The 115343-nt window shown below is 69.5% G+C and carries 89 protein-coding genes; 49 read left to right on the forward strand and 40 right to left on the reverse strand.

Translation table 11 applies throughout. From position 1 onward, the window contains the following. Positions 1 to 9 precede the first annotated feature (9 nt). Complete coding sequence (locus QBJ89_RS00005) at positions 10 to 618, reverse strand: YitT family protein (RefSeq protein WP_277978504.1); 609 nt, start codon at positions 616 to 618, stop codon at positions 10 to 12. Positions 619 to 737: 119 nt separating this feature from the next. Between QBJ89_RS00005 and QBJ89_RS00010 the strand changes: the two genes are divergently transcribed. Both QBJ89_RS00010 and QBJ89_RS00015 read left to right on the forward strand, forming a co-directional pair. Further along, positions 738 to 1184 carry a GFA family protein gene (locus QBJ89_RS00010; RefSeq protein ID WP_277978505.1) on the forward strand — a complete coding sequence of 149 codons (447 nt, stop codon included), beginning with the start codon at positions 738 to 740 and terminating at the stop codon, positions 1182 to 1184. Next, positions 1165 to 1926: an alpha/beta fold hydrolase gene (locus tag QBJ89_RS00015; protein ID WP_277978506.1), complete on the forward strand. Its 762-nt coding sequence runs from the start codon at positions 1165 to 1167 to the stop codon at positions 1924 to 1926. The genes QBJ89_RS00010 and QBJ89_RS00015 overlap by 20 nt, the downstream gene beginning before the upstream one ends. A 200-nt stretch (positions 1927 to 2126) precedes the next feature. Here the strand turns inward: QBJ89_RS00015 and QBJ89_RS00020 are convergent, their stop codons facing one another. Next, the gene (locus QBJ89_RS00020; RefSeq protein WP_277978507.1) at positions 2127 to 2978 is read right to left on the reverse strand and encodes an ABC transporter permease; all 852 of its coding nucleotides are present in this window, start codon (positions 2976 to 2978) and stop codon (positions 2127 to 2129) included. 61 nt (positions 2979 to 3039) lie between these two features. Here QBJ89_RS00020 and QBJ89_RS00025 point away from each other — a divergent pair, with 61 nt between their 5' ends. Continuing rightward, complete coding sequence (locus tag QBJ89_RS00025; RefSeq protein WP_277978508.1) at positions 3040 to 3771, forward strand: GcrA family cell cycle regulator; 732 nt, start codon at positions 3040 to 3042, stop codon at positions 3769 to 3771. Positions 3772 to 3867: 96 nt separating this feature from the next. On the opposite strand, the gene QBJ89_RS00030 is transcribed toward QBJ89_RS00025, so the two are convergent. Then, complete coding sequence (locus tag QBJ89_RS00030) at positions 3868 to 4728, reverse strand: outer membrane protein (protein ID WP_277978509.1); 861 nt, start codon at positions 4726 to 4728, stop codon at positions 3868 to 3870. Between the two features lie 120 nt (positions 4729 to 4848). On the opposite strand from QBJ89_RS00030, the gene parE reads away from it, so the two are divergent. The 3 genes from parE (at position 4849) to QBJ89_RS00045 (ending at position 9314) form a co-directional block, all read left to right on the forward strand. Further along, on the forward strand, positions 4849 to 6834 hold the full coding sequence (gene parE, locus QBJ89_RS00035; RefSeq protein WP_431522484.1) for a DNA topoisomerase IV subunit B: 1986 nt from the start codon (positions 4849 to 4851) through the stop codon (positions 6832 to 6834). Continuing rightward, positions 6831 to 7493, forward strand: a complete 663-nt coding sequence (locus QBJ89_RS00040) for a YoaK family protein (protein WP_431522485.1) — start codon at positions 6831 to 6833, stop codon at positions 7491 to 7493. Before parE ends, QBJ89_RS00040 begins: the two co-directional genes overlap by 4 nt. A gap of 255 nt (positions 7494 to 7748) precedes the next feature. Continuing rightward, positions 7749 to 9314 carry a winged helix-turn-helix domain-containing protein gene (locus tag QBJ89_RS00045; protein WP_277978510.1) on the forward strand — a complete coding sequence of 522 codons (1566 nt, stop codon included), beginning with the start codon at positions 7749 to 7751 and terminating at the stop codon, positions 9312 to 9314. Between the two features lie 72 nt (positions 9315 to 9386). Here QBJ89_RS00045 and QBJ89_RS00050 read toward each other — a convergent pair whose 3' ends face one another. Together QBJ89_RS00050 and QBJ89_RS00055 are read right to left on the reverse strand one after the other, a co-directional pair. Further along, positions 9387 to 9698 carry a UrcA family protein gene (locus tag QBJ89_RS00050; RefSeq protein ID WP_277978511.1) on the reverse strand — a complete coding sequence of 104 codons (312 nt, stop codon included), beginning with the start codon at positions 9696 to 9698 and terminating at the stop codon, positions 9387 to 9389. Between the two features lie 172 nt (positions 9699 to 9870). After that, positions 9871 to 10533, reverse strand: a complete 663-nt coding sequence (locus QBJ89_RS00055) for an RBBP9/YdeN family alpha/beta hydrolase (RefSeq protein ID WP_277978512.1) — start codon at positions 10531 to 10533, stop codon at positions 9871 to 9873. Between the two features lie 182 nt (positions 10534 to 10715). On the opposite strand from QBJ89_RS00055, the gene QBJ89_RS00060 reads away from it, so the two are divergent. The 5 genes from QBJ89_RS00060 (at position 10716) to QBJ89_RS00080 (ending at position 13715) form a co-directional block, all read left to right on the forward strand. Continuing rightward, positions 10716 to 11450, forward strand: coding sequence for a TlyA family RNA methyltransferase (locus QBJ89_RS00060; protein WP_277978513.1), 735 nt, complete (start codon positions 10716 to 10718; stop codon positions 11448 to 11450). Between the two features lie 108 nt (positions 11451 to 11558). Then, positions 11559 to 12080: a TspO/MBR family protein gene (locus tag QBJ89_RS00065; RefSeq protein ID WP_277978514.1), complete on the forward strand. Its 522-nt coding sequence runs from the start codon at positions 11559 to 11561 to the stop codon at positions 12078 to 12080. A 24-nt stretch (positions 12081 to 12104) separates the two neighbouring features. After that, on the forward strand, positions 12105 to 12365 hold the full coding sequence (locus tag QBJ89_RS00070; RefSeq protein ID WP_183921080.1) for an accessory factor UbiK family protein: 261 nt from the start codon (positions 12105 to 12107) through the stop codon (positions 12363 to 12365). A gap of 48 nt (positions 12366 to 12413) precedes the next feature. Then, complete coding sequence (locus QBJ89_RS00075) at positions 12414 to 12920, forward strand: YbjN domain-containing protein (RefSeq protein WP_183921079.1); 507 nt, start codon at positions 12414 to 12416, stop codon at positions 12918 to 12920. Positions 12921 to 12926: 6 nt separating this feature from the next. Beyond that, the gene (locus QBJ89_RS00080; RefSeq protein WP_277978515.1) at positions 12927 to 13715 is read left to right on the forward strand and encodes a pyrroline-5-carboxylate reductase family protein; all 789 of its coding nucleotides are present in this window, start codon (positions 12927 to 12929) and stop codon (positions 13713 to 13715) included. 12 nt (positions 13716 to 13727) lie between these two features. Here the strand turns inward: QBJ89_RS00080 and QBJ89_RS00085 are convergent, their stop codons facing one another. Continuing rightward, entirely contained in the window at positions 13728 to 14195 is a 468-nt protein-coding gene (locus QBJ89_RS00085) for an Lrp/AsnC family transcriptional regulator (RefSeq protein ID WP_347342804.1), read from the reverse strand. 109 nt (positions 14196 to 14304) lie between these two features. Here QBJ89_RS00085 and QBJ89_RS00090 point away from each other — a divergent pair, with 109 nt between their 5' ends. Continuing rightward, positions 14305 to 14517, forward strand: coding sequence for a DUF6356 family protein (locus QBJ89_RS00090; protein WP_277978516.1), 213 nt, complete (start codon positions 14305 to 14307; stop codon positions 14515 to 14517). A gap of 66 nt (positions 14518 to 14583) precedes the next feature. On the opposite strand, the gene QBJ89_RS00095 is transcribed toward QBJ89_RS00090, so the two are convergent. Next, positions 14584 to 14727 carry a hypothetical protein gene (locus QBJ89_RS00095; protein ID WP_277978517.1) on the reverse strand — a complete coding sequence of 48 codons (144 nt, stop codon included), beginning with the start codon at positions 14725 to 14727 and terminating at the stop codon, positions 14584 to 14586. Between the two features lie 181 nt (positions 14728 to 14908). Between QBJ89_RS00095 and QBJ89_RS00100 the strand changes: the two genes are divergently transcribed. After that, complete coding sequence (locus tag QBJ89_RS00100) at positions 14909 to 15190, forward strand: I78 family peptidase inhibitor (RefSeq protein ID WP_277978518.1); 282 nt, start codon at positions 14909 to 14911, stop codon at positions 15188 to 15190. Positions 15191 to 15372: 182 nt separating this feature from the next. Then, the gene (locus QBJ89_RS00105; protein WP_277978519.1) at positions 15373 to 18618 is read left to right on the forward strand and encodes a S8 family serine peptidase; all 3246 of its coding nucleotides are present in this window, start codon (positions 15373 to 15375) and stop codon (positions 18616 to 18618) included. A 39-nt stretch (positions 18619 to 18657) separates the two neighbouring features. Here the strand turns inward: QBJ89_RS00105 and QBJ89_RS00110 are convergent, their stop codons facing one another. From QBJ89_RS00110 to QBJ89_RS00120, 3 genes are all read right to left on the reverse strand, one after another. After that, complete coding sequence (locus tag QBJ89_RS00110) at positions 18658 to 19620, reverse strand: 2OG-Fe(II) oxygenase (protein ID WP_277978520.1); 963 nt, start codon at positions 19618 to 19620, stop codon at positions 18658 to 18660. 75 nt (positions 19621 to 19695) lie between these two features. Then, entirely contained in the window at positions 19696 to 22935 is a 3240-nt protein-coding gene (locus QBJ89_RS00115) for a TonB-dependent receptor domain-containing protein (protein ID WP_277978521.1), read from the reverse strand. A gap of 145 nt (positions 22936 to 23080) precedes the next feature. Continuing rightward, on the reverse strand, positions 23081 to 25375 hold the full coding sequence (locus tag QBJ89_RS00120; protein ID WP_277978522.1) for a glycoside hydrolase family 3 N-terminal domain-containing protein: 2295 nt from the start codon (positions 25373 to 25375) through the stop codon (positions 23081 to 23083). A 119-nt stretch (positions 25376 to 25494) separates the two neighbouring features. Here QBJ89_RS00120 and QBJ89_RS00125 point away from each other — a divergent pair, with 119 nt between their 5' ends. The 3 genes from QBJ89_RS00125 (at position 25495) to QBJ89_RS00135 (ending at position 31191) form a co-directional block, all read left to right on the forward strand. Then, the gene (locus QBJ89_RS00125; RefSeq protein WP_277978523.1) at positions 25495 to 26514 is read left to right on the forward strand and encodes a LacI family DNA-binding transcriptional regulator; all 1020 of its coding nucleotides are present in this window, start codon (positions 25495 to 25497) and stop codon (positions 26512 to 26514) included. Beyond that, the gene (locus tag QBJ89_RS00130) at positions 26511 to 29669 is read left to right on the forward strand and encodes a TonB-dependent receptor (protein ID WP_277978524.1); all 3159 of its coding nucleotides are present in this window, start codon (positions 26511 to 26513) and stop codon (positions 29667 to 29669) included. Before QBJ89_RS00125 ends, QBJ89_RS00130 begins: the two co-directional genes overlap by 4 nt. A gap of 64 nt (positions 29670 to 29733) precedes the next feature. After that, a complete protein-coding gene (locus tag QBJ89_RS00135; RefSeq protein ID WP_277978847.1) occupies positions 29734 to 31191 on the forward strand; it encodes a glucoamylase family protein in 1458 nt (485 codons plus the stop codon). Between the two features lie 196 nt (positions 31192 to 31387). Here QBJ89_RS00135 and QBJ89_RS00140 read toward each other — a convergent pair whose 3' ends face one another. The 7 genes from QBJ89_RS00140 to QBJ89_RS00170 all read right to left on the reverse strand — a co-directional run bounded on the left by QBJ89_RS00140 (position 31388) and on the right by QBJ89_RS00170 (position 47922). Further along, on the reverse strand, positions 31388 to 33292 hold the full coding sequence (locus QBJ89_RS00140) for an alpha-L-fucosidase (RefSeq protein WP_277978525.1): 1905 nt from the start codon (positions 33290 to 33292) through the stop codon (positions 31388 to 31390). Between the two features lie 118 nt (positions 33293 to 33410). Continuing rightward, complete coding sequence (locus QBJ89_RS00145; RefSeq protein WP_277978526.1) at positions 33411 to 35741, reverse strand: GH92 family glycosyl hydrolase; 2331 nt, start codon at positions 35739 to 35741, stop codon at positions 33411 to 33413. Positions 35742 to 35902: 161 nt separating this feature from the next. After that, positions 35903 to 37336 carry a glycoside hydrolase family 125 protein gene (locus tag QBJ89_RS00150; RefSeq protein WP_277978527.1) on the reverse strand — a complete coding sequence of 478 codons (1434 nt, stop codon included), beginning with the start codon at positions 37334 to 37336 and terminating at the stop codon, positions 35903 to 35905. Between the two features lie 136 nt (positions 37337 to 37472). Beyond that, positions 37473 to 39935 carry a glycoside hydrolase family 3 C-terminal domain-containing protein gene (locus QBJ89_RS00155; RefSeq protein WP_277978848.1) on the reverse strand — a complete coding sequence of 821 codons (2463 nt, stop codon included), beginning with the start codon at positions 39933 to 39935 and terminating at the stop codon, positions 37473 to 37475. A gap of 53 nt (positions 39936 to 39988) precedes the next feature. Then, positions 39989 to 42583, reverse strand: coding sequence for a beta-mannosidase (locus QBJ89_RS00160; RefSeq protein WP_277978528.1), 2595 nt, complete (start codon positions 42581 to 42583; stop codon positions 39989 to 39991). Then, a complete protein-coding gene (locus tag QBJ89_RS00165) occupies positions 42583 to 44913 on the reverse strand; it encodes a beta-N-acetylhexosaminidase (RefSeq protein WP_277978529.1) in 2331 nt (776 codons plus the stop codon). The genes QBJ89_RS00160 and QBJ89_RS00165 overlap by 1 nt, the downstream gene beginning before the upstream one ends. 201 nt (positions 44914 to 45114) lie before the next feature. Then, positions 45115 to 47922 carry a TonB-dependent receptor gene (locus tag QBJ89_RS00170; RefSeq protein WP_277978530.1) on the reverse strand — a complete coding sequence of 936 codons (2808 nt, stop codon included), beginning with the start codon at positions 47920 to 47922 and terminating at the stop codon, positions 45115 to 45117. 355 nt (positions 47923 to 48277) lie between these two features. Between QBJ89_RS00170 and QBJ89_RS00175 the strand changes: the two genes are divergently transcribed. Both QBJ89_RS00175 and galA read left to right on the forward strand, forming a co-directional pair. Continuing rightward, on the forward strand, positions 48278 to 49015 hold the full coding sequence (locus QBJ89_RS00175) for a GntR family transcriptional regulator (RefSeq protein ID WP_183921065.1): 738 nt from the start codon (positions 48278 to 48280) through the stop codon (positions 49013 to 49015). Beyond that, positions 49015 to 51900 (forward strand): beta-galactosidase GalA, encoded by a 2886-nt coding sequence (gene galA / locus QBJ89_RS00180; protein WP_277978531.1) that lies wholly within the window; start codon positions 49015 to 49017, stop codon positions 51898 to 51900. The genes QBJ89_RS00175 and galA overlap by 1 nt, the downstream gene beginning before the upstream one ends. A gap of 365 nt (positions 51901 to 52265) precedes the next feature. Here galA and argJ read toward each other — a convergent pair whose 3' ends face one another. After that, the gene (argJ, locus tag QBJ89_RS00185; protein ID WP_277978532.1) at positions 52266 to 53492 is read right to left on the reverse strand and encodes a bifunctional glutamate N-acetyltransferase/amino-acid acetyltransferase ArgJ; all 1227 of its coding nucleotides are present in this window, start codon (positions 53490 to 53492) and stop codon (positions 52266 to 52268) included. Positions 53493 to 53717: 225 nt separating this feature from the next. On the opposite strand from argJ, the gene QBJ89_RS00190 reads away from it, so the two are divergent. The 5 genes from QBJ89_RS00190 to QBJ89_RS00210 all read left to right on the forward strand — a co-directional run bounded on the left by QBJ89_RS00190 (position 53718) and on the right by QBJ89_RS00210 (position 59165). Then, complete coding sequence (locus tag QBJ89_RS00190; RefSeq protein ID WP_277978533.1) at positions 53718 to 53987, forward strand: hypothetical protein; 270 nt, start codon at positions 53718 to 53720, stop codon at positions 53985 to 53987. Between the two features lie 67 nt (positions 53988 to 54054). Beyond that, positions 54055 to 54309, forward strand: coding sequence for a hypothetical protein (locus QBJ89_RS00195; RefSeq protein WP_277978534.1), 255 nt, complete (start codon positions 54055 to 54057; stop codon positions 54307 to 54309). A gap of 92 nt (positions 54310 to 54401) precedes the next feature. Beyond that, complete coding sequence (secA, locus tag QBJ89_RS00200) at positions 54402 to 57137, forward strand: preprotein translocase subunit SecA (RefSeq protein ID WP_277978535.1); 2736 nt, start codon at positions 54402 to 54404, stop codon at positions 57135 to 57137. A 338-nt stretch (positions 57138 to 57475) separates the two neighbouring features. After that, positions 57476 to 58441, forward strand: a complete 966-nt coding sequence (glpX, locus tag QBJ89_RS00205) for a class II fructose-bisphosphatase (protein WP_277978536.1) — start codon at positions 57476 to 57478, stop codon at positions 58439 to 58441. Between the two features lie 4 nt (positions 58442 to 58445). After that, a complete protein-coding gene (locus tag QBJ89_RS00210) occupies positions 58446 to 59165 on the forward strand; it encodes a CPBP family intramembrane glutamic endopeptidase (RefSeq protein WP_277978537.1) in 720 nt (239 codons plus the stop codon). Between the two features lie 47 nt (positions 59166 to 59212). Here QBJ89_RS00210 and QBJ89_RS00215 read toward each other — a convergent pair whose 3' ends face one another. From QBJ89_RS00215 to QBJ89_RS00235, 5 genes are all read right to left on the reverse strand, one after another. After that, positions 59213 to 59974 carry an ABC transporter permease gene (locus QBJ89_RS00215; protein WP_277978538.1) on the reverse strand — a complete coding sequence of 254 codons (762 nt, stop codon included), beginning with the start codon at positions 59972 to 59974 and terminating at the stop codon, positions 59213 to 59215. Next, a complete protein-coding gene (locus QBJ89_RS00220) occupies positions 59971 to 60900 on the reverse strand; it encodes an ABC transporter ATP-binding protein (protein ID WP_277978539.1) in 930 nt (309 codons plus the stop codon). The genes QBJ89_RS00215 and QBJ89_RS00220 overlap by 4 nt, the downstream gene beginning before the upstream one ends. Before the next feature lie 312 nt (positions 60901 to 61212). Continuing rightward, a complete protein-coding gene (locus QBJ89_RS00225; protein ID WP_277978540.1) occupies positions 61213 to 61929 on the reverse strand; it encodes a DsbA family protein in 717 nt (238 codons plus the stop codon). After that, entirely contained in the window at positions 61926 to 63302 is a 1377-nt protein-coding gene (locus tag QBJ89_RS00230; RefSeq protein WP_277978541.1) for a M48 family metalloprotease, read from the reverse strand. The genes QBJ89_RS00225 and QBJ89_RS00230 overlap by 4 nt, the downstream gene beginning before the upstream one ends. A gap of 372 nt (positions 63303 to 63674) precedes the next feature. Further along, positions 63675 to 66371 carry an Rne/Rng family ribonuclease gene (locus QBJ89_RS00235; RefSeq protein WP_277978849.1) on the reverse strand — a complete coding sequence of 899 codons (2697 nt, stop codon included), beginning with the start codon at positions 66369 to 66371 and terminating at the stop codon, positions 63675 to 63677. A 435-nt stretch (positions 66372 to 66806) separates the two neighbouring features. Here QBJ89_RS00235 and QBJ89_RS00240 point away from each other — a divergent pair, with 435 nt between their 5' ends. From QBJ89_RS00240 to QBJ89_RS00260, 5 genes are all read left to right on the forward strand, one after another. Continuing rightward, positions 66807 to 67751, forward strand: a complete 945-nt coding sequence (locus QBJ89_RS00240) for an N-acetylmuramoyl-L-alanine amidase family protein (RefSeq protein WP_277978542.1) — start codon at positions 66807 to 66809, stop codon at positions 67749 to 67751. 57 nt (positions 67752 to 67808) lie between these two features. Continuing rightward, positions 67809 to 70310, forward strand: a complete 2502-nt coding sequence (locus QBJ89_RS00245) for a penicillin-binding protein 1A (protein ID WP_277978543.1) — start codon at positions 67809 to 67811, stop codon at positions 70308 to 70310. 122 nt (positions 70311 to 70432) lie between these two features. Then, entirely contained in the window at positions 70433 to 71560 is a 1128-nt protein-coding gene (gene prfB, locus QBJ89_RS00250) for a peptide chain release factor 2 (RefSeq protein WP_277978544.1), read from the forward strand. 39 nt (positions 71561 to 71599) lie between these two features. Next, entirely contained in the window at positions 71600 to 72304 is a 705-nt protein-coding gene (locus QBJ89_RS00255) for a class I SAM-dependent methyltransferase (protein ID WP_277978850.1), read from the forward strand. Positions 72305 to 72489: 185 nt separating this feature from the next. Further along, positions 72490 to 73386 (forward strand): thymidylate synthase, encoded by an 897-nt coding sequence (locus QBJ89_RS00260; protein ID WP_277978545.1) that lies wholly within the window; start codon positions 72490 to 72492, stop codon positions 73384 to 73386. A gap of 145 nt (positions 73387 to 73531) precedes the next feature. Here QBJ89_RS00260 and QBJ89_RS00265 read toward each other — a convergent pair whose 3' ends face one another. Both QBJ89_RS00265 and QBJ89_RS00270 read right to left on the reverse strand, forming a co-directional pair. After that, on the reverse strand, positions 73532 to 74887 hold the full coding sequence (locus QBJ89_RS00265; RefSeq protein ID WP_277978546.1) for a dihydrolipoyl dehydrogenase: 1356 nt from the start codon (positions 74885 to 74887) through the stop codon (positions 73532 to 73534). Between the two features lie 118 nt (positions 74888 to 75005). Further along, a complete protein-coding gene (locus tag QBJ89_RS00270; RefSeq protein ID WP_277978547.1) occupies positions 75006 to 76067 on the reverse strand; it encodes an SDR family oxidoreductase in 1062 nt (353 codons plus the stop codon). Positions 76068 to 76168: 101 nt separating this feature from the next. Between QBJ89_RS00270 and QBJ89_RS00275 the strand changes: the two genes are divergently transcribed. The 8 genes from QBJ89_RS00275 (at position 76169) to QBJ89_RS00310 (ending at position 83833) form a co-directional block, all read left to right on the forward strand. Continuing rightward, positions 76169 to 76549: a winged helix-turn-helix transcriptional regulator gene (locus QBJ89_RS00275; RefSeq protein WP_277978548.1), complete on the forward strand. Its 381-nt coding sequence runs from the start codon at positions 76169 to 76171 to the stop codon at positions 76547 to 76549. Positions 76550 to 76657: 108 nt separating this feature from the next. Beyond that, entirely contained in the window at positions 76658 to 77305 is a 648-nt protein-coding gene (locus QBJ89_RS00280; RefSeq protein ID WP_277978549.1) for a thiamine pyrophosphate-binding protein, read from the forward strand. Positions 77306 to 77308: 3 nt separating this feature from the next. Beyond that, positions 77309 to 78337 carry a thiamine pyrophosphate-dependent enzyme gene (locus QBJ89_RS00285; protein ID WP_277978851.1) on the forward strand — a complete coding sequence of 343 codons (1029 nt, stop codon included), beginning with the start codon at positions 77309 to 77311 and terminating at the stop codon, positions 78335 to 78337. 204 nt (positions 78338 to 78541) lie between these two features. Next, positions 78542 to 79021: a dihydrofolate reductase gene (locus QBJ89_RS00290; RefSeq protein WP_277978550.1), complete on the forward strand. Its 480-nt coding sequence runs from the start codon at positions 78542 to 78544 to the stop codon at positions 79019 to 79021. A gap of 39 nt (positions 79022 to 79060) precedes the next feature. Next, on the forward strand, positions 79061 to 79987 hold the full coding sequence (locus QBJ89_RS00295) for a bifunctional riboflavin kinase/FAD synthetase (protein ID WP_277978551.1): 927 nt from the start codon (positions 79061 to 79063) through the stop codon (positions 79985 to 79987). A 24-nt stretch (positions 79988 to 80011) separates the two neighbouring features. Beyond that, positions 80012 to 82837: an isoleucine--tRNA ligase gene (gene ileS, locus QBJ89_RS00300; protein WP_277978552.1), complete on the forward strand. Its 2826-nt coding sequence runs from the start codon at positions 80012 to 80014 to the stop codon at positions 82835 to 82837. Continuing rightward, entirely contained in the window at positions 82834 to 83346 is a 513-nt protein-coding gene (gene lspA / locus QBJ89_RS00305) for a signal peptidase II (RefSeq protein ID WP_277978553.1), read from the forward strand. Before ileS ends, lspA begins: the two co-directional genes overlap by 4 nt. Further along, positions 83339 to 83833, forward strand: a complete 495-nt coding sequence (locus QBJ89_RS00310) for a DUF3035 domain-containing protein (RefSeq protein ID WP_277978554.1) — start codon at positions 83339 to 83341, stop codon at positions 83831 to 83833. The genes lspA and QBJ89_RS00310 overlap by 8 nt, the downstream gene beginning before the upstream one ends. Before the next feature lie 143 nt (positions 83834 to 83976). Here QBJ89_RS00310 and metC read toward each other — a convergent pair whose 3' ends face one another. Then, positions 83977 to 85170 carry a cystathionine beta-lyase gene (metC, locus tag QBJ89_RS00315; RefSeq protein ID WP_277978555.1) on the reverse strand — a complete coding sequence of 398 codons (1194 nt, stop codon included), beginning with the start codon at positions 85168 to 85170 and terminating at the stop codon, positions 83977 to 83979. Beyond that, positions 85167 to 86015 (reverse strand): 3-mercaptopyruvate sulfurtransferase, encoded by an 849-nt coding sequence (gene sseA / locus QBJ89_RS00320; protein ID WP_277978556.1) that lies wholly within the window; start codon positions 86013 to 86015, stop codon positions 85167 to 85169. The genes metC and sseA overlap by 4 nt, the downstream gene beginning before the upstream one ends. A gap of 74 nt (positions 86016 to 86089) precedes the next feature. Between sseA and queF the strand changes: the two genes are divergently transcribed. The 3 genes from queF (at position 86090) to QBJ89_RS00335 (ending at position 90259) form a co-directional block, all read left to right on the forward strand. After that, positions 86090 to 86536: a preQ(1) synthase gene (gene queF / locus QBJ89_RS00325; RefSeq protein WP_277978557.1), complete on the forward strand. Its 447-nt coding sequence runs from the start codon at positions 86090 to 86092 to the stop codon at positions 86534 to 86536. Between the two features lie 123 nt (positions 86537 to 86659). Next, complete coding sequence (locus QBJ89_RS00330; protein ID WP_277978558.1) at positions 86660 to 88933, forward strand: glycosyltransferase family 4 protein; 2274 nt, start codon at positions 86660 to 86662, stop codon at positions 88931 to 88933. 45 nt (positions 88934 to 88978) lie between these two features. After that, entirely contained in the window at positions 88979 to 90259 is a 1281-nt protein-coding gene (locus QBJ89_RS00335; protein ID WP_277978559.1) for a glycoside hydrolase family 130 protein, read from the forward strand. A 39-nt stretch (positions 90260 to 90298) separates the two neighbouring features. Here the strand turns inward: QBJ89_RS00335 and QBJ89_RS00340 are convergent, their stop codons facing one another. Then, the gene (locus tag QBJ89_RS00340; protein ID WP_277978560.1) at positions 90299 to 92254 is read right to left on the reverse strand and encodes an OPT family oligopeptide transporter; all 1956 of its coding nucleotides are present in this window, start codon (positions 92252 to 92254) and stop codon (positions 90299 to 90301) included. A gap of 433 nt (positions 92255 to 92687) precedes the next feature. Here QBJ89_RS00340 and QBJ89_RS00345 point away from each other — a divergent pair, with 433 nt between their 5' ends. Beyond that, positions 92688 to 93974: a homoserine dehydrogenase gene (locus tag QBJ89_RS00345; RefSeq protein ID WP_277978561.1), complete on the forward strand. Its 1287-nt coding sequence runs from the start codon at positions 92688 to 92690 to the stop codon at positions 93972 to 93974. Positions 93975 to 94115: 141 nt separating this feature from the next. On the opposite strand, the gene QBJ89_RS00350 is transcribed toward QBJ89_RS00345, so the two are convergent. The 4 genes from QBJ89_RS00350 to QBJ89_RS00365 are packed head-to-tail and all read right to left on the reverse strand — an operon-like array spanning position 94116 to position 96593. Then, entirely contained in the window at positions 94116 to 94607 is a 492-nt protein-coding gene (locus QBJ89_RS00350; protein ID WP_277978562.1) for a hypothetical protein, read from the reverse strand. Between the two features lie 53 nt (positions 94608 to 94660). Then, a complete protein-coding gene (locus QBJ89_RS00355) occupies positions 94661 to 94963 on the reverse strand; it encodes a hypothetical protein (protein WP_277978563.1) in 303 nt (100 codons plus the stop codon). Further along, a complete protein-coding gene (locus QBJ89_RS00360; RefSeq protein WP_277978564.1) occupies positions 94960 to 95298 on the reverse strand; it encodes a DNA primase in 339 nt (112 codons plus the stop codon). Before QBJ89_RS00360 ends, QBJ89_RS00355 begins: the two co-directional genes overlap by 4 nt. A gap of 56 nt (positions 95299 to 95354) precedes the next feature. Further along, positions 95355 to 96593, reverse strand: a complete 1239-nt coding sequence (locus QBJ89_RS00365; protein WP_277978565.1) for a multidrug effflux MFS transporter — start codon at positions 96591 to 96593, stop codon at positions 95355 to 95357. Positions 96594 to 96701: 108 nt separating this feature from the next. On the opposite strand from QBJ89_RS00365, the gene QBJ89_RS00370 reads away from it, so the two are divergent. Continuing rightward, positions 96702 to 97658: an isopenicillin N synthase family dioxygenase gene (locus tag QBJ89_RS00370; protein WP_277978566.1), complete on the forward strand. Its 957-nt coding sequence runs from the start codon at positions 96702 to 96704 to the stop codon at positions 97656 to 97658. Between the two features lie 230 nt (positions 97659 to 97888). On the opposite strand, the gene QBJ89_RS00375 is transcribed toward QBJ89_RS00370, so the two are convergent. From QBJ89_RS00375 to hflK, 5 genes are all read right to left on the reverse strand, one after another. Further along, positions 97889 to 98404 (reverse strand): phosphoribosyltransferase, encoded by a 516-nt coding sequence (locus QBJ89_RS00375; protein WP_277978567.1) that lies wholly within the window; start codon positions 98402 to 98404, stop codon positions 97889 to 97891. Positions 98405 to 98580: 176 nt separating this feature from the next. Further along, a complete protein-coding gene (locus tag QBJ89_RS00380) occupies positions 98581 to 100209 on the reverse strand; it encodes a helicase HerA-like domain-containing protein (protein ID WP_277978568.1) in 1629 nt (542 codons plus the stop codon). A gap of 470 nt (positions 100210 to 100679) precedes the next feature. Then, positions 100680 to 102221, reverse strand: a complete 1542-nt coding sequence (locus tag QBJ89_RS00385; protein ID WP_277978852.1) for a Do family serine endopeptidase — start codon at positions 102219 to 102221, stop codon at positions 100680 to 100682. Between the two features lie 111 nt (positions 102222 to 102332). Further along, positions 102333 to 103205: a protease modulator HflC gene (gene hflC, locus QBJ89_RS00390; protein ID WP_277978569.1), complete on the reverse strand. Its 873-nt coding sequence runs from the start codon at positions 103203 to 103205 to the stop codon at positions 102333 to 102335. Further along, positions 103205 to 104323, reverse strand: a complete 1119-nt coding sequence (gene hflK / locus QBJ89_RS00395) for a protease modulator HflK (RefSeq protein ID WP_277978570.1) — start codon at positions 104321 to 104323, stop codon at positions 103205 to 103207. Before hflK ends, hflC begins: the two co-directional genes overlap by 1 nt. A 66-nt stretch (positions 104324 to 104389) precedes the next feature. Here hflK and QBJ89_RS00400 point away from each other — a divergent pair, with 66 nt between their 5' ends. The 3 genes from QBJ89_RS00400 (at position 104390) to QBJ89_RS00410 (ending at position 107597) form a co-directional block, all read left to right on the forward strand. Next, positions 104390 to 105340 carry a P-loop NTPase gene (locus QBJ89_RS00400; protein WP_431522486.1) on the forward strand — a complete coding sequence of 317 codons (951 nt, stop codon included), beginning with the start codon at positions 104390 to 104392 and terminating at the stop codon, positions 105338 to 105340. A gap of 158 nt (positions 105341 to 105498) precedes the next feature. Next, positions 105499 to 105945: a CoA-binding protein gene (locus QBJ89_RS00405; protein ID WP_277978572.1), complete on the forward strand. Its 447-nt coding sequence runs from the start codon at positions 105499 to 105501 to the stop codon at positions 105943 to 105945. Positions 105946 to 106196: 251 nt separating this feature from the next. Then, positions 106197 to 107597, forward strand: coding sequence for an amino acid permease (locus QBJ89_RS00410; RefSeq protein WP_277978573.1), 1401 nt, complete (start codon positions 106197 to 106199; stop codon positions 107595 to 107597). A gap of 226 nt (positions 107598 to 107823) precedes the next feature. Here QBJ89_RS00410 and QBJ89_RS00415 read toward each other — a convergent pair whose 3' ends face one another. The 3 genes from QBJ89_RS00415 to acnA form a co-directional block, all read right to left on the reverse strand. Further along, a complete protein-coding gene (locus tag QBJ89_RS00415) occupies positions 107824 to 108372 on the reverse strand; it encodes a DUF4142 domain-containing protein (protein WP_277978574.1) in 549 nt (182 codons plus the stop codon). A gap of 79 nt (positions 108373 to 108451) precedes the next feature. After that, positions 108452 to 109720 carry an MFS transporter gene (locus tag QBJ89_RS00420; protein WP_277978575.1) on the reverse strand — a complete coding sequence of 423 codons (1269 nt, stop codon included), beginning with the start codon at positions 109718 to 109720 and terminating at the stop codon, positions 108452 to 108454. A 240-nt stretch (positions 109721 to 109960) separates the two neighbouring features. Further along, on the reverse strand, positions 109961 to 112648 hold the full coding sequence (gene acnA / locus QBJ89_RS00425; protein ID WP_277978576.1) for an aconitate hydratase AcnA: 2688 nt from the start codon (positions 112646 to 112648) through the stop codon (positions 109961 to 109963). Between the two features lie 191 nt (positions 112649 to 112839). Here acnA and QBJ89_RS00430 point away from each other — a divergent pair, with 191 nt between their 5' ends. From QBJ89_RS00430 to coaD, 4 genes are all read left to right on the forward strand, one after another. Beyond that, positions 112840 to 113394, forward strand: coding sequence for a hypothetical protein (locus QBJ89_RS00430; RefSeq protein WP_277978577.1), 555 nt, complete (start codon positions 112840 to 112842; stop codon positions 113392 to 113394). 223 nt (positions 113395 to 113617) lie between these two features. After that, positions 113618 to 113857, forward strand: coding sequence for an exodeoxyribonuclease VII small subunit (locus tag QBJ89_RS00435; RefSeq protein WP_183942527.1), 240 nt, complete (start codon positions 113618 to 113620; stop codon positions 113855 to 113857). Then, complete coding sequence (locus QBJ89_RS00440; protein WP_277978578.1) at positions 113854 to 114762, forward strand: polyprenyl synthetase family protein; 909 nt, start codon at positions 113854 to 113856, stop codon at positions 114760 to 114762. Before QBJ89_RS00435 ends, QBJ89_RS00440 begins: the two co-directional genes overlap by 4 nt. A gap of 5 nt (positions 114763 to 114767) precedes the next feature. After that, positions 114768 to 115274, forward strand: coding sequence for a pantetheine-phosphate adenylyltransferase (coaD, locus tag QBJ89_RS00445; RefSeq protein WP_277978579.1), 507 nt, complete (start codon positions 114768 to 114770; stop codon positions 115272 to 115274). The last annotated feature ends 69 nt before the right edge of the window (positions 115275 to 115343 follow it).

Below are 115343 nucleotides of genomic sequence, written 5' to 3' on the forward strand. Positions count from 1 at the left end.
CCGGCTGCCTCAATACCCCGTGTACCGCCCCGGCCGGTGCCACGCGATCAGGATGCCGCTGATCGCCGCCGCGGACAGCGCCGACCACGCCACCCGCTCGAGCGGCAGCGCCACCAGCGACACCAGCAGGATCACCGCGTCGATCGCGATCTGCGTCCGCCCCGCGTTCCAGCCGCGGCGCTGCTGCAGCCACAGCGTCACCACGCCGGTCCCGCCGATTCCGGCATGGTGGCGCGCCAGCGCCAGCGCGCCGAAGCCGATCACCGATCCGCCCGCCAGCGCGGCGAAGGCCGGATTGATGTACGCGATGCTGAGCCCGTAGCGCGTCACCGTCCCGAGCGCCGCCACGCCGATCCCGACCAAAGCGGTGCGCAGCGTGAAGCGTCGACCCATCGCGCGCCACGCCAGCCAGAAGAACGGCAGGTTGAGCAGGGTGAACAGCACCCCGCTCGGCAGCGGCACCGCATAGGAGAGCAGCAGCGCCACCCCGGCGATCCCGCCGGTCACCAGCCCGGCGGCGTGAAGCAGCGCCAGCCCGAGCACGACGAGAATGCAGCCGAGCGCGAGCGCATAGGCGTCCTCGATCGCACTGTGCGGAAGGGAAGGGGGGCGAGTCACCGGCGCGCTCTGCCAGCGCCGCCCCGTCGCGTCGAGTGCTGCGCTGCAACATGGGTCATGCGTTTACCTCGCGCGCTCGCCACGTTAGGTCGCTTCACCGGGGCAGCGGGAGCGGCGGCATGGCGCGCGAGATGACGGGTGGGTGCCAATGCGGCAGCGTGCGCTACACCGTGCTGGTCGAGGACGACGACGCCTATCTGTGCCACTGCCGGATGTGCCAACGCGCCACCGGCGGCGTTTTCGCCGCACTCAAGCAGGTGTCGCGCACCGCGCTGCGCTGGACCACGCGCGAGCCCGATCGCCGCGCCTCGTCGCCGATCGCGTCGCGCGGTTTCTGCCGCCACTGCGGCACCCCGCTCACCTATGAAGGGAACGGCGCGGACCAGCTCGACCTTACCGCCGGCAGCTTCGATGACGCTGGTCGTCTCCGCCCGACCGGTCATTTCGGCGTCGAGAGCCGCCACGCCGCCTGGCGCGACACCGCGGGGCTACCCGAGAAACGCACCGACGAGCTCCCGCATATCGTCGGCAAATGGATGGAAACGAGTGGCAAGCTCCCGGACTGAGACACGCTTCTTCGACAGCTTCGACGGCACCTCGATCGCCTGGCGCGAAGTCGGCGAGGGGCGGCCGTTGCTGCTGATCCACGGCTATTTCTCGGACGCGCGCACCAATTGGCTGCGCTACGGCCATGCCGCCGCGATCGCCGCGTGCGGCGTGCGCGTAATCATGCCCGACCTGCGCGCGCACGGCGAGAGCGGCAAGCCGCACGACGCCGCCGCTTACCCGCCCGACGCGCTGGCGCTGGACGGCGAAGCGCTGGTGCGCCACCTCGGGCTGACCGACTATGACCTCGGCGGCTACTCGCTCGGCGCGCGCTCGGTGGTGCGGATGCTGGCGCGCGGCGCGACGCCGCGGCGCGCGGTGCTCGCCGGCATGGGCTTGGAGGGGATCGTCGGCGCTGAGCGACGCGCCGACCATTTCCGTACCATCCTCACCCGGCTCGGCCAGCACGAGCGCGGCAGCCCCGAGTGGCTCGCTGAGGCCTTTCTCAAGACCACCGGTGGTGATCCCGTCGCGCTGCTCGGCGTGATCGACACGTTCGTGAGCACGCCGGCCGAGATTCTGGCGACGCTCGACCCACCGACGTTGGTGCTCAGCGGCGTCGACGATCACGACAACGGCTCGGCCGCGGCACTCGCCGACGCGCTGCCGAACGCACGCTACGCCGAAGTACCGGGCAACCATATGAGCGCGGTGACCAAGCCCGAGCTCGGGCAGGCGGTCGCGGACTTCGTGGCGGCATAATCCTCCCCGCTCGCGGGGAGGTGGCAGCGCGCCGGCGCTGACGGAGGGAGGCTTCCGCACTCGCTGCGCTGCGTGGAGAGCCCGCTCCACCATGATTCGCCTGATGTGTGGGTGAATTTGCCCCCGGAAAATTCAGCCCTGAGCGGGGCACAGGGCGGCCCCACACATCCCTCCCCGCGAGCGGGGAGGAGCTGATCGGCCTAGCTCTTCAGCTTCCACCCGCGCTTGAGCAGCACGTAGCACAGCACGCCCAGCGCCACGTCGAGCGCCAGGATCACGACGCTGCCCACCGCCACCGGCGAATCGGCGCTGCCAAGAAAGCCGTAGCGGAAGCCCGAGATCACGTAGAAGAAAGGGTTGATGTGGCTGAACGCGCGGAACGCGGGCGCGAGATGGTCGACCGAGTAGAAGGTGCCCGACAGCAGCGTCAGCGGCGCGATCAGGAAGTTGGTCACCGCCGCGGCATGGTCGAACTTGTCCGCCCAGATCGAGGTGAGCACGCCCGCGAACGACAGGAACATCGCACCGAGCAGGCCGAACCACAGCACCGCGAGCGGGTGGTGCGGCGTCACGTGCACGCCCGGCCACAGCGCCATCGCCAGCCACACCGCGCAGCCGACACAGAAGGCGCGCGTCACCGCCGCGCCGACCAACGCGGCGAGCAGCTCGCCCGTCGACAGCGGCGGCTGGAGATAGTCGACGATATTGCCCTGGATCTTGCCCACCAGCAGCGAGAAGCTGGCGTTGGCGAAGGCGTTGTTGAGCATGCCCATCACGATCAGCCCCGGCGCGATGAAATCGGCGAAGGCGACCGGCGCGCCGCCGACGTTGACCGGGCTGCGCGCGCCGTTAGCGACGGTGAAGATCACCAGGAACATCAGCGTCGTGACTGCCGGCGCCCACACCGTCTGGAGCTGCACCTTGAAGAAACGGCGCACCTCCTTCACATAGAGGGTTCGCAGGCCGCCCCAATTGACGTTCCGGATCACCGGTTCGCCGGGGGCGTGCCTGATGGCTGACGGAATATGTCCGGTAGGAGGCTGGCTGCTCATCGCCTGTGCGGGTAACCGCTGTGGCGCGCGGCCGCAACCGGAACGCTAGAGGAAGACACGGATGTCCTGGACCGACGAGCGGATCGATACGCTGAAGACGATGTGGGAGGCGGGCCAGACCGCCAGCCAGATCGCCGAGGCGCTCGGCGGGGTGAGCCGCAACGCGGTGATCGGCAAGGCGCATCGCCTCGGCCTCCAGTCGCGTCCGTCACCGGTAACGACCAAGGAGGAGGCGCGCGCCGCCGGGCCTGCGCCGGCCGCCGCCCCTGTTGTTGCGGCGCCCGCGCCCAAGCCGAGTCCCGCTCCGGTGCGTGCCGCGGCGCCCGCGCCGGCCCCGCGGTCTGCGCCGCCGCCCTTTGCGACCGAGTCGGCACCGGACCCTGCGCCCGTGACTGATGACGTTGCGGACGAGGCCGACGAGGCCGACGAGGCGCCCATCGCACCGCCGGTTAAGCGCGAGCCGGTGTTGCGCTCGGTCGGTCCGGGCGGCTTCGTGCGTCAGGCGCCCGGCGAGCAGCAGCCGCCGATTGCGCCTGCCCCGCCGCGCCGGCTGGTGCCGGCGCGCACCGCGCCCGAGTTTGCCAGCAAGACGTCCCTGCTCGATCTCAACGACAAGATCTGCAAGTGGCCGCTCGGCCACCCTGGCGAGCCGGACTTCCACTTCTGCGGGGTCAAGGTGAACCCTGGCTTCCCTTATTGCGTCGACCATTGCGGCCACGCCTATCAGGCGCAGCTGCCGCGCCGCGATCGACGTGCGCCGCCGCTGCCGTTCGGCGGCCCGCGCATGCGGTAAGCGCGGCGCTCAAGAAAGCGGATAGCATTATACGCCACCCCGGCATCCCCCGGGGTGGCTCATGGGACGACGATGCAACCGCGTCGCCCCTTTACCTCAGAAGCGAAACGCCGCGGTGGCGCGCAGGCTATGCCAGCGGAACTTCTCGTCCGAGCGACGGAAGTCGGTGCCCTCGACCGTTCCGCCGTTGCCGGCATTGGTGAACGGCGTGCCGGCCGGGCCGGCGGCGCGGACGCGATAGTCGTCGTCCTGATACTGGTGGTAGACATATTCGAGCCCGACCGAGAAATGGTCGCCGAAGCGCTGCTCGATGCCGCCGCCGCCCTGGAAGCCGAACTGGTCCTGCCGCCCGCGCGCGGTGAAGCTGTTGGTGCTCTGACTCGACGAGAACGCGCTATCGATGCGCGCCAGCGACGGGCCGAACGTACCGTAGAACAACGTCGAGTCGTTGGGGGTGTAGCCGGCGCGCGCGCGCACCGCGGCCTCCCAATTGACCTGGCGGTACATCACGTAATTGGCCGGGGTGGTCGAGAAGCCCGAGGTGCTGTCGTTGATGTGCGTCCGCCCGAACTCGCCGACGACGCCGTAGACGATCGGTCCACTCTGCTGGTCGAAGCCGACCCGCCCGTAATAGCTCCAGCCGTCGCGATCCTTCGCGCATCCCGGACCGCCGTTGCGCGGGCCCTGCGCAGCGCCCGCACGGCCGCCGCAGAATCCCGGCGAGAAGGCGTTCGCGCCGGTGCCGGTCAGCACCGTGTCGCCGAAGCGGCCGTCGAGGTTGCGGTCGAACTCAATGCGCGAACCGCCGTCGTTCGGCTGCACGTCATAGCCGCCGGCGGCGCCGACGTAGATGCCGGAGAAGCCGCCGCTCACCGAAGGGTCGCCACCGTCCTGCGCCATGGCGGGGACAGCAGCCAGCGACGCCGCAATCGCGGCGGCGGTCAGATACGCTCTCATGTAGGTCACTCCCTGATCGAACGATCCGCGAACGAGCCTCAATCAGGTTAGGTTTCGTGAAGAATCATTGCCGCGGCAACCGAAAGCACCGCGCTTGGGTCGGGCGCCGTGGATCGTTATATGACGGTCATGGCCGATCTGTTCGCATCCCCCACCGCCGGAACCTCGGCCTATGACGCCTCGTCGATCGAGGTGCTCGAGGGGCTGGAGCCGGTGCGTCGCCGACCCGGCATGTACGTCGGCGGCACCGACGAGCGCGCGATGCATCACCTCGCCGCCGAGGTGCTCGACAATGCGATGGACGAGGCGGTGGCGGGGCACGCCACGCGCATCGAGATCACGCTGGAGCCGGGCAACCGGCTGACCATCGTCGACAACGGCCGCGGCATGCCGGTCGACCCGCATCCCAAGTTCCCGGACAAGTCGGCGCTCGAGGTGATCCTCTCGATGCTCCACTCGGGCGGCAAGTTCGCGGGCAAGGCCTATGCCACCTCGGGCGGCCTGCATGGCGTGGGTGTCTCGGTGGTCAACGCGCTGTCGAGCGACACGGTGGTCGAGGTCGCGCGCGACCGCCAGCTCTACCGCCAGCGTTTCAGCAAGGGGCAGACGCTCGGCCCGCTCGAGACGGTTGGTGCGGCGCCCAACCGCCGCGGTACCTCGGTGGCCTTCACCCCCGATACCGAGATTTTCGGCCCCGAGCTGCTGTTCAAGCCGGCTCGGCTGTACCGGCTGGCCCGCTCCAAGGCGTACCTCTTCGCTGGCGTCGAGATCCGCTGGCATTGCGCGCCCGAGCTAGTCAGTGACGACACCCCTTTGGAGGCGGTGTTCCAATTTCCAGGCGGCCTGTCGGATCATCTGCGCGAGCAGATCGCCGGCCGCGAGTGTGCCACCGCCGACTTCTTCGCGGGTCAGCAGGACTTTTCTGACCGGCAGGGCAAGGTCGAGTGGGCAGTCGCCTGGCCGCTGTGGAGCGAGGGCAGCTATAGCTGGTATTGCAATACCATCCCGACGCCCGATGGCGGCACGCACGAACAGGGTCTGCGTCAGGCGCTGGTGCGCGGGCTGCGCCAGTTCGGCGATCTCGTCGGCAACAAGCGCGCCAAGGATCTCACTGCGGATGATGTGATGGTCGGCAGCGAGCTGATGCTCAGCGTCTTCATTCGGGAGCCGCAGTTCCAGTCGCAGACCAAGGACCGGCTCACCTCGCCCGAGGCCGCCGGGCTGGTCGAAAAGGCGATGCGCGACCATTTCGACCATTGGCTTGGCCACAATATGGATCGCGGCAAGGCGCTGCTCGGCTATGTGCTGGAGCGGATGGACGAGCGGCTGCGACGCAAGGCCGAGCGTGACGTCAAGCGCAAGACCGCCACCTCGGCGCGCAAGATCCGGCTGCCGGGCAAGCTCACCGACTGTTCGGCTGACAGTTCGGAGGGCACCGAATTGTTCATCGTCGAGGGCGATTCGGCGGGCGGCTCGGCCAAGCAGGCGCGCGACCGCAAGACCCAGGCGATCCTGCCGATCCGCGGCAAGATCCTCAACGTCGCCTCGGCCACCTCGGCTAAGATCCTCGCCAACCAGGAGATCGCTGACCTGGTCCAGGCGCTGGGCTGCGGCACGCGCAAGGACTGCCGCCCCGAGCAGCTGCGCTACGAGAAGATCGTCATCATGACCGACGCCGACGTCGACGGCGCGCATATCGCGACGCTGCTGATGACCTTCTTCTTCCAGGAGATGCCCGAGCTGGTGCGGCAGGGGCACCTGCACCTCGCGCAGCCGCCGCTGTACCGGCTCACCGTCGGCGCCAAGTCGCTCTACGCGCGCGACGACGCGCACCGCGCCGAGCTGGAGCGGACGGTGTTCCGCGGCAAGAAGGTTGAGGTGGCGCGCTTCAAGGGCCTGGGCGAGATGAACCCGAGCCAGTTGCGCGAGACGACGATGGATCCGACCAAGCGCAGCATGATCCGCATCACGTTGCCGCAGGAATATGAGGAGCGCGCCGGCGTGAAGGACTTGGTCGAGCGGCTGATGGGGACCAATCCGGCGCACCGCTTCGCCTTCATCCAGGAGAATGCGGCGCGCCTGGACGAGGAGGCGATCGACGCGTGATCCGGCATCCACGACAGGAATGGTGGCTGGCGATCGCGCTGGCGGCACTGGCGGGCTATGTCGACGCGATCGGCTTCCTGCGGCTCAACGGCCTGTTCGTCTCCTTCATGAGCGGCAATTCGACCCGGCTGGCGGTGGCGCTGGCGGGCGGCTCGCCGCTGGCGTTCACCGCGGCGTCGCTGATCCTCGCTTTTGTCGCGGGCGTGGTGGTCGGCGCCACCGCGGGCGCGGCGCTGGGTCGCTGGCGCCGGCCAGGGGTGATCGTGCTCGCGTCGGTGCCGCTCGCGGTAGCGGCGGCGCTGCCCGAGTTCGGCCCACTCGGCGGGCTCGGCACCGTGCTGCTCGCGCTGGCGATGGGCGGACTCAACACTGTCTTCCAGCGTGACGGCGAGGTCAGCGTGGGAGTGACCTATATGACCGGCGCATTGGTCAAGCTCGGCCAGCATCTCGCGGGCGCGCTGATGGGAGAGGGCGCGCGTTGGGACTGGTTGCCGTACCTGCTGCTGTGGTCGGGACTGGTTGCGGGCGCGTTCCTCGGGACGGCCGATTATGCGGCGCCCGACAACGCCGCGCTGTGGCGCGCGACGGTCGCGGCACTGGGCATCGCGCTGCTCGCCGCGGCGACGACGACTGCGGGGAACCGTGTGCCGCGCGAGTGAGTCGGGGGGGGCGATGACGGCGGGGGCCTGTGGGATAAGCGAGAGACGCGGGCGCTTTCGTCCACGATGGTACGTCGCGCATGTCGCGCAACATCTCCTCGCACACCGGCGTCATCCTGAACTGGCTTCAGGATCCACGGTCCTGCGAGCGCGTCGGCCGTCGGGCATGCGGGTCGGTGGATCCCGAGCCGGGTTCTGGATGACGCTGATTGGTGCGTGGGGCGTGCTCCACATCCGCAACGAACGCTCAGCGCGATGATCGACCTCGCCCGCGTTCCCGATCTCGATCTTGCCGGGCTCACCGTGCACCCGTCGCTTCGCACCGTCGCGCGGGGCGGGCGCGAGGAACTGCTCGAGCCGCGTGTGATGCAGGTCCTTGTCGCACTGGCGCACGCGGGCGGCGCGGTGGTGTCGCGTGACGAGCTGGTGGCGCAATGCTGGGACGGGCGCATCGTCGGGGACGACGCGATCAACCGCGTGATCGGCCGCCTGCGTCGCCTCGGCGAAGGGATCGGTGCGGGCCGCTTCCGCATCGAGACGATCGCGCGGGTCGGCTATCGTCTGATCGTCGGCGACGGCGCCGCGCCGCTGTCTGCGTCGTCCGTCGATGATGCGGCTCCGCCGCCCGACGGGCTCGCGCGCGCCGCGATCCATCCCGTCCCTCGTCGTGCACTGATCGCCGGCCTCGGCGTCGCGGGCGCGAGCGCGGGCGCCTGGTGGTGGCACCGCGGTCGCGCCGCGCCGCGCACGCCCGAGATCGCCGCGCTCGTCGCCCAGGCGCGCGACTCGCAGCGCCAGGCCGATCGCCAGGGGCTGTGGCAGGCGATCGGGCTGCTCCGCCGCGCCGTGCTGCTGGCGCCCGACGACGCCGACGCCTGGGGACAGCTTGCCTTGTGCTGCGCGGTGGCGGCGCGGATTGCCACTGCGGCGGATCGCGCCGCTTTCGCGGAGCGCGCGCTCGCCTCCGAGCGCCGCGCCGAGGCGATCGATCCCGGCAATGCCTATGCCGCGCTGGCGCGAATGCGGCGCGCGCCGCTGCTCGGCAATTGGCGAGCGCAGGAGCAGGTCACCGCCCGCGCCGCGCGCGAGCATCCCGAGGACGACGTGATCGCCGATGCGCTCGGCCGCATGCTCCAGATGGTCGGGCGGATGCGCGAGTCGATCGACCCTTTCACGCGCGCGCTCACTGTCGGCGGCCCGTCGCCGATTGCGATGTACCAACGCGTCGTGTCGCTGTGGAGCGTTGACCGGTTAGAAGAGGCCGACCGCGCGATCGAGGAGGCCTACGCCCTCTACCCGCTCCATTATGCCGTGTGGTTCACGCGCGCTTTCCTGCTCGCCTATACTGGTCGCGGCGCGGAGGCGCTGCGCATGATCGAGGACCCGGATCACCGCCCGAGCAACGTCGACGACGCGAGCTTCGCGCTGACCGCGGGAATAGCGCGAGCGATGGCGACGCGCGCCCCGCGCGACGTCGACGCGACCGCCGCTGCCTATGTCGAAGCGGCGCACCGCGGCAGCGGCCATGCCGAGAACGCGATCCAGTTCCTCAGTGCGGCGGGGCGGCTTGATCAGGCCTTTGCGATCGCCGAGGGCTATTTTCTACGGCGCGGCTTCGCGGTGGACACGCTGCGGTTCTCGCGCCGGCAGGGCACCTATACCGCGCCCGATCAGCGCGTGAGCTGGTTCCTGTTCGCGCCGCCGTGCGCGGCGATGCGTCGCGACCCGCGCTTCGGGATGCTCGCCAAGGCGATGGGACTGACGCGCTACTGGCGCGAGACCGGCACCCGGCCCGACGATCGCGCGGTGGCGCTGGGCTGAGCGGTCACCTGCAAAAACGAGGCGACCGCGCGTATCCCGCTTTGGCTCTCTTGCCCAATGACGTGGGCCGCATCAGCGCGCCGCCAGCGCGCTGGCGGCGCGCTCGGCCAACGCGATCCGCAGCGGCGACGAGCGCCGCGCGGCGCCGGCAAGGGCGGTCGCGACGCAGGCGCGGCGGTCTATGGTGAGCGGCTCATGCTCGCACAGCCGCGCGGCGGCGCGCTCCACCCGCGCGAGCATCGCGGCGCGGCCGGCGCCGGTCTGCTGATCGAGATTGCCCGCAATGATGTGATAGCTGCTGTCGCCCACGCGCCAACTCTGCGCGGCGACGGGCGAGGCGAGCGACGGGGAGGCGGCGAGGGCGAGGATCAGGATCGAGCGCATAGCGAGTCTCCGACAGTGCGACGGGGATCGTCGCTGTGTCGAAGACTCGTCGATCGCCGCCATCCGGTCGCGGCGGGGGAGCCGATATCGGGCCGATCGTTCGCCGATGATCGGGCGATGCGGGGCGGTTCAGCGCTAGGCGGAAGAGCGACGCACGGCTACGCTCCGCTCGTCACGCCCGCAGACCGGCTCCCCGCTCGCGCGGGCGCGCCAGGATTGCGCGCGCGTCACCGGGGGTGCGCGCCTCGCCATGCGGGCCGCCCGCGGCAGCGATCACGCGGTCGAGCAGCTCGAGCCCCTCGGGCCAACGCCCCAGTCCGCTCGCGGCATTGATGTGACCGCAGGCACCATAATCGATGAAATGGCTGCCCCAGTCGACCGCGAGGCTATGCGCACGATCGAGCGTCACCCACGGATCGTCGCTCGATGCGACTACGATCGAGGGGAAGGGCAGCGGCTGTTTAGGTGCGGGCGCGAAGGGCGCGAGCTCAGGCGCGACGCCGGTTCGGTCGACGTCCGCGGGCGCGACCAGCAGCGCGCCCGCGACCGGCCAGCCATAAGGCTGCGGGCTGAGCGAGGCCCACCACGACACCGCGACGCAGCCGAGGCTGTGCGCCACCAGGATCACCGGCGCGCGAGCGCTCGCCACCGCCTGGTCGATCTTGGTGACCCAGGCGTTGCGATGCGGCCGATCCCACATGCCCAGCTCGATCCGGGCGGTGTCGGGACGGCTCTTCTCCCACAATGTCTGCCAGTGCGACGGCCCGGATCCGCCCAGCCCCGGGACGGTCAGAACGGTCGGCTGCACCGACAGATCGAACGCGGAATGTCCCATGACATACCTCCAGTTGGTGAGGCCGCGGCGATCGGTCTAGGGGTCGGCACGGCCGCGGCCTCTGTCCCCTAGCTATTACCTACTAAATCGATCGGCAATCCTGCGGCGCAGCATTTGACGCGAGCGGAGGCGCGCGAGCGACGAGCGGTTGCGGTGTCGCCGTTGCGGCGCGATACGGCGGCATGCCCAAGCAGCGCGTGGACCAGATGCTCGTCGATCGCGGACTCGTCGAGTCGCGTACGCGCGCGCAGGCGCTGGTGATGGCGGGGCTGGTGTTCGCCGGCGAGCGCAAGGTCGACAAGCCGGGTCAGGCGCTCGCGGACGACGTTGCGCTGGAGGTGCGCGGGCGCGATCATCCCTGGGTGTCGCGCGGCGGGATCAAGCTGGCGCACGGGCTCGATCACTTCGGCTGGGACGTGACCGGCGCGGTGGCGATCGACGTCGGCAGCTCGACCGGCGGCTTCACCGACGTGCTGCTCAGCCGCGGCGCGGCGCGCGTCTACGCGGTCGACAGCGGTACCAACCAGCTCGCCTGGAAGCTGCGGCAGGATCCGCGCGTCGCCGTCCACGAGCAGACCAGCGCGCGGCTGCTCACCGCCGCACACGTTGCCGAGCCGGTCGACCTGGTCGTGTGCGACGCGAGCTTCATCGGTCTGGCCAAGGTGCTCGAGGTGCCGCTCGGCTTCGTCCGCCACGGCGGGCGCGTGCTGGCGCTGATCAAGCCGCAGTTCGAGGCGGGACGTGCCGAGGTGGGCAAGGGTGGGGTGGTGCGCGACCCCGCCGTCCACGCGCGGGTGTGCGCCGAGGTGGTCGCGTGGCTGGAGCAGAGCGACTGGCAGGTCCAGGGCGTGGTCGAGAGCCCAATCACCGGGCCCGAGGGCAATGTCGAGTTCCTCGTCGGCGCGACGCGCGCGTGAAATTGGGAAAAGTACCATTTACCTGACGGGGGCATTGCGGCAGCAGTACCGAGACGGACCGATCAGGAGACGAAGGTGGGGGTTGTCGCTTCCAAGGAGCAGTTGCGAATGTCCTTCCTGCGCTGGGCGGCGGTGGCGGTGCCCGGCGTGCTGCTACTCGGCTTTCTGTCAGGGCGGACGGTGCCGTCGGGCGATGCCAACGGCTGGTACCGCGCGCTGGCCAAGCCGGAGCTGACCCCGCCGGGCTGGCTGTTCCCGGTCGCCTGGTCGCTGCTGTATGTGATGATGGGCGTGGCGCTCGCGCTGGTGCTCAGCGCGCGTGGCGCGCGGCTGCGCTGGCTCGCGGTCGCGCTGTTCGCCGCGCAGCTCGTCGGCAACCTGCTGTGGACACCGCTGTTCTTCGGCGCTCACCGGATCTCGGCGGCGTTCCTGCTGATCGTCGCGATCCTCGGGCTGACGATCCTCACCACCTTCGTGTTCGCGCAGGTGCGCCGCCGCGCCGCGTGGCTGCTCGTCCCGTATATGATGTGGCTGGGTTTCGCCGGCACGCTCAACTGGCGTATCGATCAGCTCAACCCCGACGCGGAACGGCTTGTGTCGCCGGCCGCGGCGTCCCAGATGGTCGGTTAAGCGCCTTTACAGGAATTTGATCTTATGCAGTCCGAGAACCATCTGTTCGGCGATCTCGCCAAGCTCTTCAACGGCGCGGCGGGCACGCTCGCCGGGGTCGGGCGCGAGGCCGAGGCCAACGCCCGGGCCCGCGCGCGCGAGTGGATCGGTGGTCTCGATTTCGTCGCGCGCGACGAGTTCGAGGTGGTGAAGGCGATGGCGGCCGCGGCGCGTGACGAGAATGAGGCGCTGCGCGCACGGATCGAGACGCTTGAGGCGGCGCTGGCCGCCAAGTCCGGCGTCTGATCGCGCCGCGCCAGGGAAGGGGGCCGCGTGCCAAGCGATAAGTTGATGATGCTCGACGAGGCCGACGACGACAACGCGGGCGAGGCGCCGCTCGACATGCTCGAGGCCTATTTCCTCGCGCATGGTTGGCCGTGCGAGCGCGGCGAGGATGAGATCACCGCGTCGATCAAGGGCAGCTGGACCGAATATGAGCTGCGTGCGCTGTGGCGCGAGGAGGACGGTGTCCTTCAGCTGCTCGCCTTCCCCGACGTCAAGGTAGCAGAAGGCCGGCGCGCGCCGGTCTATGAGGTGCTTGCGCTCGTCAATGAGCAACTGTGGATGGGGCATTTCGAGATCTGGTCGAGCAGCGGCATCCTGCTCTACCGCAACGCCACCGCGATCGAGGCCGAGGACGGCGAGGCCACCATGGCGCTGAGCACCGCCGAGCTGCTGGTCGAGTCCGCGATCGACGAGTGCGAGCGCTTCTACCCGGTGTTCCAGTTCGTACTGTGGGGCGGCAAGTCGCCGAGCGAGGCGATCGCGGCGGCGATGGTCGAGACAGCGGGCGAGGCCTGACGCGCGATGCGGCTGTGGATGATCGGCTGCGGCAACATGGCCTCGGCGATGCTGCGGCGCTGGCTGGCGAGCGGCGTGGTCGCGGCCGAGGACGTCGACGTCGTCAACCGCCAGCATCGCGTGCTGCCGGTCGGCGTGCGGCAGGCGCGCGACCTGCCTGACGCGCCGCCGCCCGACGCGGTGATCCTCGGCATCAAGCCGCAGCAGCTCGACGCGGTGGCGGCGGTGCATCGCGACCGAGTCGCCGCGGCGCCGCTGCTCGTCTCGATGCTGGCCGGCGCCGATCCGGCACGGCTGGCGGCGGCCTTTCCCGGCCCGGTGCCGATCCAGACGATGCCGAATCTGCCGGTCGAGCTCGGACGCGGCGTCGTCGCGGTGCATGCGCCCGACGCGCCGGCGCCAGCGCGCGCCGTGGTGGACCGGCTGCTCGCGCCGCTGGGCCTGGTCGAATGGTTCGACGAACCGACGCGCTTCGCCGCCGCCGGGGCGCTGTCGGGTACCGGGCCCGCCTTCCTCTTCCGCTTCATCGACGCACTGACCGCGAGCGGGGTCGCGACCGGGCTGTCGCGCGAGGAGGCCGAAGCGGTGGCGCTCGCGACGGTCGATGGCGCGGCGGCGATGGCGTCGGCGAGCGAGCGCAGCCCGGCCGCGCTGGCCGACGCGGTGGCGAGCCCCGGAGGCATGACCCGCGCCGGGCTCGACGTGCTCGATCGCGATCGCGCCTTGACGGCACTGCTGGAAGCGACGCTGCGCGCGGTGGCCCGGCGCGGCGCGGAGATGGCGGCGGCGGGATAGGACGCGGTTCAGCTATAGCGGCAGCGCGGTTGTCGACTTGATCTCCTGCATCGCGAAGGAGGAGCTGACGTCATGCAGCGGCGCCACCTTGATCAACTTGCGGTAGATCCGGTCATAGTCGGCGATGTCGCGCGCGACGACCTTCAGCAGATAATCGACCTCGCCGCTCATCCGATAGAATTCCACGACCTCGGGGATCCGTGCGACGCCCTCGGCGAAGGTCTGCAGCCACTCGTCGCTGTGCTGCGTCGTGCGCACCGCGACGAAGACCGTGACGTCGAGCCCGAGCGCGGCACGGTTGAGCAGTGTCACTCGCGACCGGATCAGCCCGACACGCTCGAGCCGCTTCACCCGCTTCCAGCACGGCGTGGCTGACAGGCTCACCCGCTCGGCGAGATCGGCGATGGAGATCGTCGCATCCTCCTGGAGCAACGCGAGCAGGCGTCGATCGGCCGAATCGAGAATGGTATTCTCCGTCATTCCCCGATTGTAGCACGTTTCTCTCGGATCTACCCCCAGATAGTAGGTAGATGAGCACGTTTTGCGTGCGAACGTAGCTATACTCTCTTGCGACTGCAGGAGGCTCTTCATGCTCAATCGGATGTTCGTCGATCACCCGCGCACGGTGGGAGAGAGCTACAGCGCGCACGCGCAGGTCGCCGCGCGCTTCGGGCTCACCATGATCGGCGCGGGCACGGCGTGCCTGATCCACGCGCTGGTGCCAGGGCTGTTCCGGTCGACCGGGAGCCGCGCCGTGGAGCGCTTATGTGAGGAGATGGCGGCGCGTCGTCGCGCTGGCTGAACGATCTGCTGATCAATGTGACGGGCGGGCCAGAGCCGTGGATATGGCCGCTCGTTTCTTAGATGGTCAATGACCGTAGCGTTTGATGCCGCGACGGCGCAGCTTCTCACGACGGCGTCGGCGCAGTATCACGAGCGCCGTCGGCACGGCGATCAGAAGGACCACGCCGATGATCGCATAAGCGACGAGTTCGCGAGTGACGTCGATCATGGCGGGCCTGTGACATAGTCGAAAGCGACTGTCATCCCGTGAAAACGCTTGGAGAAAGGCCGATACCCGTATTGGCGGGTGAGCGATCGCTTCCCCGCATGTGGCTTACTTGCTTATAGTAAACCACGGTCTCACACGGGGGAAAGCCATGTTCACTCTCCTCATCCTCGGAGCGCCACTGATGACCGACGCGCCCGATCAGCAGGCACAGGGTCGCTCGCAACTGCCGCCGCCGGGCGCGCATCGCCGGCTCGCGGGAACCGCGACGGCGACGAGCTGCGGCGGCGCCGACCTTCTCGGCAGGAGATGGTCCGAGGAGATGCGCGCGCCGCTGCTGAGCCATGGTCATCGCGAGGTGCGGTTGCTGCGCGTCGGTCAGCCACGAACGATGGACCTGCGCGAGGACCGACTGAACGTGATCCTCGACTCGGCGGGGCAGGTGATTGAGATCACCTGCGGCTAAGCGACTGCTGATCTGTCTCGCCAGGTTGGTGGGAACGTCCAGAGTACGATCATCGTCAAGCTGCTCCCTTCTATGAAATAAAAGAGACGTTTCCGAAGGTTGCACTTTATTGCAGCGTTGCAATTCTTCGCCTTGTCAGTTCCTCTCGCCGCAGTTAACCTCGATCTCGCTCGAGCAACAATGTGCGTCCGACCGATCAGGGAAGCGGCGGCGACGACAACGGCGGCACCCCCGCCGCGCGCTCGTGCATCCCCGGCCGGCCGACCTTCACTGGGAGTGAGACAGGCATGGCATCGAAGCTCAACACAGCGTTGCGGACAGCGGGGCAGCGGATCGACCAGGGCACCTTCGGCCCCGGCGACATGGCCGCGCTTGCCCCCGCACGCGGCGGTGCCGTCGGGCAACGTGCGACCACCGGACCGCTCGACGCCGCCGCATTGAGCACTCAGCCGGGCCTCGCGGCCGCCGCCGCGGTCGCCGCCGCGCCGAACCTCGCCTTCGATCTCTCGACGGGGAAGGATGTCACCACCGCGTTCAAGCTCTACGCAATTGATGTCGCCGATCCGCTCGCCAAGGACCAGTGGCATCTCCAGCGCCTCGGCGACCTGCAGACGGTGTGGAAAGACTATACCGGCAAGGGCGTGACCGTCGGCGTCTACGATTCCGGGGTGCAATATGCGCACTGGGACCTCGACGGAAACTACGACGCCTCCAAGCAGGTGGTGGTCGACGGCAAGGTCTATGACGGCGACTATCGCCCCGCCTCGGGCCCGCACGGCACCTCCGTCGCCGGTTTGATCGCGGCCGAGCGCAACGGCGCGGGCGGGGTCGGCGTAGCCTATGGCGCGCACGTCACCGGCGTGAACATCTTCGACCCTTATTCCGAGGACGACTCGAAGGAGGGGATCTTCGTCAACGGCGTCGACCTCACCAAATTCTTCGAAGCGGTGAAACAGTCGGCCCGGTACGACGTCACCAACCATAGCTGGGGCGGGCTGGACTATGTCACTACCGCCGCGGCGCGTACCACCGATGGCTCGTTCGCCAACGGCATGGTCACCGCGCTCAGCTACGGCTCGGCCGAGGGACGCGGCGGGCTGGGCACGGTCCATGTCGCCGCTGCGGGCAACGACGTGATCGACGGCCAGGCCGACAGCTGGAAGAGCGACCGCCACATCGTCACCGTCGGCTCGTATCGCGAGGTCGACGGCAGCTCCTCGCAATATGTCGACAGCGGCGCGCACCTGCTCGTGTCGGCGCCGTCGAACGACTATGCCGAGCTCGGCGGCACTGGCCAGGTGACCACCGACCTGCTCGGCCACGACGGCTATAACACGATCGCCAAGCCGGGCGGTGCCGAGGACTATACCGACTCGTTCGGCGGCACCTCCGGCGCGACTCCGGTGGTGAGCGGCGTCGTCAGCCTGATCCTTGATGCCAACAGCGAGCTCGGCTGGCGCGACGTCAAGGACATCCTCGCCGCCTCGGCCAAGCTGCCGGTCGCCTTCGACACCGGGCAGACCGCCGCGACCTCGACGATCAGTGGGCTGACCTACGTGCTCAACAATCGCCAATTCCAGCTCAATGGCGACGATGCCGGCTGGAACGGCGGCGCCATGCACTACAGCAACGATTACGGCTACGGCGCGGTCGACGCTTACAACGCGGTGCGCCTCGCCGAGGTGTGGTCGCTGTTCGGCGCGGCCAAGACCAGCGACAATGAGGTGAGCGCCTCGACGGGCACGATCCGTGTCGGCAAGACCTCGATCGCCACCAAGGCCGATACCGCGCTCACGCAGTTCCACGACTTCGTCGGTACGCCGACCAGCTTCCAGTTCCGCGTCACGCAGGACGTCGATGTCGAGCACCTCGACCTCACGCTCAATTTCGCCACGCAGCTCGGCGATGGCACCTCGCTGCTCAACACCAGCGCGGTCGGGCTCAAGATCAAGCTAATCGCACCCGACGGCACCGAGGGCTATATCGACCTGAGCGACACCAACGCCACCACCGTCACGGGCACGTCGCAGACCTTTACCTTCGGGCTCAGCGGCTTCCGCGGCGTCGACACGCTTGGTACCTGGACCTTCCAGTTCGAGCAGACCGCCGGCGTGTTCGGTGCCTATGATGCCAATCGCACCACGGTGAACACGCTCAAGCTCGACATGTATGGCGCCGCGCCGGGAACCGGTGACGTCTACACCTACACGAATGAGTTCTTCACCATGGCCGCGATCGCGGGCGAGGGCGGGCGGCGCACCTTGATCGACAGCGACGGCGGCAGCGACTGGATCAACGCCGCTGCGATCACCAGCGACGTGACGATCTCGCTCAAGCAGGGCGGCGTGACGAGCTTCGGCGGCACCAGAGCCTTCACCATCGGCACCGGCACGCAGATCGAGAACGCGGTCAGCGGCGACGGCAACGATACGCTGCTCGGCAACGGTCTGGCGAACGAACTGCACGGCATGCGCGGTAACGACAGCCTGTTCGGCGACGGGGGCAACGACGTGCTGTTCGGCGGGTGGGGCGACGATCGGCTCGACGGCGGAACCGGCGCTGACATACTGCGCGGCGAGCAGGGCAATGACACCTATATCGTCGACAACCTGGGCGACGTCGTCATCGAGGACCCGAACCAGGGCACCGACACCGTCTATGCCGCGATCGACTATACCCTCGGCTCGCACGTGGAGAACCTCTATCTCACCGGCACGGCGCGCGTTGCCACCGGTAACGGCCTCGACAATGGCCTATACGGCGGCGGCGGTGACGATACCCTTTATGGGCTGGACGGGAACGACCTGCTGAAGGGGTGGACCGGCAACGACAGACTTTACGGCGGCAACGGCAACGACACGCTGTATGGCGGTGCAGGGGACGACCGGCTTGATGGCGGCAAGGGCAACGATGTCCTGCGCGGCGAAGCGGGCAATGACACCTATGTCGTCGACAGCCGCGGCGACCAGGTGATCGAGCTCAGTGGCGAGGGTATCGACACCGTGCTCGCCTCGGTCGACTATCGCCTCGCCGCCAACGTCGAGAATTTGACGCTCAGCGGCAACGCGTACAGCGGCACCGGCAACGCGCTGAACAACGTCATTCGCGGCAGCGCTGGCGCCAATTCACTGAGCGGGGAGGCGGGGAACGACACGCTGATCGGCGGCGCCGGCAACGACATCCTCACCGGCGGTAGCGGCAGCGACCGCTTCGTCTTCGCCGATGGCTTCGGCAAGGACACGATCCGCGACTTCGGCAATGGCGACACGATCGATCTCGCCGCTTATACGCTCGACGGCGCGCCGATCGTCACTGACGTCGGCAGCGACACGCTGATCGACCTCGGCGACGGAAACACGATCCTGCTGAAGGGCATTCAGCCGGGTCAGCTGAGCTTCACCGGCGACGCCTTCGGGTATCTCGGCTGATAATCATAGGGCTGGGCGCCGTTGGTGCGCCCGGCCCGCTCAGGCGATCGTCCAAGGATCAACGGGTGCGGCGCGGATCCACCGCGTTGCCAGCCATTTCGCGCCTTGCGTGACGGGAAGCCCGGCGTGTCGCGTCGCCGGGTCCGGCCGTCCGTCGGCGCGCGTGTTGGCGAATAGCAACGCGTCACCGCCGCGCGGCGTGACCGTGACGCCCACCTCGGGAAAGTGCGTCTCTCCGCCGGCGAACCCTTGGTTGAGGTAGAGCAGCACGGTGACGATACGCTGGTTGGCGGCGCCCTGTATCGTGTCGAGGTGCGGGCGATATTCCTGCCCAGGCCGGTAGCGCAGCACCGTCAGCGGCTCGCCCTGCTCGACGCTGGTGCCGCTGATCGCCGCGACTCGCGCGTTGATCGCGCGCACGACGAGATCCTCGCGCGTCGGCCCGATCGCGCCGCCATCCGAGGTGCGGATCGGATGCGCCACCCAGGCGCCCGTCCGGGGATCGATCACGCGCGCGGGCTCGAGCAGCGCCGCGCCGACGCCGGCGAGATGCGCGCACTCGGCGGGCGTGAGCAGCGCGGGGAAGCGGACGATCCGCGGTGCGGCATGCAGCGGCTCGGGCCTGGGAAGACCGACGGGCGTGCCGTCGGGCGCGAGCGCCATCGCCTCGACCAGCGCGAGCTGCGCGGCGCCGACCGGGTCGTGCGCGGCGGCCGTTCGCAGAAGTGCGAGCGCGCGCGGCCAGTCGGCCGGCGCGCCGCTGCCGTTGGCGGTAAGGGCGATCTCGGTCAGCGCGGCGTCGACGTGCCCGATCTCCATCGCGCGGCGCAACCAGACCCGTGCGCCGGCAAGGTCGCGCCGCAGCGGCGTGCCGCGCAGCAGCCAGACCGCAAGCAGCATCGCCGCATCGGCATCGCCGCCGCCGCCGGCGTTCGCGAGCAGTTCGGCCGCGGCGACCGCCTGCCCCGATTTCGCGAGCCGCTCTGCCTCCTCCACTGCCATCTGCCGCTCCGTGCCGAATGAAAAAGGGGCCGGGCAGATGCCCGACCCCTCTTCCCTAACACGCTGATCCGCAGATCAGAACTTCGCGGTGACGCCCATGTAGATGAAGCGGCCGCGATTGTCGTAGATGGCCGAGGTCGTGCCGATGTTCGACACACCGACACCGGTCAAGCCGTACGGCGGATCGACGTCGCCGACGTTTGTCACACCACCGTAGAAGTTGAACATGTCGCTGACGTCGAGGCCGAAGCGGATGTCGTTGTAGGTGACACTCGGATACTTCTGGATCGGTGCGTAATCCAGGTTCTGCGCCGGCAGACCGTTGACCCCGTTATAATCCTCCCAAGTGTTCAGGTACATCTTGTCGATCCAGCGCAGCGAGTGGCCGATCGTGAAGTTGCCGAACTTCAGGTTGGTGCTGATGTTGAAGCGGTCCGACGGGCTGCCCAATTCGTCGGTGATAACGTCCTTGAAGTTGGGGCGCGACGGATCGGTGTAATCGTCACGCTGGATCGCGTGGGTCCACACGCCCTCGATCGATGCGCGCACGAAGCCGAAATCGTGGTTGTACGCGATCTGCGTGTCGATGCCGCGTGCGCGCAGCTGTGCGTAGTTACGCGGCGCGTCCTGGTACGAGCCCTCCAGGATCTGGTAGGGCTGCTCCCCGGCCGGTCCACCGTCGGCGCCCGCGCGCTGGAACAGCGCGCAGAACTGATTGTCGAGCGACGGCGCATCGTAGCAGGCGTTGAGCGCCTGCTGCACCGACGGCGAGGTGATCACGTTCTCGACCTTGATGTCGTAATAGTCGACCGACACCGACAGGCCCGGGACGAAGCTCGGCTGGAACACGCCGCCCAAGGTCAGCGACTTCGACGTCTCGGCCTCGAGATTACGGTTGCCGCCGCTGCTGATCTCGAGCGACTGCGTGTACACGTAGTCGTAGCTGGTCGGGATGCCCGCCGCGGCGCAATTGGCGGCGCGGTTCGCCGAGCCCGTGCCGATGTTGCGCAGCGAGCAGGGATCGGCCGGCGCCGGCGTGAAGTTCTGCCCGGCCGCCGCATAGGCTTCGCCGAGATAGGGCGAACGCACCGACTTGGCATAGCCGCCGCGCAGCTGCAGGTCGCTGAACGGACGCCACACCGCCTGACCGTTCCAGGCGACGACGGTGCCCACCGAGCCCTTGTAATCCGCCACGCGCGCCGCGCCGGAAAGGGTCAGCTCCTTGATCAGGAAGATATCCTTGAGCAGCGGGACCGACAGCTCGCCGAACGCCTCCTTCACCTCGAACGAGGGTGCACGGAAGCTCGGGATGGCATTGTAGAAGTTGTAGCCCGCCTGGGTCAGCGGATCGAGATCGTAGGTCAGCGTCTCGCGGCGGTACTCGGCGCCGACCGAGAAGCCGACGGGCCCGCCCGGCAGCTCGAACAGCTGGCTGAGGTCGCCGGCGACGAAGCCGTTGGCGACGAACTGAGTCGCCTTGCCCGAGGCGGTGGTGGGCGCGATCAGATAAGCACGCGCGGCGTCGCTGACCGAACCCTGGCCGAATGGGTTAAGCGGCACGCAGGCGGCGATGTCCGCGGCGAGCCGCGCCGGATCACCGCCGATGTCCTCGCCCGCATAGGCGGGATCGATCTGCGAGCGGCAGACGACCTGGCCGGCCGCGTTGCGCGTCGAATCGAGCGCCAGGAGGAAGCGCTGCGTGTTCACGTTGCCCGTGATCACGCTGTTTTCCTTGTGCTGGCCGTAGTTCGCCGACACTTCATAATGCCAGTCATCGTTGAAGTCGCCGCGTACGCCGACCACCGCGCGATAGGTGTCGCGGTTAAGCCGCTCGTCGCGCGTGCCGAGATCCACCCAGTTGCGGCGCAGCGAGAAGCGGTACGTGCCCGCCGCAATCTGCGCCAGTGCGGCAGCCTGATTGGCGGCCGCGTTGGCGCCGGTGAAGGCCGCACCCGTGTTGGGGTTCACGCCCGAGTTGACCGCGGCGGCCAGCTGCGCCGCGATGGTCGTGCGCGCGTTCGCGTTGAGATACGGGTTGTCCAGCCGGACGCCCTCGCGGTTGGTGCCCGCCGTGCCGGCGTTCGAGTAGGAGCGATCCGCGAAGCCGCTGTCGACGAAGTCACCCAGTGTGGTGCCCTGCGAGAAGAACGGGCCGCTCTGCGAGCCGAACGCCTCGGTGCGGACGTACTTGGCCTCGAAGAAGGGCACGAACGCCGGTGAGACCTCGAAATGGCCGAGGACGTTGACGACGTAGCGCTTCAGGTCGGGCGAGAGGACGACCAGATTACCCTCGCGGCTGGTCGTGCCGTTGCCGCCGACGAAGTTGCCATTCGGCGCGAGACCGACGCGGGTACCGGTCTGCGACGCCAGCGCGCCATCGGGTTGGAACAGATAGGAGCAGGTGTACGAACCGCCGATCGAGTCGGTGCCGCACGGCGCCGTGCCCGCGCCATAGCGGAAGCCGAGCTGGCCGCCGAGCGAGATCGTCGCGCCGCGCAGGTCGCGATAGAAGGTGCGGTCCGGCGTGCCGTCCGAGGGTGCGCTCGCCGGGTCGGTGTCGGTGACGATGAAGGCGTCGTTCTGGCGCAGGTTGCGGCGGCCAGAGGCGTAATAATCCTGCTGGTGCGCGAACTCGGCGTTAATGGCGATGTTGCCGCGGCCGTCGGCGAAATTCTTGCCGGCGAGGACCGAGACATACTGGTTCCCGGCGTCGCCGTAGGTGCTGATGCCGTTCTGGCCATGCAGCTGCAGCCCATCGAAATTGTCCTTGAGGACGAAGTTGACGACGCCCGCGATCGCGTCCGATCCGTAGACCGACGACACGCCGCCGGTGACGATGTCGATCCGCTCCACCAGATCGGTCGGGATGGTGTTGATATCAACGGCGTTGCCGTTGTTGATGATGTCGGCCGTAACCTGCCGCCGACCGTTGGTCAGCACCAGCGTGCGCGAGCGGCCGAGGTTACGCAGGTCGAGGAAGTTGAGCCCGCGCGTGCCGAGCCCCGAGGTCGAGTTCTGCGAGCCGAGCGTCGGATTGAGCTGCGGCAGCTGGTTGAGCGTGTCGCCGATCGAGATGCGGCCGGTCTCGAAGATATCCTGCGCGGTCACCGTGGTGATCGGGATGGGCGAGTCGTCGTTCGGGCGGCGGATGCGCGAGCCGGTGACGACGACGTCCTCGGCACCGACCTCGGTCGTGCCCGGCGCGGTGGCGTCCTGCTCCTGGGTTGGCGACCCCGCCTGCGCGAACGCCACACCCGGCAGTGCCAGGGCAGCGCTCGCGATCGCGGTGGCGCATAGGAAACGCGACATTTTCATGAGGGAACCCCTTTTTTCGATTGGGGTCACTCAAAACGGTGAGGCGGGAAGAAACAAGCCCGGTAGCGCTACTGCCACATGTCGGTAATAAATTTGCAAAACGATGTGACATTCTTACAACTGCGCGACACGAGTGCGCAGCGGGTTAGCCCAGCATGAACGAACCGCTCACACCCTCTGCCTCTGCCGACGGCGCCACCCAGAGGCGGAAGGCGCCGGGCTCGACCGTCCGCTTCAGGTCGCGGCCGACGAACAGCAGGTCGTCACGCCGAAGCGCGAAGCTGACCGTCTTTCGCTCGCCCGGTGCCAGCATTACCCGCTGAAAGGCTTTCAATTCGCGGACCGGGCGGGTGACGCTGGCGGCCACGTCGTGCACGTAGAGCTGCACCACCTCCTCGGCGGCATGGCGTCCGCGGTTCGCCACCGCCGCCCGCACCGTCAGCGTGCCGCCGGGCGCGAGCCGGTCGCCGCTCAGCGACAGGTCCGAGTAAGCGACGTCGCCGTAGGTCAGGCCGTGGCCGAAGGGGAAGAGTGCGCTCTGCTCGAATTCGCGGTAATGCGCCTTGAACGGCTGGAGCGGCCCCGGCGGGTTCGGGCGCCCGGTCGACTTGTGCGCGTAATAATAGGGGGACTGGCCGGTCGCGCGCGGGAAGGACACGGGTAGCCGCGCCGAGGGCGCCACGGCGCCGAACAGCATGTCGGCGATCGCCGGCCCGTCCTGCGAGCCGAGGAACCAGGTCACTGCAATCGCGCGCGCGCCGAGCACCGCGGCGTCGAGCGCGAGCGCGCGCCCGGTGCGCAGCAGCACCACCACCGGCGTCCCGGTCACGGCGACGGCGCGTGCCAGCGCGAGCTGCGGCTCGGGCACCACCACCGCCGAGCGCGACTGCGCCTCGCCCGACATGTCCTGCGCCTCGCCGACCGCGAGCACGACGACGTCGGCGGCACGTGCGGCTGCCACCGCCGCGGCGATCCCGCCGGGCAGCGGCGCATGGATCGCCGACCCCGGCGTGACGCTCACCTGCGCCGCGTCCGCGACCATGCTGCGCACCGCCGTAGCGAGGTCGGTCGCGCCCGCGTCGGTGCCGTAGACGTTCCAGGGGCCGATCAGGTCGTGCTGCCCGGAGACGAACGGCCCGATCAGCGCGATCTTCTTGCCCGCGCGCGGCAGCGGCAGCAGCTGGCCGTCGTTCTTGAGCAGCACGATCGAGCGCGCCCCGGCCTCGCGCGCCAGCGCCAACGTCGCCGGCGTGCGCACCTCGGCGCGCTCGCGCGCCGGATCGATGCGGCGGAACGGGTCGTCGAACAGCCCCAATGTCACCTTTAGCGCCAGGACGCGCCGCACCGCCTCGTCGAGCCGCGCCACGGGCACCTCGCCCTTGGCGACGAGGTCGGGCAGGTGCTTGAGGTAGAAGCCGCTCTGCATCGACATGTCGACGCCGGCGAGGAACGCCAGCCTGGTCGCCTCGCGCGCGTCGGCGGCGAGGCCGTGCGCGATCAGCTCCTCGTCGCCGGTATAGTCGGACACGACCAGTCCGCCGAAGCCCCATTCGCGCCGCAGCACGTCGGTGAGCAGCCAGTCGTTGGCGGTGGCGGCAACGCCCGATATCTCGTTGAACGAGGCCATGATGGTAGGCGCGCCCGCCGCCAGCGCCGCCTCGAACGGCGGGAAATAGATCTCGCGCAGCGTCCTTTCCGAGACGTCGACGCTGTTATAATCGAGCCCGCCCTCGCCGGCGCCATAAGCGACGAAATGCTTGGCGCAGGCCGCCACCGCGCGCGGGTCGGCGAGCCCGTTCTCGCCCTGGAAGCCGCGCACGCGCGCCGCGGCCATCAGCCGCCCGAGCAGCACGTCCTCGCCCGCGCCCTCGACCCCGCGGCCCCAGCGTGCGTCGCGCGCGATGTCGACCATCGGCGCGAAGGTCCAGTCGATCCCCGACGCCGCCGCCTCGGCGCCCGCGGCGCGCGCGGTGCGGCGTGCCAGCTCGGGGTCGAAGCTCGCCGCTTCGGCCAGCGGCACCGGGAAGACGGTGCGGAAGCCGTGGATGATGTCGGCCGCGAACAGCAGCGGGATCTTGAGCCGCGACTGCGTCGTGGCCGCGCGCTGCATCCGCTGCGCCATCACCGCGCCATTGCCGTTGAACACGCCGGTGAGCCGGCCGCGCCGCACGTCGCGCAGCTGTCCCTCGAAGCTGGCGCCCGCGCCCGCGGGGTTGAGCGCGGTCGCCGCGCCGCCCGCCCAGGCCGCGGCCATGAGGGTGAGCTGACCCGCTTTCTCCTCCACCGTCATGCGTGCGACGAGCGACTCGACGGCCGCCGGCAACGGTGCCGCTGACGCCTGCGCGAGCAGCGCGCGCGCCGGGCTGGCGGCCCAGGCGAGCGTCGCGCCCGCGCCCATCAGCCAGGCGCGGCGCGAGGGCCGTGGTGCGTCCTGAGTCATGTCCTCTCCCCTCTTTAGCGGCAGGATTGATAGTCTCGATTGTTACGTGTAAACGGTTACATCGACGGCGGCAATGCGCCTGGTGCGCACCGTCGCAGGAGAGGATGTCCAGGCGGCGCATGCCGAACGCTACGATCCGTGACGTCGCCCGCGAGGCGCAAGTATCGGTCGCCTCGGTGTCGCGCGCTCTGAACGGGCACGAGCGGGTCCGGCCGGAGCTGCGCGCGCGCGTGCAGGAGGTGGCGGCGCGGCTCGGCTATGTGCCGCACGCCGGTGCGCGCAGCCTCAGCCTGGCGCGCACTTCGGCGATCGGCGTCGTGCTGCCCGATCTCCACGGCGAATTCTACTCCGAGCTGCTGCGCGGCATGGATCGCGAGGTGGCGGCGCGGCGGCTCGCGCTGCTGCTCACGGTCTTGCAGGACGGGCGCGGGCTCAACACGCTGGCGGCGCTGCGCGGGCAGGTCGACGGGCTGGTGGTGATGGCGCCGCAGCTCGGCGCGGCGGAGTTGCGCGCGCAGCTGCCCGTGGGGTTGCCCGCGGTGTTCCTCAACTGCGTGCCCGGGCTCGCCGGCGCGGCGCTGCGGGTCGACAATGCGGCAGGCGCGGCGGCGATGGTGAACCATCTCGTCGCCGCGGGCGCGCGCGCGATCGCGCATGTCGCCGGACCCGCCGGCAACGTCGACGCCGAGGAGCGTCGTGCGGGCGCGATCGCGGCGGCCGACCGCGCCGGCGTCGCGTTGACGGTGATCCAGGGCGACTTCAGCGAGGCAAGCGGCGCGGCCGCGGGAGCACAGGTGGCCCGCGGCACGATCCAGGCCGATGCGCTGTTCGCCGCCAACGACGCAATGGCGATCGGCGCACTGGTCGCGCTGAAGGGGCACGGGATCGCGGTGCCGGGGCAGGTGCGCGTCGCCGGCTTCGACGACATCCCGCTCGCGCGGCTGGTGACGCCGGCGCTGACGACGATGCGGGTCGATATCGCGGCGCTGGGCGCGCGCGCGGTGCAGCTGCTGGCGCGGCGGATCGTCGCGCCGGCTGAGGGGTTGGTTGAGGTCGGCCCGGCCGATGCGGAGGCGATCGTCCCGCGTCTGGTGGTGCGCGACACGACAACAGAAACGGACAGGGAGACACAGTCATGATCATGGGATCGAACCGGCGCAGTATGCTGCGCGCAGCATGGGTTCGCGCCACCGCGCTCGGCGCCGTCGGCGCGCTCGGCGCAACCCTCGCCACCACGTGGAGCGCACCGGCGGCGGCGCAGGTGGGGCAGGCGTCGTTGCGCGGTGTCATCCGCTCGACCCCCGACAATCCCGTCGCCGAGGTGACGATCGTCGAGGTCGCGACCAATTATCGCCGCTCCACCGCCGTCGGGCCGGACGGCAGCTACAATTTCGCCTCGCTGCGCGCCGGCGCCTATCGGCTTGAGATCCGCACCAAGGCAGGCGTGCGCAACTCGGACCAGTTCACCTTGCGCGTCGGGCAGAACGCCGGGCTCGACCTCGATCTCTCCACCCCCGCCTCGACCGCGCCGGCGCCGGCTTCCGGAGGAGACGCGAACGGCACCGCACCGCAGCAGGGAGCGACGGGCGACGCCGCCACCGAGGAGCAGGGCGGAGCGACGCCACAGGGCGAGCCGGGCGACATCATCGTCACCGGCAGCCGGCTGCGCTCGCTCTCGGGCGGCCAGGTCGGCATCAACGTAACCCAGCGACTGATCGAGCAGCTGCCGCAGAACAGCCGCAACTTCCTCGCCTTCGCCGATCTCGCGCCGGGCGTGCGCTTCATCGAGAGCGCCGACGGCAGCTCGCGCATCCAGGGCGGCGCGCAGGGCAGCAACTCGGTCAACGTCTTCATCGACGGCGTCAGCCAGAAGGATTACGTGCTGCGCGGCGGCCTCACCGGGCAGGACAGCTCGCCGGGCAACCCGTTCCCGCAGCTCGCCATCGGCGAGTATCAGGTGCTGTCGTCCAACTATAAGGCCGAGTTCGACCAGGTCGGGTCGGTGGCGATCGTCGCGGGCACCAAGTCGGGCACCAACGAGTTCCACGGCGACGGCTTCTTCGACTATACCAACCAGAACCTGCGCGACCGCCGCCCGACCGAGATCTTCCCCGAGAAGATCGACAAGGTCGCCTCGACCGACAAGCAATATGGCGTCGCGCTGGGCGGTCCGATCATCAAGGACGTGGCGCACTTCTTCGTCAGCTACGAAGGCAAGCGCCGCGAAATCCCGATCGACATCCTGCCCGGCAACGGTATCGCGGTGAGCAGCCTGCCGGCGCAGTACCAGGATCTGTTCGGCTCGTTCAACTCGACCTTCAAACAGGACCTGTACTTCGGCAAGATCGACCTGACGCCGACCGACAAGGATCTGTTCGAGCTCACCGGCAAGTATCGCAACGAGTCGGGCTATCAGATCAGCAACGGCATCGCCGCTTTCTCCACCGCGACCCTGACCAAGGTCGAGGAGATCCGCGCGATGGGCCGGTGGCAGCACAGTGAGGAGAAGTGGGTCAACGACTTCCGCGTCTCCTATGAAGACGTCAGCTGGTCGCCGCAGCCCGCCACCAATGGCATCAGCCAGCAGTTCCGCGCCACCTCGCGCACGCCGACGGGGGTGAGCACGTACAATCTGTTCCGCGACGGCGCCGGGCTGAGCCTGCAGGACAAGGGCCAGACCGGCTGGACGGTGCAGGACGATTTCACCTGGACCGGTTTCGAGGGCCATACGATCAAGGTCGGCGCCAAGGCGAAATGGGTGAAGCTCAACTCGCTCGAGCAGAATCTGATCAACCCGCTCTATTCGTACGATACGACACTGCCGACCGGCGGCGACTTCAACAACACGACCCCGTACAGTCTCGAGTTCGGCGCGAACGGCTCGCTGGGTGATCCGCGCATCCGTTCGAACAACTTCCAGTTCGGCGCCTACATCCAGGACGACTGGGACGTCACCGATCGGCTGACGCTCAACCTCGGCGTTCGCTGGGACTATGAGCGCACGCCGGCGTTCCTCAACTACGTCACCTCGGCGGAGGATCTCGCGGCTGTATCGCCCGCCAATTACCCGAACCTCGTCAACGCCGACTATAACATCAACGATTACATCTCGACTGGGAACAACCGGAAGGCGTTCAAGGGCGCGTGGCAGCCGCGCGTCGGCTTCACCTACCGGCTCGACGAACAGGGCCGCTTCACCGTGTTTGGCGGCTATGGCCGGTCCTACGACCGCAACCAATTCGACTTCCTCCAGCAGGAGCTGTCGAACGGTCGCTTCCAGCGGCGCCAGTTCCTCTTCCAGGGCGCCGACACGGTCAACCCGTGCACGCCGAGCGCGACCTGCATCCCGTGGAACGAGGCCTATCTTACCGACGCGGGGCGTCAGCAGCTGGCGGGCAACGGTGTGCCGGGCGGGCGCGAGTTCCGCTTCATCAAGAACGACCTAAAGATCCCGTACTCCGATCAGTTCAGCCTCGGTGTCCGCGGCCGCTTCAACCCGGTCGAGCTCGAGCTGGGCTATACGCGGATCGTCAGCAAGGACGGCTTCGTCTACCTGCTCGGCACCCGCCGCCCCGACGGTTCCTTCTTCGCGCCGTCGTCGTCGACCGGGGCGCCGCAGGGCCCGGATGTGTCGTTCGCACCCTCTGGCTACGGCGCGATCATCATCGGTGACAACGGGCTCGAAACCAAGGCGGACTCGGCCTATGTCAAGCTGACCAAGGCCTATTCGGCGGCGTCGCCGTGGAGCCTCGACGCGACCTACACCTTCACCGCCGCGACCGACAACCGGCCCAACAACGACCAGGCGGCCTACTTCCTGCTCGATTTCCCAAGCGCCTCGGACTACCCGATGCTGCGTTCCGGCGTGGTGCCGCGCCACCGCTTCGTGATCGCCGGCAGCGCCGACACGCCGATCGGCGTGACGCTGTCGGCCAAGTTCCAGATCGAGTCGCCGCTGTTCCAACGCGCGCTGCTCGACACGGCGACGCCGTATGAGCGCCGGATCGTCGGCTCCGAGGTGTTCGGGCTGGGCGATCGCTGGGGCCGGCGCCAGCTCGACCTCGCCTTCACCAAATACGTCCCGCTGGGGTTCCTGAGCGACCAGACCCGCGTGCGTCTGCGGGTCGACATCATCAACGCGATGAACGATCGCAACTTCGTCGACTATAACAACGACCCGACCGACACGACGCGTACCGATGCGTCACCGAGCATCTATCGCGAGCGCTCGACCTACAGCATCGGCGGCAACCCGCCGCGCACGGTGAAGCTCTCGGCCGGGTTCAGCTTCTGACCCACGTAGCGGCGGACGGCCGATGCAGCGTCGTCCGCCGCGTCCCACTCACAGGAGGTGCATGATCCTCGACCGACGTGACATGCTGCGCGCCGCCGCGCTGGGCGGCGCGGCCCTCGCCGGGGGATGTACCGCCCCGGCACCGCGCGTCCCGCGGCTCGCTTTTCCCGGCGTGCTGCCCGAGCTGGGCACCACTCCCGCGTCGGCGAGCGACCCGCTGATGGACGACATCCAGAAGCGCACCGTCAGCTTCTTCTGGAACACCACCGACCAGGTAATGGGGCTCGCCCCCGATCGCTGGCCGACCCCGAGCTTCGCCTCGATCGCGGCGGTCGGCTTCGCGCTGACCACCTACCCGATCGCGGCGACGCGCGGCTGGATCACGCGCCCGGCGGCGGCGGAGCGGACGCTCACCACCCTGCGCTTCTTCGCCGAGGCGCCGCAGGGGCCGGGCGACGACACCAGCGGCTACAAGGGCTTCTTCTACCATTTCCTCGGCACCACCAAGGGCCATCGTTTCGCACGGTGCGAGCTGTCGACGATCGACACCGCTCTCTTGCTCGGCGGCGTGCTGTTCGCGCAGACTTGGTTCGACGACCCCACCGATGCGCGCGAGAAGCAGATTCGCGACCTCGCCGACCAGATCTACCGCGCGGTTGAATGGGACTGGATCACGCCGCGCGCACCGTTCGTGGCGATGGGCTGGCATCCCGAGAGCGGCTTCATTGGCTCGGACTGGAACATCTACAATGAGAGCCTGATCCTCTACGTCCTCGCGCTCGGCTCCCCGACGCACGCGCTGCCGCCGACCACCTGGACCGAGTGGACCGATCGCTTCGACCCTTCGTGGGACGAGAAATACGACAATCCCTTCACCGCCTTCCCGCCGCTGTTCGGCCACCAGTACAGCCAGGTGTGGCTCGATTTCCGCGGAGTTCGCGATGCCTATTCAATCCGCCGCGGGCTCGATTATTTCGAGAACAGCCGGCGCGCGACCTATGCGCAGCGGCGTTATTGCATCAATAACCCGCCGGGCTGGCGCGGCTATGACGAGAATGTCTGGGGCCTTACCGCGTGCGATGGTCCTGGCGATTTCGTCCGCCAGATTGACGGGCGCAACCGCGAATTCTTCTCCTATTCGGCACGCGGACCGGGCGACCGCGACGACGGCACGATCGCGCCGACCGCGGCACTCGGCTCGATCGCCTTCGCCCCCGAGATCGTGCTGCCGGCGGCGCGCGAGATGTATCAGCGCTATGGCACCGCGATCTACGGCCAGTACGGCTTCTTCGACAGCTTCAACCCGACGCTGACGCTGCCGAACGTGCCGCTCAAGCACGGCAAGGTGGTGCCCGGCATCGGCTGGGTCGCGAGCGACTATCTCGGCATCGACCAGGGGCCGATCGCCTGCATGATCGAGAACTGGCGCAGCGGGCTGATCTGGAAAACGATGCAGCGCAACCCGTACATCCGCGCCGGGCTGGAGCGCGCCGGCTTCAAGGGTGGCTGGATGGGGAGTTAAACGCGGGGAGGGGGCGCGTCAGCCTAGCTGGGCTTGGTGCCCCCTCCGGTACCGTCATCCCGGCTTCGAGCCGTCTCCATTGGTCCGTGCGCACGACGTCCGTGGCGTCCGCGACACCATGGAGGCCGGGTCAAGCCCGGCATGACGGGAGGAGCGGGCCGGCGAAGACGCTCTCCTCGCCGGCACGGCGCTGCCGTTACGCTCCCCCGAACGCCCCGATCTCCGCTACCGTGAGCTGCGAGGTCGGCAGCGCCACCGCGTCGAACACCACGCGCAGATAGCGTGCGCGGCGCGGCGTGAACGCCACGCGCTGCGTCGACAGCGCATAGGCGATGTTGGCGAACTCGCCGCTGGCGGCGGACTGCCAGGTCGTGCCGTCCGCGCTGGTCTCGCAGCGATAGCCGCGCGGCGGCGCGGTATCCTTCGCCACCGTGCGCGAGGGTGTCAGGCTGAAGCCGGTCAGCGTTACCAATGCGTTGAGGTCGATCGTCACGCTCGCCGGCGCGACGGCGGTCGGCGCGGGGACGGTCCACCGCGTCGCCGCGTCGCCGTCGATCAGCGCCTCGGCGCCGGCGCCGCTCGCGCCGACGATGCGCCATTTCTCCTTGGCGAGCACGGTGGGGTCGGACGAGCGCACGGGCGCCACCGTGGCCGGAGCTACCTGGCGAAACAGCGCGATCTCGCTGATCGCGGGGCAGGCGGGCGCCTCGATCACACGCAGCCGCAGCCGCCGCGCCGCGCTCGGTCGCGGCAGGCGGATAATCCGCTGCGCGCCGATACATTCGTGCTCCGCGACCGTGCGCCACGCGCCGCCTTCCTCAAGCTCGACCGCAAAGCGCGTGACCCGCACGCCGAGCGGGAGATGCTCGCGCAGCCGGATCACGTCGAACGCGCGGCCTGGCGGCAGGTCGAGCGTCAACGACGGAGTCGTGATCGCGTCGGGCGTCGACCAATAGGTGTCGCGCCGCCCATCGAGCACGCGCGCCGCGGCGAACGCGGGGCCGCGCTCGGCGCTGGCGTGTGCGACCGCGCCGCGTGCGAGATCGGTCGCATAGGTCGCCGCCTGCGCGTCGCCGAAGCTCTTGAGCACCGCGACGTCATGGTCGTGGAGCCGGCCGCGGCGGTCGGGCGGCAGGTTGAGGTTGAGATTGGTGCCGCGCCCGACCGACTCGTCGTACAGCCGCAGCAGCCGCGTCGGGTCCTTGACCTTGGCGTCCTCGTCGGCGTGGTAGAACCAGCCGGGGCGGATCGAGACGTCGGTCTCGGCGGGCCACCACAAAGGCGCGCCGCGCACGCCCGAATTGCCCTCGCTCTGCACATACGGGTGGTTGGGCATGGTCGGCCAGCACGGGTCACCCGCGACGCCGTCCTCGTTGCCGACCCAGCGCACGTCGGCGCCGAGCGGGTCGAAGGTACACGCCATCGGCTGGTGCTGGTGGACCAGCGCCACGATCGAGGGCCAATTGTAATAGCGGGGCGCGTCGATCTTCCGTGCCTCGCGTGCGCCGCCGTAATAGCCGTCGCCGCCGTTGGCACCGTCGAACCAGAACTCGAAAAGCTCGCCGTAGCCGGTGCAGAGCTCGACCACCTGCTTGCGGAAATAGTCGACATAGCCGGGGCGCCCGTATTCGGGATGGTTGCGGTCCCATGGCGAGAGATAGAGGCCGAAGGCGAGCCCGGCGCGGCGCGTCGCCTGCTCCATCTCGCGGACGATGTCGCCCTTGCCCTGCTTGTACGGGCTGTTGCGGATGCAATGCTCGGTCAGCCGGGTTGGCCAGAGGCAGAAGCCGTCATGGTGTTTGGCGGTGAGAATGATGCCGCGCATGCCGCCCGCCTTGGCCGCGGCGACGATCTGATCGGCCGAGAAATCGGTGGGGTCGAAGAGCGTCGGGCTCTCGTCGCCATAGCCCCATTCGCGATCGGTGAAGGTGTTGATCGAAAAATGGACGAAGGCGTACTGCTCGCGCGCATGCCAGGCGAGCTGCCGTTTGGATGGCGTGGCGCCCCAGGGCTTGGGCGCGCCGGTGCGCTGCGCGGCGGCGGGGAGCGCGGCGGTGGCGGCACCGGCGGCGAGCAGCGCGCGGCGGGTGAGGTCGGTCATCGACGGCTCCATCGTGAAGAGCTTGTGCCCCGGCGAAGGCCGGGGCGCGGTATCGGGGCGGTGGGGAAGATGCAGCGACGTCCCCCGACGGGGCCCCGGCCTGCGCCGGGGCACCGGGTCATGAGGGCACCCGGCCGAACGACGGCGGCCGATCCGCCATCGCGCGACCGAAGCCGGGCACCGGCGTCGCGCTCATCGTGAAGCGCAGCGTGCCGCCCTTCACCAGCTCGGCGTGGCTGATCCAGCTCTTGCTCCACGGTTGCCCGTTCCACGTCACCGCGGCGACATAGGGCGTGTCGGCGCGGTTGCCGGGAGCCTCGATCACCAGCCGCTTGCCGTCTCCGACCCGGAGCGTCGCGCGCTCGAACAGAGGTGAGCCCAAGACATAGGCCGCCTCGACCGGATCGACCGGGTAGAAGCCCAGCGCCGAGAACACGAACCAAGCGCTCATCTGCCCGCAATCGTCGTTGCCGATCACGCCTTTCGGGGCGTTCTGGTACATCTCGACGCACAGCCGCCGTACCATCGCCTGCGTCTTCCACGGCGCGCCGACATAGGCGTAGAGATAGGGCGCGTGCTGGTCGGGCTCGTTGCCGTGCGCATATTGCCCGATTAGCCCGGCGATGTCGGGCGGCGCGTTGGCGGGCAGCGTCGAGGGCGCGCTGAACAGCGCGTCCAGCTTGGCCTCGAACGCCCGGTCGCCGCCGATGTGGCGGATCAGGCCATAGACGTCGTGCTGGTTGAGGAAGGTCGCCTGCCAGCCGTTCGCCTCGGTGTAGTCGCGCCACCACGGCTCGGGCATATGGCCGAGCTGGATCGGGTCATAATCCTTCCACCAGCTGCCGTCCGCGAAGCGCGGCCGCGCGAAGCCGATGCGGGGATCGATGACGTTGCGCCAATTGCTCGAGCGCTTGGCCAGCCGCTCGGCGTCGGCGCTCTGGCCCGCGGCGCGTGCGAGGTGCGACGCGGCCCAGTCGTCATAGGCATATTCCTGCGTGCGGCTGACGCTCTCGAACCAGGCGTCGGCGGGAACATAGCCCTTGGCATCGTACAGGTCGCGGCCCTTGCTGTTGTCGAGATCGGGCGCGGTGAAATCGAACGAGCGCCTGCGGATCGCCGGCCAGGCAGCGGCATAATCGGCCGGGATCCCCTTGGCCTGCGCCTCGGCGAGCACCGAGACGCCGTGCCAGCCGATCATCGTCCCCGTCTCGACCCCCTGAAGCGGCCAGACGAGCGGGCCGTAAGGGCTCTGCTGCGTCTGGCGGACGAGGTCGCGCACCAGCGCGCCGGCCTGCTCGGGCGCGACGAGCGTCAGCAGCGGGTGGAGCGCGCGATACGTGTCCCACAGCGAGTAGGTCGAGAAGGCGCGCTCGCCCGCGGGGACGCGCTGCGGCTGCCGGTCGAGCCCGATATAGCGCCCGTCGACGTCGGAGAAGAGCGTTGGCGCGAGCATCGCATGGTACAAAGCCGAGGCCATGATGACGCGCTGGTCGACACTGCCGCCCTCGACCGTGATCGCGCCGAGCTGCTCGGCCCAGCGGCGCGCGGCGGCGCGGCGAACCGCGTCGAAGTCCCAGCCGCGCGCCTCGGCGGCGAGGTTGGCGCGCGCGCCCGCGACATCGACCGCGGAGATGCCGCAGCGCGCCAGCAGCGGCGCGCCTCCGGCCTCGTCGAAGTGGAGCACCGCCTTGACGCGCTTGCCCTGCACGCCGCTCGCGCCGGTGGACTGCTCCCTGTCGTCGTCGCCGTAGAAGGTGACGCGGTCCGGCCGGCGCGAGAGCTGGAGCGCGAAGTGGATGCGACGTCCCTTGGCCCAGCGATGGACGCGGCGGCTGCCGGTCACGGTACCGTCGGCGTCGATCGCGAGCGATGCCTCGTCGATCAGCGGCTTGGCGTCGCTCTTGTCGAGCACGAGGTGCGACAGGTCGACCAGCACGTGCGCCGCGCCCTTCGGGAAGGTATAGCGGTGCCAGCCGGTGCGCTCCGTGACGGTGAGCTCGGCGAGTACGCCGCTCTCCAGCTTGACGCGATAATAGCCGGGCTCGGCTTTCTCGTCGGTGTAGCGCTGACGGTAGCCCGCGTCCGGGTCGGCGAGCGGGCCGGGGGTGAGCTTCACCGGGCCGCGCGTGGGCACCAGCAGTACGTCGAGCATGTCGCCGATGCCGGTGCCCGAGAGGTGCGTGTGGCTGAACCCCATGATCGAGCCGTCGCCGTGGTGATAGCCCGAGCAGGTGTCCCAGCGCTCGACGTCGGTGTCGGGCGAGAGCTGCACCATGCCGAACGGCAGCGTCGCCCCCGGATAGGTGTGGCCGTCGCCGCCCGTGCCGACGAAGAGGTTGGGGGCGGTGCGCTGCGAGCGCGCCGCGGCGGCGAGGGGGAGCGGTGCGACGAGCGCGCCGCTGGCGGCGGTGGCGAGCAGCGTGCGGCGGCTGAGCTGGAGTGGGGTCAAGGGGAGCGGGTCGGCGCCGCGCTCCTCACGCGAGCCCCGGCGAAGGCCGGGGCCCGGTTGAGCAGGCCGTGGTGACTCTTGCGCAGCGTCCCCCGACTGGGCCCGGGCCTTCGCCACGGCACATGTACCGGAGGCGAGCGTATCGATCCCCTCCCGCCCCATCACAGCGCCTCGCGAAGCAGCGCGGGCTGGCTCGTCGCCAGCCGCACGATCAGCTCGCCGAACAGCCCGTTGGCCCAGGCAAACCAGTGGCGCGTCCACGTATTCGGATCGTCCTGATCAAAGCTCTCGTGGATGAAGCCGGTGCCCGCGTCGGTGTCGCGGATCGTCTTGAGGCAGGCGCGGATCACCGTCGGGTCGCTGCTCGACAGCGCGCGGACGATCAGCGACATCGGCCAGATCTGCCGCAGCCCCGCGTGCGGCCCGCCGATCCCCTCGCCGGCGCGACCGCGGAAGAAATAGGGGTTCACGTCGCTCCACGCCGCCGCCTCAGTGCGGCGCCACAGCGGATCGTCGGGTGCGACACAGCCCAGATAGGACAGCCCCGAGAGCGACGGCACGTTGGCGTCGTCCATGAAATAGGCGTTGCCGTAGCCGTCGACCTCATAGGCCCACACCTCTCGGCCATCGCGCAGCTTCATCGTGCCATAGGCGCGCAGCGCGGCGTCGACCTCGTCGGCCAGCGCGGTCGCCTCCTGCGCCAGCGCGGCGTCACGCTGGGCCTCGTTCGCCACCGTCGCAAGGCCGCGCAGCGCGCTCACCGCGAACAGGTTCGACGGAATGAGAAAAGGATATTGGCACGCGTCGTCGGAGGGGCGGAAGCCCGACACGATCAGCCCGACCGGCTTCATCGGGTTGCCGTAGCCGCGCGACGGCAGCGTCTCGGTGTTGCGGTCGGATACGCGCAGGAAGCGGTACGGCCCCGGCCCGTCCTTGCGCTGTTGCTCGCGGAAGGTGCGGATGCTGGCGCGCGCGCCCTCCGCCCAGGTCGCGTCGAACGGCCGCGCGTCGCCCGTCGCCTGCCAATATTGCAGCGCCAGCCGCATCGGATAGCAGAGCGAGTCGATCTCCCACTTGCGCTCGGCCACACCCAGCTTGAGCTCGGTGACGTCCTTGAGCGACCATTCCAGCTGCGTCTTGGCGGTCGGGTCCTCCAGGAAGGCATTGGCGTAGGGGTCGATCAGGATGCAGCGCGCCTGGCGCGCGATCAGCCCACGGAACAGCTCGGCCAGCCGCGGGTCGGCCTTGGCGAGGTGGACGTAGGGGGCCACCTGCGCCGAGCTGTCGCGCAGCCACATCGCGTCGATGTCGCCGGTAATCACGAACGTGTCGGCGCGGCCGTCGACCGTGCCCAGCCGCACCGTGGTGTCGAGCGTGTTGGGGTAGCAGTTGCCAAACATCCAGCGCAGCTTGGGGTCGCCGATCTTGGTCGAGACGCGCTGCATCTCCTGCTCCACCGCGCGACTGGTGAAGCGGCGCTCGCCGAGCGGCGGGCGCTTGCTGGCGAAGGTCGCTGGGGTGGCGGCACGCGCGGTCGTGGGGGCGGCGGCCAGTGCCGCGGCGGCGCCCACGAAAGTGCGGCGGTCGATCGTCATGCTATGTCTTCTCCTAGGCCGTCATCCCGGACGTGGTCCGGATCCGCCGTGCCGCGCACGCCGCGATTGCGGGGTGCGCTGCGACGTCGGCCCCGGAGCGAGTCCGGGGTGACGAGGTGATTAAGTCGAGGCGCTGTCACTTCGGCAGGTCTTTGTCCTCGCCCGTTAGAGACACGTCGACCCAGCTTCCTACCGCGTCGCCCGGCTGACCGCCGCCGACCCAGACGCGATAGGCGCCCGGCGGCACATGGCGGCGACCGTCGCGCTCGACCACGCTGAGGAAGCGCGGGTCGATCGTGAGTCGCACGGTGCCGCTTTTGCCCGGCCCGAGCGCGATCCGCTGGAAGCCGGCGAGCTGGCGATGGAGCACGGGCGCGGTGAAGCTACCTCCTTTGATGGCGGGCGGCACGACATAGGCCTGCACCACCTCCTCGCCGGCGCGCCGCCCCTGGTTGGTGACGCGCGCGGTGAGCGTCAGCAGCGCGCCCGCAGCGAGCGTGGCTGGCGCGCTGACCCGGTCATAGCCGAAGCGGGTGTAGCTCAGCCCGTGGCCGAAGCCCCACAACGGCGTGCCGGTGAAATAGCGGTAGGTCCGCTCCTTCATGCCGTAATCGACGAAGGCGGGCAGGTCGGTTGTCGCTTTGTAGAAGGTCACCGGCAGCCGGCCCGACGGGTTGGTCGCGCCCGAAAGCACGTCCGCCAGCGCGGTGCCGCCGGCCTCACCGGGATACCACAGCGCCACGATCGAGTCCGCCACCGCGGGGTCGACCGCGACCGCGCTGCCGCTGGCGAGCACCAGCACGATCGGCTTGCCCGTCGCCTTGAGCGCGGCGAGCAACCGCTGCTGCGGCGCGGGCAGCGCGATATCGGTGCGGTCGCCGCCGACGAAGCCGGGCACCTGCACCGAGAGCGCCTCGCCCTCGAGATCGGGCGAGAGCCCGCCGACCACCACCGCCACGTCGGCGGCGCGCGCGGCGGCAACGGCCTCGTCCAGCAGCGCGTCGGCGGGCGGCAGCCACAGCAGGCGGAAGCTATCGTCCTCGCTGCGATGGTCGAGCGTGAGGTCGAACGGCTGCGCGCTGCCGTCGCTGTCATAGTCGATCTCGACGCGGCCCTTGGGCAAAGCGCCGTCGTGGAGCACGCGCCCGCCGATCGCCAGCCGTGCGCTGTCGTGCGTGGTGCAGTTCTTCCAGCATTGCGTCTGGTCGAGCACCAGCCGGTAGCGCCCCGGCGCCGGCGGCTGGAGCGACCCCGTCCAGCGCGCGACATAGCCGACCGACGGCAGGCCGGGAGCGGGCGGCGCGCGATTGAGGTCGAGGTCGATCTTCCGCGCCGGCGCGGGCGCGATGGTGCGCCCGCCGGCGGTATAGCCGACCGTCAGCCCCTTGAACGCGGTCTCGGGCAGCACCACCGGCGCGCCCTCGGCCAGCACCGAGCCCTGCGCGTAGGTCGCGCCCGCGAAACGCGCGCGCACGCCCTGGAGCGGCGTCACCGGCGCCGCGGCGGTGCCGTGATAATTGCCCTGAAGCACGCCGAGATCGTCGGCGTTGGCGCCGATCACCGCCACCTTGGTGCCCGCGGCGAGCGGGAGCCGGCCGGCGTCGTTCTTGAGCAGCACGATTGCCTTGCGCGCCGCCTCCAGCGCGATCGCGCGGTGCGCGGGCGTGCCGATCTCGCTCGCCGCGATCTTCGACCACGGGCTGGTAGCGCCGAACGCGATGCCGAGCGCGCGACGCGCCTCGAGCGAGCGGATCAGCGCGCGGTCGACCTCCTGCTCGCTCACCAGCCCGCGCTTCACCGCCTCGGGCAGCGCGCCATAGGTGTTGCCGCAGTTGAGATCGTCACCGCCGCGCACCGACACCGCGGCCGCCTCGGCGGCGTCGAGCCGATAATGGTGGAAGAGGTGGACGTTGGCGACCGCGTCGCAGTCGGAGACGGTGAAGCCGGTGAAGCCCCAGTCGCGCCGTAGCCGGTCGTTGAGCAGCGGCGAGGAGGCGCAGGCGGGCACGCCGTGGATCGAATTGTACGCGCACATCAGCGAGCGCGCCTTGCCCTCGATGATCGCGAGCCGGAACGCGGGGGTATAGGTCGCCTCCAGGTCCTGCGGGCTCGGGTCGACGTCGAAGCTGTCGCGCCCGGCCTCGGGGCCGCTGTGCACCGCGAAATGCTTCGGGGTGGCGATCACCTTGGGATAGAGCGGGTTCGGCCCCTGAAGTCCGGTGATGAAGGCGACCCCCAGCTTGCCCGTGAGATACGGGTCCTCGCCATAGGTCTCCTGCCCGCGGCCCCAGCGCGGATCACGGAAGATGTTGATGTTGGGGGACCAGATCGTCAGCCCCTGGTAGATGCGGCGGTCGGCGTCCACCGGCTGCGCGTTGAAGCCGGCGCGCGCCTCGGTCGCGACCACGTCGCCGATCCGGTGGACGAGATCGGTGTCCCAGGTCGCCGCCATGCCGATCGCCTGCGGGAAGACGGTGGCATAGCCGTTGCGCGCCACGCCGTGCAGCCCCTCGCTCCACCAGTCATAGGCGGGCAGCTTGGCCTTGGCGTCGGCCGGCGCGGTGCTCTGCAGCTGCGCCGCTTTCTCCTCGATCGTCATCGTCGCGACGGTCGCGGCCACCGGATCGGCGGCCTGCGCGAGTAACAGCCAGATCACTTGCTTCCTCCCAGCGAGCGCAGCACCAGCGCGCGCTTCAGCGCAGCGGGCGGTGCCTCGGACTCGATCGTGATGGTGCGACTCTCTCCGGGCAAGAGGTCGAAGCCGTCGTCGGACGGTTGCGCCGCGGTGGCGCCGAAGTCGAGCATCACCGCCTGCGCCAGCTTCTGCGCAGTTATGGTGACGCTGCGCCCGTCCCAGCGCGCGCTGAGACCGGGAGCGGGCCAGCGCATCGCCTTGGGCAACACGCGCTCGATCACGCGGCGGCTGGCCACCGCGTCGCCGATGATGAGCTCGGCCACCGCATAGCTCGCCTCGGGGGGAGCGGCAGCGAACAGCTCGGCGTCGCCGATCGAGGCCACCTCCGCGGCGGCGAGCGGCGCCAGCGTCAGGTCGCCGCCGCGCTCGCCCAGCGCGCTGCCGTCGGTGGCGAAGGCGCGCACGCGCCAGCGCGCCGCGATCGGCCGGGTCGCATCGGACACGACCGCGAGGCGCAGCTTGCCGTCGCGATGCTCGGCGACGATCGCCTGCCGCGCGAAAAAGCGGCGCGCGGCGTATTGGAGCAGCTTCCACCGCCCGGAGTGATCGATGCTCGCCCAGGAGATCGCGGGCCACACGTCGTTGAGCTGCCAGAAGAGCGAGCCCATGTTGATCGGCCGGCAGGCGCGGTGGTGCAGCGCGGCCAGCTCGATCGCCTGCATCTGGTTGACCTGGGTGAGGTAGACGAAGTCGGCGAAGTCGCGCGGCTCGCCGAGCCGCTCGCGCAGGTAGAACATCAGCCGCTCGTTGCCCGCGCCGGCGAGGAACTTCTGGTGCGCGCGCATCACTGGCGCGTCCGGGGTAAGCTTGAGCGTGCCCGCGAAGTCCTTGATCGTGGCGAGATCGGGCGCGCCCTGGAAGCCGTACTCGCTCATGAAGCGTGGGCAGCTGTCGAGATAATTCTCGACCGGTTTGGAGCCCGACCAGACGTCCCAGAAGTGGCGGTCGCCGGCGGCGTCGGTGTCGACCGGGCCTTCGTAGCCGGTCGAGGGCGAGCCGGGCCAATAAGGAACCGCCGGGTCATAGTCGCGCACCGCGTCGCGCAGCACACGATCGAACAGCACCGCCATGCCGGTGCCGATCCGCTCCTGCTCGTCGACGCCGACGCGCTTCTTGAACGCCTTGCGATCGGACCAATTCTCCCAGCCCGACAGCACCTCGTTGCCGCCCGCCCACAGCACGATCGAGGGGTGGCCGGAGAGGCGCGCGACCTGCTCCTCGGCTTCGACGCGGACGTTCTCGCGGAACGCCGCGTCGGGCGGGGTGACCGAGCCGCCGAACATGAAGTCCGACCAGATCATCAGCCCCAGCTCGTCGGCGGCGTCGAAGAAGGAGTCGGGCAGATAATGGCCGCCGCCCCAGATCCGCAGCATGTTCATGTTGACTGCCTTGGCGTCGCGCAGCAGCCCGCGCATCGTCGCAGGTGTGACGCGCGACGGGAAGCTGTCGAACGGGATCACGTTCGCGCCCTTGGCGAAGATCGGCGTGCCGTTGACGCGGAAGCCGAAAGCGCCGCCGCCGCGGATCAGCTCGACGGTGCGCAGGCCGATGCGCCGCTCGGCGCTGTCGCTCGCGATGCCATCCTCGACCAACGCGCCGCTGACGCGGTACAAAGGCTGCGAACCATAGCCGACCGGCTGCCAACGCTGCGGCGACGCGACCGTCAGCGGCACGGTGACGCGGTTGCGCCCGTGGGCGAGCGAGACCTTCTGCTCGGCGGTGACGGTCGTGCCGTCTGGGGCCGCCACCTGCGCGCGCAACGTCGCGGTGCGCGCGTGGCCGGCGATCACCTCGAACTTGGCAGCGAGCCGCGCCTCCTGGTCGGTGAGCGCGACCTGCTCGACCAGCATGCGGTCGAGCCGCGCCTCGTCCCACGCCTCGAGCCGCACATCCTGCCACACGCCGATGTTGACGATGCGGGGCCCCCAGTCCCAGCTGTAATGGTACTTGGGCTTGCGGATGTAGGGCGAGGTCTGCTTGCCTGCGGGCTCGTCGCCGAACGCCGAGTCATATTCGCCCGGCAGCGGGTTGGCCTCGGCGAGCACCATCGGCTGGAGCTTCCTGATCGGCGAGGCGAAGGCGATCGTCACCTCGTTGCGTCCGGCCCTGAGCCATTTCTTGGCCTCGACGCGCCAGCGGCGGTGCGCATTGTCCGCGGTGAGCACGACCTGGCCGTTGATCGACACGGTCGCGAACGTGTCGAGCCCGTCGAATACGAGGTCGAGATGGTCGCGTTGGAGCAGCGCGGGCGTGACGTCGAGCACGCGCTGATACTCCCAGGCGGTGAGCCCGGGCCATTGGATCGCGGCCTCATTGGTGCGCAGGAACGGGTCGGGCACCTGGCGCGTCGCGATCAGGTCCTGCTGGACGCTGCCCGGCACCGTCGCGGTGAACCATCGCGCAGCGCGGGGATGCGCCTTGGCCGCGGCGGCGTCGGCGGGATCGATCCGCACGCGCCAGCCGCTGTCGAGCGAGGTAACGGTCTTGGGCGCGGCGGCCGCAGCGCCGGCGATGAACAAGAGCGGCAGGCAGAGCAGGGCAGTGCGACGCATCAACGACGGTCCGTGAGGCTGACCCGCTCGACCGCGTACAGCGGCTCGGTGAGCGGGGAGGTGAACTGGAAGCAGAGGTCGCGATCGCCGTCCATCGCCGGCAGCGTGCCGGTGAAGCGCAGCCGCTGCGGTGCGCTCGCGGGATCGGGCAGCGGGAAGCTGGCGGCGATGACGGGGCGGGGCGCGTCGGGATCGGGCTTGCCGTCCTTCATCGCGGGGCAGCCCAGCGTCACCAGCAGCTCGCCGTGCGGGGTGACATTGAAGTGGCGCCGGACCTTGTCGATGTCGTGCGCCAGCCCGTGATTGCGCGCCAGCCGCGCCACCTCGACGGTGAAGCCCCCCGCCACGTCCAGCGGCGCGGCAGGGTAAACGCTGCACAAGTTGAAGATGTTGACGTCGTAGGTCGGCGCGTTCGCGACGGCGTCGGCGGTGAGCGGCACGCGCAGCCCGCGTGTCTCGCCGGGGCAGGCCGCCATCTCGCCCGACACGCGCGTGAGCAGCGCCTCGCGCCCGGTGTCGAACGCACGCGGCGCGGCAAGCGCGGTACCCGCGGCGTCGAACGGCGCGGCGCGCACCGTCTGCCCCAGCGCGAGCGACAGCGGCGCGGCGTAGCGGCGCGACCGGGGCGTCGGCGCCGAGCCGTCGAGCGTGTAGCGGATCGTCCCCTGCGGCGCGTCCTGCGCGAGGGTCAGGCTCACCCGTCTGCCGCGCAGCGCGTCGCCGCGCGTACCCGCGAGCCTGACATCGACGGCGGCGCTGGAGTCGGCCACCGCGACCCCGCCACGCTTCCAGCGCGCGACCTGCGGCTGGAGCCGCGTCAGGAAGCCGGCGAAGTCGCGCGGTCGCTCGATCCAGCTGTTCTCCGCCAGCGCGGCGAGCCGCGGAAAGATCGAGTGCTGATACTGGTAGGGCGTAACGAGATACTCGCTCCACAGGTTCATCTGCGCGCCGAGCACGTGGCCCGCCTTGGCCGGATCGAGCCCCTTCGGCATCGGCTCATAGGCGTAGGTATCGGCGAGCGTCTGTACCTGGATCGGGCCGGGCGGCTCGTCGGCGCGGTAGCTCTGGAGGTAGTTGATGTACATCGTCGGCGCGGGCGAGAGCACGACGTCATGGTTCTGGTTGGCGGCGTCGACCGCGCCCTTCTCGCCGCGCCACGACATCACCGAGGCGGAAGGAGGCAGGCCGCCCTCAAGGATCTCGTCCCAGCCGATCAGACGCCGGCCTTTGCTCGACAGATAAGTGCCGAGCTCGTCGATCAGCCAGCTCTGCAGCGCATTCTCGTCCTTGAGGTTGAGCGCCTTGATCTGCGCCTGCACCGCGGGGCTGCGCTCCCACTGGTCCTTCACCGCCTCGTCGCCGCCGAGATGGACGTAGGTGCCGGGGAAGACGTCGATCAGCTCGTCGAGCACCTGCTTGACGAAGGCGACGCCCTCGGGCCCGGGATTGAGCAGATAGGGGAAGATACCCCAGCCGTTGCCCGTCTCGGGCCGATCGCCGAGTACGCCGAACTGGGGATAGGACGCGACCAGCGCCTGGGCGTGGCCGGGCAGGTCGATCTCTGGAACGATCGTGATCCCGCGCTCGGCGGCGTAGCGTACCAGGCCGCGCAGCTCGTCCTGCGTGTAGAAGCCGCCGTAGCGCTGTGTCGGCGCCGCGCCGCCGGTCGACGGCGGGGTGCGCCACGCGCCGACCTCGGTGAGCTTGGGATAGCGCTTCACCTCGAAGCGCCAGCCTTGGTCGTCGCTGAGATGGAGGTGGAGCGTGTTGAGTTTCACCGCCGCCATCTGGTCGACGATTTTCTCGATCTCGGGCAGCGGGAGGAAATGGCGGGCCGTGTCGAGCATCAGCCCGCGCCAGGCGAAACGCGGCGAGTCCTCGATCGTCACCGCGGGCACGCGCACCGATTGCCCGAAGTGTGCGTCGGGGCTGAGCAGCTGCACCAGCGTCATGGCGCCGTGGACGAAGCCCGGCGCGGCGGCGGCGGCAACGCGGATGCCGTCACGGGCCACGGTGAGACGATAAGCCTCGTCGCCCTTTATCGAGGGGTCGGCGACGAAGCGGATGCGCGCGGTCGCAGTCTCGGCGGGCGCGAGCACGATGCCGCGCGCGGTGCGGACGTGGTCGACCAGCAGCGTCGCTGCAGACCGGGCGAGCGGCGTGTCGGCGGCGACATCGGCGCCAGCGGCGATCGTGAGCGTGCCGGAACCGCGCGTGAGCGACTGCGGCATCGGGAGCAGCTTGGGTACGTCACCGCCGCGCTGCGCCGTTGCCGGCGTCGCGATCACCAATGCCGCCCCGATCGAGGCCCCCAGCGTGCTGCGGATCATGCCCACCCCTTGGTTACGTTTTGGTATTAAGAGGTATCATGACCGATGCACTGCCGGGCGTCCATGCCTCGGCCATAAAAAGAAAGGCGCGCGGTGAGGGGGAACGGCATGACCCGATAAGGGCAGGCGTGGGCCATAAGGAGCAGGACCACCCCCTTCTGTCGCCCCGGCGGAAGCCGGTGCGACAGAAGGGCAAGGCGATCACATCCGGAAGGTGACACTCCCCACGAAGGTGCGGCCGTTCTTGTACGAGGCCGAAGGGCGATCGCGCGTGCCGCTATATTGCAGGTAGGTCTCGTCGAGCAGGTTCTGCGCGTTGACGGTGAGCGAGATGTTCGGCGTCAGCGCGAGCGAGGCCGAGGCGTCGAGCTGGTTATACGGAGCGACCATCTCGAACGAGTTCAGGCGGCCGATCGCGCGAAAGTAGGAGGAACGATAATTGTAGCTGACGCGTGCCTGGAACGGCCCCTTCTCGAAATAGGGGATGACGTTAACGGTGTGCTTCGAGAGATAAGGCAGGTTCAGCTCACCGTCGACGCCCGGGATCACCGAGGTCGAACTGTCCTGGTAGGCATAGTTCGCCTGGATGCCGAAGCCGCCCCAGATCTCCGCCTGGCCGTTGACCAGCACGCCGTTGACCTTCGCCTTGCCCGCGTTGATCGGGCTTGAGAGGCGATAGGTGTTGATCACCCGACCCTCGAGCGAGTTGTAGAAGCTCTGGTTGTTCAGCGTCGTCGACAAGATGTAATTGCCGATCTCGCGGCGATACAGCTCCAGCGACAGCAGCGCGCCCGCACGCGGGTAGAATTCGGCGGTCACCTCATAGTTGGTCGACTCATAAGGCTTCAGGTTCGGGTTGCCGCCCCCGGCGTCGAAGGTGACGTCGTTCTGCGTGATCGACGCCGCGAGATCCTGGTAGCGGGGCCGCGAGATCACCTTGGCCACCGCGCCGCGCACGATGACCTGTGGGTTGATCTCATAGGCGACGTTGAGCGCGGGCAGGAACTTCAGGTAATCGGTCGAGGTGCTGGTCGGCACCGGGATCGGGTTAGGGTTGTCCAAAGTCGGCAGCGACAGCGCGTAATAAGAGACATCGCGCGTGTAGACGAGCCGCCCGCCCAGGTTGCCGCGTAGACCCCCTTGATCGAAATTGACCTGGACGTAGCTGGCGGCGGTGCGCTCCTCGACCCGCGTCGAACCGCCGACCTTGGTGAACAGCGGCGTGTTGATGCTGTTTGCCAGGATGTCGATCACCGCATCGCGCGGCAGGTTCAGATATTTGGTCGCCGACCCCGAGCCGCCAGAGCCGTCGAAGATGCCGTCCGGCGTGGTCAGCGTGGTCACACCCAATTCGGAGCCGAGCTTCGAGGTGGTCAGGTAGGTGTTGATCCCGCGGGCGTCGATCTTGTTGACATGGTCGGTGATGCGCGCGCCGATCAGCACCTGCTTGAAGAAGCCGTCGCTGAGCGGGACGGTCGCGTCGAAGCCGCCGAAGATGTCGCGATCGGTGGTGACGCTATAATCGAGGCCGCCGATCTGCGCGGCGTTCAGCTGCGTGCCGTTGACGTTGTAGGGCGCGCCCTCGATCGTGACCGGGTTGTTCTGCGGGTTGGTGAAGTAATTGGCCGGGTTGGTCAGGTCGCCGGTGTAATTGACCTCGGCGGTGGTGGGGCTGATCGCATAGCTGAACGGCAGCTTGGTCTGCACGTTGAACAGATATTCCGGGTTGCGGCCGCCGGTCGCCTTGCTCCAGCCGCCGAGGAAGGTCACCTTGGCGCCGTCATCGCCTTCCCAGTCGGCGAAGAAGTTGAGATTGTCGGTCTTCAGCTTGGTCGCACGCACCAGCGTATCGAGCTGGGCGTTGCGCTGGCTGGTCGCCGCGCCGAACGAGGCCTGGGTGACGAGCCCGTTCGAGATCGTCGCCGATTGCAGGTCCGCGCCGCTCCACGCGCCGGGGATGGTGTACATCGCCTGGCTGTAATTGTTGTAATTGCCGTTGATGTGCAGGCCGTTCAGGGTGAGCGTCAGGTTGCTGGCCGGGCGGTATTGCACCGTGCCCGAGACGCTGGTGCGCTCGCGCTGCTGCTGGAAATAGGCATAGTTGATGCCGAAGGGCGAGGCCGCCTTGTACAGGTCGGACACGGTCCCCCCGCTGATCGTCGCGTTCGGGTTCTTCAGGCTGAGCGCGCCCGTGGTGGCGTCGCGATTGACGAAGGGGCTGCTGTACGTGCCATCGGCGTTGGGGGTGCTATTGTCATAGCCGAAGAATTCGACACCCGAGCGGACCAGCTGCTGCTTGTCATAGGTCGCGGCGACGAGGAAGCCGAAGGTCTCGTCCTTGTTCTTCCAGCTGTACAATCCCGAGCCGCGGACGCTGCCTTTGTCCGACCGGTCGTTGTAGGTGTAGCCGGCCGAACCGAACAGCGAATTGGCCTCCAGCTCCAGCGGTCGGCGCGTGCGCACGATCACCGTGCCGCCGAGGCTGCCGTCCTCGAGCCGCGCCTCGGGCGACTTGTACACCTCGAGCCGGTCGACCAGCTCGGGCGCGAGCAGCGAGTAGTTGAAGGTACGGCTGGACGGGTCGTTGTCGTTGCCGCCCCAGTCGGCCGAGGCCAGCGCGTGGCCGTCGAGCAGCATGCGGTTGAGCGCCGGATCGGTGCCGAGGATGGCGACCTTCTCGCCCTCGCCGAAGCGGCGGTCGATCGATACGCCGGGGATGTGCGCGAGCGACTCGGCGACGTTGCGATCGGGGAACTTGCCGATGTCCTCGGCCGAGATCGCGTCCACCACCGCATTGGCACTGCGCTTGACTTCGATCGCCTGACGGAGGCTGCGCGCATAGCCGGTGACGACGACGTCCTCGCCGGTGGTGTCGCTCGACGGATCGACCGCCGGGGCGGCCTCGCTCGGCGGCGTCGTCGAGGGCGGGGTCTGCTGCGCCTGCGCGGTGCCGGCGAGACCGGTGAGCGCGGTCGAGAGTAGGACCAATTGCCGCATACGCATCGTCATATTCTCCCCTTTGGGCGACCCGGCCCTGACCGCTCGCTCCATGTGAAAAGCCGTGTTCGCCCCGCGACCGCGCGTCGGGTTGGCCCCGCTCCTGCGATTCCAAGATCGTATAACCAAAGTATACCAATCAGGCGACAAAAAATTGCACTTTGGTTACGTATTGTGCACCTTGTATTAAGTAGCGGATGGCGTTCGATTTCTCGGCCATGCGGCATCCGAGGCTGAGCGTTGCCGGGCCGATGATGAAGGCGGCATGAAGTGGTTCTATCGAACTGGGAGCGACGATTGTGGCGCTGGACCTGTTCCGGTACGTTACGACGATCCGGCGATGATCAGCCGGCAGGGGGAGAAGGGAATGGGGTTCGCCGAGGAGATCGGAAAGTTCCGGCGGGGCAATGCGGCGCCACTCTACCTCCAGCTACAACAGGTCATTCGCGACGGCATCGGCGGCGGCAAGCTCCAGCAGGGTGACGCCATTCCGGCCGAGCGCGACCTCGCGGTGGAGTATGACGTTTCGCGCATCACGGTGCGCAAGGCGATCGGCGGTCTGGTCGAGGAGGGATTGCTGACCCGGCGACGCGGCGCGGGCACCTTCGTCGCGGGGCGCGTCGAGAAGAGCTTCTCCAAATTGTCGTCCTTCACCGAGGACATGGCGGCGCGCGGCAAGACCGCGTCGAGCCAGTGGATCCTGCGCGCCGCCGGCACGGTGAGCCCCGAGGAATCAATGGCGCTCGGCCTCTCGCCCGGCGCGGCGGTGTACCGTTTCCACCGGCTGCGCAGCGCCGACGACGAGCCGATGGCGCTCGAGCTCTCGACCATCGCGGGCTATTGTCTGCCCTCGGCCGAGGCGGTGGGGGACTCACTCTACACCGCGCTTCAGGCGGCGGGCAGTCGGCCGGCGCGCGCGCTGCAGCGGCTTCGCGCCGTACCGTTCGGGGGTGAGCACGCGCGGATGCTCGGTGTCGAGTCGGGCCATGCCGGGTTGCTGATCGAGCGGCGCGGCTTCCTGCGCGACGGGCGTGCGGTGGAGTTCACCCGATCTTATTACCGCGGCGACGCCTACGACTTCGTCGCCGAGCTGTCCGATCTCTGATGCGGCGGCGTGACCTGCTGCGCGGCACCGCGGCGCTCGCGACCGTCGCGGGCGCGCCGCTCGCCGCCGCGCCTGCGGGCCGTCGCGGCGCGAGCGACGGGCTGCCGATGCCCGCGCCCGTCGACGCGCTGCCGCCGCGCACCTTCGACGGCGATCCCACGCGGGTGCGGCTCGAGCGCGGATGGCTGTTCCACGAGGGCGATATCGCGCCGCCGCGGCTCGACACGCACAATGCGACCTACGCCAGCGTCAAGGCGGGCAACGCGCAGGGCGCCGCGGCGATCGACTGTGACGATTCCGATTGGCAGCGGGTCCGACTGCCGCACGACTGGGCGTCGACGCAGCCCTTCGTCGAGACCGCCAACGTCGCGCAGGGCTATCGCCCGCGCGGGATCGGCTGGTACCGCCGCCACTTCGCGCTCGACGCGCGCGACCGCGGGCAGCGGATCGAACTGCACTTCGACGGCATCGCCACCAACGCGACGATCTGGGTCAACGGCAGCGTCGTGGCGCACCATTGGTCCGGCTACACCAGCGTCTACGTCGACCTGACGCCGTTCGCGCGGTTCGGGGACGAACTCAATACCGTCGCTGTTCGGGTCGACGCGGAGGCGATGGAGGGCTGGTGGTATGAGGGTGCCGGCATCTACCGCCACGCCTGGCTGGTGCGTCGGCCGCCGGTCTCGATCGTGAGCGACGGCGTCCACTGCGATCCGCGTCGCGGCGCGGACGGCGCGTGGCACGTGCCGGTGGCGGTGACGCTCACCAGCGTCGCGCGCGACGATCGCGCGGTGCGGGTCGAGGCGCGGCTGCTCGCTTCCGACGGGGGCGAGGTCGCGCGCGCTGAGATCGGCGCGACCGTCACCGCACTCGATGAGGCGGAGGCACGGTTGACGCTGGCGATCGGTACGCCGCTGTTATGGTCGATCGAGCGGCCGACACTCTACACCGTTGTCACGCGCGTTACCGGCGCGGGAATCGCCGACGAGCGTCGTACGCGGATCGGCTTCCGCACCGCCCGATTCGACGCCGACCAGGGCTTCTTCCTCAACGATCGGCCCGTCAAGCTGAAGGGCGTCTGCCTCCATCAGGACCATGCCGGGGTCGGCACCGCCATGCCCGACTCGCTCCACCGCTGGCGGCTGGAGCGGCTCAAGGCGATCGGCTGCAACGCGATCCGCTGCTCGCACAATGCCCCCGCGGCCGAGTTCCTCGACCTGTGCGACGAACTCGGCTTCCTCGTCATGGACGAGAACCGCCAGTTCAATCCCGCGCCCGACTATATGGCGCAGCTGCGCTGGCTGGTGCGGCGCGACCGCAACCATCCCTCGGTGATCCTCTGGTCGGTGTTCAACGAGGAGCCGATGCAGGGCACGCCCGCGGGCGTCGAGATGGTGCGGCGGATGGCACACGCGGTCCGCGCGCTCGACGATAGCCGCCCGGTCACCGCGGCGATGAACGGCGCCTTCTTCGAGCCCGCCAGCGTGTCGAGCGTCGTCGACGTCACCGGGTTCAACTATTACCAGGGCGACTATGACCGGTTCCACCGGCTCTTCCCGACGCGCCCGATGACCAGCTCGGAGGACACCAGCGCGTTCGAGACGCGGGGCGCCTTCGCCAGCGACCCCGTTCGCCACGTCATCTCCTCCTACGACGACGAGGCGGCGAGCTGGGGCGGGACGCACCGCGCGACATGGCGCGCCATCGCGGAGCGGCGCTTCGTCGCGGGCGGCTTCACCTGGACCGGCTTCGACTATCACGGCGAACCGACGCCTTATGACTGGCCGACGGTCTCGAGCTTCTTCGGCATCATGGACCTCTGCGGCTTCCCCAAGACCGCCTATGACGTGCACCGCGCGCACTGGGTCGACGACGCCGCGGTCGTGTCGATGGCGCCGCACTGGACTTGGCCGGGGCGCGAGGGCCAGACCGTTCCCGTGCTGGTGATGAGCAACGCCGAGGAGGTGACGCTGTCGCTCAACGGCCGCTCGCTCGGCACGCAGCGGGTCGACCGGATCATGGGCAACGAGTGGCAGGTGCCGTACGCGCCCGGTCGGATCGAGGCGGTGGCGCGGCGCGGCGGGCGCGAGGTGGCGAGGGCGGCGCACGAGACCGCGGGCGCGCCGGTGGCGCTGCGGCTCACCCCGGCGCGGCGGGTGATGCTGGGCGACGGCGACGACGCGCTGCCGGTGACCGTCGACGCGATCGACTCACGCGGCCGGCATGTGCCCACCGCCAACCTCCCGGTGCGCTTCGGCGTGACCGGCGCCGAGATCATCGGCCTGGGCAACGGCGATCCCAACAGCCATGAGCCCGAGCAGGGTGATACGCGCAGCCTGTTCAACGGGCTGGCGCAGGTGATCGTGCGCGCGGCGGCGGGGGGCGGCGCGGTGATCCTGGCCGCGACCGCGCCGGGACTCCGCGCGGCGCGCGCCACGATCGACCGGCGCGCGATCGCGCCGCCAGCCAACTGGCCCGAGCAGCGACGCGCCCAGCCGCTGGCCGAGTGGCGCCGCTCGGCCGCCTCGCGCGAGCGCCCCGCCGCGGACGCGGCGCCGCCCGACGGCGACAACAACAGCTGGGCGTTCGTCCGGCCCGGCGCGCTGGTGCCCGGCGAGGCAGGAGCGGACTGGCACGCGTGGCGCGCGGTGGTGCGGCCGTGGCGGCGGGTCGGCGCGGAAGGCGGGACCATCCGCTTCGACTCGGTCGCGGGTCGCGCCGAACTGCTCGTCGACGGTCGCCCGGTCGCGAGCAAGCCCGACGCGGCGCCGGGCGCGATGGAGGCGCGCGTGCCGGCTGGCGCGGGCGACCGGGTTGTGCTGCTGCTGGTCGAAGGCGCGGCTCCGGCGGGGATCGCCGGCGAGGTGACGCTCGGTGCGGACTGAAGTACCGGCTTCAGCTCGTCGTCGCCTTGCGGGGGAGGTGTCAGGCCGCACGCTTGACCACGGGGTGTCGCCACCGGCGACTCTTCCCGAGCCACTACCCGGGACACGCCTTCGTGGCGCGACGCGCAGCACTTCCCTCGCAGGGGATCACTGCGGCACTCCCGTCATTCCGGCCGTGAGCCGGAGCCGTGGATCCGCAAAAGCAACGGCTTAAGCGTTCGTGGCACGATGGATCCCGGCTTAAGGCCGGAAACGAGGGCGGAGGGCGCGCTCGCAATGATGCAACGATCACCCCGCAACGGGGATCTCGGCACCGGCCTGGCGGTCGCTCCGATCCCGTCCGGATAGGTCGCCGCGGCGCGGCCTCAGCTGCGATAGTCCGCGTTGATCGAGATATAGCCGTGCGTCAGGTCGCAGGTCCACACAGTGGCGCGACCCTGGCCGAGCCCGAGATCGACCCCGATCTCGACCTTCTGCCCCTTGAGATGCGCCGCGACCGGCGCCTCGTCATAGCCTTCCACCGCGAGCCCATCGCGCGCCACCTGGGTGGCGCCGAAGCGGATCGACAGCCTGTCGCGCTCGGCCGGCTCGCCCGCTTTGCCCACCGCCATGACGACGCGGCCCCAATTGGCGTCCTCGCCCGCGATGGCGGTCTTCACCAGCGGCGAGTTGGCGATCGACAGCGCGACGCGGTGGGCGGAGGCGTCGCTCTCGGCGCCCTCCACCGTCACCTCGATCAGCTTGGTCGCGCCCTCGCCGTCGCGCACCACCAGCAGCGCGAGCTGGCGGCAGACGTCGGCGAGCGCGGCGCGGAAGGCGTCGGCGCCGGGGCTGTCATCGTCGGCCAGCCGGGTGTTGCCCGCCGCCCCGGTGGCGAAGGCGAGCACCGTGTCGCTGGTCGAGGTGTCGCCGTCGACGGTAATGCACGAGAAGGTGCGCGCGTTGGCGGCGGCGAGCGCGGCCTGGAGGAAGGGCGCCTCCACCGCCGCGTCGGTGAAGATAAAGCCCAGCATCGTCGCCATGTCGGGCGCGATCATGCCCGAGCCCTTGATGACCGCCGCGATCGTCACAGTGCGTCCGTCGACCACCGCGGTCGCGCTCGCACCCTTGGGGTAAGTGTCGGTGGTACCGATCGTCTCGGCGGCATCGCGCCAGCTTGCCGCCGGCGCGGCGAAGGCGGCCGCGACGCCGGCCTGCGCCTTGTCGATCGGTAGCGGCACGCCGATCACCCCGGTGGAGGCGACGAAGACGTCGGACGGCTGACAGCCGAGCTGTGCCGCCGCCTGCGCGGCGATCGCTTCCACCGCGGCGCGTCCGCGATGCCCGGTGAAGGCGTTCGAGTTGCCGGCGTTCACCACCAGCGCGCGGGCCTGGCCGAGCACCAGCGCGGCGCGGCACCATTCCACCTCGGGCGAGGGGCATTTGGAACGGGTGAGCACGCCGGCGACGGTGGTGCCGGGTGCGAGTTCGGCGAGCGTGAGGTCGGTGCGGTCCCACGATTTGTAGTGCGCGCGCGCGACCCGGAGCGTCACCCCGGCGACGCTCGCCATTTCGGGGAAGGGAGTGGCGAGCGGGGAGGTGGACGTCGACATGGCGCCCTCTTAGGCGCGGCGGGAGAGCACGCAAAGAGGCGCCGTGGTGAAGCATCTCGCTGAACGCCGTATGCTGTCTGGGCGGATCGCCGGGTGCGAAGCTGTCGGTTCGCCGCCGCAATATACTGGGCCATGATGGGCGCCAACGCGCTCCACGCTACCGCGCTCGGTGACGGGAAGCGTCTCTATGCGGAGCGTTGGCCATGTGCCACGGCGTCGAGGCGCGTGGCGACGGGCCGCTGCGCGCAAGAGCCATCCGCCCACGCCCGATCTGACCACGAAAGCTTACAGGAAGCGCTTGGCCTTTATCCCGGCGTCATCGTGGCCTCGATCATCTTGCCGCCGGACGGTGATCTGATACCGCGGACCTTACGGGAAAACGGCGTGCGGGTGCCGTCTCATGGCTGCACGGTACGCGACTGCCGCGACATCGATGCCGATATGAAGCGGATCATCGGCGTAGCGCACGCGCGCCATGGGCAGCCCCAGCGCTGACGAATTGATGGTTTACTCGGCGAAGCGCCGGTGGACGGGCGGTTCGTCTCGTCTTATGTCCAGGGGCGTGAACCTTTTGCTGCTCCTCTCGGCCCTGCTCTCCGCGCTGACCGGCGTGGGGGCGAGCGCGCGTCAGGCGCAGCCGGCGCAGGCAGTGGCGCAGCAGGCGCGCGCCGTCGCGATCGTCTCGGCGGCGCGCCAGGTGGCGGTCCGCCCGGGGCAGGCGCTTGCCGCGCTGATCACGAGCGCCGCCGCGCCGGGTGGCGTTGCGCTTGTGCTCTCACCGCGCGAGCCGATCTTCGCGGGTCGCCGGCGCGTCTAGCGCCGCGCCGCTTCCGCTCTCCCCCTATTAGATCAGCGTGCGCGCGCGGACGAAAGGTGCCGCGGCGCGCTCCCCAATACAGGATCAAGCCCATGTTCGGCGGCCTTGCCAAGACCCTCTTCGGTTCGTCCAACGACCGCTACGTCAAGTCGCTCAACCCGACCCTCGAGAAGATCGCGTCGTTCGAGCCGACGCTGCAGGCGATGGACGACGACACGCTCGCGCAGCAGACCGTCCGTTTCCGCGAGCGGCTGGCGAACGGCGAGACGCTCGACCAGCTGCTGCCCGAGGCCTTCGCCACGGTGCGCGAGGCGGCCAAGCGCGTGCTCGGCCAGCGCCATTATGACGTGCAGATGGTCGGCGGCATCGTGCTCCACCGCGGAGAGATCGCCGAGATGCGCACCGGCGAGGGCAAGACGCTGGTGGCGACGCTCGCGACTTATCTCAACGCGCTGCCGGGCGACGGCGTCCACGTCATCACCGTCAACGATTATCTCGCCAGCCGCGACGCCGACTGGATGGGTCGCGTCTACCGCTTCCTCGGGCTCACCACCGGCGTGATCGTGCCCAACCTCACCGACGAGGAGCGCCGCGCCGCCTATGCGGCGGACATCACCTACGGCACGAACAACGAGTTCGGCTTCGACTATCTGCGCGACAACATGAAGTATGAGCGCCAGCAGATGGTGCAGCGCGCCTTCGCGATGGCGATCGTCGACGAGGTCGACTCGGTGCTGATCGACGAGGCACGCACGCCGCTGATCATCTCGGGACCGACCGACGACAAGTCCGAGCTGTACATCAGCGTCGACGCGATCGTGAAGCAGCTTGTCCCGGACGATTACGAGAAGGACGAGAAGCAGAAGACGATCGTGCTGACCGAGGATGGCACCGAGCGCGCCGAGCGCATGCTCGAGGCCGCCGGGCTGCTCCAGGGCGCCAACCTCTATGATTTCGAGAACACCCAGGTGGTCCACCACCTCAACCAGGCGCTGCGCGCCAACGTCATGTTCAAGCGCGACACCGATTACATCGTCAAGGACGGCAAGGTCGTCATCATCGACGAGTTCACCGGGCGCATGATGGACGGGCGGCGTTGGTCGGACGGCCTGCACCAGGCGGTCGAGGCCAAGGAGGGCGTGCAGATCGAGCCCGAGAACCAGACCATGGCCTCGATCACCTTCCAGAACTATTTCCGCATGTACCCCAAGCTGGCGGGTATGACCGGCACCGCCGCGACCGAGGCGGCCGAGTTCTACGACATCTACAAGATGAACGTCGTCACCATCCCGACCAACCGCCCGGTCAACCGGGTCGACGAGGAAGACGAGTTCTACAAGGACACGCAGGACAAATTCCGCGCGATCGCAAAGAAGATCCGCGAGCATGCCGAGACGGGTCAGCCGGTGCTGGTCGGCACGGTCTCGATCGAGAAGTCCGAGCTGCTGAGCGAGTTCCTGCGGCAGGAGGGGGTCGACCATTCGGTCCTCAACGCGCGCTACCATGAGCGCGAGGCGCATATCGTGGCGCAGGCGGGGCGGCTCGGCGCGGTGACGATCGCGACCAACATGGCGGGCCGGGGCACCGACATCCAGCTCGGCGGCAACCTCGAGATGCGCGTCGAGGACGAGCTGGCGGGCATGCCCGAGGGCCCCGAGCGCGACGCGGCGATCGATCAGATCCGCGGCGAGATCGCGGCGGAGAAGCAGAAGGTGCTCGAGGCGGGCGGGCTGTTCGTGCTCGCCACCGAGCGGCACGAGAGCCGCCGCATCGACAACCAGCTGCGCGGCCGCTCGGGGCGTCAGGGCGATCCCGGCCTGAGCCGCTTCTATCTGTCGCTGGATGACGACCTGCTCCGCATCTTCGGGCCGGACACGCTGTTCGCCAAGATGATGCGCAGCAACATCGCCGACGGCGAGGCGATCGGTAGCAAGTGGCTGACGAAGGCGATCGAGACCGCGCAGAAGAAGGTCGAGGCGCGCAACTACGACATCCGCAAACAGGTCGTCGAATATGACGACGTGATGAACGACCAGCGTAAGGTGATCTACGAACAGCGCGCCGATATCATGGATGCCGAGACCGTCGGCGAGGTCGTCAGCGACATGCGCGCCGAGACGGTCAACGCCATCGTCGGCGAGGCCTGCCCGCCCAACTCCTATCCCGAGCAGTGGAACGTGGAGGGGATGAAGGAGCGGCTCGCCGACATCCTCAACCTCGAGCTGCCGATCGACGAGTGGCTCAAGGAGGATGCGATCGACCCCGAGGTCGTCACCGAGCGCGTCCAGGCCGAGGCGGACGCCGCGGTGGCGAGCAAGTCGGCCGACCTAGAGTCCGAGACCTGGACCCAGGTCGAGAAGTCGATCCTGTTGCAGAATCTCGACCATCACTGGAAGGAGCACCTCGCGACGCTCGACGCGCTGCGCCAGGTGGTTCACCTGCGCGCCTACGCCCAGAAGACGCCGCTCAACGAGTATAAGCAGGAGGCGTTCAACCTCTTCCAGCGCATGCTCGACGCAATCCGCGAGGACGTGACGAAGACGATCGCGCATGCGCAGTTCCGCATGCAGGAGCCGCCGCCGCTGCCGGAGCTGCCCGACTTCATCACCACCCACTTCGATCCGTTCACCGGCGAGGACAATTCGAACGACATCGACGCCGGCACGCTCGGGCTGGTGACGACGCAGCTCCCGCCTTTGCAGATCCCGCAGCCGACCGCCGCCGATCTGGGCGAGGATCCGACGAGCTGGGAAGGGCAGGTCAGCCGCAACGCGCCGTGCCCGTGCGGCTCGGGCCGCAAGTACAAGCACTGCCACGGCGCGGCGTGAGCTGATCGGGCTCCCGCCCCGGCGGGAGCGCGAGAACGTGTTCACAGGTGTGATCAAAACGCTGTTTTCGCGTGACCGGGGCCTGCCGCGTAACCAGCCGAACATCGTCATACCGGCTCTGAGTCGGGATCCATCGTTCGGCGAGTGAACGCATTCGGCCCTCGCGGCAGCATGAGTCGAGGTTCAAGCCCGGGATGACGAGCGGGTTGCCCGATGGTCGGCCGGCGCTTTCTCCGCTGGCAGGTCGTCCCGCTGTTGAACATGTAAAACATTCTGCCTCGACAGCGTCACGCGTGCACCGTATCGACGGTGGCATCACGTCGCAGCGAAGGTGACTCATGCCCCAGGCCAGCAAGGTACTCGACCGTGTCCTCGTGCTCGAGATGGTGCGGGTCACCGAGGCGGCGGCGATCGCCGCCTCGACGCTGACCGGCCGCGGCGACGAGAAGGCGGCCGATGCCGCCGCGGTGGAGGCGATGCGCGCCGCGCTCAACGAGCTCGACATGGACGGCACCGTCGTGATCGGCGAGGGCGAGCGCGACGAGGCGCCCATGCTCTACATCGGCGAGAAGGTCGGCACCGGCAATGGCCCGGCGATCGACATCGCGCTCGATCCGCTCGAGGGCACCACCATCTGCGCCAAGTCGGGGCCGAACAGCCTGGCGGTGCTCGCCATCGCCGAGGCGGGCGGGCTGCTCAATGCGCCCGACGTCTATATGGACAAGCTCGCCGTCGGCCCCGGCCTGCCCGCCGGCGTGATCGACCTCGACCGTACGCCCAGCCAGAACATCGAGGCGATCGCCGCGGCCAAGGGCGTGCGGGCGCAGGACATCGTCGCCTGCGTGCTCGACCGCCCGCGGCACGAGGCGCTGATCGCCGAGCTGCGCGCGCTCGGCTGCGGCGTGGTGCTGATCGGTGACGGCGACGTCGCGGGGGTGATCGCGACCAGCGACCCGGACACGACGATCGACGTCTACATGGGGTCGGGCGGCGCGCCCGAGGGTGTGCTCGCCTGCGCTGCGCTGCGCTGCGTCGGCGGCCAGTTCAAGGGCCGGCTGCTGTTCCGCAACGACGACGAGCGCGCGCGGGCGCGCCAATGGGGGATCGAGGATCTCGACCGGCAGTATGACCTTAAGGAGCTCGCCAAGGGCGATTGTATCTTCGCGGCGACCGGCGTGACCGACGGCTCGCTGCTGGAAGGCGTCAAGCGCCGCCGCGACAAGATGACGACCGAGAGCGTGGTGATGCGCGCCTCCTCGGGCACGGTACGCTGGGTCAAGGGCGAGCACCGTATCGAGCGTTGACGCGATGGCGGCGGCGCTCTGGCTGGCGGCGGCGCTGGCGAGCCTGGCGCTGTTTCTGCGCGGTGGCACGCGCCACTACCGCTGGTTCTATCGTCCTGGCGGGGATGCGCGGCGTCGTCGATTCCTGCTGCGCGCGCTGCGCCCGACGCTCCACTTCGCGCTGCTGACGCTGGTGGCGCTGGTGGCGCTGCGGCGCCTCGATACGTTGGCGACGCTGCCGGCCGAGTTCGCTGCCGCTCGGGTGGCAGCGATCGATCTGGCGGGCGGGACCATGCCGCTCAGCCTGCTCGCTTGGTCGACGCTCGGCGGGCTCGTCGTGGGCGGGGTGATCGCCGGTCTGGTCGAGCGCTGGCGCGGGCGACCGGTGACGCTGGGCGACGTCGAGTCGGTGCTGCCGACCACGCGGGGCGAGCTGGCGTGGGGCGTGCTGCTGTCGATCACCGCGGGGGCGACCGAGGAGCTGTTCTTCCGACTGCTGCTGCCGCTGCTGCTGGTGCTTTGCGGCATACCGGGCGTCGCCGCCTTCGCGCTGGCGTGCGTCCTCTTCGGGGCGGCGCATCGTTATCAAGGGGCTGCAGGGATGGTCGCGACCGCGCTGGTAGGGGCAGTGCTGACGCTCGCCTATCTGCTGAGCGGCTCGCTCGCCGCGGCGGTGCTGCTCCACGTCGCGATCGATCTCAACGCGTTGGTGGTGCGACCCGTGCTGTCGGGACGGGTGCGGTGAGGGGGCGTGTTCCTGCGAACGCAGGAGCACAACGAACCCGCCCCCGCTCAGCTCTTCAGCCGCCAGCCGGTGTGGAAGATCGTCACCACCGCCGCCAGGCAGAGCGCGCCGAACCCCGCCGTGACCGCCACGCAGGCGAGCACGTCGACGTCGCTGATGCCGAAGAAGGTCCAGCGGAAGCCGTTGATCAGATAGGCAATTGGGTTGAACAGGCTGACCGTTCGCCACGGCTCGGGCAGCACCGACAGCGAGTAGAAGGCGCCGCCCAGGAAGGTCAGGGGAGTGATCACCAGAAGCGGAATGATCTGGAGCTGCTCGAAGCCGTTGGCCCAGATTCCGAGGCAGAAGCCGAACAAGGAGAAGCTCGCCGCCACCAGGAACAGATAGAGGAGCATCAGCAGCGGATGCGCGACGTGCAGGTCGACGAACAGGTGCGCGGTCGCGAAGATGACGAGGCCGATCACCATCGACTTGGTGGCCGCCGCCCCGACATAGCCGATCACCGTCTCCACCGCAGACAAGGGCGCTGAGAGCAACTCGTAGATCGTGCCGGTGAACTTGGGCATGTAGATGCCGAGGCTGGCATTGAAGACGCTCTCCGAGAAGATCGTCAGCAGCATGAGACCAGGCACGATGAAGGCGCCATAGGGCACGTCGCCGATGTTCCTCATCTGCGACCCGATCGCCGAGCCGAAGACGATGAAGTACAAGGTGGTGGTGATCACCGGCGTGGCGAGGCTGGTCCAGATCGTGCGCCCGAACCGCGCCATCTCGAAGCGGTAGATCGCCCAGATACCATGCAGGTTCATGCGCGCTGCCCCACCAGGTCGACGAAGATATCCTCCAGGCTCGACTTGCGCGTCTCCAGATCCTTGAAGGCGATGTGCTGCTCCGCGACCGCGGCGAGCAACTCCGGAATGCCGGTGCTCTCCGCCTTGGCGTCGAAGACGTAGCGCAGCGTGTGTCCCTCGTCCTCCAGCGTCGGCGACCAGCGCGCCAGCGCGGCAGGCACCGAGTCGAGCGGCTCGACCAGGGTGAGGTCCATCTGGCGCTTGCCGAGCTTGGCCATCAGCGCGTCCTTGTCCTCGACCAGCAGCAGCTCGCCGCGGGAGATCACGCCGACACGGTCCGCCATCTCCTCGGCCTCCTCGATGTAATGGGTGGTGAGGATGATGGTCGCGCCCTGCGCACGCAGGCGGTGGACCAGCTTCCACATGTCGCGCCGCAGCGCCACGTCGACGCCGGCGGTGGGCTCGTCCAGGAACAGGATCTCGGGCTCGTGCGCCAGCGCCTTGGCAATCAGCACGCGGCGCTTCATCCCGCCCGACAGGTCCTTGATCTTGGCGTGACGCTTCTCCCACAGCGAGAGATCGCGCAGCACCTGCTCGATATAGTCGGAGTGGCCCGAGCGGCCGAACAAGCGGCGCGAGAAGGTGACGGTGGCGAGCACGCTCTCGAACTGGTCGGTGGCGAGCTCCTGCGGCACCAGTCCGATCGCCCGGCGCGCCGCCTTATAGTCGCGCACCACGTCGTGGCCGGCGACGGTGACGCTGCCGGACGAAGGCGTGACGATGCCGCAGATGATGCTGATCAGCGTGGTCTTGCCCGCACCGTTGGGGCCGAGCAGCGCGACGATCTCGCCGCGGTTGACCTCGAGGTCGACGGTCTTCAGCGCGGTGGGACCGTCCTTGTAGGTCTTGGACACGCCGGCGACGGTCAGGATCGGTTCCGGCATGTCGTCTCCCTGCTTCTCGCGTCAGTTAGGGAGCGGGGTAGGGGGCGGCAAGCGCGGAAACGCGGCGGCTCGGAATTGCGGCGTGTGGGGGAGGGCGAAGAATATGGTTCTCAGCCGCGTTCGTTGCCTATCGTCCGTCTCCCATGAACGTCATCCCCGCGCAGGCGGGGATCCATACACGCTGACGGTGCGCCTCTATCGACAGGTCCGCGCGTCTGTATCTCCACCTTCGCGGGGATGACGGTGGTGGGCGTTGGCGGGTGCGAGGTTCGATGAGGACGACCAGATCGGCCGTGACGCTTCGAAGGGAATCTACGACACCCGCGCCTTGACGATCGCCTCCTTCAGGCGCTCGATCGGCAGCGCGCCCGACAGCAGTTCGTCGCCCACCACCCAGCTCGGCGTGCCGGTGATGCCTAGCTTCTGCGCCAGCTCCAAATTGGCGCGGATCGTCGCGTCGGCGTCGGCGGGGAGCTTGGCGAGATCGACCCCGGTCGCCTTTGCCGCCGTCGCGATCGTCGCCTCGCTCACAGGCCCGGCGGCGTAGAGCGCGTCGTGAAACGGCTTGAAGCGCCCCTGCGCCGCCGCCGCCAACGCCGCGCGCGCCGCCAGCCGACTGCTGTCGGCGAGCACGGGCAGCTCCTTGAACACCACGCGCAGATTCTTGTCCTCGGCGACGAGCTGCTCGACCGTGGCCAGGCTGGCGCGGCAGAAGCCGCAATTATAGTCGTAATATTCGACCAGCGTGACGTCGCCCTTGGGATTGCCGATCCAGGCGCCGGCGTAGGGCTCCTCGATCGCGCCGCGCGACGCCGCGATCGCGCGCGACGCGTCCTTCGCCTGCAGACGCTCGATCGCCTGTGGGATGATCTCGGGGTTGGCGAGAACATAGTCGCGCACGACGCGCTCGATGCGGACGCGGTCGCCGTCGGCGAGCGGGGCAGGAGCGACGCGGTTGGCGAGCCACATCCCGCCCGCGCCGAAGAGTGCGCCCAGCACCACCATGCCGAGCAGCCACAACCTGTTCACCGTCGCTTCTTCCTGTTCTTGTCGAGCCCGTTCTGCGACGTCATGGCGATGTCCTGCGCGCGGATCCAGTCGGGCGTGTTCTTGGGCAGCCCGGCGAGCGCGTAGCGCGCGCGGTCGGCGGCGGTGCGCTCGTCACCCAACATGCTGGCGCGCTCGGCACTGGCGAGCGCGGCGCGGGGCTCGTCGCCGGTCAGCTCGTAGACGGTGCCGAGCTGGAACCAGGCGAAGGGGTTCTCGTCGTCTCGCCCCACCGCTGTCTTGAGGATGCGCTTGGCCTCATCGTAGTTCTTCGGGTCCTCGGTCGCGATCAGCGCGTGGCCGTAGGTGGTCGCGATCAGCGGGTCCGAGCGCGAGCCCTCGGTGGCGCGGCGCAGCGGCGCGATCGCCAGCTTGGGCTTGCCCGCCTCGAGCAGGATCTGCCCCATGATCTCCTGGAAGTACGGGTCGTTGGGCTCCTTGGCGACGAGCGCCTCGGCCTCGGCGTCGGCTTTGTCGGGGTAACCGGCGCGGTGATAGGCGTAGGCGCGCGCGTAATGCGCATAGACCGTCTGGTCGCTGTCGGGATATTTCTGAAGCGCCTGCGCGGGCGGCAGCAGATAACCGTCGAGCTTCGCACGGATGCGCTTGAAGCGCTCCTCCAACGCCGGATCGAGCGGCTTCTTCCAGGCCGGCGAGCCCTGCAGGTCGGCGGTCATCGTCTGGATGCGCGTGCCCGACAGCGGGTGCGACTGCATGAACGGATCGATGTTCTTGGTGCCGTAGCGGAATTCCTGCTGCTGGAGCTTCTTGAAGAATTCCAGCATGCCGCGCCCGGTGATCCCGGCAGTGTTGAGATAGCGCACCGCCGAGGCATCCGCGGTCGATTCCTGTACGCGGCTGAAGGCGAGATACTTGCCCATCGCCGCCTGCTGCCCGGCGGAGAGAATGCCCGCGCCCGCTTCGCCCCCGCCTGCCGCCATCGCGGCGAGGCCGAGCACCATCGATAGCAGGTAGATCCCCATCGCGGGGCGCTGGCCCTCGCTGCTGGTGATGACATGGCCATCGGCGATATGGCCGAGCTCGTGCGCGATCACGCCTTGTACCTGGTTGGCGGTGTCGGCGGCCTGGATCAACCCTGAATGGACGTAGACCGTCTGACCGCCGACGACGAAGGCGTTGATCGAATCGTCGTTGATCAGCGCGATCTGCACGTCGCGCGGGCGCAGCCCGGCGGCGGTGACGAGCGGCGCCGACATGTCGCGCAGCAGCGCCTCGGTCTCGGCGTCGCGGAGGATCGACTGAGCGTGCGCTGGCTGAGCGAGGAGGAGGACCGCCGTCGCCGCGGCGGCGACGAGGCGCTGCCAGCGGGAGGCGGGCGAGGGGCGCGCGTTCATAGGCGTTGTAAGGCGTCCACTTCCCCCGCCAAGCCGGGCTTGCGCCGGTATCCATCGCGCCGCGCGCGCTTCGCTCCCTTGTACCTTCAGGAGAGATGGATCGCGGCTTAGGGCCGGAATGACGGTCAGTAGGAGAGCCTCGGCCCGGCCCCATTGTGCGCGGACGCGAGCGCCGGCGGGCGGCCCGTGTCGTCCGCGGCCCTGGATTGCTGCGTTCGCAGGAACACGGCGGCGCCGGTTAGGAGAGATCACGGCGCCGCTCTCCTCACGATCGTCCGGGAGTTTCGGCGCGGCGGGGGGCATCGACGAGGGCATGCGCCGAGCGTTCTGCCGCGGTTCCACTGAACCGCGGCTGAAGCCCGGCGCACGACGTCAGGCGCCGAAGGTACGCTGCCACCAGCCGCGGCGTGGCGTCGCCTCGCCGTCGGCGGGCGCGGCTTCCGCCTCGGCGTCGGCCTCTGCGGTCGCCCCCGGCTCCGGCTCGGCCGCGGCCGGCGCCTCGGCGACCGGCGCGACATCGGCCTTCTTACGGCGCGTGCGCTTCGGCTTGGCCGGTGCCTCGACCTCGAGCTCGACCGCCTCCGGCTCGTCCCGCTCGGGGGCCGGCAGGCCGTCATTGACCGGGCCGGCGTCGGCCGCCTCGGCGATCGGCTCGACCGCCTTCTTGCGGCGCGTGCGCTTGGGCTTGGCAGGTGCCTCATCCGCGGCCGGTGCGGGAGCTGGCGTCTCCGCCTCGGGCTCCTCGGCCTCGACCTCGGGTTCGGTCACCGCCGCGGTCGCGGCGCGCGCGCGCGGGCGACGGCGGGTCTTGGGGACCGGCGCGGGCTCGGGCTCGGGAGCGGCGACGGCGTCGGGCTCCGCCTCGGCCTCAGGCTCCTCCGCCGGCTCGGCTGGCGCCTCGGTCGACGCGGTGGCCTCCTCGACCCGGTCGCCGTCGCGGCGGCGGTTGCGACGGCCGCGGCGACGGCGGCGACCGCCCTCGCGCTCACCCGCCTCGGCCGGCGCTTCGGCATCGGCCTTTACGGCCTCCTCGTCCACGACCGGATCAGCGGCGTCGACGAGCTCCTCCTCGTCCTCGCCCTCGGCATCGACGGCCTCGACGTCACCCTCGCTCTCGCCCTCCGGGCGGGTGCGACCGCGACGGCCACGGCGGCGCCGGCGGCGGCGGTTGCCGCGCCCGCCTTCATCGTCGCCCTGGTCGGCGCGCGCGCGCGGCTCGGCGGCGGTCTCCTCGACCTCCTCGTCCTCGAACTCCTCCTCGACCTCGTCCTCGATTAGGTCGTCCTCGACCTCGACGATCGGGCGGTCGAACTTGGGCGCGTGCGCAGGCGGCGGGCCATTGGCTTCGACCGACATGCGCGCGCCTTCCTGCTCCTCGTCGGGAATGATCTCGACCTGGACGCCGTAGCGATCCTCGATTTCCGCAATGTCGCCGCGCTTGCGGTTGAGCACGTAGAAGGCCGCTTCCTGGCTGCACCGCAGCGTCAGCAGCGAGCCGCGCCCACGCGCCGCCTCGTCCTCGATCAGCCGCAGCGCCGAGATGCCCGACGACGAGGCGGTACGAACGAAGCCGGTGCCTTCGCAATGCGGACAGGGGCGGGTGGACGCCTCGAGCACGCCGGTGCGCAACCGCTGGCGGCTCATCTCCATCAGCCCGAAGCTGGAGATGCGGCCGACCTGGATGCGCGCGCGATCGTTCTTGAGCGCCTCCTTCATCGCCTTCTCGACTTTCCGGACATTGGAGCCGTTGTCCATGTCGATGAAGTCGATGACGACGAGGCCCGCCATGTCGCGCAGCCGCAGCTGGCGCGCGATCTCATGCGCCGCCTCGAGGTTGGTCGCGGTGGCGGTCTGCTCGATATTGTGCTCGCGCGTCGAGCGGCCCGAGTTGATGTCGATCGAGACCAAGGCTTCGGTCGGGTTGATGACGAGGTAGCCGCCCGACTTCAGCTGCACCACCGGGTGGTACATCGCGGCGAGCTGCTCCTCCACGCCGGCGCGCTGGAAGAGCGGCACCGGGTCGCTGTAATGCTTCACCTTCTTGGCGTGGCTCGGCATCAGGAGCCGCATGAACTCCTTGGCCTGACGATAGCCGTCGCTGCCCTCGACGATGACCTCGTCGATGTCCTTGTTGTAGATGTCGCGGATCGCGCGCTTCATCAGGTCGCTGTCGCCATAGATCAGCGCGGGCGCGCTGCTCGACAACGTCTTCTCGCGGATCTCGTCCCACAGTCGCGCGAGATAGTCGAAGTCGCGCTTGATCTCGGTCTTGGTGCGCTGCAGCCCGGCGGTGCGGACGATGCAGCCCATCGAGGACGGCAGCGCGAGCTCGGCCATGATCGACTTGAGCCGCTTGCGATCGCCCGCGTTGGAGATCTTGCGGCTGATCCCGCCGCCGTGCGACGTGTTCGGCATCAGCACGCAATAGCGCCCGGCGAGGCTGAGATAGCTGGTCAGCGCGGCGCCTTTGTTGCCGCGCTCCTCCTTGACGACCTGCACCAGCAGCACCTGGCGGCGGCGGATCACGTCCTGGATCTTGTAGCGACGGCGCAGCGACATGCGGCGCTGGCGCAGCGCCTCGACCTGGTCGTCGTTGGCGCCGGCGCGGCCGCGACGACGACGCGGCTGGCGCGGCTCGGCGCCGTCCTCGACCTCGCCGGTCTCCTCCGCCGCGTCGTCCTCGTCCGCCTCGTCATGGTCGTGCTCGTCGGCGTCGAGCTCATCCTCGTCGCCATCGAACTCGGCGTCCTCGAACGCGTCCTGCTCGGCGCGCAGCGCGGCCTCCTCGGCCGCGTGTTCAGCCTCCTCGCGCAGCAGCGCGTCGCGATCCTCCTTCGGGATCTGATAGTAATCCGGGTGGATCTCGCTGAAGGCGAGGAAGCCGTGGCGATTGCCGCCGTAATCGACGAACGCCGCCTGGAGCGACGGCTCGACGCGCGTCACCTTGGCAAGATAGATGTTCCCCTTGAGCTGCTTGCGCTCGGCGCTCTCGAAATCGAACTCTTCGATCCGGTTACCCTTGACGACGGCGACCCGGGTTTCCTCCCGGTGGCGTGCGTCGATCAGCATACGCATGGTCATTGAACGGTCTCCACGCGCCGCCTCGCCCGTGCAGGGCGGCGGCGCGACGATAGGGCGCTGCCGGCCGCCCGAGAGGGCCGGCCGCGCGGATGGTGATGGGTGCTGCTGTCGCGTGCCGCGCCGCCCCGCGCGAGATGCTGGCGGGGCGACCCGCGACCGCGCGTCCGCCGGCAGAGGCCGGGCGGGGCAGCGGTCGGGCGGGGTGCGGCATTGCGAGCGTCAACCTGATGACCCGGGGCCGGCGTCGCGCCGGGCGGGCAGTGGTGCCGGAGCTGCGTCGCGCGTGGATCGCGCAACATTCCGGTCATGATCTCGGTAGCATCGCCGAACCGCCGCATCAACCGGCACGATTCACGTTGCTATTTCCTCACGCCGCGCAGTCCGTTAACCACGGAGTGAGGTTCGGGGCGATAGGGACCGGGGATGATACCGCGAACGTACCGCAGGGGAAGACTGGCAACGCGCGTCGGCGCGACGCTGGCGCTCGCCGCTGTGGCGATGCTCGCGCCGGTCGCCGCCGCGTCGCCGCGCGACGCCGACACGGACGCGCCGTCGCTCGACTTCCTACCGTGGAAGTCGCGCGCCGATCGCGACGCGCACCGTGACGGCTACAAGGTCACGGTGCCGGTCCCGCCGCCCGCGCGCGGCCTGCGCCTGCCCAAGGTGGCCGGTGCCGAGGAGCGTCCGTTAGTGGTGATCGACGCCGGCCACGGCGGCAACGATCCGGGCGCGATCAACCCGCAGGCGGCGCTGCGCGAGAAGGACGTGACGCTCAAGATCGCCAAGGCGATCCGCGACGCGCTGGTCGAGGGTGGCCGCGCACGCGTTGCACTGACCCGCGACGACGATCGCTACATCCCGTTGCGCGAGCGCTTCGGGATCGCGCGGCGGCTGCGCGCCGACCTTTTCATCTCGGTCCACTGCGACAGCGTCGGCGCCGGCCTGCCGACCGGAGCGACCGCCTACACGCTCTCCGACGTCGCCTCCGACCGGGAGGCGGCGCTGCTGGCGGCGCGCGAGAACAAGTCGGACGTGATCGCGGGCGTTCGGCTGGGGCGCGACGCCGACGTCACCTCGATCCTGATCGATCTCACCCAGCGCGAGACGATGAACGCCTCGGCGGGCTTCGCGCGGCTGCTCGGGCGCGAGGCCAAGCCGCTGATGCCGGTGAAGACGAACTTCCATCGCACCGCGTCGCTGATGGTGCTCAAAGCACCCGACATGCCATCGGTGCTGTTCGAGACGGGCTATATCTCGACCCCGGCCGACGCCGCCTTTTTGGGCAGCAAGGAAGGGCGCGAGAAGATCGCCGAGACGGTGCGCCGCGCGGTCGAGGTATATTTCGCGCGTCGCCTGGCGGTGCGCTGACCCCGACTGACGCGCGCGGCTTCCCCCGCGCCGCGAACCTGCTAAACGCCGTGCGCGATGGCTTCCGATCCCCTCGATGTACGCGAAGAGGCGGCCCCGCGTGGCGGCCGTTGGCGCGGGCTGTGGCAGCGCCGGCTGGTGCGCTGGGCGACCTATCTTCTCGCGCTGCTGGCCGTCGCCTTCGGCGTCTTCTGGCTGGTGTTCGCGCGTGACCTGCCCTCGGTCGAGAAGCTCAAGGCCTATGAGCCGCCGCTGCCGACCAACGTGCGCGGTGCCGACGGCGCGCCGGTCTATTCCTACGCGCGCGAGCGCCGCGTCGAGCTGGCCTATAACGAATATCCGCCGCTGCTGGTGAAGGCGTTTCTTGCCGCCGAGGACCGCACCTTCTTCGAGCATCACGGCGTTGACTTTCCGGGTCTGGCCGGCGCGGTGTTCGACTATGCGCGCAAGTTCGGCAGCGGGCAGCGCGCCAAGGGCGGCTCCACCATCACCCAGCAAGTCGCGAAGAACCTGCTGATCGGCAACGCTTACTCGCCCACGCGCAAGATCCGAGAGGCGCTGCTGGCGTATAAGATCGAGGAGACGCTGACCAAGCAGCAGATCATCGAGCTGTACCTCAACCAGATCTTCCTCGGCCGCAACGCCTACGGCGTCGAGGCGGCGGCGCACGCCTATTTCGACAAGGAACTCGGCGAGCTGACGCTGGGGCAGATGGCTTATCTCGCGATCCTGCCCAAGGGCCCTTCCAACTACGATCCGTTGCGCGACACCGAGCGCGCGCTGACGCGGCGAAATTACGTGCTGCGCGAGATGGTGCGCAACGGCTTCGTCACGCAGGAGCAGGCGCGCGTCGCCGCGGCCGAGCCGATCGGCGCGATCACGCGGCGTACGCCCAAGTTCGAGCGCGTCGGCGGCTATTTTGTCGAGGAGGTACGGCGCGAGCTGATCGACAAGTTCGGCGAGAGCGCGCAGGACGGCCCGCACAGCGTCTACGCCGGCGGCCTATGGGTGCGCACCTCGCTCGACAAGCGTATCCAGGGCTTCGCCGCCGAGGCGCTGCGCAACGGCTTGCTGCGCTTTGACAGCGGGCGCGGCTGGTCGGGGCCGCTGCGCCACGTCGATGTCGACGGCGACAAATGGTACGGCGCGCTGCTCAACACCAATATTTCGCTCGACTATAGCGACTGGCGCGCGGCGATCGCGATCGCGCGCGACGGTGACGCGTGGCGGATCGGCTTCGCCGACGGCACCACCGGCGAGCTGCCGCGCGACGCCGCGCAGATGCCGGTGCGCAACGTCGGCGGCGCGGCGTTCACCGCGATCGAGCCCGGCGACATCATCGCGGTGGCGCCGGCGGGGCGCCGGTTCGCGCTGCGCTCGGTGCCGAAGATCTCGGGCGGCTTCGTCGTTCAGGAGCCGATGACGGGGCGGATCCTGGCGATGCAGGGCGGTTTCGACGCCAGCGTCCAATCATTCAATCGCGCCACCCAAGCGATGCGCCAGCCCGGCTCGACGATCAAACCGATCGTCTATTCCGCCGCGCTGGAGAACGGCATGACGCCGGCCTCGATCATCGTCGACGGGCCGTTCTGCGTCTACCAGGGCGCCGCGCTGGGCAACAAATGCTTCCGCAACTTCGGCAATTCGCGCGGGGCGGGGCCGCACACGATGCGCTGGGGCATCGAGCAGTCGCGCAACCTGATGACGGTGCGCACCGCCGCGCAGACCGGCATGGGCAAGGTCACCAAGCTGATCAAGGCGATGCAGATCGGCGACTATGCGCCCTATCTCAGTTACGCGCTGGGCGCGGGCGAGACCACCGTCGAGAAGATGGTCAACGCTTATGGCGTGCTCGCCAACTGGGGGCGCTGGCATGACCCGACGCTGATCGACTTCGTCCAGGACCGTCGCGGCCAGGTGATCTGGCCCGAGAACTGGCGCGCCTGCGACGGCTGCAACATGCCCGACTGGAACGGCCGCGCCATGCCGCGCCTGCCGACCCGCGGCCATCAGGTGCTCGACGCGATGAGCGCGTATCAGATGGTGCACATCACCGAGGGCGTGATTCAGCGCGGTACCGCCACCGCGCTGCGCGATCTGGGTCGCCCGATGTTCGGCAAGACCGGCACCAACAATGGCCCCACCGACGTGTGGTTCATCGGCGGCACGCCACAGATGATCGCCGGCCTGTACCTCGGCTTCGACACGCCGCGCAGCCTCGGCGGCTACGCGCAGGGCGGCACGGTCGCGGTGCCGGTGTTCAAGGAATGGGCGCAGAAGGCCTATGAGGGTCTGCCCGTGCTGCCGTTCCGCGCGCCCGCTGGCATGCGCATGGTGCGGATCGACCGCGCCTCGGGCCGGCCGGTGTACGGCACCTTCCCGACCGGTGACGATCCCAAGCCGGCGGTGATCTGGGAGGCGTTCAAGCCGCAGAGCGAGGCGCGCCGCGCCCGCCGCGCCGGACCGATCGCCGCCCCGAGTGCGGCGCCCAGCGCCGGGACGACCGGCGCGCCCGCGAGCGACAGCGACTTCTTGCAGAGGCAGGGGGGCATCTACTAAGTCGTCGGGCTGAACATTCTTTCGTCATCCCAGCGTCGGCCGGGATCTCCGGCCACGATGCGATCCCCGTGCCGAGCGAGATTCCGGCGCCTGCTGGATGATGTGACCGCTGGAGATACCCTATGCGCGCCGAAGCGCAGGCTCATGTCGACACCATCAACGCGGCGCTGGCGCTGCTGCGCCAGTCGCTCGACTGGGACCGCGCGCTGCGCCGGCTCGACGAGCTCAACGCACGCGTCGAGGACCAGTCGCTCTGGAACAATCCCAAGGAAGCACAGGCCGTGATGCGCGAGCGCCGCCGCCTCGACGAGGCGATCGGCGCGACCCGCGCGATCGAGCGCGAGCTGGCGGACACGGTCGAGCTGATCGAGATGGCCGATGCCGAGGGCGATGCCGAGATGGCGGACGAGGGCACCGACGCGCTCGCCCAGCTCGCCGGGCGTGCCCAGGCCGACAAGGTCAAGGCGCTGCTGGCGGGCGAGGCCGACGCCAACGACACCTATCTCGAGATCAACGCCGGCGCGGGCGGCACCGAGAGCCAGGACTGGGCCGAAATGCTCCAGCGCATGTACACGCGCTGGGCCGAGCGCCACGGCTACAAGGTGGAGCTGGTCGACTATCACGCCGGCGAGCAGGCCGGGATCAAGTCGGCGACGCTGCTGGTGAAGGGCGAGAACGCCTACGGCTATGCCAAGGTGGAATCGGGCGTTCACCGGCTGGTGCGGATCAGTCCGTACGATAGCGCGGCGCGCCGCCACACGAGCTTCTCGAGCGTGTGGGTCTACCCGGTGATCGACGACAATATCGAGGTCGAGATCAACGAAGGCGATCTGCGCATCGACACCTATCGTGCGTCGGGTGCCGGCGGGCAGCACATCAACACCACCGACTCCGCGGTGCGCATCACGCACTTGCCGACGGGGATCGTGGTGCAGTGCCAGAACCAGCGCTCGCAGCACAAGAACAAGGCCGAGGCGTACAACCAGCTGCGCGCGCGTCTCTATGAGCGCGAGCTTGCCGAGCGCGAGGCGATCAGCAACGCCGAGAACGCCACCAAGACCGACATCGGCTGGGGCCACCAGATCCGCTCCTATGTGCTCCAGCCATACCAGCTGGTGAAGGACCTGCGCACCGGCGCGACCTCGACCTCGCCGGGTGACGTGCTCGACGGCGACCTCGACACCTTCATGGCCGCGGCGCTGTCACAGCGTGTGACCGGCGAGAAGGTCGCGGTGGAGGATGTCGACTAAGTGACGCGCGCGCTCGCCCGCTCGGCGCTGCTCGCCGCGATGCTGCTGCTGGCGGCGTGCGATGGGACGCAGCCGTTGATCAAGCACGAGTCCAAGCAGCCGGGGCCGTTCCCGGAGGCAGATCGGCCGGTGGCGACGATCGTGTCGGCACGCTGGTCGACCGAGGAAGCGCGCGACCGGCTCAACGAGGCCAGCCGCGTCATGGACCTCGCCGAGATCCGCAAGGGCATGTCGGTCGCCGACCTTGGCGCGGGCGAGGGCTATTACACCACACGCCTGGCGAGTCGGGTCGGCGCCGAGGGGCGCGTGCTGGCAGAGGACATCGTGCCCGCGGTGCGCGACGCGCTGGCGGAGCGCGTGACGCGCGAGCGGCTTGAGAATGTCAGCGTCCGGCTCGGCATGCCCGCCGACCCGCGGCTGCCCGAGAACAGCTTCGACCGTATCCTGATGGTCCACATGTACCACGAGATCGAGCAGCCGTACGAGTTCCTGTGGCGGATGCGATCCTCGCTGCGGCGCGGCGGGCTGGTGGTGGTGGTCGACGCCAACCGCCCGACGCGCGACCACGGCACGCCGCCGGCGCTGCTCAAGTGTGAGTTCGCTGCGGTCGGCTATGCCCAGGTAGACTTCCACGAGATGCGCTCCGCAGGCGGCTATTTCACGACCTTCCGCGCGGCGGGGCCGCGGCCCGACCCGGCTGCGATCCGCGCCTGTCGCATCAACGACGAGGCGAAGGCGGGATAGGGGCGTGGTTTGCCTTGCGCCGTTGTTTCCCGGCGGAGGCCGGAGCCCGGCTGGGCGCCGCTGGTAAATGCCACAATGGCCTTCCCACCGGGGCCCCGGCCTTCGCCGGGGAACATGAAGTATGCGGCGCGTCGTCGGCCCGGTCCGGGATGACGCCCGCCCGCGCATCCGCTAACACCCCCGGCATGGCGCATCCCGAACAGCCCTATCTTGACCTGATGGCGCAGGTGCTCGAGCGCGGCGACGAGCGGCTCGACCGCACCGGGGTCGGCACGCGCTCGCTCTTCGGCGCGATGCTGCGGTTCGACCTCGCCGACGGCGTCGCACCGATCCTCACCACCAAGCGCGTCTTTTGGAAGACCGCGGTGAAGGAGATGCTGTGGTTTCTCACCGGCGGCACCAACATCCAGCCTTTGCTGCGCGACAATGTTCGGATCTGGACCGACTGGCCGCTCGACGCCTACCGCCGTGCCACCGGCAAGCCGATCGCGCAGGAGGAGTTCGAGCGCCGCATCGTCGCCGACGACGATTTTGCCGCGCGCTGGGGTGAGCTCGGCCCGGTCTACGGCAAGCAGTGGCGGCGCTGGCTGGGAGCGGACGGCCGCGAGTACGACCAGATCGCCGAGCTCGTCCGTGCCTTGCGCGAGAACCCGACGAGCCGCCGCATGCTGTTCCACGCCTGGAACGTGCCTGAGCTGGGGGCGATGGCGCTACCGCCTTGTCACATGGTCTACCAATATCACGTCGCCTCGGGCGGCCGGCTCAACTGCTTGCTGTACCAGCGCTCGGTCGACCTGCTGCTCGGTGCGCCGTTCAATTTCGTCGGCGCCGCCGCGTTGCAGCTGATGCTGGCGCAGCAGGCGGATCTCACGCCGGGCGAGCTGGTCTGGGTCGGCGGCGACGTGCATCTCTACCTCAACCACCTCGAGCAGGCGGAGGAACAGCTACGTCGCACGCCGCGCGCGGTGCCGCGGATGCGCCTCACGCGGCGACCCGACACGATCGACGGCTATGCCATCGGCGACTTCACGGTGGAAGATTATGACCCGCACGGCGCGATCAAGGCGGACGTCGCGGTGTGATCATGGGTGTGCCCGGGCGTCCGTCCGGGAGCCGAGAGCAAGTCAGTGGTGATCAATGGAAGCGCGGTGTGCCCGGCGGGAGTGTGTTCGTTCCTGAGGCGAGATCGCCCGGAGTGAACGTCCTGCCGAGCGCTCGCGTCGCCGCTCAATCGTCGGCGCCGAGCAGGTCGCGCGCCGCCGCCTGGAGCAGCTCCTCGACGGTGGGATGATACCAGGCCTGATCGGCGAAGGTCGCCACCTCCGTGCCGCGGTCGATCGCCAGCGCGACGAGATGGCCGAGATGCTCGCCACCTGGAGCCGCGATCGCCGCGCCGATCAGCCGACCGTCGGCGTCGCCGTACAGCCGAACCAGCCCCTGGTCCTCGCCGTCGACGGTCGCTCGGCCATTATCACTGACCTTGGCGGTGCCGATTTGCGCATTCTCCGGCAACGAGTCGAAGTCGCGCCCCACGGACACCAGATTGGGCTCGGTGAAGGCGATCGCGAATGCGGGCAGCCGGCGCGGCGGCTCGCCGCCGGCCGCGACGTCGCCCGCGATCCGGCCCCCGCGCGCGGCCTCGTGGAGCACCGGTCGCCACGCACCCGCGTCGCCGGCGACGAAGATCGCACTGTCGCCACAGCGATGCGAGCGCGAATCAAAGTCGGGCGAACCGTGCTCGTCGAGCACGAGCCCGGTGGTCTCCAGCGCCAGCTCGGCGAGGGTCGGCGGGCGCCCGCTCGCGGCCAGGATCAGGTCGACAATGGCCTCGCCGCCCTCCCATGCCAGTCGCGCGCGACCGTCGTCGGTGGCGGATACATCGGCCTTGACGCCGAGCGCGAGCGTCATCTCACGCCCGAGCGCCGCGACGGCGGCCCGGTTGACCTCGGGATCCTTGAGCCCGCCGACGCTCTGTCCTTCGTCGAGCACCGTGACGTCGACACCGAGCCGCGCGAATGCCTGGCCCAGTTCGAGCCCGAGCGGCCCGGCGCCGATCACCGCGAGCGCGCGCGGCAACGTGTCGAGATCGAAGATCGTCTCGTGCGTGCGAACGAGGTGACGCACCGATTCGAGCAGCTCGGGCACGATCGGGTGGCCGCCGGTCGCGATCACGATGCCGCGTCGCGCGGTCACGCGGATGTCGCCGACCATGACCGCGTCCGCCGCGCAGAAGCGCGCGACACCGTGGATCACGCGGTCGGCGGGGATGGCGTGATAGTCGTCGAGCACCGCCTGGACGAAGCGGTCGCGCTCGGCGCGTACTCGCCGCCACACGCGCGTCGCCTCGACCGTCACCGCGCCGGTATCGACGCCGAATGCCGCCGCACCGCGCGCCTGGTGCGCGGCGCGGCCCGCGGCAATTAGCAGCTTGGACGGCATGCAACCGACCCGCGTGCAGGTCGAGCCGCCGGCACCACGCTCGACGATCAGCGTGTCAGCGCCACGCGCGGTGGCGGCCTTATACGCCTTCAGTCCGGCGGTCCCGGCACCCAGGATCAGTACGTCGCAGTCACGCGAGCCCATCGGTCATTCCCCATCCGTCGGTTCGGCGTGGAACGAGACCCTCACGCTGCCGATCGAACGTGCCGGCGCTCGCTAACGTTGCACATAGGTTAGGATATTCGTGCCAGCGCCTGGCGGCTCAGGGGATAAGCCGCTCGGCACGCAGCCGCTCGAACAGCGCGAAGAAGGCGTCGTCGGTGGGCCGATAGCCGGTGAAGCCGAGCCGGCGGCTCTTGCTCATGTCGGTGACGACCTCGATCGGGCGGCCGAGATCGGCGTCCGTGTGCCAGGGCGAGGCGAGCCGCGCCAGCTCGGGCTCAGCCAGACCCTCGCGCAGAGCGAGCTCGCGCCAGACCGGCGCATCCTCTGCCATCTGCTGCTCGAGCGGGCGGACAATACCATCGAACGACGCCGCCGCCACGCCGAACCACCCGGCGATCCGGTCCCACATCCACTGCCAGCGAAAGACGTCGCCGTTGACGACGTTGAAAGCCTCGTCATGCGCCGCGTCGGTTTCCGCCGCCCACAGCAGGTGCTCCGCGAGCAGGCCGGCGTCGGTCATGTCGGTCAGCCCGGACCATTGCGCCGCCGAGCCAGGGAAGGTGAACGCGCGCGCACGTTCGCGGCACAAGGTCGCGTAGACCGCCAGCGTGGTCCCCATGTTCATCGCGTTGCCGACCGCCTTGCCGATCACCGTATGCGGGCGGTGGACGCTCCAGCTGAAACCGTCGCGCGCCGCCGCGGCGAACAGCTCGTCCTCCTGCGCATAGTAGAAGTTCTCGACGTCGAGCCGACCCTGCTCCTCGCGGAACGGCGTCTGCGGCAGCGTGCCTTTGCCATAAGCCTCGAACGGCCCGAGATAATGCTTCAAGCCGGTGACCAGCGCGACGTGGCGCGGCGTGGTCGGCGCGGGAAGCGCGTCGAGCAGGTGGCGCACCATTGCCGAGTTGACGCGGATGTTCTCCGCCTCGCTGTCTCGGCGCAGCCAGGTGGTAATGAACACCGCGTCGGGCGCGAGCGCACCGATCGCCTCGCGCGTCGCGGCGGCGTCGCGCAGGTCGGCCGCGACCGGGACCACGCCCGGCAGGTCGACCGCGCGGCGTGCGAGCCCGTGCACCGTCCAGCCCTGCTCCACCAGCAGCGCCGCGGTCGCGCCGCCGACAATCCCGCTCGCGCCTACCACCAATGCCGTCTTCGCCATGTCAGATCCTTTCGCTTGTCGAGCGTTGCCAGGGAGCTAGGCAGCCGGGCCGGCAGCTTCTAGACGGCACCCGAACGTGCCCTAGGCACCAGGAGGTGACCATGGATGCCGGCAGCCCCGACGACTCGTGGCGCGAGGATTGCGCGCCGCGCCGCGTGCTCGAGCTGTTCGCGACGAAATGGACCAGCATGGTGCTGCACACGCTTCACGCGCGCCACGGCGGCGCGGCGCGCACCGGCGTGCTCCAGCGCAGCCTGCCCGGCATCTCGAAGAAGATGCTGACCCAGACGCTGCGCGAGATGGAGGCGAGCGGGCTGATCACGCGCCACGTCGAAACGGTGGTGCCGCCCGCGGTGCAATATCGCCTGACGCCGCTGGGAGGGCGCTTCGTCGTGCCGGTCGAGCTGCTCTACGCCTGGGGCCGCGACAATGCCGACGCGCTCGACAAGCTGGTGCCGCGGCCTGGCTCGCGCCGGCGGTGACGCGGAGGGCCTCTACCTCCATTTCGGCATCCGTTCCCCCCGCTCAGAAGTCCGGGCACTCCCACGAACCCAAGGCGTTAGGGCGCGGTACCCTTCCGGAGATGCCGCATGCCCAACGTCGCCGAACTACTCGTCGACACGCTCGCCCAGGTCGGCGTGCGCCACGTGTTCGGGATCGTCGGTGACGCGCTCAACCCCTTCACCCACGCGATCGAGCAGGACGGTCGTCTCGAATGGATCGGCGTCCGCCACGAGGAAGGCGCCGCGCTCGCGGCGGCGGGGCAGGCGAAGCTGACCGGCCAGCTCGCGGTGTGCTGCGGCACCACGGGGCCGGGCGGCAACCATCTCGTCGCCGGGCTGTACGAGGCGCGCAAGGACCATGCCCCGGTGCTCACCATCACCGGCGGCGTGCCCGGCGCGCACCGCGGCACCGATTATCTCCAGGAAGATTCGCCCGACCTGCTGTTCCGCGACGTGGCGGCCTACACCCAGACGGTCGCGGCGGCGGAGCAGGCGCCCGCGGTATTCCACCAGGCGATCGCCGAGGCGTACGGCGCGCGCGGCGTCGCGCACCTCAACATCCCGCCCGACGTGTTCGCGGCGAGCGCGCCCGGCGCGGTGCCAAGCCTCGCCACCCTGCGCCCGCTGCCCGAGGTGGCGCCCGCCGCGCCCGACGTCGCCGCCGCGGCCGCGCTGATCGCGGAGGCGAAGAGCGTCGCGATCTTCTGCGGTGCGGGCTGCCGCGGCGCCGCCTAGGAACTGCGCCAGCTCGCCCAACGGCTCCAGGCGCCGTTGCTCCACACCTATCGGGGCAAGGAGATCATGGCCTATGACGAGCCTTATTGGATCGGCGGCGTCGGGCTGATCGGCGGCACCGCGGGCACCGACGCGGTGCAGCAGGCCGAGCTGCTGGTGATGCTCGGCACCGACTACCCGTACGTCGACTTTCTGCCCAAGCACGGCAACGTCATCCAGGTCGACGAGCGCGCGCTGGCGATCGGGCGGCGCGCGCCGGTCAAGCTCGGCGTCGTTGGCTCGGTGCGGCCGACGATCAGGGCGCTGCTCGAGCGGTTACCGCAGCGCACCGACACTGCCTTCCTCGACCGCGCGCAGGAGCGCCGCGCCGCCTGGGACCGGATGCTCGACGAGCGCGCCGATCCCGCGCGCGCGGGCGACAAAATACATCCGCAGGCGGTGGCACGCGCGGTGAGCGACCGCGCCGCGACCGACGCGATCCTCGTCACCGACACCGGCGAGGTGACGCTCTGGGCGGCCAACTGGCTGCGCCAGACCGGGCGGCAACGGATCACCGGCTCGTTCAACAACGCCGCGGTCGGCACCGGCATGGGGATCGCCAACGGCGCGCAGCTGCTCGATCGCCAGCGGCAGGTGATCCTCCACGTCGGCGACGGCGGGCTGACCATGCTGCTGGGCGAGTTCATGACCGCGGTCGAGCACGAGCTGGCGGTGAAGGTGGTGGTGTACGACAATTCGGGCTGGGGACTGGTCCACCTCGAGATGGAGGGGGCGGGGCTGCCCGCGGCCAAGGGCACCGGCTTCCCCAACCTCGACTTCGCCGCCTTCGCGCGCGCGTGCGGCGCACAGGGCTTCACCGCCCGCGACGCCGACGCGCTGGACGCCACCGTGGCCGAGTTCCTCGCGGTGCCGGGGCCGGCGATCCTGCACGCTCTGGTCGACCCGGCCGAGGTGCCGGCAATGCCGCACGTCGACGCCAAGCAGGCGCTCCGCTTCGGCATCGCCAAGGTGCGGGAGCTGATCGGGCGGTGAGGGGGAGCGATCTGAACGGCGTCATCGTGAACTTGCTTCGGTATCCACCGTCCGGCAGGCGCCGCCAACGATGCACTAGCGGCACCGTGGATGCTTGAACGAGTTCAGGATGACGCCGGTTTGGAGGTCGTAGCCTCGCCGGGTCACTTCGGTGAAGTCGACGGCCACTGGCCCCGCCTGCCACGGCCCGCTACCACCCAGGGCATGATCACCTTCGTTCTCGCGCGCGCCGCCAACGGCGTCATCGGCGTCGACGGGCGGCTGCCGTGGCATCTGCCCGCTGACCTGAAGCGGTTCAAGGCGCTCACCACGGGGCAGGCGATGGTGATGGGACGCAAGACGTTCGAGAGCTTTCCCGCGCCGCTGCCCGGCCGCCGCCATGTCGTGCTCACGCGCGACCCGGCGTGGCACGCCGCGGGCGCCGAGGTGGCGCACACGCCCGACGACGCCCTCGCGCTCGCCCGCGCCGGCGACTCCGACGCGCGCGTAGCGGTGATCGGCGGCGCCGAAGTGTTCGCCCTGCTGCTCGACCGCGCCGATCGGATCGAGCTCACCGAGGTCCATGCCGCGCCCGCGGGCGACGCGATCGTCCCCGCCTTCACCAGCTGGCGCGAGCTGGCGCGCGAGTCGCACCCGGCCGATTGCGACCGCCCCGCCTACGACTTCGTCACGCTAGCACGGTGACGCTGGCACCGCGCGGGCCGAGCCGCTAAGGCGCCGCGCATGGAGCGGCTTGACGGCGGCTCGGCGGTGCCGGCCGGGCTGGCCGGCGGAATCGTCGCGCTGGGCAATTTCGACGGTTTTCACCTTGGTCACCAGGCGGTCGTCGGCCGCGCGGTCGAGCGCGCGCGCGCGGAAGGGCGGCCGGCGCTGGTCGCCACCTTCGACCCGCACCCGGTCCGCTATTTTCGCCCCGACACGCCGCCGTTCCGGCTCACCACGCTCGACCAGCGCGCGCGCCTCTTCGTCGCCGCGGGCGCCGACGCGATGGTGGTCTTCCACTTCGACGCGGTGCTTGCCGGGCTCCACGCCGACGCGTTCGTGGCGGAGCGGCTGGTCGGCGCGCTGCGTGTCGGCGGCGTCGTTACCGGCGAGGACTTCACCTTCGGCCACCGCAAGAGCGGCGACATCGCCACGCTGCGCGCCGCGGGTGCGGCGAACGGCTTCTCGGTCGACACCGTCGGGGCGGTGATGCTCGACGGCGAGCCGGTTTCCTCGACGCGCATCCGCGCCGCGCTCGGGGCGGGCGACCCGCGCGGTGCGGCGCGGCTGCTCACCCGGCCGTTCGCGATCGAGGGGGTCGTGCAGCACGGCGACAAGCTCGGCCGCACGATCGGCTATCCCACCGCCAACCTCGACATGGGCAAGTATCTGCGCCCCGCCTACGGCATCTACGCAGTGCGCGGCCGGCTCGCGGACGGGCGCGTGCTCGATGGCGCGGCCAACCTCGGCATCCGGCCGAGCTTCGACCCGCCCAAGGAGCTGCTCGAGCCCTTCTTCTTCGATTTTTCGGGCGATCTTTACGGCCAGGAGCTCGAGGTCGAGCTGATCGACTACATTCGCCCCGAGGCGAAGTTCGACACGCTCGACGCGCTGGTCGCGCAGATGGACGCGGACTGCGCGACAGCGCGGACGTTGCTGGCGCGCTGACGCGGCGCTAAGGCCATGCCCCACATGGCCGACGCATCCGAACCGCCGCGCGACTGGCGCGCCACCGTCTTCCTGCCGAAGACCGACTTTCCGATGAAGGCGGGGCTCGCGCAGAAGGAGCCCGCGATCCTCGACCGCTGGAAGCGGATCGGGCTGTACGAGCGCCTGCGCGAGCAGCGCCAGGGGCGCGAGCGCTGGATCCTTCACGACGGCCCGCCCTACGCCAACGGCGACATCCACATGGGCCATGCGATGAACAAGGTGCTGAAGGACGTGATCGTCCGCAGCCGCTCGCTGATGGGCTATGACGCGCCCTACGTGCCCGGCTGGGACTGCCACGGCCTGCCGATCGAGTGGAAGGTCGAGGAGGCGTATCGCGCCAAGAAGCTCGACAAGGACCAGGTGCCGGTCGCGCAGTTCCGCGCCGAGTGCCGCGCCTATGCCGACAATTGGGTGCAGATCCAGAAGGAGCAGTTCCAGCGGCTCGGCGTGATGGGCGATTGGGACAACCCCTATCTCACCATGCGCTACGAGGCGGAGGCGGTGATCGCGGGCGAACTGCTCAAGTTCGCCGAGAGCGGCCAGCTGTATCGCGGCGCCAAGCCGGTGATGTGGAGCCCGGTGGAGAAGACCGCGCTGGCCGAGGCCGAGGTCGAATATGAGGACGTCGTCTCGACCCAGATCGACGTCGGCTTCGAGGTGATCGACTGTCCCGAGTATCCGGGCCTCGCGGGCACGCTCGCGGTGATCTGGACGACCACGCCCTGGACGATCCCGGTCAACCAGGCGCTCGCCTATGGCTCGGCGATCGATTATCTCCAGTTCGAGCACGAGGGGCGGCGCTATCTCGTCGCCGAGCCGCTGATGCCCGCTTTCACCAAGCGCACCGGCATCCCGATGGGCAAGATCGTCGCGCTCATCAAGGGTCCGGTGCTGGAGGGCGCGACCGCGCGTCACCCGATGCATCACCTCGGCGGCTTCTTCGCGACGCCGCGGCCGTTCCTCGAGGGCGACTTCGTCACCACCGAAGCGGGCACCGGGCTGGTCCATATGGCGCCCGATCACGGCGAGGACGACTTCCTGCTGTGCAAGGCCAACGGGATCGAGCCGGTGTTCGCGGTCGACGCCGCCGGCTTCTACCGTGCCGACTGGGCCTGGCTGGGCGGGCAGGGCAGCGTGATCAACAAGAAGTTCGTCGCGAGCGAGGGACCGATCTGCGCCGACCTGCGCGCCGCGGGTGCGCTGCTCGGCGCGAGCGACGATTTCCAGCACAGCTATCCGCACTCGTGGCGCTCGAAGGCGAAGGTGATCTTCCGCGCGACCCCGCAGTGGTTCATCCCGATGGACGTGGCGAACGGCGCGGCGGCGGGTGACTCCGCCGTTGCCGGGGCGGGTGCGGCGGACGAAGCGGAGCGCGGCAACGGCGCCACGCTGCGCCAGCTCGCGCTCGACGCGATCGCGCGCACCCAGTGGGTGCCGCCGCGCGCGGAGAACCGCATCCGCTCGATGGTGGAGGGCCGCCCCGACTGGGTGATCAGCCGCCAGCGCGCCTGGGGCGTGCCGATCGCACTCTACGTGCACCGCGCCACCGGGCAGTATCTCAACGACCCCGCGGTCAATGCGCGGATCGTCGCCGCTTTCCGCGACGGCGGCGCCGACGCCTGGTTCACCGCCGACCATCAGCTGCTGCTCGGCGACGCGCACGACCTCGCCGACTATGAGCCGGTCAACGACATCCTCGACGTGTGGTTCGACTCGGGCTCGACCCACGCCTTCGTCGTCGAGGCGCGGTACGGGGATGGCGCGCGCGCCAACCTTTACGTCGAGGGCTCGGACCAGCATCGCGGCTGGTTCCAGTCGTCGCTGCTGGAGAGCTGCGGCACGCGCGGGCGCGCGCCCTATGACGCGGTGCTCACCCACGGCTTCGCGCTCGACGGCCAGGGCCGCAAGATGTCGAAGAGCCTCGGCAACGTCGTCGATCCGCTGAAGGTGATCGGCGAATCGGGCGCGGACATCCTGCGGCTCTGGGCGGTCTCGACCGACTATTTCGACGACATCCGCATCGGCAAGGAGGTGCTCGCCACCGCCTCGGACTCGTATCGGAAGCTCCGCAACACCTTCCGTTACCTGCTCGGCGCGCTCGACGGCTTCGCCGAGGAGGAGCGCGTCCCCGTCGCCGAGATGCCCGAGCTGGAGCGCTACGTGCTCCACCTGCTCCACGCGCTCGACATGGAGTTGAAGGAGGCGGCGCGCGGCTTCGAGTTCAACCGCTACGTCCGCCTGCTCGCCGACTTCGCCAACGAGGACCTGTCGGCCTTCTTCTTCGACGTGCGGAAGGATTCGCTCTATTGCGACGCCGTCGGCGACGTGAAGCGCCGCGCCTATCGTACCGTGCTCGACGTGCTGTTCCATGCGCTGGTGCGCTACGCCGCGCCGGTGCTGGTCTTTACCGCCGAGGAGGTGTGGCAGGCCCGCTTCCCCGACACGGCGAGCTCGGTGCATTTCCTCGAGTGGCCGATCCTGCCCGACCCCGCCGCCGAGGACCTCTCGGCGCGCTGGCAAGCGGTGCGCGCGCTGCGCGTCCGCGTGACGGAGGCGATCGAACCGCTGCGGCGCGAGAAGACGGTGCGCTCCAGCCTGGAGGCGGAAGTGATCGTGCCCGACCTGCCGCTCGACGCCGCGCAGCTCGCCGAGGCATTCATCGTGGCGAAGGTGACGCCGGGCCATGGCGTCGACGTGACCCGGACCGACTATCGCAAATGCGGCCGCTGCTGGCGGCACCTCCCCGAGGTGACGGTCGACGATTCGCTCTGCGACCGTTGCGCCAGCGTCGTGGGGGATAAGGCGTGAGCCGATCGCTGCCGCGTCTCGGGCTCGCCATCGCGCTGGTCGTCTTCATCGTCGACCAGCTCGTGAAATGGGTCGTCACCGGCCCGCTCGCGATCGACTTCCTCGGCGCCTATCGCGAGATCCTGCCGATCTTCGACCTGCGCTTCACCAAGAACGAGGGCGTCTCGCTCGGTATGCTGCGCGCCGAGACCGACACGATGCGCTGGCTGCTCGTTGCCTTCACCGGCGCGATCGCGGTGGCGGTGGCGGTGTGGCTGTTCCGCGAGGAGAAGACCGGCGAGCAGGCCGCGCTCGGCCTGGTGCTGGGCGGTGCGCTCGGCAACATCCTCGATCGCGTTCGGCTGGGCTATGTGGTCGACTTCGCCGACCTCCATTTCGGTGAGTGGCGGCCCTTCCTGGTCTTCAACGTCGCCGACGCCGCGATTACGATCGGCGTGCTGATTCTGCTGGTGCGCGCGCTCCTGATCCGCGAGAAGCGCCCCGATCCTTCGGAGAATGTCCATGCGTAAGTCTGTCGTCGCGGTGTCCGGTATGGCGATGCTCGCCTTGCTCGCCGGCTGCGGCAAGCGCGGCTACGACCGCGCCCGCCCCGACGAGTTCGCGGTGGCGCGCCAGGCGCCGCTGATCATCCCGCCCGATTTCGCGCTGGTCCCGCCGCAGCCGGGCGCCGCGCGCACCCAGGGCAACAATCCGCAGGCGCAGGCGCTCGACGCGCTGTTCGGCGGCCCGGCGCAGCGCAGCGCGGCCGAGGCGGGCGTGGTCGACCAGGCCGGCGGCACCGGCGCGGCGCCCGCTGGGATCCGTTCGGAGGCGGGCGATCCCAAGACCAACGTCGTCGACAAGGGCCAGACCACGCGCGACATCATCGCCGCGCCGCAGGGAGACGGTCAGGACGCGCGGGCGAGCGCGGGGGCTGCCGCGAGCGCGCCGGCGGCGGCTCAGCCGACAGCAGCGCCTGCCGCGCCGGCGCCCGCGACGCCGACGCCGCAGCAGTAAAAGGCGGGGGGCGATCTCGCGTTAGGGTCAGCCCGCGTCTCGTTCGAGCTGGCAGTCCGATTGCCAGATCAGTGACCCGCGTTCGATCCTCCCCTGCAAGGGGAGGATAGTGTCAGCCTCCATGTCCTGACAGAGACGAGTGGCTAACCCGCCACCACCCCGCGCCATGCCGCGAGCCCGCGCTCCAGGTCGGCGATCAGGTCGTCCGGATGCTCCAGCCCGATCTGCAACCGCACCAGCGGCCCCTCGAACGCGCAGACGGTCGCGCTGCGATGGCGCTGCGGGTCGATCGGCACGGCGAGGCTCTCGAACCCGCCCCAGCTGTAGCCGATGCCGAAATGGTCGAGCGAGTCGATCAGCGCCGCGCGCGCCGCATCGCTGCCGCCGGCCAGCACGAACGAGAACAGCCCCGAGGCGCCGGCGAAGTCACGCTTCCACAGCTCATGCCCCGGACAGGACGGCAAGGCCGGATGGAGCACCCGCGTCACCTCCGGCCGCGCTTCCAGCCAGCGCGCCACCGCCAGCGCGCTGCGCTCGTGCTGCGCCAGCCGCACCGCCATCGTGCGCAACCCGCGGCTGCCAAGGAAGGCGTCGTCGGCGCTGATCACCTGGCCGAGCTGGAAACTGGTGTCACGCAGCGGGGCGAACCGCCCCGGCGCCGCGGTGACCGAGCCCATCATCACGTCGGAATGGCCACCGACATATTTGGTGCAGGCGAGCACCGAGTAATCGACGCCCAGCGCGATGACCGGGAAGAGCAGCGGCGTCGCCCAGGTGTTGTCGATCACCGTCGCCACGCCGCGCGCCTTGGCGGCGGCGACGATCGCCGGCACGTCCTGCACCTCGAAGGTGAGGCTGCCCGGGCTCTCCATGAAGATCACGCGGGTGCGGTCGCCGATCAGCTCGGCGATACCCGCGCCGATCAGCGGATCGTAATAGCGCGTCGTGATCCCCATCCGCGCGAGCAGCTTGTCGGCGAGCGAGCGGGTCGGGTCATAGGCGCTGTCGACCAGCAGCAGCTCGTCGCCGGGCGACAGCAGCGTCAGCAGGCAGGCCGCGATCGCCGCGACGCCCGAGGGATAGAGGAAGGTCGCCTCGGCACCGGGCTCCAGCTCGGTGAGCGCGTCGGCGAGGCTCCACTGCGTCGGTGTGCCGCGGCGGCCGTAGAACAGGCGGTGGTGCGTGTCGCGCGCGCCGGTCGCGCGCAGGTGCGCGACGTCGTCGTAGAGGATCGTCGAGGCGCGCCACACCGGCGTGTTGACGACTCCGCCGGTCCACTCGTCGCGGCGCCCGGCCTGGACGACCCGGGTAGCGGGCTTGATCGGTCGGTCGCTCATGGCGCCCCCGTCGTCTTGGGGGTGCTCGGGTCCGCGCCCCACTCGGTCCAGCTGCCGTCATAGACCGCGGCGTCGCGCCCGAGCAGGTGCGCGCCGAAGGCGAGCACGCTCGCGGTGATGCCCGAGCCGCAGGTCATCACCATCGGCCGGTCGAGGTCGACGCCCGCGTCGCGGAAGGCGGCGGCGAGCGCCGCACCGCGCTTCCACCGGCCGTCTTCCTCGAACAGCCGCTTGTAGGGCAGGTTGCGCGCGCCGGGCATATGGCCGGGGGCGACGCCGGCGCGCGGATCGGGCTCCGCGCCGGTGAACCGCGCGGCCGAGCGCGCGTCGACGATCTGCTCGCTCGCATCGCGCTGGATCGCGCGCATCGCGGCGAGATCGCGCAGCCCCGTCGTGCCAGCACCGGCGTCGACCGCGCGCGGCGACACCGCGCCGTCGCCCTGTTCAAGCGGGAGACCCGCCTGCTTCCACCCCGCCAGCCCACCGTCGAGCAGCGCGACCCGCTCGAAGCCGAAGGCGCGCAGCATCACCCAGGCGCGCGCCGCGGTATGATGCGGCGCGTCGTCGTAGAGCACGATCCGGCTCGCGCGATCGATACCGAGCCGCGCCGCGCCCTCTGCGAACTGCGGCCCGCCCGGCATGGTCGAGGGCAGGTCGCTCGCCGCGTCCGAGAAGCTGGCGAGGTCCATGTAGAGCGCGCCCGGCACATGGCCGGCGCGATACTCGGCGGCATGGTCGCGCGGCGGCTCGCCCGGCAGCAACGCGTCGTAGCTGGCGTCGAGCACGCGCAGGTCGGGCGCGCCGAGCTGGTCGGCGAGCCAGGTGGCGGAGACGAGTGGGTCCATGTCCTTCTCATAGCCGCGCGCGCCGGGGCGGCAACAGGTCGCAATCACGGGCCGGCGCGCCTATGTGCGCGCGCATGACCCCGATGCATCTTGGCCAGAACAGCCCGCTCCCCGCCTCGCCGCAGGAGGCGGTGCTCGACTATGTCCCCAACCCGCGCCCCGGCCAGACCTATCTGGTGCGCTTCACCCAGCCCGAGTTCACCTCGCTCTGCCCGGTGACGGGACAGCCCGACTTCGCTCACCTCGTGCTCGACTATGTGCCCGGCGAGACGATCGTCGAGTCCAAGTCGCTCAAGCTGTTCCTTGGCTCGTTCCGCAACCACGCCGCGTTCCACGAGGATTGCACCGTCGGGATCGGCCAGCGGCTTTACGAGGAGATGCGCCCGCGCTGGCTGCGCATCGGTGGCTATTGGTACCCGCGCGGCGGCATGCCGATCGATGTCTTCTGGCAGTCGGCCGCCCCGCCGGCGGATCTGTGGCTGCCCGACCAGGGGGTTGCGCCCTATCGAGGCCGCGGTTGATCGCAATCGACCAATGTAGGTATCCCGCGGTGCAGCAAATCTGCAACCAATCACGTTATCGCTGGTTCATGTAGGAGGCACGGCGCTACGTGGTGTCCGTGCTGCACCAGCGAAGGTATGAGGATGAACCAGTCGGCCGTTCTGCAGGACGTCAACCACATCGCGCTGATAGGTAATTTCCTGCCGCGACAGTGCGGCATCGCGACGTTCACGACCGACACCTACCAGGCCTTGCGCGCACGCTTCCCTGACATCCAGGTGGATGTCTACGCGATGGACGATCATCCGGGGCGGTACGCCTACCCCGAGGCGGTCACCGCGGCGATCCCGCAGCACGACCTCTCCGCCTATGTTGCGACCGCGCGGCGGATCGAGGAGAGCGGTGCCCAGGTGCTGTGGCTTCAGCACGAGTACGGCATCTTTGGCGGCGAGGCGGGGAGTCATATCTTCGCGCTGCTCGACCGCCTCACGATGCCGTTGATCGTGACGCTTCACACGGTGCTGGAGAAGCCGAGCACTTCCGAGCGCACGGTCCTCGAAGGGTTGCTGCGTCGCGCCTCCAAGGTGATCGTGATGGCAGAGCGCGGCCGCGAGATCCTGGAGCGCGTGTACGGCGCCAGCCCCAAGTCAATCGTGACGATCCCGCACGGCGTCCCCGACCGGTCGTTTGCCGAGCCCGACGCCTTCAAGGCGCGCTTCGGCTGGGACGGCAAGCGCGTGATCCTCACCTTCGGCCTGTTGGCGCCGGGCAAGGGTATCGAGACGATCGTCGAGGCGATGCCCGCGGTGGTCGAGAAGAACCCGGACGCGATGTACATAGTGCTCGGGGCGACCCATCCCAACCTAGTCGCGCACGAGGGCGAGAAGTATCGCGACTCGCTGAAGGCGCGCGCGGCCGAGCTCGGCGTCGGCGACAATGTCGCCTTCATCGACGCCTTCGTCGATCACGACGATTTGATCGACTATCTTCAGGCGGCGGACATCTACGCCACGCCCTATCTCAACCCGGCCCAGATCACGAGCGGCACGCTCAGCTACGCCGTCGGCGTCGGCAAGGCGGTGATCTCGACACCCTATGTCCACGCCACCGAGATTTTGGCGGACGGGCACGGGGTGCTGGTCGACTTTCGCGACTCTGCCGCCTTCGCGCGTGAGATCAACAATCTTCTGGGCAGCGCCCGCAACCTCGGACGTCTGTCCTCGCGTGCCTATGCGCGTGGCCGAACGATGATCTGGCCTCGTGTAGTGGAGCAAGCAATGGACGAGATCGCGACGAGTATCGCGACGCAGCCGCGGCGCTTACGCGGCGGCGGCGACACCGACACAAAGGTGTTGCCTCCCGCAATCGCCGCCGTCGAGCGGATGAGCGATTCGACTGGCATGTTGCAGCACTCGATCTACTCGGTGCCCGACCGCCGCCACGGTTATTGTATCGACGACAATGCACGCGCGCTGATGCTGATGAGCGCTGTCCCGGAGCTCGACGCAGCGACGCGGGACAAGTGGATGACGATCTACGCCTCGTTCGTGCAATATGCCTGGAACCCCGAGGTACGGCGTTTTCGCAACTTTATGAACTTCGATCGCACATGGTGCGAGGACGTCGGGTCGGAGGATTCGAACGGCCGCACGCTCTGGGCGCTGGGAGTCACCGCGCGTGACGCGCACGAGGCCAAGCACCGCGACTGGGCACGCGCGATGTTCGATTCGACCGCGACGCTCGCGCTCGAGTTGGAGAGTCCGCGCGCGCAGGCGTTCGCGATGCTCGGCGCGGCCGCGATGCTCGAGGCATCGCCGCGGCACGAGTTGGCGACGCAGATCCTGCGCCGCTTCCCCGACGAGCATCTCAAGCTGCTCGATGCGGCGCGGCGTCCCGAGTGGGGCTGGTTCGAGATCGTGCTTGCCTACGACAATGCGCGCCTGCCCGAAGCGATACTGCGTGCTGGCGTCGCGCTCCAGCGCCCCGACCTGATCGCCTGCGGGATCGACACGCTCGAGTGGATCGTCGCCAAGCAGACTGCGCCCGAGGGGCATTTTCGCGCGGTGGGTTCGGAGAGCTTCGGCCGGGTCTATGCCGAGCCGCTGCCGTTCGACCAGCAGCCGCTCGAGGCGCAGGCCACGATCGACGCCTGCGCCGCGGCGTTCGACGCCACCGGTGATGCCCGCTGGTACGACGAGGCGAAGCGCGCCTACGACTGGTATCTCGGCGTCAACGATCTCGACCTGCCGCTGGCGACCCAGCGCGACGGCGGCTGTTTCGACGGGTTGATGCCGACCGGGCTGAACCGCAACCAGGGCGCCGAGTCGATCCTCGCGCTGCAAATGGCCTCGTGCGCAATTTCGGGGCTTTCAATTCGCGCCGGAAAAGTGGCAGGGACGCAGCGCGACGTCGCCTGAGCGGCGTCGCACACGTACCGTCGTTCACTAAGACGAGGCTGGTCCTTGGAGCTGTTCAACCACCGGCTGCGTCTGCATGCCGATCCGTCGCGCGTCGTGGTGCGGCCCTTCCACATCGGCTGGATCGCCAACGCCAATGGCGTCAGCCGGTCGGAGCGGCTGATCGCCGAGGTGCTCGACATGCCACCGCAGGAGGCGCGCGACCAGCTCGACCTCGTGCTCAAGGACTTCGAGGCGCGTCACTGGCAGACCCGTCGCGTGTTCATGACCCGCTACGACGAGATCGCGACCGCGCACGGGCTCGACGGCAGCCGGATCAGCGATGAGAAGCGGCAGCTGATCGGCGCCTATTTCTGCCACGAGTACAGTTATGCCGCGGCCGCGCTGATGAACCCCAGCGCGGTGCCGCACCCCGACCAGAGCGGCATGGAGGACGGCGCGCAGCGCATCCTGATGAGCCTTCGCGCGGTGGGGGAGGGGCATATCTCCTCGGTCGCCTTCCGCGAGGGCATCATCACCTCGGACAATGAGCTCAAGCTCGCGCCCGAGCCGCCCTTTGCCACCGCCACCGACGCGATCGGCACTGACGAGGAAGCGCCGCCGACCGGACCCGTCACGGTGCACCGTCATCGCGACAGCACGCTCTCGGGCACGGTGATTTTTCCGATCACCGACGCGCAGTCGAAGGGGCTGGAGGACCTGCGCCTCGTCCACTTCGAGCATGACGACGGCAGCGTCGAGTGGCTCGGCACGTACACGGCGTACAATGGCGCGACGATCCAGTCCGAGCTGCTGCGTACGCGCGATTTTCGTGCCTTCGATCTCGTGCCGATGACGGGTAGCGCCGCGCGCAACAAGGGCATCGCGCTGTTCCCGCGCAAGGTCGGTGGGCAATATCTCTCGATCGGTCGGCAGGATGGCGAGAACCTCTATCTGCTCAAGACCAACGATCTCACCCACTGGGACGAGGGCGAGCTGATCCTCAAGCCGGTCTTCCCCTGGGAGTTCGTGCAGATCGGCAATTGCGGGCCGCCGATCGAGATCGACGAGGGCTGGCTGCTGCTGACTCACGGCGTCGGGGCGATGCGCAAATATTCGATCGGCGCGGCGCTGCTGGACAAGGACAATCCGGCGCGCGTGATCGGCCGCACGCGCTCGCCGATCCTCGCCGCCGCGGATCAGGATCGGGAGGGCTATGTGCCCAACGTGGTCTACACCTGCGGCGCGATGAAGCATGGCGACAAATTGTTCATGCCGTACGGCATCGCCGACAGCTCGGTCGGCTTCGCCTTCGTCTCGATCAGCGAGCTGCTCGACAAGATGTGATTGCTTCATCCTCCCCTGTCCGGGGAGGATGAAGATATCCTATCCCGCCGCCAGTCGCCGCGTCCGCCGGTACAGCCCCCACGTCACCGCGGCGAACAGCAGGGTCCCGGCGATCAGCGCGGCCTGCTCGTGCCCGCTCACCAGCGCGAGCGGCGAGTCAGTGCCGCTCTCGTAGACGATCCCCGCGAACACCACGTTCCACAGGCTCTCGCCGACAATCATCCCGGTCGCGGTGAGAACGCCAAGCCGCTTCGACGCCTCGGCGTCGGCGGTGCGCTCCGCCCAATTGTCGTAGAAGTGACCGATCAGCGCGCCGATCACCACCGTCAGCGTCGCCGACATCGGCAGGTAGATGCCGAGCCCGACACCGAGCGGCGGCAGCCGCAGCCGGCCCGCGCGCCCCAGCGCCTCGTCGAGCAGCACGAACACGCCGCCCGCCGCCGCGCCCCAGCCGATCATCGTCCAGTTAAGGTCGCCGCCCAGCACCCCCTGCGCCAGCGCGGAGATCAGCGCCGCCTGCGGCGCCGCCAGCGCGTTCGGCCCCGCGCCCGGCATGCCCGCGAAGCCGAACGAGGTGTAGAGCAGCTGCATCACCGGCGGCACCACCAGGGAGCCAAAGCAAACCCCGATCACGAGCGCCACCTGCTGCTTCCACGGCGTCGCGCCGACCAGCTGTCCGGTCTTGAGGTCCTGCAGGTTGTCGTTCGAGATGGTGGCGATGCCGAAGACGATGCCGGTGACGATCAGCGCATAGGCGACCAGCGCCGCGACCTCGTCTGGGGCGCCGCCGCGCCCAAACCACCCCGCCAGCATCGCCGCCGCGGCGAGCACCGACAGGATGCCGATGCCGGAGACCGGCGAATTGGACGCGCCGATCAGCCCCGCCATATAGCCGCACACCGCCGCGATCACGAGGCCGACCACCAGCACGAAGAGCAGGCTGCCGATGATCAGCAGCCACTCGCTGCCCGCCAGCGGCCCGCCGCTGATCACCGAGTGGAGCAGCAGCGCGATCGGCACCAAGGTGGCCAGCGTGCCCGCGGCGACGACCCAGAAGGGCAGGTCCTGCTCCTCCACCGCCATGTCCGCGCCGCGTGACGCGCCGAGCGAGGCACGCAGCCCCGCTGCCACGGGCGCGGCGATGCGGATCAGCGTCCAGATCGCGGCGACGCCGATCACGCCCGCGCCGAAGAAGCGCACGTCGGTGCGGAACACGCCATTGGCCCAGGCGGCGACGTCACCCGCCTGCGGTGCCATCGCGGTGAGGATCGGCAGCACCACCCACCAGCCGACCGCGACACCGAGCAGGATCGCCATGCCGGCGGACAGCCCGATCAGATGCCCCGCGCCGAGCAGCGCGAAGGAGAGCCCGCCGGTGATCCCGGTCGCGCCCGCGCCGACGCGGAAGAAGGTCGCCGCCTCGGCCGCGATCAGCCGCGTCTGGGTGAGGATCGCGAAGGCGGCGGAGGCGAGTGTGCTGCCGAGGATGGCGGTGAGCCCGCGCGCACTCTCGCTGCTGCCGCTGCGGCTCTCCTCGCCGACTTTGAGCACCTCGGCGGCGGCGCGTCCCTCGGGGTAGGGAAGCGGCGTGTCGACCACGAGCGCGCGGCGCAGCGGCACCGAGAACATCACGCCGAGGATCCCGCCCGTGGCGGTGATCGCGGCGGTGGTGAGGAAGGGGAAGCCCTGCCAATAGCCGATCATCACCAGCCCGGGCAGCACGAAGATGATCGCCGCCAGCGTACCGGCGGCGGAGGCGACGGTCTGGACGATGTTGTTCTCGAGGATCGAGGCACCGCGGAAGGCGCGCAGCACCGCCATCGAGATCACCGCGGCGGGGATCGAGGTGGCGAAGGTCAGCCCGATCTTGAGGCCCAGGTACACGTTGGCGGCAGTAAATAGCAGCGTGATGACGCCGCCGAGCAGGATGCCGCGGAGGGTGAGTTCGGTCGTCGGCGGGGCGACAAGGCCGAGTTCAGCGGAGGATTGGTTCATCCCGTTATCGTGGCACAGCGTGGCGGATGATGACAGAGGCGGTAAGTTCGCTCGCCAGCACGGCGACGGCGTAATGTGCAAGAAGCACCGCCCCGGGAGGGAGCGGCCCTGCGCCGCTCCCTCCGCTCGCATGCCGGTTCGACCGGCTGCATCCCATCCATCCTGCCCGCGCGCTTATTGTTGTCGAAGAACTGCGGTGATTCGGACCGTAGCCGCGACGCGGCCCAAAAAAAAGGCCGGGCAGAGCCCGGCCGAAAAGTTTTTAGGAGAGGATGCCTGAAAGGCACGGCTTTTGTGCGCCGCACCACGCAATGGCGCAAGTGCAATATTTCCAATCCGGATTGCATTAACTGCAATCGGGCCGCGCATCCGCCTATCTCGACAGCTCTGCATCGACCGCTTAGCAGGCGGCGACGAACAGGAGGCACGACGGATGGCGCAGGCGCTGCGAGTGGCATTGGCGGGGCTGGGGACGGTCGGCGGCGGGGTGATCCGCGTACTCGACGTCAACCGCGAGCTGATCGCGCGCCGCGCCGGCCGGCCGATTGAGGTGGTCGCAGTCTCGGCGCGCGACCGTAGCAAGGATCGCGGCGTCGATCTGTCGCGCTTCGCCTGGGTCGACGACACCGCCGCGCTCGCCGATGCCGACGCCGACGTCGTCGTCGAGCTGATCGGCGGCGCCGACGGTCCCGCGCTGACGCTCGCGCGCCATGCGCTCGCGGCGGGCCGCCACGTCGTCACCGCCAACAAGGCGATGCTCGCCCACCACGGGCTCGAGCTCGCCGGTGCGGCCGAGGCGAGCGGCGCCGCGCTCAAGTTCGAGGCCGCGGTCGCGGGCGGCATCCCTGTGATCAAAGGGTTGCGCGAGGGCGCCGCCGCCAATGCGATCGCGCGCGTCTACGGCATCCTCAACGGCACGTGCAATTTCATCCTCTCCAAGATGGAGGCCGAGGGGCGCGACTTCGCCGACGTGCTCGCCGAAGCGCAGGCGCTCGGCTATGCCGAGGCCGACCCGTCGTTCGACATCGACGGCGTCGACGCCGCGCACAAGCTCTCGATCCTCGCCAGCCTCGCCTTCGGCACCGCCCCTGCCTTCGCGCAGGTCGCCGCGAGCGGGATCCGCCACCTGCTCGCCGCCGACATCGCCGAGGCCGCGGCGCTGGGCTATCGCGTCCGCCTCGTCGGCGTCGCCGAGGCGGACGGCGCAGGGCTGTTTCAGCGCGTCCACGCGCATCTGGTACGCTTCGATCACCCGCTTGCGCACGTCACCGGCGCCACCAACGCCGTGGTCGCCGAGGGCAATTTCGTCGGCCGGTTGCTGTTCCAGGGCGCCGGCGCGGGTGAGGGGCCGACCGCGAGCGCGGTGGTCGCCGATCTGATCGACATCGCGCGCGGCGAGTTCGGCCCTCCTTTCGCCATGCCTGCCGCGGCGCTGACCGATGCGGCAGCCGCGCCCAGCGGCGAGCGCCGCGGCCGCGCTTACCTCCGCTTCGCGGTGGCGGACCGCGTCGGCGTGCTCGCCGAGATCGCCGCGGCGATGCGCGACGCGGGCGTGTCGATCGAGAGCCTGATCCAGCGCGGCGCGCTCGCCGACGGCAGCGTGCTGGTCGCGATCGTCACCCACGAGGGGCCGGAGCGCTGCGTCGCCGCCGCGCTCGAGCGGCTGCGCGGCTCGCAGAGCCTGCATGGCGAGCCGATGTGGATGCACTTGCTCGACTGAGCGAGGCGACGCGCCGACTAGCGAGTGGTCGATCTTCTTTGCACCGCCGTGCTCCTGCGCGCGCAGGAGCCCAGAGCCGCGTACGTCACCCTTGTGGCTCTGGGCTCCGGCGTGCGCCGGAGAACGCCCGGAGGAGGAACGCTAGGGCCGCACGCGGCCGGTCATGACGGGTTCGTCGAGATCGATCGCGACGGCCTCGCGCTTCGGCGGCTTGCCACGGAAGGCGCCGGCGACGTCACGCACCAGCCGACCCGGGTCGGTCGCCTCGCCCGCTTCCTCGCAGCAGCTGCGGGGCGCGACCAGCTTCTGCACGCCGCGGACCAGCGCGGTGCCGAGCCCGAGCAGGTTGACGCCGGTGGTACAGCCTCTTTGCACTGCAGCGCAGGGGGTAGCCTCTGAACGCAGCGCGCCGGAACCCGTGAGGTCAGGGTTGACCGCGATCGGCCCGATCGGCGCGGCCTCCGCGGGAAGCGGCAGCGACTGGTCGCCCGGCGCGTCCGCACACACCACCACCTCGCCATCGGCGCGCGCGCGCGGACAGCGCTGATCGGCGACCGGCACCAGGATCGAGATGCGCTCGGGTGGCGGCGCAGCAATCGCCGTGCCTTGAAGCGCGAGAAGCAGCGGTAGCATCGTGGCCGAGCCTGAGCGCGACCGTCGCCGCGGTCAAGCCGATGCGATCAGCCTTACATCGCGCAGCGAACCCTGTCGGAGGAGACGTCGAAGCGCGCCCGCATTCCGGGCGAATGGCCGGACGTGGCCACCTTCCACATGCCCGGCCCGCACGCAGTGCCCGCGGGCGCGGCGTCGCGGTGCCGGGCGCCGCTGCGCTCATAAGCCGACACACTCGCCTGCGCCTGCGCCGCCGCGCGCGCGATCGTGGCGTCGCTCGCGCGCTGCTGATGCGAGCCGCAGGCGGTGCCGAGCAGCGGCGCGGCGATCAGGCTGGCGTAGCGCGCGCCGACACGCGTACGGCGCGACGCGATCACGGGTTCAGCGCGATGTCGTCGCGGTCGTCGAGCTCGTCGTCGTCGACGCTGCCATCGTCGAACTCGTCCTGCACCTCGTCCTCATCGACGTCGGCCTCATCGGGCCCGGCATCACTATCCTGCTCGGCGACCTCGCCGTCGACCATCTCGAGCTCGTCCTCGTTCTCGCTCTCGTCGTCCTCGCCGGTGTCGGGATCGAGGTCGGTGATGATCGTGCCGTCGCTCGGGCCGTCGCGCGTGGCCTCGAGGATCTCGGCGCGCTGGCTCTCGTCGTAGCCGTCCTCGTCATAGCCGTCGTCGCCGGGACCCTGACCGTGGATATGCTGCCCGCCCATGCCGATCTCCTCATGATGATGACGGAACGAACGGCAGGCGAGGGTGCCGGGTTCCGTCAGCGTGCGGCGAACAAGCGTCCGCGCTCGGTCACCAGCACGATCGCCAGCGCGGCGACACCGGCGCACAGGAAGCCGGCGTTGAGCGGCACCGTGGTGCCGTCGAAATGCTGGCCGATCATCGCCCCGATGCCGGCGCCGACGGTCACGCTGGTGAAGCCCTGCACGCTCGACGCGGTGCCCGCGATATGGCCCATCTTCTCCATCGCCATCGCCGAGAAGTTCGAGCTGGAGAGGCCGAAACAGCCCATCGCCACCGCCTGCAACACCGCGAAGCCGACGAGCGTCTCGTGCCCGCTCAGCGCCAGCAGCAGGTGCAGCCCGGCGACGAGGATCAGCGTCACCACCGCGGCATGGCCGAGCCGGCGCGTGCCGACACGCATCACCAGCCGCGCGTTGGCGAGATTGGCCACCGCCATCGTCCCCGCGGTGGTGGCGAAGATCAGCAGCAGCAGCCGCGGCCGCCCGAACACGTCCGCCATCACCTGCTGGATCGAGTTGATATAGCCGTAGAGCGCACCCATCAGCGCGGTCGCGGCGAGCGTGTAGCCGAGCGACCAGCGGTCACTGAGCGTCAGCTTCCAGCCCGAAGCGAGCCGCGCCAGCGAGAAAGGATAACGGTCCTCGGCGTGGAGCGTCTCGGGCATGCGGAGCGCAAACCAGGCGAGCACCAGCAGGGTTGCGCCGCCGACCGCCCAGAAGATGTCGCGCCAGCCGCCGAACAGCAGCACGATCGTGCCGAAGCCGGGCGCCAGCACGGGGACGATCATGAAGACGATGAAGGTCATCGACATGACCCGCGCCATCGCGCGCCCCTCGAAACAGTCGCGCACGATCGCTACCGTCGTCACCCGCGCCGCCGCGATCGCCAGCCCGGCGACCACGCGCGCGGCGAGCAGCAGCGCGAAGCTGCCCGCCAGCGCGCAGAGCGCGTTCGCCACGGCATAGACCGCCAGCGCGGCGAGCAGCGAGCGGCGCCGCCCGAACCGGTCCGCCAGCGGGCCGTGGAGCAGCTGCCCGGCGCCGAACGCGATCAGGAAGGCGCCGATGACATATTGCCGCTCGTTCGCCCCCGGCGCGCCGAGCGCCGCACCGATCGTCGGCAGTGCGGGCAGCATCGAGTCGATCCCCAGCGCGGTGAGCGCCATCAGCGCCGCGATCAGCGCAACGAACTCGGGCAACGCAAGCGGCGGCGCGGCGGCAGCCGAGGTTGGGGGCGAGACGGGGGGCGTCGACATGCCGCGCGGCTTAGGTGGCGGTCGCCGCGCTGTCACCTCGCCGCGCGCGGGTAGCAACCCGGATCGCGAAGGTTTATTGGCCCGTCATCAACCGATTGGACCGACGTCATGCTCGATACCCCCGCCGCCGCGGTGCCCACGCTCAGCCTCGCCGACCAGGACCGCGATCCCGACGGCTTTGCCGCCGCGCTGGGCGGCTCGTTCGAGCGGTTCGGCTTCGCGATCGTCGCCGATCACGGCGTGGCGCAGGATCTGATCGAGCGCGCCTGGGCCGAGACCGCGGCGCTGTTCGCGCTGCCCGAGGAGGAGAAGCGCGGCTACCATGTTCCCGGCGCGGGCGGGGCGCGCGGCTACACGCCGTTCAAGACCGAGATCGCCAAGGACGCGAAGCACGTCGACCTCAAGGAGTTCTGGCACGTCGGGCGCGAGCTGCCGGCTGGGCATCGCTACGCCGCGGACATGCCCGCCAACGTCTGGCCGGCGCGGCCCGAGGGGTTCAAGGACACGTTCCTCGCGCTGTTCGAGGCGTTCGACCGGGCCGGTGACCGGCTGCTGTCGGCGATCGCGCGTCATCTCGGGCTTGCAGCGAACTGGTTCGATCCGGCGGTGCGCGACGGGAACTCGGTACTGCGCCTGCTTCATTATCCGCCGATCCCGGCCGACGCCGAGGGCGTGCGCGCCGGCGCGCATGAGGACATCAACCTGATCACTTTGCTGCTCGGCGCCGAGGAGGCCGGGCTGGAGCTGCTCGAGCGCGACAGCGGTCGCTGGCTCGCGATCAAGCCGCCGGCGGGGGCGATGGTGGTCAATGTCGGCGACATGCTGCAGCGGCTGACCAATCACGTGCTGCCATCGACCACGCACCGCGTCGTCAATCCGCCGCCCGAGCGCCGCGGCCACTCGCGCTACTCGATGCCCTTTTTCCTGCACCCCGCGCCCGACTTCCTGATCGAGACGCTGCCGCAGACGATCAGCGCGGAGAATCCGAATCGCTATCCGACGCCGATCACCGCGAATGGCTATCTGCACGAGCGGCTGGTCGAGATCGGGCTGATCAAGAAGTAGGATGGGCAGGAGGCGGGCGTCGCGTGGAATGGGCGTCCCCTCCTTCGTCCCGGCGTCATCCTGAACTGGTTTCAGGATTCACGGCGCCCCCTGCTCAGCCGCGGTAAGGTTCGCGGCAAGGTGGATCCTGAAAGAAGTTCAGGATGACGCTGCAATGGACGCCTGTGTGTGTCGCGAGTGAGCGACGGTAGCTTCTACCGCTCTATGCTCTGGCTCGTGCCGCTCCGCCCTCAGGCGATCCGCTCTGGCCGCTCCCCGGCGTCGGCGGCGATCGCGCTGTCGGGAGCCATCGCCTCCCAGGGGAAGACGAACCAATCCTTGGTCACGGCGCGGTCGATCACGCGTGCGGCATAGTCGATGCGCTGCGCCGAGCCGACATTGTCGATCAGCGTGGCAAAGCGAACGCTGCCCTGCGCGGCGCCGGCACGCGCGAGCATGGCACGCAGATGACCGATGGTGCGGCCCGAGTCGTTGATGTCGTCGACGAACAGCAGCGGTTCGCCCGCGCGGGTCCGCGCCGCCAGCCGCTCGATTGCCCCGGCCGCGAGCGCCTCGGACTGCGACGAATAGTCCACCGCCAGCATCGGCAACCCGGTCGTATGGCTGAGGTAGACGGCGGGAATCAGCCCGCCGCGGCCGATGCCGATCAGATGCGCGGGCGCCCAGTCGGAGGCGGCGAGCGACCCGGCGAGCGCGCGGACGGCGGCGACAAGCTCGGCGTGGGTGATGGCGGTGTAGATCGGCATCGCGGGCGTGTAGCGCCGATGGCGCGCGCGGGCGAGGGAGACGCGACGCCCCTACCTGTTGGACCGCCCCGGCGAACGCCGGGCCGAGTTGGGAAGACTTTTCATGAGCGCCACTGAGGTCCCCCAACTGGACCCGGTGTACGCCGGGGTGGCAGCTCTCTGGTAAGGCGCCCCGCTCACCGCCGCAGCAATCCTCCCAGCATTCCGCGCACCACCGACCCCAATAGCCCACCCGACGCACCGCGCCGCCCGCTGCCGAGCACCGCCTTGGTCACCTCGTTCGCCACGGTCCGCCCCAGCGCCGAGGAGGCTGAGCGCGTTGCCGAGGTCATCGCGCGGTTCCACGGGTCGTTGGCGCGCTCACGCTCGTCGTTACGCTGGCTGCGCTCCGCCTCGCGCTGCGCTGCGACCCGCTCGCGCGCTTGCCGCGCCTCCTCCTTCGCCTGAAGCGCAGCCGCCTTGCTCGCCTCGTCCTGCGCGGTCGCGGCGGCGCGGGCGGCGACGGCCTCCTGCGTCTTGGCGGCGAGCAGCTCCTCCGCCGACTCGCGGTTGACCAACGCGTCGTAGCGGTCGCCAACCGCGTCGGTGGCGAGCAGCACCTTGCGCTCCTCGGGCGTCACCGGCCCGACCCGGCTCGCGGGCGGTCGCACCAAGGTGCGCTCGACCGGGCTGGGCGAGCCGTCGGTCTGGAGCAACGACACCAACGCCTCGCCGGTCTTGAGCTCGGTGATCGCCGCCGCGACATCGAGCCCGGGGTTGGCGCGGAAGGTCTGCGCCGCCGCCTGCACCGCCTTCTGGTCGCGCGGGGTGAAGGCGTTGAGCTTGTGCTGCACGCGATTGCCGAGCTGGCCCGCGACCTTGTCGGGAATGTCGATCGGGTTCTGCGTGATGAAATAGACGCCGACGCCCTTGGAGCGGATCAGCCGCACCACCTGTTCGATCTTGTCGAGCAGCGCGTCGGGCGCGTCGTCGAACAGCAGATGCGCCTCGTCGAAGAAGAAGCACAATTTGGGTTTGTCGAGGTCGCCCACCTCGGGCAGCTGCTCGAACAATTCGCTCAGAAGCCACAGCAGGAAGGTGGAGTAGAGCCGCGGCGCCGCCATCAGCTTGTCGGCGGCGAGGACGTTGACGAGGCCCTGGCCCTGGTCGTCATGGCCGAGCAGATCGTTCAGCTCGAGCGCTGGCTCGCCGAAGAAGTGGGTCGCGCCCTGGCTGCGCAGCTGGAGCAGCGAGCGCTGGATCGCGCCGACCGACTGTTTGGAGACATTGCCCCATTTCGCCGTCAGCTCCTGCGCGCGCTCGGCGCAATGCGCCAGCACCGCCTGGAGATCGTCGAGGTCGAGCAGCAGCAGATGCTCCTCGTCGGCGAGCTGGAAGGCGATCGTCAACACGCCCTCCTGCACCTCGTTGAGCCCCATCAGCCGCGCGAGCAGCAGCGGCCCCATCTCGCTCACCGTGGTGCGCACAGGGTGGCCCTGCTCGCCGAACAAGTCCCAGAACTGTACCGGGCAGGGGGCATAGGACCAGTCGGTCAGCCCGATCTCGGCGGCGCGCGCGGCGAAGGCGGCGTGGGTCTTGGCGGTCGCGGCGCCGGGCATGGCGAGGCCGGAGAGGTCGCCCTTCACGTCGGCGACGAAGCAGGCGACGCCGGCGCGCGAGAAGCCCTCGACGATGCCCTGGAGCGTGACGGTCTTGCCGGTGCCAGTCGCGCCCGCGATCAGCCCGTGGCGGTTAGCGCGCGCGAGCTGGAGCCATTGCGGGTGCGCCCCGCCCGTGTTCGCGCCGATGAAGATGCCGTCCACCAAGGTCGTCGCTCCTGCCGCTGGTCTCGCTGTCGTATGTCATAGGAGGCGGCGCGGGCGGCGTCACGGGGGGAGGCGAGCGGCGGCGCTGCTTGGCCGTGGGCGACCGTGCCGACTTGGTCGGATCGCACACCAGAGGCCATCGACTCGCAGTCCGCCCGGTTCCATGCTTAATTCGTCATCCCCGCGGGGGCGGGGATCCAGATACGCTGACGTTAGCGATGGAGCCGAGAGGTCGGCGCCTCTGGTCTCGCGCCTTCGCGGGAATCACGGAAGGGGGCGCGGCGATGCCGGAAGCGGTGCACTGAAGCGACGCTCGTGACGAAAAGGGCCTCGGCAACTGCGTCCGCGATCAGCGCGTGTTGGCGATACGAGGCGCTCGTGCCGCCCCGCCATTCTCAACCGCCGACACGAGAAAGGCCGCCGCACCCCTCGGCGCGGCGGCCCATACGCCCTGCCGGTCGGTCCCGGCCTTACTTGATCTTCACGGCAACGAAGCCACCGACCTGGCGTCCGCGGGTGACGTTGAGCAGCACCTGGGGCCGCCCCGCCGCCTTCGCCGCCGCCACGATCCGTGCCACCTCGGCAGCGCTGCGCACCGGCTGCGAGTTGACCGAGGAGATCACGTCACCGCGGCGCAGCTTCTGCGCCGCGTCGCTCGACGGATCGGTCGCCGCGACCACCACACCCTGGACGGTCGAATCGACCCCGAGCGAGCGCGCGATCTGCGGCGTCAGCGGCTGCACCGTGATGCCGAGCGAGCTCGACGCGGGCGCGGCCTGTTCGCTGTCGTCGCCGCCGCCGAAGCTGTCGTCGTCGTCGCCGCTACCGCCGGTCAGCGCCGCCATCTGATCCTCGGACGGACGCGTGCCGACGGTGGCGTTGAGCGACTGGCGCTTGCCGTCGCGGATCACGTCGAGCTTGATCGTCGAGCCCGGCGCGGCGTTGGCGACGAGATAGGAGAGCGTCTTCTCCGGCGTTACCGCCTGGCCGTTGATCGCGGTCACGACGTCACCCGCGCGCAGCCCCGCCTTCGCACCGGGGCCGGCCGGCTCGACGCGCCCGACGATCTCGCCCGAGTCCTTCGGCAGGCCGAGCGCCGACGCCATGTCGGCGTTGACCGCCTGGATGCTGACGCCGAGGTAGCCGCGCTTGATCGGCTGGCCCTTGACCAGCGTGTCGATGATCGGCTTGGCTTCGGTCGTCGGGATGGCGAAGCCGATGCCGATGTTGCCGCCCGACTGCGAATAGATCTGGCTGTTGATGCCGATCACCTCGCCGTTCAGGTTGAACATCGGACCGCCGGAATTGCCCTGGTTGATCGCGGCATCGGTCTGGATGAACGTGTCGAACGGACCGCCGCCGGTCGCGCGATGCACCGCCGAGACGATGCCCGCGGTCACGGTGCCGCCCAGGCCGAACGGCTGGCCGATCGCCACCACCCAGTCGCCGACGCGCGCGCGGCTCGAATCGCCCAAGCGAACGAACGGAAGCGGGGTAGGCGAGGTGATCTTGAGCACCGCGAGATCGCTGGTCGGATCGCGGCCGACCAGCTTGGCGGTATATTCCTTGCGGTCCTGCAAGGTCACCGTGATCGACTCGACCGTGGCGCCGCGCGATGCCGGGGCGATCACGTGGTTGTTGGTCACGACATAGCCGTCGGCCGAGATCAGGAAGCCCGAACCTAGCGAGGTGCCCTCGCGCGTCACCGGCGCACCGCCGCCGCCGCCGCCGCCGCCGAACTGGCCGAACAGGTCGCCGAACGGCGTGCCCGCGAACGGATTGGCCGACTGCTGGACGGTCACCTTTTGCGTGGTGGAAATGTTGACCACCGCCGGCTGCAACTTCGCCACCAGATCGGCGAAGCTCATCGGCGCGCCGGCGCGCGGAGCGGAGGCGCTGATCGCACCGGGCTCGTTCTGCGCGACCTGGGCGGTGGCGGGGTTCTGCAGCGTCAGCGACGCGGCGGTGCCGCCGAGGAGAAGGGCGCCGGTGAGGGCGTAGGCGTAACGCACTTTCTTCATGTCCTCTGAATCACCCTGTCGAATAAAGCGGGAACGCCACGTCCTGTGCCGAACAAGCGATGAACGTCGATTGAATATGAACGCGCGACATCGCCGCGAGTTCTATCGCCCCCCCTCGAACTCGCGCAGATAGCCGTTGTTCGGACTCATGATGATGTTGGTGCTGCCTTCCGGCGCCTGACCGCCGTCCGCACCGAAGGTGTGGCGGTAGCTCTGCATCGCGCGGTAGAAATCGTAGAAATCGGCGTCCTTGCTGAAGGCGTCGGCGTAGATCCGCGCCGCCTGGGCGTCGGCCTCCGCGCGGACGATCTGCGCCTGCTTCTGGCCCTGCGCGCGGATCGTGTTGGCCTCCTGCTGGCGCGCCGTGCGCATCCGCTGGAGCGCGCTCTCGAGCGGGCTGCCGTCGGGCAGATCGGCGTGCTTGATGCGCACGTCGACGATCTCGGCGCCATACTGCTTGGCCGAGCGGCCGAGCGACTCCTGAATCTCGTCCATCACCCGCCCGCGCTCGGGGCTGAGCAAGGTCGCGAACGGCACCTTGCCCAATTCGTTGCGCAGCGCGGTGCCGAGCAGCGGGCGGAGCTGATCGGCGACCCGCTCCTCGGTGTTGGAGGTGCTGCCCGTCGACGTCACCGCGCGCAGCGGATCGACGATGCGGAAGCGCGCGAAGGCGTCGACGTTGAGCCGAAGCTGGTCGGTCGAGAGCACCAAAGTGTTGTCGAGATCGGCGTCGAGCACGCGCTTGTCGACCCAGACGATCTTGTCGACGAACGGGATGCGCGCGATCACGCCGGCGCCGGTGCGGCCGATCGACTGGCCCGGCTGCCATTGGTTGATCAAGCGCACCGGGTTGTTGAGGCGAAGCACGACCGCCTGCTGCGTCTCGGGCACGATCGCGAAGGTCGCCGCGGCGACGATCACCAGCGCCAGCGCGAGCAGGCCGGCGGCAACGGGGTTGCGGAGCCAGACGGGCATCAGCGTGCCCCCCCGCTGCCCGGCTGCGCCGGCGCAGGGCCGGTTGCGGTGCCGGAGGCGGTCGCGCCCGGCTCCTGCAGACGGCGGCCGCGGTCGAGCGGCAGGTACGGGGTCACGCCCGGGGTCTCGACGATCGTCTTGTCGGTCTTGGCCAGCACGGCCTCCATGGTCTCGTAATACATGCGGCGGCGGGTCACCTCAGGGGCGAGGCGATATTGCGCGTACACCTGGTCGAACGCCGAGGCCTCGCCCTGCGCGCGCGCGACCACCTGCTGCGAGTAGGAGCGCGCATTGTTGAGGTTGCCCACCGCCTCCTGCTGCGCCGCCGTCACCGCGTTGAAGTCGTCGGCGAGCTGCGATGGGGGCGCCGCCTGCTTGATCGACACGCCCTGGACCTGCACGCCCGCCTGATAGCTGGTAAGTATCTGCTGCATCGTCTCGGCGACGCGCACCTCGATCTCGGTCCGCCCCGCGCCGATCGCCTGGTTGAGCGTGGTGGTGGCGAGCACCGAGCGCATCGCGCTCTCCGCGGTGGCGCGCACCGTCTCCTGCGGGTCCTTGATCTCGAACACGTAATTGCGCGCGTCGGAGACGCGCCAGCGTACCGTATAGGCGAGATCGATGATGTTCTGGTCGCCGGTCAGCACCGTCTCGCCGCCGTCACGCGGGAACTCGTCGGTGCGGACCTGCTCGACGTCCACCTTGGTGACGTTGACGATCGGCGCGGGCAAGGTGACGCGGATGCCCGGCTCGAGCATCCCTGAGTAACGACCGAAATACGTGACCACGCCGCGCTGCTGCGGCCCGATCTGGTGGATCGAGGTGAGCACCAGCCAGATCGCCACCAGCACCGCGACGCCGAGCAGCCACAGCATCCGCGCGTTGGCGCCGAGCGGCAGTTGCGGCCCGCCGCCGCCCTCGCCTCCGCCGCCGCCGCCGCCGCCGCGCGCGCGGCGGATGAATTCGTCGAGCGCGGTCGGCTTGGCGCCGCTGCGCTTGGCGCCGGGCGGGACCGACCAGGGATTGCGCGGACCGACATTGTCGTCGTTCCCCCAGGGTCCGTTGCTCTGTGTGGCGAGGGGGATGGGGCGCCGAAGCCAGCGTCGCGAGATGATCATCCCGCCTTTATAAGTGCGGATCGGCCGAAAAACAGTGGCAAGCCGCGACACGAGGCGTAACGGATCATGTCCATGGACGAGAATGAGCTTAGGCAGGCGGTCCGCGCGGTCGCGGGCGAGCGCGCGACGGTGCGCCTCGAGGGGCAGCGGATCGGCGTCGTGATCGACGCCAGCGGGCTCGAGGCGCCCGCACGCGACGCGCTGGAGGCAGCGGTGCGGATGGCGGCGGCGCGGCCCGGCTATGACGTGCGCACCGTCGTCACCGCCGAGCGCGCGCAGCGCCGGCTGATCGCGGTGGCGAGCGGCAAGGGCGGAGTCGGCAAGTCGACGCTCTCGGCCAATCTTGCGATCGCGCTGGCGCGTGCCGGGCGGCGCACGGGGCTGGTCGATGCCGACATTTACGGCCCGTCGCAGCCGCGGCTGATGGCGGTGGAGGGCACCCGGCCCGAGGCGCGCGACAAGGTGCTGCTGCCGGTGGCGACGCCTTATGGCGTGCCGCTGCTATCGATGGGGCAATTGGTCGAGCCCGGCCGCGCGATCGCGTGGCGCGGGCCGATGACCGCGGGCGCGCTTGGGCAACTGATCGACGCCAACTGGGGCGTGGCCGACACACTCGTGGTCGACCTGCCGCCGGGGACGGGCGACGTCCAGCTCACCATGGTGCAGAAGCACCGCCCCGCCGGCGCGGTGATCGTTTCCACGCCGCAGGACCTCGCGCTGATCGACGCGCGGCGCGCGATCGACCTGTTCCAGAAGGCGGGCGTGCCGATCATCGGGCTGGTCGAGAACATGGCCGGCTATGCCTGCCCGCATTGCGGCGAGGTGTCCGACCCGTTCGGCCGTGGAGGCGCCGAGGCCGCGGCGCGCGAGGCGGGAATCGCCTTCCTCGGGCGCGTGCCGCTCGACCTGTCGATCCGAATCGCGTCCGACGCGGGCGAGCCCCCGGCGGCGCGCGACGACGATCGGATTTTCGCGCCGATCGCGGCGCAGGTGGCGGAGTGGCTGGAGGCGAACTGAGATGGGCTCCTGCGCACGCAGGAGCGCAGCGCCGGCGCGGCGCCCGCTGCCGTGAATTCCTGCGTGCACAGGAACACGGTGGCGACAAAGGCAACCGACGCGCTGGACCTTCGTTCGTCTCGGCAGGTGCTACGAGCGCCGGGACGAGGAGAGCGCCGATGCCGCTGACCGCCGACGACGACATCCGCACGCTGCTCGAGGAGACCCGGACGATTGCGCTGGTCGGCGCGTCGGACCGGCCCGACCGCCCCTCTAACGGCGTTATGAAGACGCTCCAGGCGCACGGCTATCGCGTAATCCCGGTAAACCCGCAGCTCACCGGCGAGCATATTCACGGCGAGTTCGTCTTCCGCGAGCTTGCGCAGCTCGGCGATCCGATCGACATGGTCGACATCTTCCGCCGCTCCTCCGCCGCGGGCGAGATCGTCGACCAGGCGATCGCGATCGGCGCGAAGTCGGTGTGGCTCCAGCTCGGCGTGATCGATCAGGCGGCGGCGGCGCGGGCCGAGGCCGCCGGGCTCAAGGTGGTGATGGACCGTTGTCCCGCCATCGACCTGCCGCGGCTTGGCGTGGCGCGGCTGGGTGGGCGCGCCGCGGAGGACTAGGCCGATCGCGCTACGCCCCCGCCGCCTCAGCCATGTGCCCGCATCGCGCGGGGGAGCCATCCCACCGAGGCGCTAGGCGCCGCGGATTTGATGGGAGAAGCGCCCCCCGAACGGGCGAGATCGACCTTCCATTGGTATGTCCTGCGGCGTGCGAGGCACGTCGGCCGTCGGCGAATGGCCATGCCGCGCACGCCGCCTCTCGCTGCGCATCATCGCCTCTGTTACGACCCGTGGCACGATAGGGAGGGTTCATGTCCACATTGTTTCGGCGCAAGCCGATCGCGATCGATCATCGCGGCGGCACCGTGCTCGCGCGCACCTTGTCCTGGCCGCACCTCGTCGCGCTTGGCGTCGGCGCGATTGTTGGCACCGGCATCCTGACGCTGATCGGCGTCGGCGCCGAGCGCGCCGGGCCCGCGGTAATCCTGTCGTTCGTGATCGCCGGCGCGATCTGCGCCTGCGCCGCGCTGGCCTATGCCGAGATGGCGACGATGATACCCGCGTCAGGCAGCGCCTATACCTACAGCTATGTCGTGCTGGGCGAGGTGATCGCCTGGGTGATCGGCTGGTCGCTCATCCTCGAATATTCTTTGGTGGTGTCGACCGTGGCGGTGGGCTGGTCGGGCTATGCCTCGGCGCTGCTCACTCCGCTCGGCTTCTCCGTCGGGCTGACACAGGGGCCGGCGCTGGGCGGCGTCGTCAACCTGCCCGCCGTGTTCATCATCGCCGTCGTGGCGGCGCTGCTGTCGCTCGGCACCAAGGAGAGCGCGACGCTCAACGCGGTGCTGGTCGGGATCAAGCTGATCGCGCTGACGGTGTTCGTCGCGGTGGCGGTGCCGCATTTCGACGCCGCCCATCTCGAACCCTTCATGCCCTACGGCTTCGCCAAGTCGGTGGGCGCGGACGGCGGCGAGCGCGGCGTGATGGCGGCGGCGGCGATCATCTTCTTCGCCTTCTACGGCTTCGACGCCATCTCGACCGCGGCGGAGGAGACCAAGGACCCGGGCCGCGACCTGTCGATCGGCATCGTCGGGTCGATGCTGGCGTGCGTGGTGATCTACATGGGCGTGGCCGTCGCGGCGGTGGGCGCGCTCCACTTCACGCGCTTCGCCGATTCGCCCGAGCCGCTCGCGCTGATCCTGCGCGGCATCGGCCGGCCCGGCTTCGCCACCTTTCTCGCTGCCAGCGCGGTGATCGCGCTGCCGACGGTGCTGCTCGGGTTCCTGTTCGGGCAGAGCCGCATCTTCTTCGTGATGGCGCGCGACGGGCTGCTGCCGCAGGCGCTCGCCAAGGTGTCGAAGCGGGGAACGCCGGTACGGATCACGATGCTGACCGCGGTGCTGGTCGCGGTGATCGCGGGAGTGATGCCGATCGACGCCATCGCCGCGCTCGCCAACGCCGGAACGCTCGCGGCGTTCGTCGCGGTATGCGTGTGCATGCTGGTCATGCGGCGGCGCGCGCCCGACGCGGAGCGGCGTTTCCGCACGCCGGCCGCACCGCTGGTGGGCGCGATCGGGGTGCTGGGCTGCGCCTATCTGTTCTTCAGCCTGCCGCAGCGCACGCAGCTCTACTTCCTACTCTGGAACCTGCTCGGGCTGGCGGTCTATCTGCTGTGGGGGCGGCACCGCGCGGCGATCGCGGCAGCGGCGTAGATTTGTTCACGCGAAGACGCGACGACGCGAAGAAGGGGGAGAAGCGGAGGCTTCTTACCACTGCTGTTCCCCGGCGAAGGCCGGGGCCCAGTTGGGGAACGCTGGCGAAACACACTGCCGCTCCCCCGACTGCGCCCCGGCCTTCGCCGGGGCACTACACGCTGATCTCGTCGCGAGCAGCTCCCATGTCCCTCGGGATACTTGGGGCCCTGGCGTGAGTTGTCTCTCACATCCCGGCAGCGCCCGCGCTGCCCTGCAACTTGGTTGCCTCGGCGATGTGGCGCTTGACGATCGGCACCGCGGCCTTGGCCGAGGCTTTGAGCGGCGCCTTGTCGCCGCCCGACGCATAGCTCTGGTGCAGATCCAGCGCCGCCTGGTGCGCGGGCAGTTGCTTGCCGAGGTACAGCCGGTCGATGTCGGCGGGCGAGGCGGCCTGCAACTCGTTGATCGAGGCGGTCGCGCCCGGGTCGAGCGCGGGTGGCGGCGGGTTCAGCCCCGCCTTGTGCGCCGCCTTCACCGTCGCCGCGGTGGTCTTCTGATGATGGTCGATCATCATCTGCGCGAATTTCTTCACGCCTGCGTTCTGCGACTTCTGCAAGACGACCTGGCTCGAGTTGATCTCGTACAGGTCGCTCTTGCCCGCGGCGGCGACATAAGCGTCGGCGGTGGTCTTCGCCTCGGCCGGGGGCGGCGGCGGCGGGGTCTGCGCGCCGGCGATCGCCGGCGCAACGAACAGGGCGGCGCCGAGCAGCAGGCGGGTGGTGGCCATCATCATCGTCTCTCCCAGGTCAAGCTTCCGCGAGAGCGGCGCGCGCTCGGCAAAGTTCCGTTGTCAATCAGTAAGTTGCTTTCGATTAGCCAGTTCGGTCGCGGGTCTCGGGCATGGCCAGCGCGTAGAGCGCCAGCCCGCCGCCGGCGATCGCCGCGAGCGTCAGGAAGGTCGGCGCATAGCCCGCGCCGACGATGATCGTCCCCGCCAGTGTCGCGCTCAGCGCCGCGCCGAGCCCCTGCGCGGTCGCCACCGCGCCCTGCGCGACGTTGAAGCGCCCGCTGCCGCGCGTCAGGTCGGCGATGACGATTGGGAAGAGCGCGCCGAAGATTCCCGCGCCGACGCCGTCGAGCGCCTGCACCGCCACCAGCCACCACGGGTCGCGCGACACGGTGTACAGCGCGCCACGCGCCGCCAGCACCGCGAACGCTGCCAGGAACAGCGGCTTGCGCCCCCAGGCATCGGCCTTGCGCCCGACCAGCAGCGCCATCGGCACCATCACCAGCTGCGCCGCGACGATGCAGGCGGCGGTGAGCGAGGTCGCCTGGTCCTTGCCCACGGTGCGCGCGAGCAACTGGCTCACCGAGGTCAGCATGGCGGCGTTGGCGAGATGGAACAGGAACGCGAGCGCGGCGAACAGCAGCAGCGCCTTCTGCTCGAGCAGCACGCGCCAGCCGGGCGCAGCCTCGCACTCGGCGGCCGTGTCATCGGGCGCGCAGTCGAGTCCGCGCGCGACCTCGTCGTCGATTTGGCGCGAGTCGATCCGCAGCGCGGCGAAGACGCTCGCCACCGTCAGCCCCGCCATCAGGTAAAAGACGACCACCGGCCCGAAGCGCCACGCCAGCACCCCCGCCAGCGCGGCCGAGACCGCATTGCCGGCATGGTTGAACGCCTCGTTGCGTCCGACCCGTGCGGAAAAGGCGCGCGCGCCGAACAGCCCCAAGGTGATCGCCGCGATCGCCGGCGCGAACAGCGCGCCGGCCGCGGCGGCGAGCGACTGGGTCACCACAACCGGCGCGAAGCCGTGGACGAACGGCAGCGACACGCTGCCGAGCGTCACCACCAGCGCGGCGACGATGACGATCGCGGGCTTGCGCGTCGAGCGGTCGATCAGCCAGCCCGCCGGGGTTTGCGCGAGCAGGCCGACGATGCCGGCGATGGTGAGCACCAGCCCGGCGGTGGCCTCGTTCCACCCGTGCGTCGGCCCGCGCACCGCGACGAGATAGATGGCAAGATACGGGCCGAGGCCGTCGCGTACGTCGGCGAGGAAGAAGTTGAGCGCATCGAGTGCGCGCCCGGGCGGGTGCGACGGTGCGGCGGGCGGGGCGGAACGGACGGCGGCGAGCGTGGCCATGCGATGCGGGCTCCGCGGGAGGGTTCGCGGGCAACGTTCGTTTACGAGGCACGATCCGACGGGTCGCGGGCTTGCGCTAGGTTAGGAGAGGGAAGTGATTGAGAAGGCGGGGCAAGTATTTTTGCGAACAGATCCTACCTGCTTGCGGGAAGGAACGGCTCACAGCTCTCGTCGCTAAAAAAAAAAGGGGAGGGCTCCTCGCGGAACCCTCCCCCTCTCATCCCGACGCTGACGCCAGGCTCAGGCGGCGAGCTTGCGCAGCACGTATTGAAGGATGCCGCCGTTGAGGAAATATTCCAGCTCGTTGACGGTATCGATCCGGCAGCGCGTCGCGAACGTCTCGGTCGACCCGTCGGCGCGCTTCAGCGTGACGGTCACGTTCTGGCGCGGACGCAGCGCCGCCACGTTCTCGATCGTGAAGGTCTCGTCGCCGGTCAGCCCGAGCGACTGGCGCGACACGCCCTCGGCGAACTGCAGCGGCAGCACGCCCATGCCGACCAGGTTCGAGCGGTGGATGCGCTCGAAGCTCTCCGCGATCACCGCGCGCACGCCGAGCAGGTTGGTGCCCTTCGCCGCCCAGTCGCGCGACGAGCCGGTGCCATATTCCTTGCCCGCGATCACCACCAGCGGCGTGCCGTCGGCCTTGTGGCGCATCGCCGCGTCGTAGATCGGCATGATCTCGCCGTCGTAGCGGCTCATCCCGCCCTCGACGCCCGGCACCATCTCGTTCTTGATGCGGATGTTGGCGAAGGTGCCGCGCATCATCACCTCGTGATGCCCGCGGCGCGCGCCGTAGCTGTTGAAGTCATGGCGCGAGACCTGATGCTCCTGCAGCCACGTCCCCGCCGGGCTGTCGGCCTTGATCGAGCCGGCCGGCGAGATGTGGTCGGTGGTGATCGAGTCGCCCAGGATCGCCAGCGGCTTGGCGTCGACGATGTCGGTCGTCGGCTTGGGCGTCATCTCCATGCCCTCGAAATAGGGCGGGTTGGCGACATAGGTCGAGCCGGCGCGCCAGCTGTACGTGTCCGAGCCGGTGACGTCGATCGCCTGCCACTTGTTGTCGCCGGCGTAGACGTTGCCGTAGCGCGCGCGGAACATGCCGTCGTCGATGTTTGCCGCCATCAGCGCGGCGACCTCCTGGTTGGTCGGCCAGATGTCGCGCAGGTAGACGTCGCCGCCGTCCTTGCCCTGGCCGATCGGCGTCTCGTTCATGTCGGTCGTCACCGTGCCCTTGAGCGCGTAGGCGACCACCAGCGGCGGCGAGGCGAGGAAGTTGGCGCGCACGTCGGGCGAGACGCGGCCCTCGAAGTTGCGGTTGCCCGATAGCACCGAGGCGGCGACCAGATCGTTCTCGTTGATCGCCCTGCTGATCGGCGCGGCGAGCGGGCCCGAGTTGCCGATGCAGGTGGTGCAGCCGTAGCCGACCAGGTTGAAGCCGATCGCGTCGAGATCCGCCGACAACCCGGCCTTGTCGAGATAGTCGGTGACGACCTGCGACCCCGGCGCGAGCGACGTCTTCACCCACGGCTTCGGCTTCAGCCCGAGCGCGTTCGCCTTTCGCGCGACCAGGCCCGCGGCGACCAGCACCGACGGGTTCGAGGTGTTGGTGCAGCTCGTGATCGCGGCGATGACGACATCGCCGTCGCCGATGTCATGCCCACGCTCGTCGACATCGACGCGCGCCGGCTTTTCCTTGTGGTACAGTTTGAACAGGTCGCCGTTGAACACCTCGTCGACGGTGTCGAGGCTGACCTTGTCCTGCGGGCGCTTCGGGCCGGCGAGCGACGGGACGACCGTGCCCATGTCGAGCTCGAGCGTGTCGGTGAAGACGGGATCGGGCGCGTCGGCATAGCGCCACATGCCCTGCGCCTTGGCATAGGCCTCGGTCAGCGCGACCACCTCGTCGGGGCGGCCGGTCAGGCGCATATAGTCCATCGTCTTGTCGTCGACCGGGAAGAAGCCGCAGGTCGCGCCATATTCGGGCGCCATGTTGGCGATCGTCGCGCGGTCGGCGAGCGTCATCTGGTCGAGGCCGGGGCCGTAGAACTCGACGAAGCGGCCGACGACGCCCTTGGCGCGCAGCATCTGCGTCACGGTCAGCACCAGGTCGGTCGCGGTGATGCCTTCGCGCAGCGATCCGGTCAGCTTGAAGCCGACGACCTCGGGGATCAGCATCGAGACGGGCTGGCCGAGCATCGCCGCCTCGGCCTCGATCCCGCCGACGCCCCAGCCGAGCACGCCCAGGCCGTTGATCATCGTGGTGTGGCTGTCGGTGCCCACCAGCGTGTCCGGGTAAGCGATCGTCGCGCCGCTTTTGGCGTGGTCACCCGTCTCCTCCGACGCCCACACGGCGTGGCCGATATACTCCAGATTGACCTGGTGGCAGATCCCGGTGCCCGGCGGCACCACCTTGAAATTGTCGAGCGCCTTGGAGCCCCACTTGAGGAACTCGTAGCGCTCGGCGTTGCGGGCATATTCGAGGTCGACGTTCTCCTCGAACGCCTTGGGCGTGCCGAACTCGTCGACCATCACCGAGTGGTCGATGACGAGGTGGACGGGCACCTGCGGGTTGATCTTGGCGGCGTCACCGCCGAGCTTGGTGATCGCGTCGCGCATCGCGGCGAGGTCGACGACGCAGGGCACGCCGGTGAAGTCCTGCATCAGCACGCGCGCGGGGCGGTACTGGATCTCACGGTCGCTGCGACGCTCCTGCTGCCAGTCGACGATCGCCTTCACGTCCGCCTCGGTCACGGTCACGCCGTCCTCGAAGCGCAGCATGTTCTCCAGCAGCACCTTCATCGAGAAGGGCAGGCGCGAAATGTCGCCGAACTTCGCTTCCGCCGCCTTCAGCGCGAAATAGTCGTAGGTCTTGCCCCCGGCCGTCAGCGTGGTGCGGGCGTTGAGCGTGTCGTGGCCGATGGCCGTCATGGGCAGCTGTCCTTCCTCGTGGGAGCCTCGCGCCCGCGGCGATGCGGCGCGGCCGCGTGCGCGCGGGTGCGGGCGAAACTCTCGATCGCCGCGGGCGATAGCAGCGGGGGCGCAAGCGGGGAAGGGTGGAACGGCACGCGCACGTAAGCGATTGTGGCCGCGGGCGCGGGGCCGCCCGAAGGGGCAGGGGGATGGCACGCAAGCTCAAGGTATTCCGCACCCCCGCCGGCTTCCACGACGCGTATGTCGCGGCGCCGAGTCGCAAGGCCGCGCTGGCCGCCTGGGGCGCCGACGCCGACCTGTTCGCGCGCGGCGTGGCGGAGGAGGTGACCGACGCGGCGCTGATGGAGGAGCCGCTGGCGCATCCGGGCGAGGTGGTGCGGCGCTCGCGCGGCAGCGCGGCGGAGCAACTCGCCGCGCTGCCGCCGGACCGGCCGAAGCGCGCGCGGGCGACGGCGGAGGAGGAGGCGCCGCGGCGAACGACGGCGGCGCGGGCCAAGGCTGCGACGAAGCCGCCCGCGCCACGCCCGAGCCGCGCCGAGCTGGAGGCGGCCGAGGCGGCGCTGGAGCAGGAGGATGCGCGCCGCCGCGACGAGGACACAGCGCTGGCCAAGCGCCAGGCCGCGCTCGACCGCGAGCGACGCGAGGCGGGCCGGCGGCACGAGCGCGAGCGGGCAAGGCTGGACGCCGCGCGCGCGCGGGCGGCGGTGGCCTATGCGGCGGCGGTGGAGCAGTGGCGGCGGTAGGATCGGCGGCCGGGCCACCCCACCTCCGTTCGTTTCGAGTAGCTGTCGAGCCTGCCGAGACGGCGTATCGAGAAGGCGCCGCGGGCGGCGCGCTCTCGATACGCGCTCTCGGCAGGCTCGATCGCCATTCGAGCCGAACGGAAAGGGGAGAGGCCGCCGCAGCGCCACGCCGCACCACCCCCATCGCCTTGACCCGGAGCACCCCCCATCGCATAGCCGGCTGATGGAGCAGGACATCGAGACGCTGTCGTTCGAGGCCGGCCTTCGCGAGCTGGAGGCGATCGTTGCCCGGCTCGAGTCGGGCGATACCCCGCTGGAGGAGGCGATCCGGCTCTACGAGCGCGGCAGCGCGCTGCGCCAGCGCTGCGCCGACCGGCTCGACGCCGCGCAGGCGCGGATCGAGGCGATCCGGCTCGGCGCCGACGGCCGCCCCGCCGCCACCGAGCCCTTCGCCGCGGGATGACCATCACCGCCACCGCGTCGCCCCGGTTGCAGGCCGCGCTCAAGGAAGTGGCGGCCGAGATGGACCGTCGCTTCGACGCGCTGCTTCCGGTCCCCGACGATCCCCGCGCCGATTTGTACCGCGCAATGCGCCACGCCACGATCGGCGGGGGCAAAAGGCTGCGGCCGCTGCTGGTGTTCGCCACCGCGCGGCTGTTCGACGTGGCGCGCGACGCGGCGGCGCGCGCCGCGGTCGCGCTCGAAGCGATCCACGCTTATTCGCTGATCCACGACGATCTGCCCGCGATGGACGACGACGACATGCGCCACGGCAAGGCGACCGTGCACAAGGCGTTCGACGAGGCCACCGCGATCCTCGCGGGGGACTGCCTCCATGCGCTCGCCTTCGAGGTGCTCGCCGATCGCGCCACCCATGCCGACCCGTTCGTCCGCGCCGAGCTGGTCGCCGATCTCGCGCGCGCCTCTGGCCCGAGCGGGATGGCGGGTGGGCAGGCGATGGACCTCAAGGCCGGCGGCGCCGCCTTCGACCTGAACACCGTCACCCGCCTGCAGCAGATGAAGACCGGGGCGCTGATCGGCGCGGCGGTGGAGGCGGGCGCGATCCTCGGCCGCGTCCCGCCTGATGGGCGCCGACACCTGCGCGGCTATGCGCACGACCTCGGCCTCGCCTTCCAGATCGTCGACGACCTGCTCGACGTCGAGGGCGACGAGCAGCTCGCCGGCAAGAAGCTGCGCAAGGATGGCGAGGCGGGAAAGGAGACCTTCGTCTCGCTGCTCGGCGTCGAGCGCGCCAGGCAGCAGTCGCAGATGCTGGTCGACCAGGCGATCGACCACCTGCGCAGCTATGGGGACGAGGCCGAGCTGCTCCGCGCGATCGCGCGCTTCGTCACCGAGCGGCGCGGGTGAGCGGCATGAGCGCGCGCGTCGGCGTCTACCCGGGCACGTTCGACCCGATCACGCTCGGCCACATGGACATCATCCGCCGCGGCGCCAAACTGGTCGACCGGCTGGTGATCGGCGTCACCACCAATCCCAGCAAGTCGCCGATGTTCAGCGTCGCCGAGCGCATGGCGATGGTACAGCGCGAGGTCGCCGCGATCGGCGGCGAGATCCACGTGGTGGAGTTCGACTCGCTGCTGATGGATTTCGCCGAGCGCGAGGGCGCGACGATGATCGTGCGCGGCCTGCGCGCCGTCGCCGACTTCGAGTATGAATATCAGATGGCGGGGATGAACCAGCAGCTCAACGACCGGATCGAGACCGTCTTCCTGATGGCCGACGTCGGGCTGCAGCCGATCGCCTCCAAGCTGGTCAAGGAGATTGCGCTGTTCGGCGGCGACATCCGCAAGTTCGTCACCGCATCGGTGTGCCAGGAGGTGGTCGAGCGGGTCGCGCTGGTCGGGCGGCGCGGGGGCTGAGCGGAGGGGCGGCCGTGGAAGGAACGGCCGTCTTCTCCTTCCGTCATGCCGCTCTCTTCTTCCGTCATC

Source organism: Sphingomonas phyllosphaerae (assembly GCF_029623345.1).
In the GTDB taxonomy this organism is placed as follows: Bacteria; Pseudomonadota; Alphaproteobacteria; order Sphingomonadales; family Sphingomonadaceae; genus Sphingomonas; species Sphingomonas phyllosphaerae_C.

What these genes read in the sequence shown, in the direction of transcription:
- QBJ89_RS00020 (WP_277978507.1), bottom strand. Translation starts at nt 2,978, where the DNA reads ATGAGCAGCCAGCCTCCTACCGGACATATTCCGTCAGCCATCAGGCAC.
- QBJ89_RS00265 (WP_277978546.1), bottom strand. Translation starts at nt 74,887, where the DNA reads ATGGGCTCGCGTGACTGCGACGTACTGATCCTGGGTGCCGGGACCGCC.
- QBJ89_RS00415 (WP_277978574.1), bottom strand. Translation starts at nt 108,372, where the DNA reads ATGATGATGGCCACCACCCGCCTGCTGCTCGGCGCCGCCCTGTTCGTT.
- QBJ89_RS00010 (WP_277978505.1), top strand. Translation starts at nt 738, where the DNA reads ATGGCGCGCGAGATGACGGGTGGGTGCCAATGCGGCAGCGTGCGCTAC.
- glpX (WP_277978536.1), top strand. Translation starts at nt 57,476, where the DNA reads ATGCCCCAGGCCAGCAAGGTACTCGACCGTGTCCTCGTGCTCGAGATG.
- QBJ89_RS00310 (WP_277978554.1), top strand. Translation starts at nt 83,339, where the DNA reads ATGCGTAAGTCTGTCGTCGCGGTGTCCGGTATGGCGATGCTCGCCTTG.
- QBJ89_RS00055 (WP_277978512.1), bottom strand. Translation starts at nt 10,533, where the DNA reads ATGGGACATTCCGCGTTCGATCTGTCGGTGCAGCCGACCGTTCTGACC.
- QBJ89_RS00435 (WP_183942527.1), top strand. Translation starts at nt 113,618, where the DNA reads ATGGAGCAGGACATCGAGACGCTGTCGTTCGAGGCCGGCCTTCGCGAG.
- QBJ89_RS00340 (WP_277978560.1), bottom strand. Translation starts at nt 92,254, where the DNA reads ATGAACCAATCCTCCGCTGAACTCGGCCTTGTCGCCCCGCCGACGACC.
- parE (WP_431522484.1), top strand. Translation starts at nt 4,849, where the DNA reads ATGACGGTCATGGCCGATCTGTTCGCATCCCCCACCGCCGGAACCTCG.
- QBJ89_RS00120 (WP_277978522.1), bottom strand. Translation starts at nt 25,375, where the DNA reads ATGACTCAGGACGCACCACGGCCCTCGCGCCGCGCCTGGCTGATGGGC.
- QBJ89_RS00235 (WP_277978849.1), bottom strand. Translation starts at nt 66,371, where the DNA reads ATGCTGATCGACGCACGCCACCGGGAGGAAACCCGGGTCGCCGTCGTC.
- QBJ89_RS00400 (WP_431522486.1), top strand. Translation starts at nt 104,390, where the DNA reads ATGTCCATGGACGAGAATGAGCTTAGGCAGGCGGTCCGCGCGGTCGCG.
- QBJ89_RS00275 (WP_277978548.1), top strand. Translation starts at nt 76,169, where the DNA reads ATGGATGCCGGCAGCCCCGACGACTCGTGGCGCGAGGATTGCGCGCCG.
- acnA (WP_277978576.1), bottom strand. Translation starts at nt 112,648, where the DNA reads ATGACGGCCATCGGCCACGACACGCTCAACGCCCGCACCACGCTGACG.
- QBJ89_RS00215 (WP_277978538.1), bottom strand. Translation starts at nt 59,974, where the DNA reads ATGAACCTGCATGGTATCTGGGCGATCTACCGCTTCGAGATGGCGCGG.
- QBJ89_RS00260 (WP_277978545.1), top strand. Translation starts at nt 72,490, where the DNA reads ATGGCGCATCCCGAACAGCCCTATCTTGACCTGATGGCGCAGGTGCTC.
- QBJ89_RS00050 (WP_277978511.1), bottom strand. Translation starts at nt 9,698, where the DNA reads ATGCGCTCGATCCTGATCCTCGCCCTCGCCGCCTCCCCGTCGCTCGCC.
- QBJ89_RS00350 (WP_277978562.1), bottom strand. Translation starts at nt 94,607, where the DNA reads ATGCTACCGCTGCTTCTCGCGCTTCAAGGCACGGCGATTGCTGCGCCG.
- QBJ89_RS00095 (WP_277978517.1), bottom strand. Translation starts at nt 14,727, where the DNA reads ATGATCGACGTCACTCGCGAACTCGTCGCTTATGCGATCATCGGCGTG.
- QBJ89_RS00365 (WP_277978565.1), bottom strand. Translation starts at nt 96,593, where the DNA reads ATGTCGACGCCCCCCGTCTCGCCCCCAACCTCGGCTGCCGCCGCGCCG.
- QBJ89_RS00210 (WP_277978537.1), top strand. Translation starts at nt 58,446, where the DNA reads ATGGCGGCGGCGCTCTGGCTGGCGGCGGCGCTGGCGAGCCTGGCGCTG.
- hflC (WP_277978569.1), bottom strand. Translation starts at nt 103,205, where the DNA reads ATGCCCGTCTGGCTCCGCAACCCCGTTGCCGCCGGCCTGCTCGCGCTG.
- galA (WP_277978531.1), top strand. Translation starts at nt 49,015, where the DNA reads ATGCGGCGGCGTGACCTGCTGCGCGGCACCGCGGCGCTCGCGACCGTC.
- QBJ89_RS00410 (WP_277978573.1), top strand. Translation starts at nt 106,197, where the DNA reads ATGTCCACATTGTTTCGGCGCAAGCCGATCGCGATCGATCATCGCGGC.
- QBJ89_RS00280 (WP_277978549.1), top strand. Translation starts at nt 76,658, where the DNA reads ATGCCCAACGTCGCCGAACTACTCGTCGACACGCTCGCCCAGGTCGGC.
- QBJ89_RS00155 (WP_277978848.1), bottom strand. Translation starts at nt 39,935, where the DNA reads ATGACGATCGAGGAGAAAGCGGCGCAGCTGCAGAGCACCGCGCCGGCC.
- QBJ89_RS00100 (WP_277978518.1), top strand. Translation starts at nt 14,909, where the DNA reads ATGACCGACGCGCCCGATCAGCAGGCACAGGGTCGCTCGCAACTGCCG.
- metC (WP_277978555.1), bottom strand. Translation starts at nt 85,170, where the DNA reads ATGAGCGACCGACCGATCAAGCCCGCTACCCGGGTCGTCCAGGCCGGG.
- QBJ89_RS00360 (WP_277978564.1), bottom strand. Translation starts at nt 95,298, where the DNA reads ATGGGCGGGCAGCATATCCACGGTCAGGGTCCCGGCGACGACGGCTAT.
- QBJ89_RS00115 (WP_277978521.1), bottom strand. Translation starts at nt 22,935, where the DNA reads ATGAAAATGTCGCGTTTCCTATGCGCCACCGCGATCGCGAGCGCTGCC.
- sseA (WP_277978556.1), bottom strand. Translation starts at nt 86,015, where the DNA reads ATGGACCCACTCGTCTCCGCCACCTGGCTCGCCGACCAGCTCGGCGCG.
- QBJ89_RS00125 (WP_277978523.1), top strand. Translation starts at nt 25,495, where the DNA reads ATGCCGAACGCTACGATCCGTGACGTCGCCCGCGAGGCGCAAGTATCG.
- prfB (WP_277978544.1), top strand. Translation starts at nt 70,433, where the DNA reads ATGCGCGCCGAAGCGCAGGCTCATGTCGACACCATCAACGCGGCGCTG.
- QBJ89_RS00110 (WP_277978520.1), bottom strand. Translation starts at nt 19,620, where the DNA reads ATGGCAGTGGAGGAGGCAGAGCGGCTCGCGAAATCGGGGCAGGCGGTC.
- QBJ89_RS00370 (WP_277978566.1), top strand. Translation starts at nt 96,702, where the DNA reads ATGCTCGATACCCCCGCCGCCGCGGTGCCCACGCTCAGCCTCGCCGAC.
- QBJ89_RS00220 (WP_277978539.1), bottom strand. Translation starts at nt 60,900, where the DNA reads ATGCCGGAACCGATCCTGACCGTCGCCGGCGTGTCCAAGACCTACAAG.
- QBJ89_RS00130 (WP_277978524.1), top strand. Translation starts at nt 26,511, where the DNA reads ATGATCATGGGATCGAACCGGCGCAGTATGCTGCGCGCAGCATGGGTT.
- QBJ89_RS00060 (WP_277978513.1), top strand. Translation starts at nt 10,716, where the DNA reads ATGCCCAAGCAGCGCGTGGACCAGATGCTCGTCGATCGCGGACTCGTC.
- QBJ89_RS00270 (WP_277978547.1), bottom strand. Translation starts at nt 76,067, where the DNA reads ATGGCGAAGACGGCATTGGTGGTAGGCGCGAGCGGGATTGTCGGCGGC.
- QBJ89_RS00345 (WP_277978561.1), top strand. Translation starts at nt 92,688, where the DNA reads ATGGCGCAGGCGCTGCGAGTGGCATTGGCGGGGCTGGGGACGGTCGGC.
- QBJ89_RS00375 (WP_277978567.1), bottom strand. Translation starts at nt 98,404, where the DNA reads ATGCCGATCTACACCGCCATCACCCACGCCGAGCTTGTCGCCGCCGTC.
- QBJ89_RS00240 (WP_277978542.1), top strand. Translation starts at nt 66,807, where the DNA reads ATGATACCGCGAACGTACCGCAGGGGAAGACTGGCAACGCGCGTCGGC.
- QBJ89_RS00290 (WP_277978550.1), top strand. Translation starts at nt 78,542, where the DNA reads ATGATCACCTTCGTTCTCGCGCGCGCCGCCAACGGCGTCATCGGCGTC.
- coaD (WP_277978579.1), top strand. Translation starts at nt 114,768, where the DNA reads ATGAGCGCGCGCGTCGGCGTCTACCCGGGCACGTTCGACCCGATCACG.
- argJ (WP_277978532.1), bottom strand. Translation starts at nt 53,492, where the DNA reads ATGTCGACGTCCACCTCCCCGCTCGCCACTCCCTTCCCCGAAATGGCG.
- ileS (WP_277978552.1), top strand. Translation starts at nt 80,012, where the DNA reads ATGGCCGACGCATCCGAACCGCCGCGCGACTGGCGCGCCACCGTCTTC.
- QBJ89_RS00405 (WP_277978572.1), top strand. Translation starts at nt 105,499, where the DNA reads ATGCCGCTGACCGCCGACGACGACATCCGCACGCTGCTCGAGGAGACC.
- queF (WP_277978557.1), top strand. Translation starts at nt 86,090, where the DNA reads ATGACCCCGATGCATCTTGGCCAGAACAGCCCGCTCCCCGCCTCGCCG.
- QBJ89_RS00295 (WP_277978551.1), top strand. Translation starts at nt 79,061, where the DNA reads ATGGAGCGGCTTGACGGCGGCTCGGCGGTGCCGGCCGGGCTGGCCGGC.
- QBJ89_RS00085 (WP_347342804.1), bottom strand. Translation starts at nt 14,195, where the DNA reads ATGACGGAGAATACCATTCTCGATTCGGCCGATCGACGCCTGCTCGCG.
- secA (WP_277978535.1), top strand. Translation starts at nt 54,402, where the DNA reads ATGTTCGGCGGCCTTGCCAAGACCCTCTTCGGTTCGTCCAACGACCGC.
- QBJ89_RS00090 (WP_277978516.1), top strand. Translation starts at nt 14,305, where the DNA reads ATGCTCAATCGGATGTTCGTCGATCACCCGCGCACGGTGGGAGAGAGC.
- QBJ89_RS00245 (WP_277978543.1), top strand. Translation starts at nt 67,809, where the DNA reads ATGGCTTCCGATCCCCTCGATGTACGCGAAGAGGCGGCCCCGCGTGGC.
- QBJ89_RS00075 (WP_183921079.1), top strand. Translation starts at nt 12,414, where the DNA reads ATGCTCGACGAGGCCGACGACGACAACGCGGGCGAGGCGCCGCTCGAC.
- QBJ89_RS00330 (WP_277978558.1), top strand. Translation starts at nt 86,660, where the DNA reads ATGAACCAGTCGGCCGTTCTGCAGGACGTCAACCACATCGCGCTGATA.
- QBJ89_RS00420 (WP_277978575.1), bottom strand. Translation starts at nt 109,720, where the DNA reads ATGGCCACGCTCGCCGCCGTCCGTTCCGCCCCGCCCGCCGCACCGTCG.
- QBJ89_RS00045 (WP_277978510.1), top strand. Translation starts at nt 7,749, where the DNA reads ATGATCGACCTCGCCCGCGTTCCCGATCTCGATCTTGCCGGGCTCACC.
- QBJ89_RS00160 (WP_277978528.1), bottom strand. Translation starts at nt 42,583, where the DNA reads ATGCGTCGCACTGCCCTGCTCTGCCTGCCGCTCTTGTTCATCGCCGGC.
- QBJ89_RS00065 (WP_277978514.1), top strand. Translation starts at nt 11,559, where the DNA reads ATGTCCTTCCTGCGCTGGGCGGCGGTGGCGGTGCCCGGCGTGCTGCTA.
- QBJ89_RS00165 (WP_277978529.1), bottom strand. Translation starts at nt 44,913, where the DNA reads ATGATCCGCAGCACGCTGGGGGCCTCGATCGGGGCGGCATTGGTGATC.
- QBJ89_RS00150 (WP_277978527.1), bottom strand. Translation starts at nt 37,336, where the DNA reads ATGACGATCGACCGCCGCACTTTCGTGGGCGCCGCCGCGGCACTGGCC.
- QBJ89_RS00140 (WP_277978525.1), bottom strand. Translation starts at nt 33,292, where the DNA reads ATGACCGACCTCACCCGCCGCGCGCTGCTCGCCGCCGGTGCCGCCACC.
- QBJ89_RS00080 (WP_277978515.1), top strand. Translation starts at nt 12,927, where the DNA reads ATGCGGCTGTGGATGATCGGCTGCGGCAACATGGCCTCGGCGATGCTG.
- QBJ89_RS00255 (WP_277978850.1), top strand. Translation starts at nt 71,600, where the DNA reads ATGCTGCTGCTGGCGGCGTGCGATGGGACGCAGCCGTTGATCAAGCAC.
- QBJ89_RS00440 (WP_277978578.1), top strand. Translation starts at nt 113,854, where the DNA reads ATGACCATCACCGCCACCGCGTCGCCCCGGTTGCAGGCCGCGCTCAAG.
- QBJ89_RS00070 (WP_183921080.1), top strand. Translation starts at nt 12,105, where the DNA reads ATGCAGTCCGAGAACCATCTGTTCGGCGATCTCGCCAAGCTCTTCAAC.
- QBJ89_RS00025 (WP_277978508.1), top strand. Translation starts at nt 3,040, where the DNA reads ATGTCCTGGACCGACGAGCGGATCGATACGCTGAAGACGATGTGGGAG.
- hflK (WP_277978570.1), bottom strand. Translation starts at nt 104,323, where the DNA reads ATGATCATCTCGCGACGCTGGCTTCGGCGCCCCATCCCCCTCGCCACA.
- QBJ89_RS00175 (WP_183921065.1), top strand. Translation starts at nt 48,278, where the DNA reads ATGGGGTTCGCCGAGGAGATCGGAAAGTTCCGGCGGGGCAATGCGGCG.
- QBJ89_RS00230 (WP_277978541.1), bottom strand. Translation starts at nt 63,302, where the DNA reads ATGAACGCGCGCCCCTCGCCCGCCTCCCGCTGGCAGCGCCTCGTCGCC.
- QBJ89_RS00030 (WP_277978509.1), bottom strand. Translation starts at nt 4,728, where the DNA reads ATGAGAGCGTATCTGACCGCCGCCGCGATTGCGGCGTCGCTGGCTGCT.
- QBJ89_RS00430 (WP_277978577.1), top strand. Translation starts at nt 112,840, where the DNA reads ATGGCACGCAAGCTCAAGGTATTCCGCACCCCCGCCGGCTTCCACGAC.
- QBJ89_RS00170 (WP_277978530.1), bottom strand. Translation starts at nt 47,922, where the DNA reads ATGACGATGCGTATGCGGCAATTGGTCCTACTCTCGACCGCGCTCACC.